This is a genomic window from Mycobacterium sp. NGS56 (assembly GCF_059812425.1).
The window spans coordinates 228283-343625 of the sequence record NZ_JCALCQ010000001.1 but is presented as its reverse complement, the minus strand read 5'-3'; the positions used below and the strand labels follow the sequence as shown (position 1 = coordinate 343625).

The window sequence follows — 115343 nt, the reverse complement described above, 5'->3', positions numbered from 1 at the left end:
CCGACGTCGGCTATGAGTCGCCCACCGGCATTCAGGCGGCGACGATTCCGGCGCTGATGGCGGGCTCCGACGTCGTCGGGCTGGCCCAGACCGGCACTGGCAAGACCGCCGCGTTCGCGATCCCGATCCTGTCCAAGATCGACGTCACCAGCTCCGCCACCCAGGCGCTGGTGCTCGCCCCCACCCGGGAACTGGCCCTGCAGGTGGCCGAGGCGTTCAGCCGGTACGGGGCGCACCTGCCCAAGATCAACGTGCTGCCGATCTACGGCGGCTCCTCCTACAGCGTGCAGCTGGCCGGGCTGCGCCGCGGGGCACACGTAGTGGTCGGCACCCCGGGCCGGGTCATCGACCACCTCGAGCGCGGGACGCTGGATCTGTCCCACGTCGACTACCTGGTGCTTGACGAGGCCGACGAGATGCTCACGATGGGATTCGCCGAGGAAGTCGATCGCATACTGTCCGAAACCCCCGAGTACAAACAGGTGGCGTTGTTCTCCGCGACCATGCCGCCGGCGATTCGCAAGATCACCACCAAGTACCTACACGATCCGCTCGAGGTCAGCACCAAAGCGAAAACCGCCACCGCCGAGAACATTTCGCAGCGTTACATCCAGGTCGCCGGTCCGCGCAAGATGGACGCGCTCACACGGGTTCTGGAAGTCGAGCCGTTCGAGGCGATGATCGTCTTCGTCAGGACCAAACAGGCCACCGAGGAAGTCGCGGAAAAGTTGAGGGCCCGAGGCTTTTCCGCGGCCGCCATCAACGGCGACATCCCGCAAGCCCAGCGCGAGCGCACCGTCGCCGCATTGAAAGACGGCAGCATCGACATCCTGGTCGCCACCGACGTGGCCGCGCGCGGACTGGACGTGGAGCGGATATCGCACGTGCTGAACTACGACATCCCGCACGACACCGAGTCTTACGTGCACCGGATCGGGCGCACCGGTCGGGCCGGTCGCTCGGGAACCGCGCTGCTGTTCGTTTCCCCCCGCGAGCGCCACCTGCTGAAGGCGATCGAAAAGGCCACGCGGCAAACGCTCACCGAAACAGAATTACCCACCGTCGAGGATGTCAACGCGCAACGGGTGGCCAAATTCGCAGATTCCATCACCACGGCGCTGGGTTCACCCGGAATCGACCTGTTCCGCAAGTTGGTCCAGGATTACGAACGCGAGCACGACACCCCGATGGCCGACATCGCTGCCGCACTGGCCCTGCAATCCCGCGACGGTGAAGAATTCCTGATGGCGCCCGAACCGCCACCGGAGCGCCGCGAGCGGCGCACCGAGCGACGTGACCGTCCCGAAAGACCAAGAAATGCACAGCCATTGGCCACCTACCGCATCGCGGTGGGCAAGCGGCACAAGATCGGTCCGGGCTCGATCGTCGGCGCCATCGCCAACGAGGGTGGGCTGCATCGCAGCGACTTCGGCCACATCGCGATCGGGCCCGATTACTCTTTGGTGGAGCTGCCCGCAAAGTTGGGCAAATCGACGTTGAAAAGGCTTGAGCAGACCCGGATCTCGGGCGTTTTGATCAACCTTCAGCCGGAGCGCTCATCCGCCAACAAGCCCCGCGGCCGAGACGGTGGCAAGCCGCGCAGGAAACACGGCGGATGACGCTGTCCGAAGAGCAAGACGCCCAGGGCGGGCTCGAGCAGACCTCCCGCGTCGACCGGGTCGCCTCGCTGACCGGAATCCGCGCGGTCGCAGCGCTCCTCGTTGTCGGCACCCACGCGGCCTACACCACCGGCAAATACACGCACGGGTATTGGGGTCTGGTCGGTTCCCGGATGGAGATCGGGGTGCCGATCTTCTTCGTGCTCTCCGGCTACCTGTTGTTTCGTCCGTGGGTTAAGTCGGCGGCCGAGAGCCGCGTTCCGCCGTCGTTGAGTCGCTATGCGTGGCACCGCGTTCGACGAATCATGCCGGCCTACGTGATTACCGTGTTATTCGCCTATGTGTTGTACCACTTCCGCGATGCCGGGCCGAACCCCGGACACAGCTGGCTGGGGCTGGCACGCAATCTGACGCTGACGCAGATCTACTGCGACGGTTACCTGGGCAAGTATCTGCACCAAGGGCTGACTCAGATGTGGAGCCTCGCGGTGGAGGGCTCGTTCTACGTCGTGCTGCCGCTGCTGGCATACCTGCTGCTGGTGGTGATTTGCCGACGGCAGTGGCAACCGAAACTCGTGCTGGGTGCCATGGCGGCAATGGCGTTGATCAGCCCGGCGTGGCTGGTCCTGGTGCACACCGATCACTGGTTTCCCGACGGCGCGCGGCTGTGGCTGCCTACCTATTTGGCCTGGTTCCTTGCCGGCATGATGCTGACCGTGTTGCAGGAGATGCGGCTGCGCGCGTACGGGTTCGTGGCCATACCTCTTGCGGTGATCTGCTATTTCATCGTGTCCACGCCCATTGCCGGGGCGCCCACGACCTCCCCGGCGACAATGAGTGAAGCGTTGTTCAAGACGTGTTTCTATGCCGTCATCGCCGCACTTGCGGTGGCACCGCTGGCCCTGGGCGGCGCTCCAAGTATCCAAGGCTGGTATTCCCGAATACTGGCCAGCCGCCCGATGGTGTGGCTGGGAGAGATCTCCTACGAGATCTTCCTGATCCACCTGATCACCATGGAATTCGCGATGGACTACATCGTTGGCGCGCGCGTTTACACCGGCTCGATGCTGTACCTCTACGTGGCGACGGTGGTGGTGACCATCCCGTTGGCATGGCTGCTGCACCGGTTCACCCGCATCCGGGACTGAGCCGGCCGCCGCCCCGTCGGAGCACAGCCGGGCGCCGCGGTGCACCGTCCGTAACACCGACCCCGGGAGTCTCTGCGCGGCTGGAGAGGCGATTTGCCCGCCTCACAGCGACAACCTCGTTTACCGGCGTGACCAGCGGAAACAGGTTGTCGCTCGGAGGCGGGCACTTCCAACGATGGTCGCGGGCCGCCCGGCGTGACGCGCGGGCTTAGCCGCGGGCGGAAACCGGTGCGACGATCGGCAGGACGAATTCCTCAATCATCGCCCGCTCGTCGTCTTCGTCGCGACCCGGGTAGGTCAGCAGCGAGACGATCACCCGCACCGTCCAGCGGGCGCGGCGTTCGATGGCGGCGGGATCATCGGTTCCCAGCGAGTGCAAGAACGCCACCGCCAGGGCCGTGATCACGTCGGACTGCCCGGCCAGTTCGCCACCCACCGGCGGGCGGGAGGTGGCAAACCAGGATGCCAGCGCGGGGTTTTCGCGAACCATCCGCAACGTAACGAGGATGCTCGCGACCAGCCGTTCGCGTGGGTCTTCGATCTCGCCGGTGCGCGCGATGATTGCGCGGCCCAACCGGTGTGTTTCGCGGTGGATGTAGGCGGTGCGCAGCGCCTCGCGATTCTCGAAGTAGCGGTACAGCGTCGCTCGCGAGCAGCCTGCGGCCCTGGCGATTTCGTTCATGCCGATCGAATCCGAGTCGCGCTGCGTGTAGAGCCGCGCGGCGGCATCGAGGATCCGGTCGGCGGCCGCCTCGGTCCGGTGGGTTCCCAGCCAGTCGGGCATCAGGATTTCACTCGAATCGGCACCGACAGCGGACGACGGACGTAACTGCCACCGGCCCAGACGATGCCCGATTCGTCCACGTCGAAGTTCGGGCAGCGGGCCAACAGTTCGGTCAGCGCGACCCGGGATTGCATCCTGGCGGCGGCGGCGCCTAGGCAGTGGTGCGCGCCGTGGCTGAACGTCAGGATGTTGCGCGGGCAGCGGGTCACATCGAGTTCGTCGGCGTCCGAACCATATTGGCGTTCATCGCGGTTGGCTGAACCGTAGAGCAGCAACACCCTGCGCCCGGCCGGGATGGTGGTCTCACCTACGGTCACGTCGCGGGTCACAGTGCGGGCCAGTCCCTGGGCCGGCGCGGTCAGCCGCAGCAGCTCCTCGACCGCGTCGGGAATGCGGCCCGGGTTGTCGACCAGCAGCTGACGTTGGTCGGGTCGTTGATGCAGCAGCGGCATCGAGCCACCGAGCATGCCGGTGACGGTGTCGTTGCCCCCGGTGACCATGGTGAACGTGAACGCCAAAATCGACAGCGTGCCGGCGATGTCACCGTCGGCGCCGACGCCCGCGGCCACCAGGTGCGAGATCGTGTCGTCCTCGGGTTCGGTCCGGCGCCGCTCGATCAGTCCATTGAAGTAGGCCATCATCGAACCGACCGCATCGCCAACGGTTTGCAGTGCGCTCGCTACGCCGCCTTCGGCGGTGTTGGCCGCGACGATCGCCTGGGTCCAGCCGTCGAATTGGACCCAGTCCTCCTCCGGCACACCGAGATAGTGGGCGACCACCATCGACGGCAGTGGTTTGAACAGCTCCGTGACGATGTCGCCGCCGCCGGCCGAGCGCAACCCCTCGATGCGCTCAACGACGAACTCGCGGACCTTGGGTTCCACCGCCTCGACCTGCCGCGGCGTGAAGCCGCGCGAGACCAGCTTGCGGAACCGGGTGTGCACCGGCGGATCCTGCATCACAAACGGTGGATTATCTTGCAGCCCAATCATTTCCAGGTCGCCGTAGTTGACGGTCAACCCCTGTGCGGAGGAATAGGTTTCGTGGTCGCGTGCCGCGGCCCATACGTCGGCGTGCCGGGAAAGCACGTAGTAGTCATCTTCGGGATGGTTCGCCGGAACGACGTGGTGCACCGGATCGTGATCTCGCAAAGCGCGGTACATGGGCCACGGATTGGACCATGTGTCGGCAGTGGGCAGCTGAAACTTGACCGGTGCGTCGTGAGACATAACAGCAGCCATGTCTCATTCGTACGACAGCGGCGGCAATATGTCAACCGCCGTCGGAGAGAAATGTCCCGTGCAGCCCGCCCCCCGACACCGTCCCCAGGCGGTCGGGCGCTGGGTACCGACTCCCTGACCATCGGGGCGCTCAGCGGTGAAACTAGATCCCCGACCCCGGGTTCAAAATGCCGTGCGGATCCAGCGCCTGCTTGATGCGCCGGTTAAGGTCCATCACGTCAGGGCCCAGATAGCCGGCCAGCCAGGGCCGCTTCAACCGGCCGACGCCGTGCTCGCCGGTGATGGTGCCGCCCAGCCCGACGGCCAGGTCCATGATCTCGCCGAACGCCAGGTGGGCGCGTTCGGTCATGTCGGCATCGGCGGGGTCATAGACGATCAACGGGTGGGTGTTGCCGTCGCCGGCGTGGGCGATCACCGAGATCATCAGGTCACGTTCGGCGGCGATGCGCGCGATCCCGGTGACCAGCTTGCCCAGTGCCGGAAGCGGCACCCCGACGTCTTCGAGCAACAACGAACCCTTGGCTTCGACGGCCGGGATGCACATTCGCCGTGCAACGACGAACGCCTCGCCCTCGTCGGGATCATCGGTCGAAAACACCTCCGTGGCAGCGTGTTCCGCGAAAACCTCGGCCATGATTTCGGCGTCCTCGCTGCCGGCGCGGCCGCGCTCGTCGGACCCGGCCACCAGCATGGCGGCCGCCCCGCGGTCCAAATCCATCCGCAGGGTGTCCTCGACGGCGTTGATCGCCGCCGAGTCCATGAACTCGAGCATGGAGGGGCGCAGCCGCGCGGTGACGCCGAGCACCGCCTCGACCGCGTCTTCGATGGTCGCGAAGCTGGCCACCACGATGCTGGACGCGTTCTGCTTGGGCACCAGCCGCAGCGTCACCTCCGTGACCACGCCGAGCGTGCCCTCGCTGCCGACGAACAGCTTCGTCAGCGAAAGGCCCGCGACGTCCTTGAGCCGTGGGCCGCCCAGCCGCACCGCGGTGCCGTCGGCGAGCACCACCTGCATGCCCAGCACGTAGTCGGTGGTGACGCCGTACTTCACGCAGCACAGCCCGCCGGCGTTGGTGGCGATATTGCCGCCGATGCTGCAGATTTCGAACGACGACGGATCCGGCGGATACCACAGGCCGTGCTCGGCGGCGGCCTTTTTCACCTCGGCGTTGAACAGCCCGGGTTGGCATACCGCGGTGCGGGTCACCGGGTCGATGGCGATGTCGCGCATCTTCTCGGTGGAAAGCACGATCCCGTTGTCCAGCGCGGTCGCTCCACCGGAGAGGCCGCTGCCGGCGCCGCGCGTCACCACGGGTACTCGATGTGCGGCGGCCCAGCGCAGCACAGTCTGCACCTCTTCGGTGCGCCGCGGCCGCACCACGGCAAGCGGCTTGCCGGCCGACGGGTCGAAGGCGCGGTCCTGGCGATAGCCCTCGGTCACCGTGGGGTCGGTGACGATCATCCCATCGGGCAGGTCAGCGATCAGGCTGGCCAGGGCGTCGGAGCTCACGGCCCGATACTAAGCCCCGCCTGACGGGCCCGAGTCTTCCGCGAACTCCGGCGCGCGGTCCAGTTCGTGTAGCGACGGCAGCCGGCAGGCGGCCAGGCCGATCAGCAGGATCGGTACCGCCAGCACCAAGAACGTGACCTTCAACCCGGCCGCGTCGGTCAGCGGCCCGGCCACCAGCAAGCCCAGCGGGCCTGCCGCGTAGGTCAACCCGGTCATCACCCCGACCACTCGGCCGCGCAGCCGATGCGGGGCCCGGGTCTGCATCATGTAGTTGTAGATCGGCTGGATCGGTCCGTAGACCACGCCGGTGACCGCGCACAGCACCAGGATCACCGGCAACGGCGGCAGGAACGCGAGCCCGACGGTCGCCGCCCCGAAGGTGAGGGTCGCCGTCAGCACAGCCGCGCGCCGTCGCAGACGTTTGGACAGCGCGGCATAGCCGAGCGCTCCCACCACACCACCGAACCCGATGGCCATCAACGCCCACCCCAGGTGCGCGGGTTGCTGGCGATCGGAGAAGTACTTCGGAAACAGCACGCTTTCCATCGGCAGGTAGAGCGCGGTGACGGCCAGGTCGATCAAGCCCAGCGTCCGCAGCACCCGCATATTCCAGACGAAGCGCAACCCTTCGGCGATGCCGGACATCCATCCGGGCCGGGACTCGCGCGCGGGCTTTCCAGCGCCTTCGAGCCGCAACGACCCGATCGTCAAGATGGACAGCCCGAACAGCCCCGCCGTCACCCACATCGTGTTGATGCCGCCGACGGTCGCGATCATCAGGCCCCCGAGGCCGGGGCCCACGATGAACCCCAAGTTGAGAATCGCCTCGTACATGCTGTTGGTGCGGGCCAGCGACCAGCCCGCGCGGGCGGCGGCCTCGGGCAGCATCGACTCGCGCGCCGTCGTTCCGGCCGGGTCGAAGGCGGCGGCGAAGAAGGCCAGGACGGCCAGCACCGCCAGGCTGAGCGCGTCTGCACCGAGGCCCCACGCGATCAGCGGGACCGCGGTCACCGCCGCTCCGGAGAACGAATCGGAGACCAGCGACACCCGGCGGCGTCCGAAGCGGTCGACCGCAGCGCCGGCGACGAGAGTGGATAGCACCAGCGGCAGCGTCATGGCCAGGGCCACGGCCGAGGCGTCGCGCGCGCTGTTGTGGTGCTGCAACGCCAGCCACGGGAACGCGACTATCGAGATGCCGCTACCCGCCGTCGCCATCAACGTGGCGAACAGGATCAGGAGTGCAGGGCCACTTTTCATGGGAATTCGCCGCTGAATGTATGCCAAAGCGCCGTTTGCAGCGACCGAATTTTTCGGCTCATGCAGGATGTTCATGTGCTCGCCCACCCCCGTACCGGCCAGGAGTTCAGCTCGCCGGTTGGCGCCGGCACCGGATGGCCAGGCGATCCGGCCACACCGCAGACACCGGTGGCAGCCGATGCCGAAGCCGTCGCCGAACTTGCCGAGCATGCCGCGTCAATCCCCGAAATCGATGCCCTGGTCAGCGTCTGCCGGGCCTGCCCGCGGTTGGTGAGCTGGCGCGAGGACGTGGCAGTCGTCAAACGCCGAGCGTTTGCCGACCAACCGTATTGGGGGCGGCCGGTACCCAGTTGGGGGTCGGCGCGGCCCCGGCTGCTGATCGTCGGGCTGGCGCCGGCCGCGCACGGCGCCAACCGCACGGGACGGATGTTCACCGGCGACCGCTCGGGCGATCAGTTGTACGCGGCGCTATACCGGGCCGGGCTGGTGAATCAACCGACCAGTGTCGACGCCGCGGATGGGTTGCAGACTAAGAAGATTCGCATCGTCGCGCCGGTGCGGTGCGCGCCTCCCGCCAACGCCCCGACGCCGGAGGAGCGCGACACCTGCTGGCCGTGGCTGCAGGCTGAGTGGCGGCTGGTGTCCGACGATGTTCGCGTGGTCGTGGCCCTGGGCGGATTCGGCTGGCAGATCGCGCTGCGGCTCCCGGGCACCTCGACCGGGCGCAAGCCCCGGTTCGGTCATGGCGTCGTCGCTGACCTGGCGCCCGGGGTGCGATTGCTCGGCTGCTACCACCCGAGCCAGCAAAACATGTTCACCGGTAGGTTGACTCCAGTGATGCTTGACGACGTCTTCCGCGAGGCAAAAGAACTGGCAGGGATCAAGTGACAGAGGTGCTGGTGTCCGGCGCCAGCGTGGCGGGCGCGGCGACGGCTTTTTGGCTTGAGCGGTATGGCTTTTCGGTGACCGTGGTCGAGCGGCACCGCGGGCCGAGGCCGGGCGGTCAGGCGATCGACGTGCGGGGACCGGCGCTGACTGTGCTCGAGCGGATGGGGCTGTTGGGCGCCGCGCAGAAGCGCCGAACGCAAATCCGGGGCTCCTCCGTCGTGGACCGCGATGGCAACGAATTGTCCCGGGACACCGAGGCGACACCCACCGGTGGGCCCATCGATAGCCCCGACATCGAGCTGCTGCGCGACGACTTGGTCGAATTGCTTTACGGCGCAAGCCAATGGAGGGCCGAATACCTCTTTGACGACACCATCACCGCCGTGGACGACGATGGCGCCGCCGTCCACGTCACCTTCGAGCGGGCAGCGCCGCGCAGTTTCGACCTTGTCATCGGCGCGGACGGATTGCACTCCAACGTGCGGCGTCTGATCTTCGGACCGGAAGAAAATTTCATCGAGAAGCTGGGGACGCACGCGGCGATTTTCACCGTGCCCAACTTCTTGGATCTGGACTACTGGCAGACGTGGCACTACGGCGACTCCACCATGGCGGGGGTCTACAGCGCGCGTAACAACGCCGAGGCGCGGGCGATGTTGGGTTTCATGGAAACCGATCTGCGGATCGACTACCGCGACGTCGAGGTCCAATTCGCCGAACTGGAGCGGCGGATGGCCGGTGACGGCTGGGTTCGTCCGCAACTGCTCGAGTACATGCGCAGCGCGCCGGACTTCTACTTCGACGAGATGTCACAGATCAAGATGGATCGCTGGTCGCGAGGCAGCGTGGCGCTGGTCGGCGACGCCGGGTATTGCTGTTCGCCCCTTTCAGGACAGGGGACCAGCGTTGCCCTGCTGGGCGCCTACATCCTGGCGGGTGAGCTCAAGGCCGCCACCCAGGGCGAAACGGTCGACCACGAAGCCGGCTTCGCCAACTATCACCGCGAGTTCAGCGACTATGTTAAGCGCAACCAGTGGCTGGTGGTGGACAACATTCCGGGCGGTGCGCCGATACCGCAAGAGGTATTCGACCGGATCGTCGCCTCGATCACGCTGAAGGACTACTGAGCCGGCCCGGCCCGCAGCGGGAACGTTTGCCGGCCCGCGTGCGTTGACTTTTCCGTGCGTCTTTCCGTCCTAGATCTCATTCCGGTGCGCACCGACCAGACGACTGGTGGCGCGCTGGCGGCCACGGTGCAGCTGGCGCAGGCCGCAGATCGGTTGGGTTTCACCCGCTACTGGGTCGCCGAGCATCACAACATGCCGTCGGTGGGTGCCACCAGCCCGCCAGTGGTGATCGCCTACCTGGCCGCGCAGACCTCGCAACTGCGGCTGGGCTCGGGTGGTGTGATGTTGCCCAACCACGCCCCGCTGGCCGTGGCCGAGCAGTTCGCGCTCCTAGAAGCCGCCGCCCCGGGCCGGATCGACCTCGGTATCGGCCGGGCGCCCGGATCCGATCCCGTGACGTCGTATGCGTTGCGCGGCGGTCGCGACGACCGCGACATCGAGAACTTCCCGGAATATCTCGACGACGTGGCGGCCCTGATGAGCGCTCGCGGCGTACGGGTTCCGTTGCGCTCGGGTGATTACACGCTCAAGGCCACCCCGGCCGCGGCCGGCGAACCGCGCCTGTGGCTGCTGGGATCGTCGATGTATTCGGCGCATCTGGCCGCCGCCAAAGGGCTGCCGTACGTGTTTGCGCATCACTTTTCCGGCAACGGAACCGAAGAAGCGCTTGAGGTCTACCGTTCGCGGTTCAGGCCGAGTGAGCTCGCCGCCGAGCCGTTGACGTTTCTGACGGTGAACGCGGCGGTGGCCGAAACCCGGGAAGAGGCAACGGCATTGATGTTGCCCAATCTGCAGATGATGGCCCGGCTGCGGACCGGGCAGCCGCTCGGGCCGGTGCCGCTGGTCGAGGAGGCGGCGGTCGCCGAGTTGACCGAACAACAACGACGGATCGTCGAAAGCGGTTTCAAGCGAGCCGTTTTGGGGACGCCGGCCGCCGCCGCCGACCAGATCCGGGCACTGGCCGACCGCTTCGGCGTCGACGAAGTCATGGTGAACCCGGTGGCCTCGGCCCGCCGCGGTACCGATCCCCGTACCGCGCCGGGGCGGGTGGTGACGCTGGAGCTACTGGCGAAGGAATTGTTCTAGCCCTCGTTTGGTAGCGCGCCCGCTGAAGTGCTTCGGCGCGCGGCTAATCTTTCGTTGGGCGCCGAACGATAGGCTCAATCCGACTGACTCGCATCAATGCGGGTCAACGCGGTGCGCAGAATCTGGCCCGTGGCCTCCCGGTCGGGGTCGCGACGCAACAGCAATCCCTTGGCTACCGACAGCTTGTCGCCGTTGCGCCGGGGCAGCACGTGCAGGTGGATATGGAGCACGGTCTGGAAAGCGGCGCTGCCGTCGTTGATGGCGATGTTGGTAGCGTCGGCCAATTCGGTCGTGCGCGCGGCCTGGGCGATGCGTTGGCCCAGGGTCACCATCCCGGCCAGCGTTTCCGGCGCGGTATCGGTGAGATCGACGCTATGCCGTTTGGGCACCACCAACGTGTGACCTCGGGTGAACGGACGAACGTCGAGGATGGCCAGGTAGTCGTCGTTTTCATAGATCCGGATGGCCGGGGCCTCGCCGGCGACGATCGCACAGAACACGCAGGACATGTCGCCCACGGTACTGGTTGTTGCGTTCTAGCCACGCGAGACCAGTCTGGGGCCGCCACCAGCTTCTCCGATACGCTGCCGCAGTGAACGATGTCGCCTTCGCCGGCGCGGCAGCACACGCGCGCATGCTGGCCAATGGTGAACTGACCGCGCCGGAGTTGCTCGAGGTCTACCTGGAGCGGATCGCCCGGCTGGACAGCCAGCTGCGCTGTTACCGCGTGGTGCTCGCCGACCAGGCTCGATATGAGGCTGCGGTGGCGCAGCAGCGCCTGGATGCAGGCGAGCGGCTACCGCTGCTCGGCGTGCCGGTCGCGATCAAGGACGATGTCGACGTCGCCGGCCAGGTGACGACGTTCGGCAGCGGCGGTCATCGACCCGCTGTCACCTCCGATGCGGAGGTGGTGCGCCGGTTGCGTTCGGCGGGTGCGGTGATCATCGGCAAAACCAATGTGCCCGAGCTCATGATGTTTCCTTACACGGAGTCAACGGCCTTTGGCGCCACCCGTAACCCATGGGATCTGACCCGTACGCCGGGCGGCAGTAGCGGTGGGAGTGCCGCCGCGGTCGCTGCCGGGTTGGCTTCACTGGCATTGGGGTCCGATGGGGGCGGGTCTATTCGCATCCCGGCGACGTGGTGCGGGGTGTTCGGCCTGAAGCCGCAACGCGATCGCGTGCCGTTGGAACCGCACGACGACGCCTGGTACGGGCTGAGCGTCAACGGGCCGATCGCGCGCACGGTGATCGACGCGGCCCTGTTTCTGGATGCGACGTCGACGGTGCCCGGTCCCGCTGGGGAGTTTGTGAGCGCGGCAGGGCGCAGCCCCGGCCGGTTGCGAATCGCGTTGAGCACCAAGGTTCCAACCCCACTGCCGGTCAAAGTCGGCAAGGCGGAGTTAACGGCGGTCGACCAGGCCGGTGCTTTGCTTCGCGACCTCGGCCATGAAGTCATCACCGCCGACCCCCAATATCCGATTTCAGCGATGTTCGCCAACTATCTGCCCCGCTATTTGCGCGGCATCTGCGACGACGCGGACGCCCTCGCCCACCCGGAACGGCTGGAACCGCGCACCCGCAACATCGCCCGCTTGGGGTCATTCTTCTCGGACCGGCGAATGGAGGCCATCCGAGCGAACGAGGATGCTGTGATCTCGCGGATTCAGGCGATCTTCGACGATGTTGACGTCGTCGTCACCCCCGGCACCGCGACAGGCCCGTCCCGTATCGGTGCATATCAACGCCGCGGCGCCGTGTCGACACTGCTGAGGGTCGGACGATACGTTCCCTATCAACAGATTTGGAACCTGACCGGTCAGCCCGCGGCGGTGGTGCCGTGGGACTTCGACCGGGACGGCCTGCCGATGTCGGTCCAACTCGTCGGCAGGCCGTATGACGAGGCGACCCTGTTGTCGCTGTCCGCACAGATCGAAGCGGCCCGACCGTGGGCCGTCCACTTGCCGCCGATTTCATAAAGCTCCAAGCTTCGCCCGGCTGCGCCGCGCTCGCGATCACCCGCTGGGTCTATCGGCGGTGACCCGCTTCGCCCGGCTGCGCCGCGCTCGCGATCACCCGCTGGGTCTATCGGCGGTGACCCGCTTCGCCCGGCTGCGCCGCGCTCGCGATCACCCGCCAGGCCGCGAGCTTGGCGCCCGGCCGCATCACGTGAGCCGGGCTGGTCGACGGCAGGCGTTGATATCGGATTCGATCGGGCGCCGTCGCCAGCCTGCGGAAAAGGTCGGCGGCCTTGGCTCCGTTGAAGTACACCGTCTTGATAGTCGGATAATGCGCGAATAACTTACCAAAATCGTTGGCGGCTAGACTTTTTAGTTCAATCGCTGAGTCGGCGCTGCCGACCCGCCGACACGCGTGCAGGGCATCCCAGAGCGCGACACCATGGGACCGCAGGGCCGCCAGTCGTCTGTTGTAGGGTGCGGCCGCGTCAAAACCGAACCGTTCACCGGTGATCGACCAGAACGCATTACGTGGGTTGGCGTAGTACTGGCCCGTCGCCAGTGATTGCGCGCTGGGAAACGAACCCAGGATCAGCGTCCTGGCGCGCTCGTCGACGACCGGCGGGAGTCCCCGCAACAACGGTGTGCTCATCACCTCACATCATGGCTCGCCTTCGTTGTACGTTGGCGACGTGCAGGACGGTGCCGACGACAACATCGACGATTTGCTCGAGGGGCTCGAGGGAAGCGCACGCACCGAACGGGCCGAACTCATCAAATGGCTTTTCGAGCAGGGCGTCACCGCCGAGGAGATCCGCACGACGAATCCACCCCTGCTGCTGGCCACGCGCCATCTCATCGGCGACGACGGTACCTACGTGTCCACCCGCGAAATCAGTGAGGCCCACGGCATCGACCTGGGGCTGCTTCAACGCGTGCAGCGCGCGATCGGTCTGGTCCGAGTCGATGACCCCGACGCGGTAGTGCACATGCGCGCCGACGGTGAGGCCGCGGCCTTCGCCCAGCGGTTCGTGGAGGTGGGGCTGGATCCCGAACAGGTGGTTCTGGTGGTGCAGGTGCTCGCCGAAGGACTGTCGCGGGCGGCTGAGGTGATGCGGTACTCGGCGCTTTCGGCGATCATGCGCCCAGGGGCCAGTGAGCTCGAAATCGCCAAGGCGTCAAAGGCTTTGGTGACCGAGATCGCGCCGATGCTGGGTCCGATGATCGAGCAGATGTTGTTCATGCAGTTGCGGCACATGATGGAGACCGAAGCGGTCAATGCCGCGGAGCGCGCGGCCGGCAAGCCGCTCCCTGGGGCGCGCCAAATCACCGTCGCCTTCGCGGACCTGGTCGGCTTCACCCGGATCGGCGAGGCGGTATCGCCCGAGGAGCTGGGTCACCTGGCCAACCGGCTGGCCGTCCTCGCCCGGGACTTGAGCGTGCCACCGGTGCGATTCATCAAGACCATCGGTGATGCCGTGATGTTTGTCTGCCCGACCCCGGGTCCCTTGCTCGACGTCATCCTGAAACTCGTGGAAGCCATCGACACCGACAATGACTTTCCCCGATTGCGAGCGGGATTGGCCTCTGGAATGGCGGTGAGCCGCGCCGGCGACTGGTTCGGCAGCCCGGTCAATGTGGCAAGTCGCGTCACCAATGTGGCGCGCCCGGGCACCGTCTTGGTCGCCGATTCGGTGTGGGACGACATCGGCGACAGCGGTGAGTTCTCCGGGTCGTTCGCCGGCGCCCGCCGCCTCAAGGGCCTGAAGAACGAGGTGAAACTCTTTCGCATCCGGCGGGGCGACGGGGACTAACGGGCACGCTGCCCGCAAGGATGACACAAGGGCAGGCCCGGCGCGACTCTAGGGGGCGTCTGACTCCGTCTTACGCGTGTCCTACGCGGCCGGATTCCTACCCCGTGTTCCGGCACTTCGAATTGGTCGCTTCCGGGCCTGCTTCGCTAACCAAAATACGCCGTCGAACAGCCCAGATCAACGGCTTTTCTCAGTCGGGTTGTGCCCTGGGAAACCCCTGGCCTGGCGCCGGACAAGGGGGGAGGCGCTCCTCCTTTCTGCCCAGTGTTTCGCTGCTGGAGAAACGGTGTTCCCCTAACTTTGCAACGATGTAATCATGTAATCATGAAGTCCCACCACACACACGGGCGGCGGTACGGCCGCCCCGGGGGTTGGCAGCAAGCCCAGCAACCAGACGCCAGCGACGCCGCGGAATGGTTCGCCGGACGTCTTCCGGATGATTGGTTCGACGACGACCCCACGGTGGTCGTCGACCGCGAAGAAATCACCGTCATCGGGAAGCTCCCGGATCCGACGAGCGCGGAAGGCGAAGCGAGCGAGGCCCGCGCGGCCGGGCGAGCTTCACGATTCCGCGAAGAAACCCGGTCGGAGCGCATGCGCATCGCCGACGAAGCGCAAGATCGTTATGGACGCAAGGTTTCCTGGGGCGTGGAGGTCAGCTCTAGGACAGGCACCGAGCGAATTCTGTTCACCCACATCGCAGTACCGGTCATGACTCGGCTGAAGCAACCCGAACGCCAGGTGCTGGACACGTTGGTCGATGCCGGTGTCGCCCGCTCCCGCGCGGATGCCCTCGCGTGGTCGGTGAAGCTGGTCGGTGAACACGCCGACGAGTGGCTGGCCAAATTGCGCGACGCCATGTCGGCGGTCGACGATCTACGCGCCCAGGGACCTGACCTGCAGTCGTGACAAGGCCGCAGCGCTTTAGTGGTGCGACGGTTAACCTTCCGGCTTTTCGCTGTCGATCTTGGCGACGATCTTGTCGGCGATCTGGCCGCCCTGATCGCTGATGTGGTACCCGCACGCGTTGATGTCGACGACTACGTTGTTGGCCACGCTGAGGGCCCGCTGACACTCCCAGCCGTCCGCGCCCTCCTGGGTGTCCATCAGCGTGACCTTCGGTGGGGCGCCCTGAACCTGGGCGAAGGTCCACCGATAGGTCTTGCTCTTGTTCGTGACGGTCACCGTCTTGCCGGCGCAGCCCTTCCACTTTTCTGCGGAGTTCTCCACGAAGCTCTTGGCCTTGTCGGCGGACGGAAAAAGCACCACGGCCTGGTTGACCCAGTGATCGTAGTTATCGCCCGGCTCCGAAGACACCAGTCCACTGACGGCCGAGTAGCCGGTGCCCGCGTACACACGATCCTGGGTGGTGTAGAGCGCGCCCTGGCAATCGGGCGCGGACACCGTCACCGAGGAGGTGTCCGTCGACGTGATTGGTTTGCCCGGCTGCATCGATGACGAGCCCATCACCGCGTTGATATCGGCCGCGCTGAGCAGCAGCGCGCTGAGGCGTTCGGGCCCCAACGGCGCGGCCTGCGGCGGTTCCGGTTTGGGTCGAACGACCAGCCAGATACCGACCCCGCTCGCGATGACCACGAGCACCACGGCGACGGCCACAATGATCGGCCAGACATTGCGCTGCGGCTTGGGCGCGGGCTGACCCCAAGGCGTCGAGCTGGTGAACTGGGGCGGGCCGCCCCAGTTGGCGTTGCCGCCTTGGTAATAGGGCGGCGCGGGTTGTCCGGCCGCGAGGATCGGGCCGCTGGTTGGGGCCCACGCTTGAGGGCTCTGCGACGGTATCGGACCGGAACTGGGGGTCGGGTCGAATGGCGATGGTGGCGGGGTGTTGTACGTGGGCTGGTACGCCGGTGGAGGCGCTAAAGCGGCGTGGGCCTGCGCGCCGGGGATGTCCGCGGTGGGCAGGGCGGCTTCCTGGCTGCGACGCAATATAGTGGCGGCTCGGTCTTGATCGGGGTTGCTGAGCGCTTCCTTGGCGGCCAGGGCCAGGTCACCCGCGCTGGCATAGCGGTCTTCGGGCTTTTTGGCCATGCCACGGGCGATCACCGCGTTAAAGGCCTTGGGGACGCCCGGGCGCTGCTCGCTGGGCGCGGGGATGGGGTCCATCATGTGCGCGGAGACCAGCACGCCGGCGCTGTCGGCTCGATAGGGCGGGGATCCGGTCAAGCACTCGAACAGCACGCAGGCCAGCGCGTAGATGTCGGCGCGGTAGGTGACCTCCGCATCGGAAAACCGTTCTGGGGCCATGTATTTCCAGGTGCCGACCGCGGTGCCGAGCTGCGTGAGCTTCTCGTCGGTGGTTGCGCTGGCGATGCCGAAGTCGACCAGATAGGCGAAGTCATCGCGGGTGACCAGGATGTTCTGCGGTTTGATGTCGCGGTGCATCACTCCGGCAGCGTGGGCGGCGTCGAGCGCGGATGCGATCTGGGTGATGATGGCGACCGCGCGGGGTGGAGTCAGCGGGCCGAAGCGCTTGAGCACACTGTCCAGATCGGTGCCCTCGACCAAGCGCATCTCCAGAAACATCTGGCCGTCGATCTCGCCGTAGTCGTGCACCGGCACCACGTGCGGTTCCTGCAAACGACCGGCGGTGCGTGCTTCGCGTTTCAACCGCTCACGAAAGACCGGGTCTCTGCTGAAGCTTTCGGAGAGGAGTTTGACCGCAACCGTCCACTCCTTGACGGTGTGTTCGGCTTCGTAGACCTCACCCATCCCACCACGCCCCAGCAGCCGTTTTAGGTGGTAAGGGCCGAACATCGACCCCGCCCGCGAGGACTGCTCGTCACTCATTCCTAATCCTTCCAAACCGACCCCTGGACTGCCGGTCTCATCCAAGACTTTGTGGACAGACACATGATTGCAACCCGTGACTGAGCAATCATGACGGTAAGCGCCCACCCGTCTCACCGCACGATAACGGGAACAATTGCCGCGCGTGTCAGCACGGGTCGGCTTGCCGAGGTCCCACCCTCGCGGCCGCAGATCCGGCGCTAGGCCTGGGTCATCGCGTAATACGCGCCCCGCCGGGCGACCAACTGGGCGTGACTGCCCTGTTCGACAATCCGACCGCTCTCGATCACCAGAATTCGGTCGGCATCACGGATCGTCGAAAGTCGGTGCGCGACGATAAAACTCGTGCGATCGCGACGCAGTTCACACATCGCGTGCTGAATAAGAGCCTCGGTGCGGGTATCGACCGAACTGGTCGCCTCGTCGAGGATCAACAATTGTGGGCGGGCCAGAAATGCGCGTGCGATGGTGATCAGTTGCTTTTCGCCGGCGCTGATGTTGGCGCCGTCACCGCTGATTCGGGTCTGATAGCCGGCCGGCAACGCCTGCACAAAACGATCGACGTAGGCGGCTTTGGCGGCGTCGAGAACATCGTCTTCACTGGCATTGGGACGTCCGTAGGCGATGTTCTCCAGGATCGTTCCGTCGAAAAGCCACGTGTCCTGCAGCACCATGCCGATTCGAGACCGCAGCGACTGCCTGTCCATCGTGGTGATGTCGACACCGTCGAGCAGGATCTGGCCCGCGTCGACGTCGTAGAACCGCATCAGCAGGTTCACCAGCGTGGTTTTGCCCGCTCCGGTCGGACCGACGATCGCGACCGTGCTGCCCGGCTCGGCCACCATGGACAGGTCTTCGATCACCGGGATGCCCGGGCGGTAGGCAAAGCTCACGTGAGCGAATTCGACGCGTCCACCCGGTCGGGGTGTGGTGCCCGCCGGGCCGGATTGGGCGGCAGGCATGGGATCCGGCGATTCCTCGGGTTCGTCGAGCATCGTGAAGACGCGTTCGGCGCTGGCCGCCCCTGATTGCAGAGTGTTGTACATGCCGGCCAGCTGGCTCAGTGGTGAATTGAATTGCCGCACATATTGAATGAACGCCTGGATGTTGCCCAGTGTGATCTGACCGGTGGCCACCTGCAGGCCACCCACCACCGCAACGGCGACGTAGCCGAGGTTGCCGATGAACGTCGTCGCCGGTGCCACCAGCCCGGAAAAGAATTGGGCGCCGAAGCTGGCGTGGTAGACGTCCTCGTTGAGGTTGCGGAATTGCTCGCGCGCGGCGGCCTGGTGGCCGAACGTCGTGACCACGGTGAAACCGCTGTAGGTCTCCTCGATGTGGGCATTGAGGCGCCCGATGCTTGTCCACTGGGCGACGAACAGCCGCTGGGAACGTCGCGCGATCGCTCGCGTCGCCAGCAGTGACAACGGCACCGTCAGCACGGTGATCGCCACCAGCAGCGGCGAGATGGACAGCATCATCGCGAGCACCGCCACGACGGTCAAAACCGCTGTCAGCAGCTGGCTGATCGTCATCGACAGCGAGGTTTGGATGTTGTCGATGTCGTTGGTGACGCGGCTGAGCAGTTCACCACGTTGCCGGCCATCGAAGAAGGACAACGGCAATCGGTGGACTTTGTTTTCGACATCGGAACGCAGCGTCACCATGGTGCGCTGCACGGTGACATTGAGCAGCCGGGCCTGCGCCCAAATCAGCACCGCGGAAACGAGATAAAGCCCGAGGGCCAGCGTGAGGGTTCGGGCGACCGCCCCGAAGTCCACGCCGTGGCCCGGCACCACGTTCATTCCGGACAGCAAGTCGGCGAAAGTGTTGTCGCCTCGGCTGCGTGCGGCGGCGACGGCCTGCGCCTTGGTGATTCCGGCCGGGAGCCGGCGGCCGATGACGCCGTTGAACAGCAAATCGGTGGCATGCCCCAGGACCCGCGGCACGACCACTCCGATCGCCGTGCCGGTGATTCCCAAGACCATCACCGCTATGCACAATCGTCGTTGCGGCGCAAGCTGTTTCACCAGGCGGGCGGCCGCGCCCCAGAAGTCACGCGAACGCGTGACGGGGACGGGCCGACTGGCCGTCGTGGTGGCCGCCCGGGTCACGACGTGCCCCCGACTTGGCCCGACCGCACGGCGCCGACCGACTGCGAGTCCGCGAATTCGGCGTAGGTGAGGCAATCGGCCAGCAGTGATTCGTGCGTGCCCACGCCCACCAGGTTTCCGTTGTCGATAACGATCACCTGGTCGGCTTTGGATGCGATCGAGATACGTTGGGTGACAACGACGATGGTGGCATTGCCGGAAGCCTCCTGCAGTGACGCGCGGACCCGGGCGTCGGTGCGCGCGTCGAGCGCGGCGAACGGGTCGTCGAATAGATAAATGGCCGGCCGGCGGATTACCGCCCGTGCGATGGCGAGTCGTTGCCGCTGACCGCCGGAGAAGTTGATGCCGCCCTGGGCCACGCGCATGTGCAACCCATCGTCGTGGGCACGCACGAAATCGTCTGCCGCGGCGATCCGCAACGCTTCCCACATCTGTTCGTCGGTGACTGACTGGTGTGGTGCAGCGCCGTACCGCAGGTTGTCGGCAACCGTTCCGGAAAACAGGTAGCCGCGCTGGGGAACCAGCCCGATCGCCGACCACAACCGCTCGGTCTGGTAATCGCGGACGTCGATGCCGTCGACCGTGACGGCTCCGCCGGTCACGTCGTAGAGCCGACAGATCAGCGAGACCAGCGTCGACTTGCCCGAACCGGTGCCGCCGACGATGGCGGTGGTGGCTCCGGGCAGCGCGGTGAACGAAATATTCTGCAGCACCGGGCGATCGGCGCCCGGATAGGTGAACGTCGCGCCGTCCAAACGTATCGTCCCGGTGATCGCTCCGCGGGGGGACAGCGGATTCGGAGGGTCAATTACGGCGGGGCGGGTGGCGAGCACCTCGGTGATCCGTTCGGCGCAGACGGCGGCCCGCGGCAACACCACCAGCGTCATCGTCGCCATCAACACCGCCATCAGGATCTGGGTGAAGTAGGCCAGGAAGGCGGTCAACGAGCCAACCTGCATCTGGCCGCGGTCGATGCGCAACCCGCCGAACCAGATCAGCGCGACGCTGGACACGTTGATGGTCAGCGTGGTCACCGGCAGCATCAACGCCTGCCAGTTGCCCGCGGTCAGTGCGGTCTTCGACAGCGCGGTGTTGGCGCGGGCGAAGCGGTCGCGCTCGAAATCTTCGCGGGCGAATGCGCGGACGACCCGGACGCCCGCCAGCTGGTCGCGCATCACCCTGTTGATGCCGTCGATCAGGCCCTGCATTCGGCGGAACAGGGGCAGCATGTGCGACATCACCCAGTAATTGGCCACGGCCATTATCGGCACGCTGACCAACAAGAGCCACGTCAGCGCGGCCTCCTGACGGATGGCCATGAAGATCCCGCCGAGGCACATGATCGGGGCCGTCACCAGAACGGTGCCGGTGATCTGGACCAGATATTGGATCTGCCGCACATCGTTGGTGCTGCGCGTGAGTAGCGTCGGCGCTCCGAATCGGGCGGTCTCGCGCTCGGAAAAGGTGGTGACGTGTTCGAACATCGCCGCGCGTAGGTCGCGTCCAAAGCCCATCCCGGTGCGCGAGCCGAAATAGACGGCCCCGACCGAGCACAACACTTGCAAGGCGGTGACCCCGAGCATCACCATGCCGAGCCGGACGATCGTGGTGGTGTCGCCCTTGGCGATGCCCTGATCGATGATGGCGGCGTTGACCGTCGGCAGATACAGCGATGCGAGGTTGCTGACCAGCTGCAGCGCCATCAGCACCGCGACCAGCCGTCGGTACGGCTGGATGTACTGGCGCAGCAGTGCCAGGAGCATTGGGTAACTGTCGCATACCGTCCACCCGGCCGTCCTCGCCAACCGCCGGACGGTCAAGGTTCGCCCAGCGCTTGTTGGCAGCCTGGAATTACCTGCTCAGGCGCGTCGGTGGTTGACCCGCTGGGCTGCCGCTACAGTGCATCGTGTGGACCAGCAGCGGGCGGAACGGAAGCAGGGCAGCGGTGCGGCGTGACACGAGGGCGCTGGCTCTCGTGGCGTCAGCATTGACGATCCTGATCCCCGCGGCCGCGGGCTGCTCGGATTCCGGCGGCAACAAGCCGGGAGCGACGGCGTCGTCGACACCGCAGAGCGGCCAGGGCAGCCACGGCGCGATGTTCCCGCAGTGCGGCGGCATCAGCGACCAGACCGTGGCCGAGCTCACCAGGGTCAACGGACTGATCAACACCGCCCGCAACTCCGTGGGGTGCCAGTGGCTCGCGGGCGGTGGCATCCTCGGTCCGCACTTCTCTTTCTCGTGGTATCGCGGTAGCCCCATCGGGCGCGAGCGCAAAACCGAGGAACTCTCGCGTGCCAGCGTCGACGACATCAACATCAACGGCCACAGCGGTTTCATCGCCATCGGTAACGAGCCCAACCTGGGCGACTCGCTGTGTGAGGTGGGCATTCAGTTTCAGGACGACTTCATCGAGTGGTCAATCAGTTTCAGTCAGAAGCCGTTCCCGCCGCCATGTGACATAGCGAAAGAGTTGGCTCGTCAATCGATTGCGAACTCGAAATGACGGCCGCGATGCGCGCCGGATCGCGCAGCAGAAGGACAGCCCGCAATGCGGCAACGGCATTGCTTGCCGCGTTGCTGGTGTTGACTGGCTGCTCCCGCTCGATCGGAGGCAACGCGGTCAAGGCTGGTGGCAATGTGCCCCGCAACAACAACTCCCAGCAGCAGTATCCGAACCTGCTCAAGGAATGCGAGGTCTTGACCAGCGATATCCTCGCCAAAACCGTGGGCGCCGACCCGCTCGACATCCAGAGCACGTTCGTCGGTGCGATCTGCCGCTGGCAGGCAGCCAACCCGGCCGGCCTGATCGACATCACCCGGTTCTGGTTCGAGCAGGGCAGCCTGTCCAACGAGCGCAAGGTGGCCGAATTCTTGAAGTACAAGATCGAGACGCGTTCGATCGCCGGCATCGACTCGATCGTGATGCGGCCCGACGACGCGAACGGTGCGTGCGGCGTTGCCAGCGATGCGGCCGGGGTGGTCGGATGGTGGATCAACCCGCAGGCGCCGGGCATCGATGCGTGCGGACAGGCCATCAAGCTGATGGAGCTGACGCTGGCCACCAACTCCTAGCGGCGATCGCAAGCGCGGCGAAGCCGGGCGCGGCGGGTCGCCGCCAACGACTAGCCTGCCGACCTCAGCGCGGCACCTCGAAGTCGATCAGCGTCGCCGTCCCGAGTTCCAGCTCTTTCCAGGCGCACGGCACCGTGAGCACCGCTATCGCCGACGTCGGAAACTTGGCCGAAATACGTTCGGCTGCAGTATTGTTCGTATCCGGCGCTGCGCCGAGGCCCAGTGCCAGGGCCGACATCGTCGGCTCATGCCCGATCACCAGCAGCGTGCCGACGTCGTCGTCCACCGTGGTGATCTCGTCGATCATCGTGCCCGGGGTGGTCGCATAGAGACGTTCGCTGTATCGCACCGGCGCCTCGATACGGGTGTTCAGCAGCGTCTCACGGGTGCGTGTCGCCGTGGAGCAGAGCACGCGCTCGACAGTGGGCGCATGAGCACGCAGCCAGTCGCCGGCGAGGCCGGCCTGCCGGATGCCGCGCGGTGCCAACGGCCTCTCATGGTCGGCCACGCCAGGCGGGTAATCGGACTTCGCATGCCGCATCAACAGCAAGGTGCGGTGACCAGTCACGAAAAATCAGATTAATCAGTGCGGCCCCGAGACGGCTACGCCGAGTGCTCGTCACCATCATCATGATCATTGCCTGATTGACAGGACCCGCTCCTGAACGCGCGGCAATCCCGTAGCGAGGCCTGACTGAGAAAATCGGGCAAGACATTTCCCTGGGACGCGCTTGACTCCTGGTTAGGCTGACTAGCAGTTCGGCATGAGGAGCCGCCGGTGATCACGTTGGACCGCTTGGTGAACGTGCTGGGTGGTTATGGAGTCCGCTTGCGTTGGTCGTCGGTGCCCAGGTCGACCGAATTGCGCAGCGTGGTGATCCACGAACCCGCGTCGGACCGTGTGGCGGTAGGCGATGTTCTGCTGGCCATCGGTGCCGGTTCCCTTGGCGAAGCGGTGCAGTGGGCTGCTTCAGCGCGCGCTGTCGTGGTGTTGGTGCGCGCCGGTGAGGAACCGATCGCGTTTGACGAGGACGCCGAAATCGGCGCGGTCATGGTCGTCGACCCGACGCTGACGTGGAGCGAGGTGAGTACGGTCGTCTACGGACTGGTGCTCGAGGGCCGTGAGACTGAATCCGGTCGTGGCCCAACGGATCTGTTCGCGCTGGCCGATAGCCTCGCGGACGCCGTGGGCAGCCCGGTTGTCATTCACGATGGGCGGTTGCGGGTGCTGGCGTATTCGAAACTGCAACAGCATGCCGACCCGGCGCGGGTGCAGACCATCTTGGCACGACAGACACCGGAGCAGCTGCGCGCCGTGTTCGATGCGCGGGGCGTATTCGCACACCTGGGGGTCTCCGACGAGCCGCTGTTTGTCCCCGAGGACTCCGAACATGGCTTGATCGGGCGCATGGTGGTGGCCGTGCGCTCCGGGGGAGAGCTGATCGGGTCGGTGTGGGTGGCGTGTTCGGCGCCGCTGGACGAAGCGGCGCGCACCGCCTTGGCCGACAGTGCGCACACGGTGGCCCTGCATCTTCTGCGGTCACGAGCCAGCGCGGACTTGGAGCGCCAAGTCGAATCCGAACTGGTGATGCGGTTGCTGGAGGGCACGGCTGATGCCGCGATGGTGGCGAGCAGGCTGGGTTTGCCGCATGACGGTTTGAGAGTTATTGCGCTGCAGGCGTTCATCGGCGATGAGCGCGATGCCGCCCTGTTGATGGCGTTCGAGCGCGCCACTGCCGGGTTCGGCTGGTCACGGCCTGGTCGCAGCGCTTTGGCGGCCAATATCGTCTACACGCTGCTTCCGGGTGGGCAGGCGGCGTCGGCGAGGCGCTGGGTAACCGGTCTGCGCGCGGCCCTCCCCGAACAGGTGACGATGTTGGCCGGCGTCAGTGGTGCGGCTGAGGTGACGGACCTCGCCGCCGCACGCCGGGAAGCCGAGGAATGTCTTGCGCTGCATGAGATGTCACCCGAGGCCACGCCTCCGGTCTATGACGAGTCATGGGCCGACATCCTGCTGCAGCGGTTGCGCACCGCGGCGCGCTCAGGCCGCTCGCCATCCCGTGGCCCGGTGGTCGAGCTCGGCCGCCATGACCGCGCCCACGGGACCGATTACGTGGCCACGCTGCGCGCATGGCTGGAGGCCCAGGGTGACCCGACCGAGGCCGGTGAACGGCTGGGAGTGCACGAAAACACCGTGCGTTACCGACTGCGCAAGATGGCCGAAATCACCAATCTGCCGCTAGACGATGCCAGGAAGCGGCTGGCGATGATGATAGAACTCGCGGCCATCGACACAGATTGATCGAGGCCGCTGTCGGCACCCGACAAACCGAGGCGGCGTCGTTGTCCGGTTGCGGCAAAGCTTTCGGCAGCGATCCACACCATCATGAAGGTTGCCAACTCAGAGGGCAGGTTTGAGGGAAGGCGGGTTCACGCCGCCCTCGCCATACCTCAAACCCACGAAGAATCGCCGATAGGAAACGTTCGATGTCCACCTCAGACCCCGATCATCGATCGATCGCCGACCGCCGACCGGATGATGACTCCGCGATGGAGACCTTCAGCGTGCGTTTGCCGTGGAGGTTGTTCATGCGCCTGTTTGGCCGTAATCCGCTGATACGCACGACGGACCGGGTGGAGGCAATGGTTTTGGCGTTGGTCGTTGCGGCGTCGCTGATCGCCGTGCCTATCAGTGCAGCCGTGGGCACAGCGGTCCACGATTCTCGAAGCCGGCTCTATGCCGAGCAGGTCCAAACTCGTCACCCGGTGACCGCGACTGTTACCGGAGGCAGTCACCCTGGCCGCAACCTTGAAAGCCCCACCGTGACCGTTCCGGCCCGATGGTTTGCCGCCGGGACCGAACGCACCGGCGACGTCACCGCGCCGCTGACAGCCAACATCGGCGACGATATTGAGATATGGGTCGATGACGAGGGCGTCCCGGTCGCCCGACCGGTGAACACGGCCCGCGACGACGCGCTGGCCTTCGCAGTAGCGACCTGGTGGGCCGTGAGCCTCTTGGCGGTCGCCCTGTTCGCCCGGGTACGTATCACGCTTGACCGGCTCCGCTACGACGGATGGCAACAGAGCTTCGACCGCCTCGTCGAGCGACGATAAGCAAGCGCGCGCCTGCTTCGATCCCCAACCCAGTCCCGCGGTGCGCGTCCGCGGGATTGAGTTTTCCTACCTACGAGGCGCTCTCGTCGCTCAGGCTGTGGTCGCTTCGGGTGCGCCGCGGCAACACGTTGTCGGGCGGCGACAATGCTTCGCACTGTCGTTGTCGGTTTCCGGCAAACACCGATGTGCCCGTGCAGCCCACCATGGAATTACCAAGTCAAATTCAGTTGCGGAGGTGTGCGATGGGTAGCGTCGAGCGCATTGAGGGCGGACCCAGGTCGGCGATCGTCATCGGCGCCGGCATCGTCGGATTGTCAACGGCGTGGTTCTTACAGGAGCGCGGCGTCGATGTCACGGTGATCGACCGCACCGGCGTTGCGGCCGGTGCGTCGTGGGGTAACGCCGGCTGGATCGCCCCGGGGCTGACCCTTCCGTTGAACTCCCCGGCGGTACTTCGCGGGGGGCTCCGTTCCCTTTTCGACTCGACAGCTCCGTTACACATGCAGCTGACCGCCGACGCGCACCTGGGTGTCTTCTTGATGCAGTTTCTGGCCAATTGCCGGCGATCGTCGTGGCAACGGGCGATGCGAGCCAACGTCGCGCTCAACGAGGAAAGCATCGAAGCTTTCGACGTGCTCACCGCCAATGGAGTCGATGCTCCGGTGACCGACTCGCCAATCACCGCGGTGTTTCGCAGCACCGAAGCGGCGCAGCGCCTGATGGACACGCTCCATCAGCTTGAAAACGCCGGTCAGACAATGTATGTCACCGCCCTGGCTGGCGAGGCGTTGCGCGAGCAAGTGCCCCTGGCATCGCCGGCGGTCACCGCCGGGCTGAACATCAATGGTCAGCGCTTCGTTGACCCGCGACGGTTCGTGGAAGCCCTGGGCCGTTCGGTGGTGTCTCGTGGGGCCGCTGTGCGCACTCTGGAGATCGACGACGTGGTCAGCACGCGCTACGGCGCTATGGTTTACCCGCGCCGCAGCAACCCGCTGTTCGCGGACGCCGCGGTGATTGCCACCGGGGCACGGCTGCCACGGTTGGCCAGCCGGTGGCTGCCGGTCCCGGTGCACGCCGGTCGCGGCTACTCGTTCACCGTCCCCGTGGATCGCCCGGTATCGGGCCCCATCTACCTGCCGGACGCACGGGTAGCGTGCACGCCCTACAAAGGCGCGCTGCGGGTTTCGGGCACCCTGGAATTCCGCCGGCCGCGCGAAGCTCGCGCCGCCCAACGGGTGGAGGCCATCGTCGCGTCAGTCAGCCCCTTGCTGGATGGAGCACGCTGGGACGTGCGCAGCAATCTGTGGGTGGGTGCGCGCCCGGTCACCCCCGATGGCCGGGCATTGATCGGTGAGGTGGCCCGTGACGTGTACGTGGCGGGCGGGCACGGCATGTGGGGCTTAGCGCACGGCCCCGTGACGGGTCGACTGCTAGCCGAACAGATCACCACCGGCAAGCAACCCGAGGCACTGCGCGATTTCGATCCGTTGCGCCGAACCGGACGCTAACCGCTCACGAGAAACCTCCAACCGCACCGGAGCTTCGCCCACCAAGGGCCTCCGAGTCGTCAGCGGCGGCTGCCTACCTTGGCCCGCCTCTGACGACGCTCCCTCGATAAACGAAAGGACACCCACTCAAAATGACCAGCACTGAATCCGTCTGGATGACACGACAGCACTACAACCGCCTGCGGAATCAACTCAACGCGTTGCGGTCAGGGCTGATCGTTGAAATTCCGGACGACTCAATGGACTTCGACGCGAATCGCATAGCGCTGCAACGACGTATCCGCGCAATCCAGAACCTTCTGACCAAGGCGGTCATCAGCGAGAATCCTGCCGATGACCCCACCGCCGAACCGGGCATGGTTTTGACCATCCGCTACGACGTCACCGGCGAGACCGAAACGTTCCTCTTGGGCAGACGCGGCAGCGAAGGCGCCGACGTCAAGGTCTACTCGATGGCGTCGCCGTTGGGCCGTGCAATAGCCGGCGCGCGCCCCGGCGACCAGCGCATCTACTCGATTCCCGATGAGACAGGACGACTGGTGACGCTGCTGGAGGCCGTGCCCTATGAGATGTACCGAACGAAGTGCGCCCGGTCGCAGTCAGCCCGCCGCGCGCCGATGTCAACAGCGACTCAAGCACCTTACTAACAGATATCGTCCGGAGACCAACCGCACCAGCGACTTTCGCGTCCCCGAGGCCGCGACCGCAAACCCCCTCACATTAGGAGAGCAACGACCATGACCAGCACCCAACCCGTGTGGATTTCACCGCGCGGCTATGAGCGGCTACAAAGGGAACTGGCCAGGTTACGTGAGTTGCACGGCCGCGCAGCCGCTGACAGTCAGTCGGACGACAACGCCATCGCCGTCCAACACGCGTCGCAAACCAGAATCCAACGAATTCATGATTTGTTGGTCAATGCCGTCGTGGGAAAAGACCCACCCGACGACGGGATCGCCGAGCCTGGCATGGTTTTGACCGTCCGTTACGACGATACCGGTGACACCGAAACCTTCCTTTTAGGTGTGCGCGGCACGGAATGCAGCGACATCGAGGTTTACTCCAAGGCATCCCCGCTCGGCGCCGCGGTCGCGGGCGCACGCCCCGGCGAACGGCGCACCTATACCCTGCCCAGTGGCGCGACCCTGACCGTCACACTGCTTGAAGCCGTGCCGTACGGAGTTCACACGGCCGGTGTGACGTGACGACCGATCATCTAGCCGCGATTCAGCACACGGCGCCCGGAGATGTTGAACCACAACCATATACGTCGGGAGCTCAGACACGACGCGTTCAATCGTCCATCACTGGCGGTCCTGCCCGGGCGGGGGTGATCACATGATGTTCGAACTAATCGACCCGGTGGCGACAATGTTTCTCCTGCTAGCGGCTGTGGGCCTGATCGTGGCCGTCGGGTACGGACGCAGCTGAATCGTCACCGTACCCGAACGCTGATTGAGGCAGGTCGACACGACGCGCCGGCCGCCTCGCGTCGCGCGCCGTCCCCATGGTCCCGCTCGCTGCGCTTGCCGCGTCGGCGACTGGGCTGAGGATTGGGGCGACGCAGATAACGCTGGCACCCGCTGGTGGATCACTTGTCGGATTTCTCAGACCTAGACGTGCCGGTGGAGGTCCCGCTTGTTGTCGGTGCGCAGACCTAAACTCGCGATGCCCTGGTAAACACGCACTTCGCTAGGAGGTCGCCGGCATGCGATTCCTGCACACAGCCGACTGGCAGTTGGGCATGACCAGGCACTTCCTCGCTGGTGACGCGCAGCCCCGTTATTCGGCGGCGCGCCGCGACGCGGTTGCCGGTCTGGGCGTGTTGGCGGCAGAAGTCGGCGCCGAGTTTGTCGTCGTGTCGGGTGATGTCTTCGAACACAATCAGCTTCCGCCCAACGTGGTCGGGCAATCCCTGGAAGCCATGCGCGCCATCGGGATTCCGGTGTACCTGTTGCCCGGCAACCACGATCCTCTGGACGCCGCATCGGTGTACACCAGCGCGCTGTTCGCCGGCGAACGTCCCGACAACGTCGTGGTGCTCGATCGGGGCGGTGTGCATCAGGTCCGTCCCGGGGTCCAGATCGTGGCCGCGCCGTGGCGGTCAAAGGTGCCGACCACCGACCTGGTCGCCGACGTCCTCGACGACCTGACCGCGGGTGTCAGCACCCGGATCCTCGTCGCACACGGCGGTGTCGACGTCCTGGATCCCGATCGGGACAAGCCCTCCTTGATCCGGCTCGCCAAGGTCGACGACGCGCTGAGCCGCGGCGCGGTGCACTATGTGGCGCTGGGGGATAAGCACTCGCTCACCCAGGTCGGTGACACCGGCCGGGTGTGGTACTCCGGTTCCCCGGAAGTGACCAACTTCGACGATGTGGAATCCGACCCCGGTCATGTCCTGATCGTCGACATCGACGAGGCCGACCCGCAGCGGGCGGTCGTCGTGACGCCACGGCACGTCGGAAGCTGGCGGTTCGTCACGATGCACCGGCAGGTCGACACCAGCCGCGACATCGCCGATCTCGACATGAACCTGGATCTGATCACCGAAAAGGATCGAACCGTGGTGCGTCTGGGGCTGACCGGTTCGTTGACGGTCACCGACCGCGCCGCGCTGGATGCCTGCCTGGACAAATACGCGCGGCTGTTCGCCTGGCTGGGCCTGTGGGAACGTCGCACCGACCTGGCGGTGATCCCGGCTGACGGCGAATTCAGCGACCTCGGTATCGGAGGTTTCGCCGCCGCGGCGGTCGAGGAACTGATGGCCACCGCGCGCGAGGAGGGCTGCGCGACCGCCGCGGATGCGCAGGCGGCGCTGGCGCTTCTGCTGCGCCTTACCGACCGGGGCGTGGCGTGAAACTGCACCGGCTGACCCTGACCAACTATCGCGGCATTTCGCACCGCGAAATCGAATTCCCCGACCATGGCGTGGTGGTGGTGTGCGGCGCTAACGAGATCGGCAAGTCGTCGATGATAGAGGCCCTGGATCTGCTCCTGGAAGCCCGCGACCGCTCGACGAAGAAGGAAGTCAAGCAGGTCAAGCCCACCCACAGTGACGTGGGTTCGGAGGTATCCGCGGAAATCAGCTGCGGCCCTTACCGTTTCGTCTACCGGAAGCGCTTTCACAAGAAATGCGAGACGGAGCTGACGGTGGTCCGGCCGTGCCGCGAACAACTGACCGGCGACGAAGCCCACGAACGGGTCCGGGCGATGCTGGCCGAGACGGTGGACAGCGACCTGTGGCACGCCCAGCGGGTGCTGCAGGCGACGTCGACCGCCGCGGTGGATTTGTCCGGGTGCGACGCGCTCTCGCGGGCGCTCGATGTGGCCGCCGGAGACAGCGGGGGGCTATGCGGCACGGAACCTTTGCTGATTGAACGCATCGACGCCGAATACGGGCGTTACTTCACCCCAACCGGACGGCCGACGGGCGAGTGGGCGGCCGCCATAACCCGGCTGGCCGACGCCGAGGCGACGGTCGCCGAGTGCGCGGCGGCCGTTGCCGAGGTCGACGATCGGGTGGCTCGTCATGCCGTGTTGACCGAGCAGGTGGCCGACCTCTCCCAGCGCCGGATCGCCGCCGGACCGCGGGTTACCGCCGCGCAGGAAGCCGCCGACAAAATCGCAGCGCTGACCGCGCAGCGGCGAGAAGCTCAACTTGTCGCCGAGGCAGCTGCCGCCACCGTCGCGGCGGCCAACGGCGCCCACACAGCACGCCGGCAACTGCTCACCGAGATCGACACCCGGGCCGGTGCCGTAGCCGAAATGCAAACGCAGGCACTGGAAGCCGCGGCTGCCCAAGCCGCCGCTTGCGCGGAGGCCGAAACAGCCGGCGCCGCCCTGCAACAGGCCACCGAGACTCTCGCCGAGCTGGAACGCCGCACGGAAGTTGCTCGGCGCACGGTCGACCAACTCACCACCCGCGAAGAGGCCGACCGGCTGACCGCGCGGTTGGCCAAGATCGAGGCCATCGAGCGAGAACGCGAGCGGATTAGCGCTGAGCTCAGCGTCATCGCCGTCACCGAGGCAGCGCTCCGGCGAATCGAGGACGCCGCGGCCGCGGTCGACCGCACCGGGGACCAGCTGGCACTGACCTCGACGGCCATCGAATTCAGCGCCGCCGCAGACATTCAACTGGTCGTCGCCGACCAGCAGATCTCCTTGCCGGCCGGGCAAAGCTGGTCGATCACCGCAGCCGGGCCTACCGCGGTGGAGGTTCCCGGCGTTCTGACCGCCAGGGTCACCCCGGGTGCGACCACACTGGACATTCACGCCAAACATGCTGCAGCACAAGAAGAGTTTGCGGCGGCGCTGGCCGCCGGTGACGTGGCCGACCTTGCCGCAGCACGGTCCGCCGATCAGCATCGCCGCGAGCTGCACAGCACCCGCGATCAGCTCACGGCGACTCTGGCCGGCCTGCATGGTGACGAACAGGTCGACGAGCTGCGGTCGCGGCTGGCGCAGCTGCACGCCGAAGAACTCGCCGGGGCCGAACCTGTTTTCGTGGATATCGGCGCTGCCCGTGCCGAACTCGCCGCGGTCCTCCAGGCCCGAGCGGCCGCATCAAGCGAATGCCAGGCCCGTCGTCAGGCCGCTGCCGCCGCCGCGACCGGGCTCGCCGAGTTGGCCACGCGGGCAACGGTTCTGCAAAACGCCTTGGAGACTCGGCGCGCCGAGCTGGACGCGGCTGCCGCCCGGCTGGCGGCCGAGCGCGCGTCGGCCGAGGATGACGAACTCGCGGCCGCGTCGGTCGCAGCGTTGGCTGCGTCTCAGGCAGCGCAACAACGAGTCGCCGAGCTCACCGACGCCTTGGCCGCGGCATCACCGGATGCGGTCGCCTTCGAGTTGACCGATGCCAAGAAGGAAGCCGACACGCTGCGTGAGCGCTACGAAGAAGCCAGCCGGGCGTTGCGTGAGGTCACCATCGAACTCTCGGTGTTCGGCACCGAGGGACGCCAGGGCAAGCTCGACGCCGCGGAAACAGAACGCGAGCACGCCGCCACCGAACACGGCCAGGTGGGCGGCCGCGCGCGGGCGGCGCAGCTGTTGCGCTCGGTCATGACGCGCCATCGTGACACCACTCGGCGGCGTTACGTTGAGCCCTACCGAGCGGAACTGCAGCGGCTTGGCCGCCCGGTATTCGGCCCGAGTTTCGAGGTCGATATCGACAGCGACTTATGCATCCGCAGCCGCACGATCAACGGCATTACGGTGCCATACGAATCATTGTCGGGTGGCGCGAAGGAGCAACTCGGCATCTTGGCGCGGTTGGCCGGCGCGGCCCTGGTCGCTAAGGAGGACGCCGTCCCGGTCGTGGTCGACGACGCGCTCGGTTTCACCGACCCGGAGCGGTTGACCAAGATGGGCGAGTTGTTCGACACCGTGGGGACCCACGGACAGGTAATCGTGCTCACCTGTAGCCCCGAGCGTTACAACGGTGTCAAGGGCGCACACCGCATCGTTCTCAGCGCCTAGCCCTGGCGGCCGCCGATAGCCGACCACTGGTCAGCCAGATTTGCTGCCGGCTGGTCGCCTTGCCTGCAGAATGGGACCATGGCGGGCCGACGCTGATGACGATGAACGGGAAACGCAGCCGAATACAGGAGAGACTGGCGAAACTGCCGGGGGTACGGCCCGTGCGCCGGCCCATCTCCCCGCACAGCGCCGAAGAGTTCGATCTGTACTACGTTCGCTCGGGACGCAAGTCCACCCATCCGCTGGTCATCATCCCCGGCGGGCCGGGAGTCGCCTCCGTGCAGATGTACAAGGGGCTGCGGCGGCGGGCCGCGGCGGCCGGCCTCGACGTCATCATGATCGAGCACCGCGGGGTAGGAATGTCGCGCCACGACGATTCGGGCGCCGATCTGCCGCCGCAATCGATGACCGTCAACCAGGTGGTCGACGATGTGGCCGCGGTGCTCGACGACGCTCAAGCCGAGTCGGCCGTCATCTACGGGGCCTCGTATGGCACCTACATCGCGGCGGGCGTCGGGGTGCGCCATCCGCACCGGGTTCGCGGCATGGTGCTCGATTCACCCCTGTTGTCCCGCCACGACATCGTTATCGTGCGCCGCGCGATCCGCCGGCTGTTGCTGAAGGGTGACAGCCCCGAAACCGCCTCAGTAGCACCGAAAATGCGCAAACTCGTCGACGCCGGCGTCATGAATGCCACGGCGACCCAGGTCGTCGCGACAATCTACGGGTATGGCGGAACAGACCTGCTCGAGCGTCAACTCGACCTGCTGCTTGACGAACGAAAGTTGTTGTGGTGGGCGCTGTCCCGATTTATTACCCTGAGCAACCTGCCATACCGTTACGAGGAAGACTTGGTGAGCCGCATTGCGTTCCGTGAACTCGACTACGCGGCCGAACCTGATGGCCTACCGCTCGATCCCGCGATCGCCGAAAGTAGAGCACGCACCCAACGTGTGACTTTCGAGGACGAGCCCTACGACCTGGCGGCCGAGATGCCGAATTTCGACTGGCCCACCGCGGTGGTTTCTGGAGGTCGTGACCTGATCACCCCGCCGGCCGTCGCGCACCGTGTCGCGTCGCTGCTGCCGAATGCGGTGCTGTTGAGCTTGCCGAGCATGGCACACAGCGCGCTGGATTTTCGTGAGCCCGTGGCGCTCGCCACGGCGGACGCGGTTCGGCGGGGCGACCTGGAGGGCCTCGCCGCACAGGCATCGGCGCTGGACGCGCTGCCGCCGCGTCCGGAGGTGCGGCTGCTGTGGAAGGCACTCGCAGCGGCGGCCATCGTCGAGGGGGCCCTGCCGATTCCGAGTCGGCTACCGCGGCTCAACGCCGCGTGAAACCGATTGCGGTGTAGTCGAGGTCGGCGAGGCCGGTTGCTCCGAAATTGGCCAGCGAGCTGCGCACCGCGACGTCACCGGGTGACTGGATCAGTGGAAGGCTGAATCCCTCCGCCCAGATCATCTTGTCCAAATCGTTGGCCAACGCTTGCGCCTTGGCCGGATCGAGCTCTTCCAGCGTGCTTTCGATGGCGGCATCGATCTGCCCACTGCCGATCTTGCCGAAATTGCTTTCTCCGTCGGACTTGTAGATCTGGGTCAGCGACGAGAGCGGGAAAGCGTCTCCGAGCCAACCGAATTGCGCCATATCAAAATCTCCGACGTTGATGTAGTTGGTGAAGAAGCCGTTGCCCGACCGCGAGACGAGCTCGAGTTTGACGCCGATCTGGGCGAGGCTGTGCTGGGCGATCTGCGCGAACTGCCGGCTGCCCTGCGCGTCGTAAAACAGATCGCGGATGACCAGCTGCCGGCCGTTCTTCTCTCTGAATTGTCCGGCCCGCTTCCAGCCGAGCGCGTCAAGCTCTCGGCCGGCGGCGGCCGGGTCGTAGGGCAGCACCGAGCCGTTGTCCTGGTAGCCCTGCTGCCCGGCGACGTAGATGTGGTTGCCCAGCGCGGCCGGATCGTTGGTGAGGCCGTACTGGACGACCCTGGCGATGGTCTGCCGATCGATCCCCTTGGCTACCGCGACACGTAACGCCCGGTCGGCCAGGATCGAGCCCGGGGCGCCATTGAACGTGATGTGCGACCACGCCGGGGCGGGGGCGCGCCGTATCGAGATCCCCTTGGTGCGCCGCGCGATGGTCAGCTGGTCGATCGTGCTGACCCCGGTGGCGTCGATCGTGTTGTTCTGCAACGCCGGAAGCCGCGCGGTGTCGTCGAGCACCAGGTAGGTGATGCTGTCCAGGCGGGGCCTGGCGCCCCACCATTTCGGGTTGCGGCTCAACACGATCCGCTGTGTGGTCCGGTCCAGCGACGAGACGACGAACGGGCCGGCCGAGGGACCCGGCCCCTGCAGCTGGCCCTTGTTGAACGCCTCGGGGGTGGCCGTCATGCTCTTGGGCAGCAGCATTCCGTTGCCGGCGAACATGCCCCGCCATTCGGCGTAAGGCTTCGCGAAGGTCATGATGGCCTGGCGATCGTCGACACCGCGAGTCACCGACGCGACGCGGTCGGCGCCGCCGGGCCCGGCGATCTCGAAGGTCTTGTCGGCGCCGCTCAGGGCGTGGATCTGGCTGGCGATGTCCTCCCAGGTGATCGGCGTGCCGTCGGACCACGCCGCCCGGGGATTGATGGTGTACGTAACCACCTGCGGCGCAGTGCCGGTGAGCTCGACGTTGGTGAAGTAGTCGTGGTCGACCGCCGTCGAGCCGTCCGGTCCGATGACAAAGGCCCGCGGCAGGGTGGCCTTGATCATCGCGGAGACGTCGGCCGAATTGCCATCGATGTGCAGGATGTTGAAGTTCGGCGGAAACTCTGTCAGCGCGAGTCGCAGGTTGCCGCCATCCTGCAGGGTGGCCGGGTCGTGAGGGTTGACGTCGCTCGTCGAGCCGACCTGCGCGTTATGGCCGGTTTCGGGGATCAACTCGGCGGCCGGCGAACAGCCCGGGAGAACCAGCGCGACCGCGAAGAACAGCGACCCGACGCGGGTGCCCGTGGCCGCTTTGACCGCCCGGCTAGACACGTCCGCCCGGATCTGGTCGTGGCACCGCGCTGAGCAGTCGTCGGGTGTATTCGTGTTGCGGATCGGCGAAGACTTGTCGGCTGTCGCCCTGCTCCACGATGGCGCCGGAATACATCACGACGACCTGGTGCGCCAGGTGTTTTACCACCGAAAGATCATGGGAGACAAACAGATAGGATAGGTTCAACCGCTCTTGCAGGTCGAGCAGCAGGTTGATGATTCCGGCCTGGATGGACACGTCGAGCGCGGAAACCGGTTCGTCGAGCGCCAGGATCTTCGGTTGCAGTGCCAGAGCGCGAGCGATGCCGATGCGCTGCTTTTGCCCACCGGAGAACTCTGCGGGGTAGCGGACTGCGTCGGCGCGGCGCAGTCCCACGATGTCGAGCAGCTCGGCGACGCGGTTGTTGGTGTGGCTCTTGTCGAATCCGTTGGCCCGCAGGGGCTCAGCGAGCAGATCAAACACCGGTAGCCGCGGGTCCAGCGAGGCGACCGGGTCCTGAAACACGACCTGAATGTCGCGCCGCAGCGATCGCCTGCTCGCACCGTTCAGCGCGGTGACATCGGTGCCCAGCACTTCGATTGAACCCGATTGGGGCCTGGTGAGTTCCAAGATCTCGTTCAGGGTGGTCGACTTGCCCGAACCGGACTCGCCGACGATGCCCAGGGTGCGGCCCTGCCGCAATTCGAAACTGACACCGTCGACAGCGCGAACTTCACCGGCGCTGCGGCGCAACAAGCCTTTGGTCAGCCGGTAGGTCTTGGTCAGGTCACGCACCCGGACGACGACCGAGGTGCCTGCGAATTCGGGTTGGCGGGATTCGGTGCTCACCCCGTAGATGTCCGCGGCGCTTCGCCCGTCGACCTCATCGGTGCGGATGCACGCCACCCGGTGATCGGCGCCCACGGAAAGCAATTTCGGCTCCTCGAGCCGACATTCGTCGATGGCCAGCGGGCAGCGCGGAGCGAAGGGGCAACCGGGGTCCAGGGCCGCCAGTGATGGCGGCGCACCCGGGATCGGCACCAACCGGGTGCCCTGGGCGGCGTCGAGCCTCGGGACCGAGCCCAGCAGCCCGACGGTGTAGGGCATCCGGCGGCCTCGGTAAAGGGTTCTCACGTCAGCGGATTCGACAACTCGCCCGGCATACATCACCAGCGCGCGGTCGGCGAACTCAGCGACCACGCCGAGGTCGTGCGTGATGATGAGCACTCCGGCGCCGGTGATGTCACGCGCCGTTTTGAGCACCTCGAGGATCTGCGCCTGCACCGTGACATCCAGCGCGGTGGTGGGCTCGTCGCAGATCAACAAGTCGGGGTCGTTGGCGATGGCGATCGCGATGACCACCCGCTGTCGTTCGCCGCCGGACAGCTCATGCGGAAAAGCGCGGGCGCGTCGCTCCGGCTGCGCGATTCCCACCAGCTCGAGCAATTCCACCGCTCGTCGGCGGGCGGCCTTTTTGCCCACTCGAGTCTGGTGGATCTGAATCGCTTCGGCGATCTGGTCGCCGACGGTGTAGACGGGCGTCAGGGCCGACATCGGATCCTGGAATACCATGCCGACCGTCTTGCCGCGGAATCGCGACATCGCGTCGTCGCCAAGGCCCAGCAGTTCGGTGCCGTGCAACCGCACCGACCCGCACACGCGCGCGTACTCGGGCAACAGGCCGATGGCCGCCATCGCCGAAACGGACTTGCCAGAACCGGATTCGCCGACCATGGCGACGACTTCGCCGGGTTCGATGCGGTAGCTGACACCGCGGACCGCGGTCACCGGGGCGCCGCCCGTCGGGAAGGTGACCGCCAAGTCGGTCACCTCGAGCAGCGCGCTCATCACCCACCACCGCCCAGCACCGCGCTGCCCGGATCGAACGCATCCCGCAGGCCGTCGCCGGTGACGTTCGCGCACACCAGGATCAGCACCAGCACGCCCGCGGGAAACAGAAACACCCAGGGAAAGGTGGTCGCCGACTGGGTGCCGTTGGAGATCAACGTCCCCAGCGACACGTCCGGTGGCTGAATGCCGAAACCGAGGAAACTCAGGCCGGTTTCGGCCAGGATGGCCGAGGCGACGTTGAGAGTGGCGTCGATGATCAGGATGGACGCCACGTTCGGCACCACGTGACCGACGATGATGCGGCGGCTGGAGACCCCCATATACCTTGCGGCCCGGATGAATTCGCGCTCACCTAAACTCATGGTCATGCCGCGCACCATGCGCGAGCTGACCATCCAGCCGAATCCGGCGAGCAGCAGGACCAGCATCAAGACGTTGGACGAGGTCTTGAGTCGCGGCGTGACGATGGCGATGAGGATGAAGCTGGGCACCACCAGCAGCAGATCGACTACCCACATCAGCGCGCGGTCGCGCCAGCCACCGAAATAGCCTGCGATCGACCCGACGGTGGCGGCGATGCCGGTGGAGATGACCGCGACGCAGACACCGATCAGCATCGACTTCTGCATCCCACGCAGGATTTGTGCCAGCAGGTCTTGACCCAGCGCGTTGGTGCCCAGCCAGTGGCGCGCGTTCGGCGGCTGCAGCAGTGCGGTGAAATCGAGGTCTTCGTAGGAATAGGGCAGGACCGCGGGCAGGGCGTAGCAGCCGGCGAACAGCAACACCAACAACGTCAGCGATGCCACAGCGAACCGGTTGCGGGCGAACCTCCGCAGCACCAAGGTGCGGCGTGAGGTGAAGACCGCGCTTTCTTGGCCCGAAAACCCTTGGGCGGCAGCGATATTTGCCTCAGACGTCATGACACCCGCACCCGGGGGTCGAGTGCCGCGTAAAACAGGTCGGACAACAGGCCGGCCAGCAGTACCACCGCGCCGGAGAACAAGGTGATCGCCGCGATGATGTTGGTGTCCTGCGTCGTGATGCCCTGCACCAGCCATTCACCCATGCCGTGCCAGCCGAAGATCTTCTCCACGAACACCGCGCCGGTGACCAGGCCGGCCACGCCATAGGCGAACAGGGTGGCCAGCGGGATCAGTGCGGTGCGCAGCCCGTGCTTGACCAGCGCCCGGCGGCGGGTGAGCCCTTTGGCACGCGCCGTCCGGATGAAGTCCTGGCCGAGGACGTCCAGCATCGCGTTGCGCTGGTAACGGCTGTATCCAGCCGCTGCGGTCAGCGCCAGGGTCAGTGACGGCAATATCAGATGCCGTAACCGGTCGAGCAGCTGCGCGCCGGTCCCACCGGTCACCCCCGGTGAGGTCTCTCCGGTGTAGTCGAAGATGTTGATGCCCACGGCCCAGTTCACCCGCAGCGCGCCAAGGATCAGCAGGCTGGCGATCACGAATGTCGGCGTGCTGAGAATTAGCAGCGCCACCGCGGTGACCACGCGATCGCTGAGTCGATATTGGCGAATGGCGCCCCATGCCCCGGCCGCTACGCCAAGCACGGTGCCCACCAGCGAACCGATGACCAGCAGGCGCACGGTTACCCCGATGCGGCGCCACAGCGTCGTTCCGACGGGCTGCCCGGTGACGGTCTTGCCGAAGTCGCCGCGCACGGCATGCGACACCCAATGCGCGTAGCGGATCGGTATCGGCTCGTCCAAGCCGAGCGTGTGGGCCCTGGCGTCGATCACGGCTTGTGGCGGGCGGGGGTTGCGCTGCAACAGGCTGTCCAGTGGCTTGAAGGCTACCGACGTCAGGCAGAACGTCAGAAACGATGCCAGCGCCAGCAGCACAACGTAGTTGAGCAACCGGCGTGCAAGAAACCGAGTCATGCCCGTCCGCACACCCCACGTCGCATTGGGACAGGCTATCGAGCCGGCAGTGAAGCGTCGCGCGTTGCGGTTGCCCGGCGCAATCGCTCGCCTTCGGATCGGGTTGATTCTCACGCGTGAATCGCGTGTGATCGATTGTTAGGATCCACCGCGGTGCCGGGTCGTCTAGCAACGCAGCACGGTTCGGGCCGGACATTGTCTAGGAGGCTTGTGTGACGGTTACCGATGAATACCTGGCCAACAACTCGGATTATGCGAGCACCTTCGAGGGCCCCCTGCCGATGCCGCCGGCCAAACACGTCGCGGTCGTTGCATGCATGGATGCCCGGCTCGACGTCTACCGCCTCCTCGGGCTCAACGAGGGAGAGGCCCACGTCATCCGCAACGCCGGGGGAGTCGTCACCGACGACGTTGTCCGCTCGCTGGCCATCAGCCAGCGCTTGCTGGGGACGCGGGAGATCATCCTGATCCACCACACCGATTGCGGCATGCTCACCTTTACCGATGACGACTTCAAGCGCAGCATCCAGGAGGAGACCGGGATCAAACCGCCGTGGGCGCCCGAGGCGTTCGGCGACATTGCCGAGGATGTCCGGCAATCGCTGCGCCGCATCGAGGGCAGCCCGTTCGTCACCAAGCACGTCTCGCTGCGCGGATTCATCTTCGATGTGGCCACCGGCAAGCTCGACGAAGTCACGCTTTAGCTCGGCATTGACACGGCCCGCTTAACGGGTGAGGAGGAGCCGGCAACGGCCTGGCTCGGCGAGAGTTGTCCGGGCGTTCTCAACCCACCTTGTAGGTTGCCAGCGCTTTGGCCACCAGCGTGCCCTGTGGGTCGACGATCTCGGCCTCGCAGTTGACCAACGACCGGCCGCGCCGCAGCACCCGGCCGACCCCGATCAAGTCGGTGGCCCGGGCGGGTGCCATGAAGTCCAGGGTGATCGACACCGTCACGCCCCGCAGCTCGGGCGGAGCCTCCGCACCGCACCACGCCGCAGCCATGACGGTGAGATCGGCGAGTGTGGCGATGGCGCCGCCATGGACCATGTCGCCGATGGTCACGTTGGACGGGTCCCAGGGCAGCCGCAGCCGCACTTCGTCTGCTGCGAGCCGGTCAGCGACGATGCCCAGCTTGACGACGAACGGGGATTGGGGGAGGAACTGCGCGATGACGTCGCGACCGCTCGGCGCGGACGGGAGAGGTTCGGGGGAGGCAGCCATTCGTCCATGTTTTCGCACCCCCGGCAGCCGTGAAAGGGCGGCCGCGACTCTTGGCGCGATGTGTCCGGTGGCGGGCTCGCGCGCCGCGCGGTCAGGCGACCGCGGTTCGTGCGGTTGACAGCGCGGGGGCGAGCTGGTCTTATAGCTGTCTAAGATAGTAAATATGGTCAAATCGACCAGGATTTAGCAAAGGGAGCTATGCCCAGTGAGCTCAAGGTGGCCCCCGCCGCCGGACAGTACGAACTGAGTCATCTGCGCTCGCTGGAGGCCGAGGCGATCCACATCATCCGCGAGGTGGCCGCGGAGTTCGAGCGGCCGGTGCTGCTGTTCTCCGGCGGCAAGGATTCCATCGTCATGCTGCACCTGGCGCTGCGGGCGTTTCGCCCCGGTCGGCTGCCCTTCCCGGTGATGCACGTCGACACCGGGCACAACTTCGACGAGGTGATCGCGACCCGCGACGAGTTGGTGGCCGAGCACGGTGTGCGCTTGGTGGTCGCCTCGGTCCAGGAGGACATCGACGCCGGGCGCGTCGTCGAGCCGCGCCAGGGGCGCAACTCGATTCAGACCGTGACGCTGCTGCGGGCCATCGGGGAGAACAAGTTCGACGCCGCGTTCGGGGGAGCGCGCCGCGACGAAGAGAAGGCCCGCGCCAAGGAACGCGTGTTCAGCTTCCGCGACGAGTTCGGTCAGTGGGATCCGAAGGCCCAGCGCCCCGAGCTGTGGAACCTCTACAACGGCCGCCATCACAAAGGTGAGCACATCCGCGTGTTCCCGCTGTCCAACTGGACCGAATTCGACATCTGGTCCTACATCGGCGCCGAGAACATCGCGCTGCCGTCGATCTATTACGCGCATCAGCGCAAGGTGTTTCGCCGCGACGGCATGCTGCTGGCTGTCGACCGCAACATGCAGCCACGTGCCGACGAGCCGGTGTTCGAAACAATGGTGCGTTTCCGCACCGTCGGGGACGTCACGTGCACCGGGTGCGTGGAATCCCAGGCCGCCACGGTGGACCAGGTCATCGCTGAGACCGCGGTGTCGCGGCTGACCGAACGCGGGGCCACCCGGGCTGACGACCGGATCTCGGAGGCCGGCATGGAAGACCGCAAGCGGCAGGGATACTTCTGATGACAACGCTGTTGCGCCTGGCGACCGCGGGTTCGGTCGACGACGGCAAGTCCACCCTGATCGGTCGCCTGCTGTATGACTCCAAGGCCGTCATGGAAGACCAGTGGGCGGCGGTGGAACAGACGTCCAAGGACCGTGGACACGACTACACCGATCTCGCGTTGGTGACCGACGGCCTGCGGGCGGAGCGCGAACAGGGCATCACGATCGACGTCGCCTACCGCTACTTCGCCACTCCCAAGCGGAAATTCATCATCGCCGACACCCCGGGCCACATCCAATACACACGCAACATGGTGACCGGCGCATCGACCGCCCAGCTGGTGATCGTGCTGGTCGACGCGCGGCACGGCTTGCTCGAACAGTCCCGCCGGCACGCCTTTTTGGCCTCCCTGCTTGGCATCCGGCACATCGTGCTCGCGGTCAACAAGATGGACCTGATCGGCTGGGACAGAGACAAATTCGAAGCGATCCGGGACGAATTCCACGCCTTCGCCGCGCGCCTGGACGTGCACGACGTGGCCACCATCCCCCTTTCTGCGCTGCACGGCGACAACGTGGTGAGCAAGTCGGAGCAGACCCCCTGGTACGAGGGGCCGGCGTTGCTGTCGCACCTCGAAGAGGTGTACATCGCGGGGGACCGCAACCTGGTCGACGTCCGGTTCCCGGTCCAGTACGTCATCCGCCCGCACACTCGCGAGCACCAGGATCACCGCAGCTACGCGGGTAGCGTCGCCAGCGGGGTCATGCGTCCCGGCGACGAAGTGGTGGTGCTGCCGGTCGGCAAACGCACCCGCATCACTGCGATCGATGGGCCGAATGGTCCGGTGGCAGAAGCCTTCCCACCGATGGCGGTTTCGCTGACCCTGGCCGACGAGATCGACATCTCGCGGGGCGATTTGATCGCGCGCACCCACAATCAGCCCCGGGTCGCGCACGAGTTCGATGCGACGGTGTGCTGGATGGCCGACAATGCGGCTTTGGAACCCGGCCGTGGCTACGTCATCAAGCACACCACGCGAACCACGCACGCCAGGGTGACGGCGCTCGACTACCGGCTGGACGTCAACACGCTGCACCGCGACAAGACGGCAACGGCGTTGCAGCTCAATGAACTCGGCCGCATCTCGTTGCGCACCCAGGTGCCGCTGCTGCTCGACGAGTACACCCGCAACCCCAGCACCGGTTCGTTCATCCTCATCGACCCGAACACCAACGCAACGGTGGCGGCCGGCATGGTGTTGCGCGATGCTTCGGCACAGACCGCGAGCCCGAACACGGTGCGGCACAAATCATCCACCATCGCCGAGGCACGGCCTCGGGGCAGGACGGTGTGGTTCACCGGCCTGTCTGGCTCCGGCAAGTCGTCGGTGGCCATGCTGGTCGAGCAGAAGCTGCTCGAAAAGGGAGCGCCCGCTTACGTTCTCGACGGTGACAATTTGCGGCATGGCTTGAACGCCGACTTGGGCTTCAGCATGGCCGACCGGGCTGAAAACCTGCGCAGGCTGGCGCATGTGGCGGCGTTGCTGGCCGACTGCGGCAGCGTCGTGCTGGTGCCGGCGATCAGTCCGCTGGCCGGGCAACGTGAACTCGCCCGCAATGTGCACGCCGACGCCGGCTTCGACTTCATCGAGGTCTTCTGTGACACCCCGCTCGAGGAATGCGAAAGACGCGATCCCAAGGGTTTGTACGCCAAGGCGCGCGCCGGGGAGATCAGCCAGTTCACCGGTATCGACAGCCCGTATCAGCCGCCGCTGCGCCCCGATCTTCGGCTCACCCCGGACGAGACCGTCGACGATCAGGCGCAGCGGGTCGTCGACCTGCTCGATTCACTCGGATAGGCGCCGCATCAGCCAGGCTGCACCGAAATTGTGTCGCTGGATGGCACAATCCTGTAAGTGCGCATGTCGGCGAAAGCGGAGTATGCCGTGCGGGCGATGATTCAGCTCGCCACGGTTCCCGACGGAACCCTGGTCAAGACGGACGATTTGGCCCACGCCCAGGGCATTCCGCCGCAATTTCTCGTCGACATTCTGACCAACCTACGCACTGACCGGCTGGTGCGAAGCCATCGCGGTCGCGAAGGTGGCTACGAATTGGCCCGCTCCGGGAAAGACATCAGCATTGCCGACGTGCTGCGCTGTATCGACGGACCGCTGGCCAGTGTGCGTGACATCGGGCTGGGCGATTTGCCGTACTCGGGACCGACGGCGGCGCTCACCGACGTCTGGCGGGCGTTGCGGGCCAGCATGCGGTCGGTGTTGGAGGAAACCACGCTGGCCGACGTCGCCACGGGTGGCCTGCCGAAGCATGTCGTGCAGCTGGCCGACGACTATCGCGAGCAGGAAAGCCGCCGGCACGGCGCCGCGCGCAGCGGCGACTAGGCGCAGCGGTTGCTCGCTCAGCCCGCCGATCCATACGGGCTGGTGAGAATCTCCATGGCATGGCCGGACGGATCCGGGAAATAGACTCCCCGCCCGCCGTGGTTGTGGTTGATCTCGCCGGGGCGCGTCGCGCCCGGATCGGCCCAGTGCTGCAGACCGCGTGACCGCATCCTGTCGTAGATGGCGTCGAACTCCTGCTCGGAGACCAAGAACGCGTAGTGCTGCCGGGGGATATCCGCGCCCTCGGGTGCATCCGCGTAGTCGAGGCTTGCACCGTGCTCGAGCTCGACAACCATGAAGTGGCCGAAGGGCTTTGGGCTGGGCAGCCCGAAGAGCTCGGCGAGAAACTCGGCGGATTCGTGTTTGTCGCGTGACGCGACGATGGTGTGGTTGAAACTGATGGCCATAGTTCTTTCCAGTCAACCACTCCGATGCCGGCTCGACAACGCTGCGCTACTTCGGCGCGGTTAGCTCCAGGGCGATGTTGTCCGGGTCGCGGAACTCCAGGATGTAGGACGGCCCGATGTCCTTGACCGGCTCGTGGACGACGCCAAGTTCATCGAGATGCGCTGCCGCCGAATCTAATTCATCCTTGCTGCCGAGTCGGAAGGCGATGTGGTCCAGCCCGACACGGTCTTCATCGAAGCGGTCAGCGGCGACCGGCCGCAGCCCGAGCAGGGTGCCGCCGAGGTCGTAGATGACGCCGCCGTACAGAAAGCTCAACTGATTACGGGCAGCTTCGCTGGCGTTGTCGGGGACCTCCAGCAGCACCGGCCAACCGAACACGCTCTCGTAGAACTGGCGCGACCGCTCGATATCGGTCACGGTCAGTCGGACATGTGCGATGGAACTACTCGTGAACGCCATTCGGTCCATGGTTCCACTGAAAGGCCGCATGTTAAACATGCCAGAATCGCCGTCGTGCAGATTGCGATGACGATGCCGGTGATGGAGCCGGATCTGGACGCCACGGTGCTCGAGACGTGGGCGCGCGCCATCGACGAGGGCCCGTTCTCGTCGTTGTGCTGGGGCGAGCGGATCGCCTTCGATAATCCGGACAACCTGACATTGCTGGGAGCGCTGGCCGCCTGGACCAACCGGGTGCGGCTGCTGACGACCGTCATCGTGCCGCAGCTGCACGATCCCGTCATGCTCGCCAAGGGTCTGGCGACCGGCGATCTGCTCAGCGGCGGCCGGTTGACCGTGGGCATAGGGGTCGGCGGCCGGCACGAGGACTACCACGCCGTGGGTGCCGATCCGGCGACACAGACGATGCGCGGCATGGCCGAACGCGTAGCTGTGATGAAGCGCGTTTGGGCGGGGGAGAAGACCTCCGAATCGGTGCTGCCCGTCGGGCCGGCGCCGGTCCAGCCCGGCGGTCCGCCGCTGTTCGTCGGAAGCATCGGACCCAAAACCATCCGCAGTGCGGCCGAGTGGGCCGACGGGCTGGCCGGCACCACCCTCGACCTTGACGTCGCCAAGCAGAACGAGCTGTTCGACGTCACCCGAGAAGCCTGGGCCCAGGCCGGCAAGCCCCAACCCCACTTGATCACTTCGTTCTGGTTCGCGTTCGGAACGTCCGAGGCGTCTCGCGGCCAGATCCACCGTCATCTGCGGCGCTACATGAACTGGATTCCGGCGGAATACGTCGATGCGATGGCGCCGCTGACGGGCTGGGCCGGCAACGAAGACGAGCTCGTGGACGTGTTGCGCAGGTTCGAGGCGATCGGCACCGACGAAGTTCAGCTCATTCCGACGAGCTCGGATGTCGATCAGCTTCGTCGCGCCGCGGACGTGGCAGCGCGGCTGTAGTCTCCGGTCGCCCCGCTGTCCGAACCGGCGTGCCTCAGGTCGCCGCCTTATCGGTCCGGTGCTCGTCGGTGACGGCGGACTCCTGCGACGGCTGTCCCTTGCGCAGCGTCTCCAGCAGCTCGCGGTACGGCCCCACCAGGTAGACGGTGTCGCCGCCACGAAGCCACGCGTCCCGCCGCGGGTGCAGCTCGACGGGCGCATCCCGGCGAGTGATGGCGACGACACGAGTCTGGGTGGACAGCTCGAACATCCGCAGCCCGTCGAGTTCGCTACCCGCCGCCACATGCATGGCGCCGACCATGAACGAACGCTGCCCGACCGAGAACGTCCCCAGCACCTGCAGACCCATCGCGGCACCGATGAACCAGGGCGCGGCTAGGTCGACAGTCGATCGAACGTTCTCGAAACCGAATCGCTTGGCCACGGCCTCGCCGAGGGTGCGGTCATAGATCCGCAGCACGATCGGGACGTCGGGCCGGTTGACCTCAGGCATCACCCGGGGGCCGAGCATCTCGCGCAGCACAATTCCGGTCTCGATGTTGACCATGTCGTCCTGAGTCAGCACCGCTACGGCGCGGGCGCGGTCGACGCGGGCTGCCTCCAGCGTCTGGCGCAGTGTTGCATCCCCGAAGATCACCGGCACGTCCAGTTCGTCCGCGGTCGACAGAAATCGGTTGTTCTCGTCACGCTCGATCACCGCGACGTCGTATCCGGCAGCGGTCAGGTCACCGACGACGCGGCTGCCGAACGAGCCCAGGCCGACCACGATGATGTGGTCGCGCAAATGGCGTGCCCGGCGGACCCCGGCCGACTGCAGGAAGCGGCGCGACAGCAGCAAGTCCGCCAGGAACGCGACGAGCAGTGCGGTGGTCGTCACGCCGGCGAACATCAAGCCGACGGCGAATATCCGCAACCACGCCGATTGTTGTGCGAAGCCGAATTCGCCATAGCCCACGGTGGTGATGGTCTCCGCGGTGAAATACAGGGCGTCCAGCCAGGACAGCCGCGGCTTCGTATAGGAGGTGTGCACCACAATCGTCGACGCGAGCAGCAGGCTGAGCGCGAGCAGAATGGCCGGGAAAATCATGGGATTGACGTCATCGCGCATCGCCCGCGCGGCGTCCGAAATTCGCCGCATCCACGACTGGCGAGAGCGTGTCGCGCTCGGGCGGGGCGTTTTTATCCCGCGAGCGGCCAGCTCATCGGCGCTGCCGATCATGGCCGTCCAGTCTCCGGCACGCACCGGATGGTCTCGTCCCGGACATGGCACCACTTCGTCGGGCGCAGCGGAGTTCTCGCCGTGAATCACGGCTACCGGTGCCAGGTCGCCGTAGATCTCGCGGAGGGTCGCGTCGCGCGGTGCCTCGGCCCCCGACACCAGGAATTTGATTCCGGCCGCCTCGACCGGGTGCGTGTGGCTGGATAGGCAGGCCTCGACGACCGACGGCGCCGCGAGGTCGGCGACGTCCAGAATGGCTCCCGGACCGTTGTCGTCGGCCACCGCGGCGCGCAGCACGTCGTTACCCAGGCGGGCGACCACGCGCACATGGGGATTCGTTTTCCTTGCCAGCAAGGCGATTTCGAGATTCTTCGCGTCATCGGCCCCCGCGCACACGATCGCGCTTGCGCGGCCAAGGTCGGCACCGGTGAGCTCCTCGCTGTGCAGCTTGATGATCGTGGCGCCCGCGCGGTTCAGTTCCTCGGCGATTGTGGTCGCGAGCGCGTCGTCACCGCTGACGATGATGTGGCGGCGTGTGCTCATTCGCGTTCCGCCGCGACGGCCGCCTCGCAATCGCGGCCGTTCCCGCGTGGTGAGTCATCACGCATAAATCCCACCTCTGATGACATTGGCGCTCACTTGCTGCTACGACTATCGGGCACTATGCCGGTTGACGCCAGCGCGACATGTCCTCAAACGCGAAGACGGTTGGCGAGTGGGTCTCGCCGAGTGCCCTCGCTCGCGCCGCCCGAACCGTCGGTGACGCCCGACGGGCTCCAGTCGCTGGTGCTCACCGGGAAAGATGTTGACGGCCTCACCAGGACGCCTGGCATGTACGTCAACAAGACATGGACCCAGACGCACGAGCTGCAACACGATGACAGCTTTGATCCTCCGGAGTGCACCGACGCGGTATTCAACGGCTTGACGGCGTCCCATCGCGGCAGCGGCTACCGTGCCATCTACGGCGTGGATCTGGGGCGACACACCAATGGTTTCCCGCATGGCGTTTCGGAGTTCGTCGCGACATTCGACAATGCCGCGGCCGCAAGAAGTTTCGTCGCTGGCGCCATCAATCAGCAACAGCTGCGCCGGAAGGCAGTTGACGTACTCGCACGGCGGCATGTCCGGCATCTATGACGTTGAAACCCCGGTGCAAACCGGCCCGATGACATCGGTGCGCAGCACCCCGGGGACCGTGCAGGACAAGGGGCGGACCACCGACGTCGGCGGCCAGCACACCAGCGCACTGCGGGCCCTGGCGGCCAAGTCGAACGCCGTGGTCGACATCGAGGTCATCGGCGGCGATCTCGGCGACGACGCCACCATGCTCGTGCAGAGCATCCGTGGTCGGATTCCGAGTTAAGTTGTCGATCAACAAACTTGGCGACGTCTTCGGCCGATTCACACGGCCTGAACGTCCGCGGGTGACCAGAAGGCTCGCATCGACGCGATCTTGGCGTCCGCGTCGAACGACATCGTCGAGATCGGCGAGATCCGGGTACGGGTATCACCGGCGTCGAGCGTCAGATGCCAGAAAAAGGCGGCTTCGCTGCCGGAGATCCGCAATTCGGCCAGTTCGGTGTCCTTCTTCGCGTCTTGGAATCCCGCGTAAAACTCGCGGATGGCATTGTGACCGCGGCGAATGTCGGATCCGATCGGATCTTCGATCGTGGCGTCGGCGGCGTAGAGGGTCACGATCTCGTCGGCGGTGCCCGTGGCCACCAGCGCGAGGTAGCGATTGACGGTTTCGGTGATGGCTTCCGGGGACGGCATAGGTTTGGACGCTACTCCCCACCGCCGTCACCGAATGAGTGATGGCATTCGCGGCAATACTGGCGTCGTGACTTTCATCGAACGCCTCGCGAGCCGTGAAATTTACCGGAACCCTTGGATGGTGCTGCGAGAGGATGACATCCGCCGCCCGGACGGCAGCGTCGGTATTTACAGCGTCGTCGACAAACCGGCCTATGCGCTCGTCATGCCGTACGACGGCCAGCGCTTCCGGTTGGTCGAGCAGTTTCGTTATCCCCTCGACGAGCGGCGCTGGGAGTTTCCGCAAGGCACGGCTCCCGATCTGGCCGACGCGGAACCCGCCGAGCTGGCCGAACGCGAGTTGCGTGAGGAAACCGGATTGCGCGCAACGTCCTTCGAAACGCTCGGCCGGCTCGACGTCGCCCCGGGAATGACCAGTCAACGCGGCTGGGTTTTCTTGGCCACGGGTATCGCCGAAGGAGAAGCCGACCGCGAGCACGAGGAGCAGGACATGCGCAGCGCGTGGTTTTCGCGCGACGAGGTCGAGCAGATGATCCGCGGGGGAGACATCGTCGACGCGCAGTCGGTTGCGGCCTACGGGTTGTTTCTTCTGCGAGTGTGATGAATCCCGCGACGACACCGCGATCGTGTCCGCGCCGAGATCACGCCGCGTCATCGAACGCCCAGCATTGACCCAATGCGGCCGCGGGTTCGGGTGGTAACAGTGCTCGCTGCCGTCGCCGCGTTGCTCGTCGGGGCGCCCGGAATGTGTGCAAATGCGGTGCCACCCTCGTGGAACGGCAAATACTCACTGGTGAGGTACGCGGCGAGTAAATCCGGCAGCAGCGTCGCGGCCACGCAGGCCGAACCGACCTTCAGCGCGGATTACGTCTTCACCACCGCATGTTCCTCGGGCACGTGCGTGGCCACCGCCACCAACGGCCCAACGCCGAAGAATCCGACGCTGCCCCAGCCTTCGCGCTACACCTGGGACGGAGCCAAGTGGGTCGAGCGGTTCGACTTCCAATGGGATTGCTACATGGGCGAGGGTCTTTCGAAAGTGTGGGCGCCCGCGAGGTCGTGGGCCTTTTATGCACCGCAGCCCGACGGGTCACTGCGCGGGACCTGGCACACAGACATCCACGGCGGTCCCTGCCAGGGGAGCGTCGAAATGCCGGTCGCGGCGTTCGCCGCCGGGTCAGCATGACGTCGACCCCTGCCGCGGCGCCGCATGGCACGGCCGAGCGAGATCAGCGGGGTAATAACTTGCGGATCAGTCCCGCGGCGTAGGGGTCATCGAGGCGATGTAATAGGTTTCGTGCCCGTTCGGGTAGCCGCCGCCGCCGGTGGCAATGTGAACATGGTCGTAATGGTCTGCGGTCTCTGAGCCCAGGTCCGCCATCCAGTTGCCCCCGCCGACGCCCGGATAGATCTTCTGCCGCCAGATCACGTGGTTGATGCCCCATCGTTTCGCGTTCGCCAAGGCGTAGCCGGCGATCTGGTTGCCGAGTTCGATGCCCTCGGCGCTGTGGTAGTTCGGGATCATCACGTCGATCGCCAGCCCGTTGGGATGCCACGGCAGCGCGTCCTCGCGGTATCCGCCGATTGTCTTGATCTGAGGGAAGAGCACGCTGATGACGCGCGCCGCCCAAATCGTCTTGACCTGCAACCGTTCCTCGGACGCGACGCCGCGAGGCAATGCGAGCTGAAATTGCTGACCCGCAGAAGGGGCGGGCGGGGCCAGCGCCATCAATGCTTCCACCTCGGCCTGGCTGGCGGCCCGCGCCGCGCCGGCAGGTGGTGGAGCCGCGGCGGCGCTGGTCGTGGGGGCCGCCTCGGGGGTCTCGACACAGCACCGCGTCGTGGTGCCCTGCGCGTGGATCATCGCGGCGGAGACGACGAGCGAAGCCGCTACCGCGAGCCATCGGCCCCGGCCGTTAGCGAACACTTTCACGCCCACGACCAGCAGCTTAATGTCGTTTGTGACGCGTGGGGTGCGTTTTCCGATTGCTTGTTCACGACCGGGCGTGGGGACCACAATGACACCATGCCTGGGCGATCGTTTGACGACGCGAATGCCTTCCATCGGGCGATGCGCCGCTTCGCCTCCACGACCGTAGGGGTGGCGCTTCTTCGTCCGACCGCGCACCACCTCGACCGCCTCATCACCAAGGCCACCGGTGGTAGGCGCAGCTTCGCAGAGGTCGCGACCGGGGTCCCCGTGGTCATGCTCACCACCACGGGCGCCAAATCGGGTCAACCACGCACCGTCGCCGTTTACGGCATCCCGCACCCGGACGGCGTGGGCCTCATCGCGTCCAACTTCGGCGGTACCAAGCATCCGGCCTGGTACCACAATTTGAAAGCGAACCCGGAAGCGACGGTCACCATCGGCCGCGATACCTGGCGTGCCACCGCGCGGCTCGCGACGCCACGGGAGCGCGACGAGATCTGGGCCAAAGGTGTGGCGCTGTATCCCGGCTGGCGAAAGTACGAAGTGCGGGCCGGAGATCGACACATTGAGGCTTTCGTGCTGGCACGACGCTGAACCGACCCGCACCGGCGGGCGGTGATATCCCTCACGCCGGAAACCGAATCGTCCGCCTACGGCAGAGCTTCGGCGGGCCGCGATCCATATACCGCAACACCGCGTCATCTAGGGCGAAGAGGGGCACTGACATGGCGTCCTAGTGCCGGTTTTTTGCGCTGGCAGCTGTGTCTTGACTGGTCGGCCGACTACTCCCCGGTTGGGGACCTTTATACGCGTGTCTAAGAAGCATTCCAAATAAGTCACGAAGAAAACACGACCGGCGAGTCTGGCGATTGATGTCTTTACAGTTGGCCAATGACCGTTACGAAAATAGCGATGATCAGTGCTGTCGCGTTCGCGAACGTGATTTCCGCAGCGGCGATAGCATCTGGTTATCCTCACCAGCAGATGCCTACTTTGCTTATGCTGAATTTACCTATCGTCCCGACAACTTCGACTTGCTACGACGAGGCCTGCCAATCACCTCTGGACAGCAATCCAGGCGAGCCGCGGCGCATGCAAGTTGAGTCAGTGGCGATCGGTCCAACGTCATGACAGTGTTGTTCGCGACAGAGTGGCCCACCGAGGTATGGGCTGTCGAATACACCAATATCCGCAACGAGCGTGTGGTTGACGTCATGGACACCTTGGATGCCGCTCAACGGTTTATCGAGAAGGTAGACAGGAACTATTGGGCGGAGCCAGTGCTCCTCCGCAGTAGGGCGAATTTTTTCCCTTGTGCGCCCGATGGTTGCGATCCAGACCATATCGCCGAGCTCCCCAAACCCATCAAGCGACAATGGTCGCTATTCAGAACAGCAGTTGGCATTAAGCGCAAATATTCACGCCATACCGACGGGTTTGCAAATCTCCCCAAGTGACCGTCCGAAGCGAGCCAGAGGCGGTGGCCCCATATCGCCGATGAAATCCTGATCACAAGTGCGTGATGGAATTCGCGTGGCGAAAACAGCTGGAGACGGCACGTCACTAGAAGCAGGAAGCTACGCCACTGAATTGCACGAATGCCGCACGGAATTCTGCCTGTGCTAATGGTGCCCCCGGCAGGATTCGAACCTGCGGCCTTCTGCTCCGGAGGCAGACGCTCTATCCCCTGAGCTACGGGGGCGCACCGACATACCTGTTGCGCCATGGGGCTTGCGAACAAGCAGAGACAGACTAACGCATTGAGGCTGCCGCCCCGCCACCGCAATGGATTCGAGGCGGGGACGCCCCAGCCAATAGGATGAATGGTCGTGACCCCCGCTGACCTCGCTGAGCTGCTCAAAACCACCGCCGTCGCGGTGCTGGCCGAGCGCGGGCTGGATGCTGCCTCGCTACCGCAGACGGTCACAGTGGAGCGTCCGCGCAATCCCGAGCATGGCGATTACGCCAGTAATTTGGCGTTGCAACTCGGCAAAAAGATCGGTGCCAATCCCCGCGAGCTGGCCGGGTGGCTCGCCGAGGCGCTGTCACAGGCGGACGGCATCGCATCGGCCGAGGTCGCCGGACCCGGCTTCATCAACCTGCGTCTCGAGGCATCGGCGCAAGCCGTCGTCGTCACCAACGTCATTGACGCCGGCGACCGCTTCGGCCACTCCGACGCACTGGCCGGCCGCCACATCAACTTGGAGTTCGTGTCGGCCAACCCGACCGGGCCGATCCATATCGGCGGGACCCGCTGGGCCGCCGTCGGCGACGCGTTGGGCCGGCTCTTATCCACCCAGGGCGCCGACGTGGTGCGCGAATACTATTTCAACGATCACGGCGCCCAGATCGACCGGTTCGCCAGCTCGCTGATCGCCGCGGCCAAGGGCGAGCCCACCCCCGAAGACGGGTACGCCGGCGCCTACATCAACGACATCGCCGCCCAGGTGTTGCAGAAGGCGCCAGAGGCGCTGAGTCTGCCCGACGCCGAGATGCGCGAGACCTTCCGCCAAATCGGTGTCGACCTGATGTTCAACCACATCAAGGAGTCGTTGCACGAGTTCGGTACCGACTTCGACATCTACACCCACGAAGACTCTATGCACACCAGCGGTCGGGTCGACGAAGCCATCGCCCGGCTGCGCGAAACGGGCAACATCTACGAGAAGGACGGCGCAACGTGGTTGCGCACCAGCGCCTTCGGCGACGACAAGGACCGCGTCGTCATCAAAAGCGACGGCAAGCCGGCCTACATCGCGGGTGACATCGCCTACTACCTGGACAAGCGACAGCGGGGCTTCGACCTGTCCATCTACATGCTGGGGGCCGACCACCACGGATACATCGCCCGGCTCAAGGCCGTGGCGGCGGCCTTCGGCGACGACCCGGCCGCGGTCGAGGTGCTCATCGGGCAGCTGGTCAACCTGGTCCGCGACGGCCAGCCGGTCCGAATGAGCAAGCGAGCCGGAACCGTGATCACGCTGGACGACCTCGTAGAGGCGATCGGCGTCGATGCCGCGCGCTACAGCCTGATCCGTTCTTCGGTGGACACCCCCATCGACATCGACCTGGCGCTGTGGTCCTCGGCGTCGAATGAAAACCCGGTCTATTACGTGCAATACGCGCACGCGCGGCTCTCGGCGCTGGCCCGCAACGCCGCCGAACTCGGCCTGGTCCCCGATACCGGGCACCTCGAGCTGCTCAGCCACGATAAGGAGGGGGCGCTGCTGCGCACCATCGGCGAATTCCCGCGGGTGCTCGCCACCGCGGCAACGCTGCGCGAACCCCACCGGGTATGCCGATACTTGGAAGACGTCGCCGGCGACTACCACCGGTTCTACGACTCGTGCCGGGTCTTGCCGCAGGGCGACGAGTCACCGACCGATCTGCACACCGCGCGCCTGGCGCTGTGCCAAGCGACCCGCCAGGTGATCGCCAACGGGCTGGCCATACTGGGCGTCACCGCTCCGGAGCGAATGTGAACGTTCACCCCGCCGGTCCTCGGCACGCCGAAGAGACCCGCCACGCCGAAAGCCCGCTACGACCGCAATCCCCCGAGGAGTTGCTGTTGCTGGCGCCCAACGTCTGGCCCCGCAACGTTGCTCGCGACGAGGCCGGAGTCACCAGCATCGCGGGAGTAGCGGTGACCGATCTCGCCCAGGAGTACGGCACCCCACTGTTCGTCGTCGACGAGGACGACTTCCGGTCTCGCTGTCGAGAGATCGCGTCGGCCTTCGGCGGCGGCAAAAACGTCCACTACGCCGCCAAGGCGTTCCTGTGCAGCGAAATAGCGCGCTGGATCGACGAAGAAGGACTCTCCCTCGACGTGTGCACCGGCGGTGAGCTGGCCGTCGCGCTGCACGCTGACTTCCCGCCGGAGCGAATCACCTTCCACGGCAACAACAAATCCGTTGCCGAGCTGACGGCAGCGGTCAAAGCGGGTGTCGGCCATGTCGTGTTGGACTCGATGGTTGAGATCGAGCGGCTCGATACCATCGCGCGGGAGGCGGGCATCGTCCAGGATGTTTTCGTTCGCCTCACGGTCGGTGTCGAGGCGCACACCCATGAGTTCATCTCCACGGCACACGAGGACCAGAAGTTCGGGTTGTCGTTGGCGAGCGGTGCGGCTTTGGACGCGGTCGGCAGGGTATTCGACACGCAGCACCTGCGGCTGGTAGGTCTGCACAGCCATATCGGTTCGCAGATCTTCGACGTCGCCGGCTTTGAACTCGCCGCGCGCCGGGTCATCGGTCTGCTGCACAAGGCCGTCGAACAATTCGGTGTCGAGAAAACCGCGCAGATCTCCACCGTGGATCTGGGTGGTGGATTGGGCATTTCCTATCTCGCCGCGGACGATCCGCCGCCGATGGATGAGCTGGCGGCCAAGCTGAGCGAGATCGTGCGGAACGAGTCCGCGGCCGTGGGCCTGCCGGCCCCGCGGCTGGTAGTCGAGCCGGGGCGCGCCATCGCCGGGCCCGGCACCATCACGCTCTACGAAGTGGGCACGGTCAAGGATGTCGACGTCAGCGCCACCGCTCATCGGCGCTATGTCAGCGTCGACGGCGGCATGAGCGACAACATCCGCACCGCACTGTATGACGCGCAGTACGATGCCCGTTTGGTCTCACGGCTCAGCGACGCACCGGCGGAGCTGGCCCGTTTAGTCGGAAAGCATTGCGAGAGCGGCGATATCGTGGTGCGCGACACCTGGGTCCCGGGGGACCTGCGACCCGGCGACCTGATCGGGGTGGCTGCCACCGGCGCCTACTGTTATTCCTTGTCGAGTCGTTACAACATGATTTGCCGCCCGGCCGTCGTCGCGGTGCGGGACGCGCGCGCGCGTCTGATCTTGCGCCGTGAGACGGTCGACGATCTATTGAGTCTGGAAGTGAGGTGACCTGTGCCCCGTGACGAAAGGCCGGTAGGCGTGGCGGTACTCGGGTTGGGCAACGTCGGCAGCGAAGTTGTCCGAATCATCGGGGACAGCGCCGATGACCTCGCCGCTCGCGTCGGCGCGCCCGTCGTGTTACGCGGCGTCGGAGTGCGCCGCGTCGCCGAGGGACGCGGTGTCCCTGTCGAACTGCTCACCAACGACATCGAAGAACTCGCCGCGCGCGAGGACGTCGACATCGTCGTGGAACTGATGGGACCGGTGGAGCCGGCCCGCAAAGCCATCCTCTGTGCCCTCGAGCACGGTAAATCGGTAGTCACCGCGAACAAGGCGCTGCTGGCCACCTCCACCGGCGAGTTGGCGCAGGCCGCCGAAAGTGCGAATGTCGACCTGTATTTCGAGGCGGCCGTCGCCGGTGCCATCCCGGTCATCCGTCCGCTGACGCAGTCGTTGGCCGGCGACACGGTGTTACGGGTGGCCGGAATCGTCAACGGCACCACCAACTACATCTTGTCCGCGATGGACGACACCGGTGCCGACTACGAAACGGCGCTTGCCGAAGCCAGCGCGCTGGGCTACGCCGAGGCCGACCCCACCGCCGACGTCGAGGGCTACGACGCGGCGGCCAAGGCCGCGATTCTGGCGTCCATCGCTTTCCACACCCGGGTGACCGCCGACAACGTCTACCGCGAAGGCATCACCAAAGTCACCCCGGCCGACTTCGAGTCGGCCAAAGCGCTGGGCTGCACCATCAAATTGCTGTCCATCTGCGAGCGCATCACGACCGACACCGGCCAGGAGCGGGTTTCGGCCCGCGTCTATCCGGCGCTGGTGCCGTTGTCACACCCGCTGGCCGCAGTCAACGGCGCCTTCAACGCGGTGGTGGTCGAGGCAAAGGCGGCCGGGCGGTTGATGTTCTACGGCCAGGGTGCCGGCGGCGCGCCGACCGCGTCCGCGGTAACCGGTGACATGGTGATGGCCGCACGCAACCGGGTGCTGGGCAGTCGCGGGCCGAAGGAATCCAGATATGCCCAGCTTCCGGTGGCCCCAATGGGTTTCATCTCCACGCGCTATTACGTCAGCATGAACGTCGCCGACAAGCCCGGTGTGCTCTCCTCAGTGGCAGCCGAATTCGCCAAGCGCGAGGTGAGCATCGCCGAGGTCCGTCAGGAAGGCGTCGTGGACGAAGGCGGGCGACGGGTGGGGGCCCGCATCGTCGTGGTCACCCACACCGCCACCGATGCGGCGCTGTCTGAAACCGTCGAGGCGCTGGCTGATTTGGATGCGGTGCAGACCGTGACCAGCGTGCTGCGATTGGAAGGGACCACCCTGTGAGCGCACCGCGTACCGCCGTTCATCAGCCGTGGCCCGGTCTCATCGAGGCATACCGGGATCGGTTGCCGGTCGGCGACGACTGGACCCCGGTCACCCTGCTCGAGGGGGGTACACCGCTGATAGCGGCGGGCCGGATCTCGGAAAGAACCGGCTGCACGGTGCATCTGAAGGTCGAAGGCCTCAATCCCACGGGCTCTTTCAAAGACCGGGGCATGACAATGGCAGTCACCGACGCGTTGGCCCGTGGCCAGCAGGCGGTGTTGTGCGCGTCGACCGGGAACACCTCGGCGTCGGCGGCGGCATATGCGGCGCGAGCCGGTATCACCTGCGCTGTGCTGATACCGCAGGGCAAGATCGCGATGGGCAAGCTGGCGCAGGCGGTTATGCACGGCGCCAAGATCATTCAGATCGACGGCAACTTCGACGACTGCCTCGAGTTGGCCCGCAAGATGGCCACCGATTTTCCGACGATCGCCTTGGTCAACTCCGTCAACCCGGTGCGAATCGAGGGACAAAAGACTGCGGCGTTCGAGATCGTCGACGCGCTCGGCACCGCGCCGGACGTGCACGCCCTGCCGGTCGGCAACGCGGGGAACATCACCGCGTACTGGAAGGGCTACACGGAGTATCACCACGAGGGCCTGATCGAGAAGTTGCCGCGCATGCTGGGCACCCAGGCGGCCGGCGCGGCCCCCCTGGTGCGTGGCGCCCCGGTCAAGAACCCGGAAACGATCGCCACCGCGATCCGCATCGGCGCGCCCGCGTCATGGACGGCTGCCGTTGACGCGCAGCAGCAATCGAACGGCCGCTTCTTGGCCGCAACCGACGAAGAGATCCTGGCCGCCTATCACCTTGTTGCCGAGTCCGAAGGCGTCTTCGTCGAACCCGCCTCGGCGGCCAGCATCGCCGGACTGCTCAAGGCCGTCGACGACGGTTGGGTGGCCCGCGGGTCGACGGTCGTGTGCACGGTGACCGGCAATGGCCTCAAGGACCCCGACACCGCGCTGCGGGATATGCCAACCGTGACTCCGCTGCCGGTGGACCCGGTACTGGTGGTCGAAAAGCTGGGGCTGGCCTAGTGACGAACGAAGGGCTGCTGACGACCCCGATGCTGCCTGCCGGCTTAGTGGCCAGCGCCGCGGTATCGGCGTCCAGCGCCAACCTTGGGCCCGGCTTCGACACTCTCGGTCTGGCGTTGAGCCTTTATGACGAAATCATCGTCGAGACCACCGATTCCGGGCTGGTTGTGCAGGTCGAGGGCGAGGGTGCAGGCCAGCTGACGGTGGGGCCCGAACATTTGGTGGTCCGTGCCCTGGACTGCGGGCTGCGGGCCATGGGGGTCCGTGCGCCGGGCCTGGTGGTGCGCTGCCGCAACGCGATCCCGCATTCGCGCGGCCTCGGCTCCTCGGCCGCGGCGGTGGTCGGCGGGCTGGCGGCCGCAAACGGCCTTGTCGCACAGACGGATTGGAAACCGCTCAGCGACAGTCAACTGATCCAGCTGTCCTCGGAGTTCGAGGGTCATCCCGACAACGCGGCTGCCGCCGTGTTGGGTGGTGCGGTCGTTGCGTGGGTTGATCGCAGTGGCACTCACCCGCAGTATGCGGCGGTGCCGCTGCGGCTCCATCCCGATATCCACCTGTACTCCGCGATTCCCGAGGAACGCTCACTCACCGCGGACACCCGTGTGCTGCTGCGCGAGCAGATCAGCCACGAGGACGCGCGCTTCAACGTCAGCCGGGCCGCGCTGCTGGTGGTAGCGCTCACTGAACGCCCGGACCTGCTCATGGCCGCCACCGAAGACGTGTTGCATCAGTCGCAGCGCGCACCTGCCATGCCGTCCTCTGCGGAATATTTGCGACTGTTGCGGCGTCATGACATTGCGACGACGCTCTCGGGGGCGGGACCTTCGCTGATCGCGCTGACCACCGCGCCCGAGTTACCTCCGGAAGTCATCGACTACGGCGCCACGATCGGATTCACCATCACCGAAATGACCGCCGGCGAACCAGCTCGCTGGAGCCCGGGAGTAACCGTCGTCGGTTGATCCACGGCATGGCCGGAGGGTTTGCTTGCTTCCGGCAAGGATGCGGGCTATCCTCGGAGCCGTCCAGCAATCGCAGCATCTGCATCTGCATCCCTACTGCCTTGCCGCTAGGACAACACCAATTCTTCTTGTGGACGAGGTTCGCCGCTTACTCCGCCAATCCAGGCGATCACCGTTGCAATGTCGATGATTGGGCGCACTCGGCAATTTGCCTGAATGCAACGAACCCCCCGTATGACCTGATCAGCGGGGGAAGAAAGGAAATCCGTGACTGATACGGACCTGTTCACGGCTGGCGAAAACACTGATGCCAATCAACTGTCGAACGCCGTGACCGCTGACACTCCAGACGCGAAACGCAACGTCTCCGGTGGTGCACTGTCCACGATGGTGCTGCCCGAACTGCGCGCGCTGGCCAATGAAGTTGGCGTCAAAGGGACGTCGGGTATGCGTAAGAACGAACTGATCGCCGCGATCAAGGAAGTCCGGGGGCAGGCCAACGGCGCTCCCGCCAATGGCATCAAGTCCGCTGAGGCCAGCGGCAAGTCGGACAACAACGACAAGGACAAGAACGACGATAACAGCGCCGAGGCGCCGGCACCCGAGCGCGACCAGAATGGTGCGACGACCGAAGCGCCCCGCCGCGAACGACGCGGCGCGTCCCGCGACGCGGGATCTTCCGCTCGCGGCAACGACGAGGCCGACCGCGAGAGCTCAGGCAGCCGCGAAGGCGCCGCTCCCGGTGAGGCTGACCGCCGCGAGAAAACCAAGCAAGACAACAAGAATGACGACCGTGGCCAGGACGGCGGCGGCGACCAGGATCAGAATTCCGGCGGTCAGCAGGGCCGCGGAGGCTCCAACCAGCAGGACGACGACGGTGAGGGCCGTCAGGGCCGGCGGGGCCGCCGCTTCCGTGACCGCCGTCGCCGGGGTGAGCGATCCGGCGAGGGTGGCGACACCGAGCTGCGCGAGGACGACGTCGTTCAGCCGGTAGCCGGCATTCTTGACGTTCTCGACAATTACGCCTTCGTGCGCACCTCCGGGTACCTGGCCGGCCCGCACGACGTCTACGTGTCGATGAACATGGTGCGCAAGAACGGCCTGCGTCGTGGTGACGCGGTCACCGGCGCGGTGCGCGTGCCGAAGGAAGGCGAACAGCCCAACCAGCGGCAGAAGTTCAACCCGTTGGTGCGCCTGGACAGCGTCAACGGCGGCTCGGTCGAGGACGCCAAGAAGCGGCCCGATTTCTCCAAGCTGACGCCGTTGTACCCCAACCAGCGCCTTCGTCTGGAAACCACCAGCGACCGGCTGACCACCCGCGTCATCGACCTGATCATGCCGATCGGCAAGGGCCAGCGCGCGCTGATCGTCTCGCCGCCCAAGGCCGGTAAGACAACGATCCTGCAGGACATCGCCAACGCGATCACCAGGAACAACCCGGAATGCCACCTCATGGTCGTGCTCGTCGATGAGCGGCCCGAGGAGGTCACCGACATGACGCGCTCGGTCAAGGGTGAGGTCATCGCCTCAACCTTCGACCGGCCGCCTTCGGACCACACCTCGGTCGCCGAGCTCGCGATCGAACGGGCCAAGCGGCTGGTTGAGCAGGGCAAGGACGTCGTCGTGTTGCTGGACTCCATCACCCGACTCGGGCGCGCATATAACAACGCGTCGCCCGCCTCGGGCCGGATCCTGTCCGGTGGTGTCGACTCCACCGCGCTGTACCCGCCCAAGCGGTTTCTGGGCGCCGCGCGCAACATCGAGGAAGGCGGGTCGCTGACCATCATCGCCACCGCGATGGTCGAGACGGGGTCGACCGGTGACACGGTCATCTTCGAGGAGTTCAAGGGCACCGGTAATGCCGAGCTCAAGCTGGACCGCAAGATCTCCGAGCGGCGGGTCTTCCCGGCGGTGGATGTGAACCCGTCGGGTACCCGTAAGGACGAGTTGCTGCTTTCGCCGGATGAGTTCGCGATCGTGCACAAGCTGCGCCGCGTGCTGTCCGGCCTGGACTCGCATCAGGCCATTGACCTGCTGATGTCGCAGCTACGCAAGACCAAGAACAACTACGAGTTCCTGGTCCAGGTGTCCAAGACGACCCCCGGGGCGATGGATAACGACTAGCCCAGCGGGCGGACTCGAAGCCAGATGGGGTCTGGCGGGAATGCGCGGGAGCGGCCCGCTGTTTGGGATGATGGTGGTTGACCTGGCATAATCGAGGCTCGATTATGCGCTGACCGCGTGAGGTTCGGAGTTCACGCCCACCGTCCGGTTTCGAACGGGAGCGGGCGACAAACGATCGAAGAGGACATGATGAAAGCTGACATTCACCCCGCCTACGCGGAGACCACGGTGCTTTGCGGGTGTGGCAACACCTTCCAGACGCGCAGCACCAAGGACGGCGGGCGGATCGTCGTCGAGGTGTGCTCGCAGTGCCACCCCTTCTACACCGGCAAGCAGAAGATCCTCGACAGCGGTGGCCGCGTGGCCCGCTTCGAGAAGCGGTACGGCAAGCGCGGCGCCGGCGCTGCTGCCGACAAATAGCTCGGTTACCGACGCCCGAACTGTGCGCACCGTCGCACGGGCCGGGCGTCGGTTTTTGTTTGCGGTAACAACAGGCGACCCGGGCAGGAGGTGTGGCAGTGACCAAGCCGGTACAGACCATTGATGTGCTGTTGGCTGAGCATGCCGACCTCGAGCGGCGGCTGGCAGATCCGGAATTGCACAGCAATCCCGATGAGGCCCGCAAGGCCGGACGGCGGTTCGCGCGGCTGGCTCCGATCGTCGGCACCTACCGCAAGCTGGTGGCCGCGCGCGACGACTTGGAAGCGGCACGAGAGTTGGCCGCCGACGACGCATCCTTCGCCGACGAGGTGACGGATCTGGAAACCCAGGTGTCGGAGTTGGACACCCAGCTGACCGACATGCTGGCACCGCGCGACCCGCATGACCCCGACGACATCGTGCTCGAAGTGAAATCCGGTGAAGGCGGCGAAGAATCGGCCTTGTTCGCCGCTGATCTGGCGCGGATGTACATCCGCTACGCCGAACGGCACGGCTGGACCGTCACCGTGCTGGACGAAACCACCTCCGACCTCGGCGGTTACAAGGACGCCACGCTGGCGATCGCCAGCAAGGGCGACTCCGCCGACGGGGTCTGGTCGCGGATGAAATTCGAAGGTGGAGTGCACCGGGTGCAGCGCGTCCCGGTGACGGAATCCCAAGGCCGCGTTCATACTTCGGCGGCGGGTGTGCTCGTATATCCCGAACCCGAAGAAGTCGGCGAGGTGCAGATCGACGAGTCGGACCTGCGCATCGATGTCTATCGCTCGTCGGGGAAGGGCGGTCAAGGCGTCAACACCACCGACTCCGCGGTGCGCATCACGCACCTGCCCACCGGCATCGTCGTCACCTGTCAGAACGAACGATCGCAGCTGCAGAACAAGGCCCGCGCGCTACAGGTTCTGGCCGCGCGCCTGCAGGCCTTGGCCGAGGAGCAGGCGCTCGCCGACGCCTCGGCGGACCGGGCCAGCCAGATTCGCACCGTCGACCGCAGCGAACGCATCCGCACCTATAATTTCCCGGAAAACCGGATTGCGGACCATCGGATCAATTTCAAGTCGCACAACCTCGACCAGGTTCTCGACGGCGACCTCGACCCCCTGTTCGACGCCCTGGCCGCCGCTGACAAACAGTCCAGGCTGCAACAGGCATGAACGCCCTGCGGCGTGCGATCGACGATGCTGCGGTCACCCTTGCCGAAGCGGGAATCGATTCTGCGCGTTGGGATGCCGAGCAGCTGGCCGCGCACCTGGCGGGAACCGACCGCGGCCGCCTGGCCCTGCTGGCATCGCCCGACGACGACTTTCTCGGGCGCTACCGCGACGCCGTGGCCGCTCGTTCGCGGCGGGTGCCGTTGCAACATCTCCTGGGGACGGCGGCATTCGGCCCCGTGACGCTGCACGTCGGTCCGGGGGTCTTCACACCCCGGCCCGAGACCGAGGCCCTGCTGGAATGGGCCACCGCACAAGAACTCGCGGCGCAGCCCCTCATCGTCGACTTGTGCACCGGTTCGGGCGCCTTGGCCGTGGCGCTGGCCCAGCACCGGCCGGCGGCGCGCATCGTCGCCATCGACAACTCCGATACCGCGCTGGGGTACGCGCGCCGCAATGCGCAGGGCACGACGATCGAGCTGCTGTGCGCCGACGTCACCGAGCTGGCCTCTCATCCGGGCATGCTCGCCGAACTGGACGGTCGAGTCGATCTGTTGGTGGCCAATCCACCCTATGTCCCCGACGATGCCGTACTGGATCCCGAAGTCGCGCAACATGATCCGCGGCGGGCCGTCTTCGGCGGTCCAGACGGGTTGGCGGTGATCGCCCCACTCGTCCGTCTCGCCGGTCGCTGGCTGCGCCCTGGCGGAGTGATCGGCGTCGAGCACGACGACACCACCTCCGCGCAGACGATTCAGTTATTCGGTCGCGCAGGATGTTTCGAAGACGTCCTAGCCCGGCGAGATCTGACCGGCCGACCACGATTCGTGACGGCCCGCAGGAGAGCAACTACGGGGGACAACGGCGCCGATGACTGACGTCTTCGACTGCGCCGACCCCAATCGGCGCTCACTCGGAATCGCCGCAGCGGCAGAAGCGCTCAAGGGTGGCCGGCTGGTCGTCATGCCGACCGACACCGTGTACGGCATCGCCGCCGACGCGTTCAACAGCGCCGCGGTCTCCGCGTTGCTGTCGGCGAAAGGCCGGGGTCGCGACATGCCGGTCGGTGTGCTGGTCGGCTCTTGGCACACTATCGAGGGACTCGTGTACACCATGCCGGACGGGGCCCGTGACCTCATTCGCGCTTTCTGGCCGGGGGCGTTGAGCCTCGTGGTCAACCAGGCGCCGTCATTGCAGTGGGATCTCGGCGATGCCCGCGGCACGGTGATGTTGCGCATGCCGCTGCACCCCGTTGCCATTGAACTGTTGCGCGAAGTCGGGCCGCTGGCGGTGTCGAGCGCCAACGTCTCCGGCCGTGCGGCCGCCGTGGACGCCAGCGAGGCGCGCAGCCAACTCGGCGATCTGGTGGACGTCTATCTCGAAGCGGGCCAATCCGATCAAGGTGCCGCCTCCACGATCGTCGATCTGACCGCCGCCACGCCGCGGATTCTGCGGCCGGGTCCGGTGAGCGCCGAGCGGATCGCAGAAGTACTCGCCGTCGATCCGGAAAGCTTGACCGCGCCGGCCTGACTGGAGCGGGTGTCGAGGTGCCAGGTTTGTCCAGTACGGTCTCGATGATGTCCAGCGACGCAACCTACCTTGCCGATGGGTTGCTCGCGCTGGCCGACCGCGGCGCCGGTGTTCCGCTTCGAGAGCTGGCGCTGGTGGGGTTGACCGCAGCGATCATCACCTACTTCGCGACCGGACCGGTGCGGGTGCTGGCCACCCGGCTGGGCGCGGTCGCCTATCCGCGGGAGCGCGACGTCCACGTGACGCCCACCCCCCGGATGGGCGGGCTGGCGATGTTCCTCGGCGTCATCACGGCCGTGTTTCTGGCGTCCCAACTGCCGGCGCTCACCCGTGGGTTCGTCTACTCCAGCGGCATGCCCGCGGTCTTAGTGGCCGGCGCGGTCATCATGGGCATCGGCCTTATCGACGACCGTTGGGGTCTGGATGCGTTGACCAAGTTCGCCGGTCAGATCACGGCGGCCAGCGTGTTGGTCACCATGGGCGTGGCGTGGAGCGTCCTGTACATCCCCATCGGTGGCGTCGGCACGATCGTGCTCGACCAGGCCTCGTCGATCCTGCTGACCCTGGCGCTGACGGTGTCGGTCGTCAACGCGATGAATTTCGTCGACGGGCTCGACGGTCTGGCCGCCGGGCTGGGACTGATCACGGCGTTAGCGATCTGCATGTTCTCGGTCGGCCTGCTGCGCGACCACGGTGGTGATGTCCTGTTCTATCCGCCCGCGGTGATTTCGGTGGTGCTCGCCGGGGCCTGTCTGGGCTTTCTGCCGCACAACTTCCATCGCGCCAAAATCTTCATGGGCGACTCCGGCTCCATGCTGATTGGCCTGATGCTGTCGGCCGCGTCGACGACCGCCGCAGGCCCGGTCTCGCAGAACGCCTACGGTGCCCGCGATGTGTTCGTGCTGCTGTCGCCGTTCCTGCTGGTGGCCGCGGTCATTTTCGTACCGATGCTCGATTTGCTGTTGGCGATCGTGCGCCGTACCCGTGCGGGCCGCAGCGCGTTCAGCCCCGACAAGATGCACCTGCATCATCGGTTGCTGCAGATCGGCCACTCGCACCGCCGGGTGGTGTTGCTGATCTATCTGTGGGTCGGGATCGTCGCGTTCGGCGCGGCCAGCACGATCTTTTTCCGCCCCCGCGATACCGCCGCGGTGATGCTGGGTGCCATCGTGGTGGCCGGCATCGCGACGGCGATCCCGCTCCTGCGGCGCGGAGACGAGTACTACGACGAGGAGTAGTAGTGGGGTCAACTGTGTGGTACGGTGCTGGTAGAACCCCAAAAAGCCGTGCAGGTTACCGGTCCATCGGAGGGCAATCCGAGTGGGCTGGTTCGAGACCGGCGTCGGGAGATACCCCTTGGGTGATTCAACTGTGACGTGCGATACGCTCGGCGGACCACCGATCAGTCGGTCGGGGGGGTTCCGTTTTACCAACCTGGGATTGAGGTGCTGCAGTGACGACACCAGCGCAGGACGCGCCGTTGGTGTTTCCCTCTGTTGCTTTCCGTCCGGTTCGACTCTTCGCGATCAGCGTTGCCGTCACCGCGGTGGCGGTGCTCGCAGCCGGGCTGTCCGGTCACCTGATGGTCGGGGCCTTCTTCGGTATCGGGCTTTTCCTGGGTTTGCTCAACGCGGTACTGGTGCGTCGCTCGGTTGAATCGATCACCGCGAAGGATCACCCGCTGAAAAGGTCGATGGCGGTGAACTCGGCGGCGCGGCTGGCAATCATTACCGTCGTCGGGCTGATCATCGCCTACGTCTTCCGGCCCGCCGGCCTGGGCGTCGTGTTCGGATTGGCGCTTTTTCAGGTCTTACTAGTCGCCTCAACAGCCCTTCCAGTGTGGAAGAAGCTGCGCGCCGGCGATTGGACGGAGTCTTCGAATGGTGCCGACCAAGGCGGCGTGATCACCGGATCGGATGGAACGGAAGGTAAGGAACAGCAACGATGACTGGGACGACGTTCCTGGCCGAGTCGGCAATCGAGGTTGGCGAGCACACTAAAGCCACGTGGCTTGGCATGACCGTCAACACCGACACGATTCTGTCGACCGCGATCGCCGCGGTGATCGTGCTCGGGCTGGCCTTCTTCTTGCGTGCGAAGATCACCTCGAAGGGCGTGCCCAGTGGTGTTCAGTTGTTCTGGGAGGCCATCACCGAGCAGATGCGCGGACAGATCGAGAGCGCCATCGGCATGCGGATCGCCCCGTTCGTGCTGCCGTTGGCCGTCACGATTTTCGTGTTCATCCTGATCTCCAACTGGCTTTCGGTGCTCCCGCTGCAGTACAAAGACAAATCCGGACACGCGACCGAGCTGCTGAAGTCGGCGGCGGCGGATATCAATTACGTGCTGGCGCTGGCCCTTTTCGTCTTCGTCTGCTACCACGTGGCGGGCATCTGGCGCCGCGGCATACTCGGGCATCCGCTGGCGGTGGTCAAGGGGCATGTGGCGTTCTTGGCGCCGATCAACCTCGTCGAAGAGCTCGCGAAGCCGATCTCGTTGTCGCTCCGACTTTTCGGCAACATCTTCGCCGGCGGCATCCTGGTCGCGCTGATCGCGCTCTTCCCGCCGTACATCATGTGGGCACCCAACGCGATCTGGAAGGCCTTCGACCTGTTCGTCGGCGCGATCCAGGCGTTCATCTTCGCGATTTTGACCATCTTGTACTTCAGCCAAGCCATGGAGATCGAGGATCACCATGACTGAGAGCGTCATGAAGTGTTTTGTCCCACGCACCATTACAGAGGCCTGGTAGACCGCTACCAGATAGGCCCCGAATAAAGGAGGAAAGAATGGCAGCCCTGGACCCTCAAATCGCTGCCGCCGCTCTCATCGGCGGTGGGCTGATCATGGGTGGCGGCGCGATCGGCGCCGGTATCGGTGACGGCATTGCCGGTAACGCGCTGGTTTCGGGTATCGCCCGGCAACCCGAGGCGCAGGGCCGGTTGTTCACACCGTTCTTCATCACCGTCGGTCTGGTCGAAGCGGCCTACTTCATCAACCTGGCGTTCATGGCGTTGTTCGTCTTCGCTACCCCGGTCAAGTAATTCGCTTGCAATGCGAGACGCGAACCTGAGCATTCTGGCTTCCAGCCAGATGGTGGCCGAGGGAGGCAACAACTTCCTCGTCCCCAACGGCACATTCTTCTTCGTGCTGGCCATCTTCCTGATCGTGCTAGCCGTCATCGGCACGTTCGTCGTGCCGCCGGTCATGAAAGTGTTGCGCGAGCGCGACGCCATGGTCGCCAAGACGGCTGCGGACAACAAGAAGGCGACCGAGGAATTCGAGGCGGCCAAGGCCGACTACGAAGAAGCCCTGACCGAGGCGCGGGTTCAGGCGTCGTCGTTGCGCGACAATGCCCGCGCCGAAGGTCGTAAGGTGGTCGAAGACGCGCGCGCCCGTGCCGAACAGCAGGTGATGTCGACGTTGCAAATGGCATCCGAGCAATTGAAGCGGGAGAGGGACGCCGTGGAACTGGATCTGCGCGCCAACGTGGCGTCCATGTCGGCGACGTTGGCAAGTCGAATCCTCGGCGTCGACGTCGCCCCCGCCGCGGCGACCACATCAGCAACCAAGACATCCGGACGGTAATTACGTATGTCGACTTTCATCGGCCAGTTGGTGGGCTTTGCGGCCATCGTGTTCCTGGTGGTGCGTTATGTCGTGCCGCCGGTACGTCGGCTGATGGCCGCGCGGCAAGACGCTGTGCGCCAACAACTGAAAGATGCTGCGACGGCAAGTGATCGGCTGACCGAGTCGACCACGGCGCACAGCAAGGCTGTGGAAGCCGCGAAGGAGGAGGCCGAACGGATCGTCGAGGAGGCCCAGACTGACGCCGGGCGCATCGTGGAACAGTTAAGGGCCCAGGCTGATGTCGAAGCCGAACGCATCGGTTCGCAGGGCAGCCGGCAGGTCGATCTCTTGCGCACCCAGCTGAGCCGGCAACTCCGTTTGGAACTGGGCCACGAAGCGGTGCGCCAGGCGGGTGAGTTGGTGCGGAACTACGTCGCCGACGCCGAACAGCGGTCGGCGACCGTCGACCGGTTCCTCGAACAGCTCGACGAGATGGCGCCCGCCTCGGTCGACGTCCAGTATCCCTTGCTGAGCAAAATGCGCTCGTCGAGTCGTGTCGCACTGGAAAACCTGTCGGACAACTTCAGCACCATAGCCAAAAACCTTGACAACAAGGGGCTTTCGACTCTCTCCAGTGAACTGGTAGAGGTTGCCCAGATGCTGGACCGCGAGATCGTCGTCACGCGGTATCTCACCGTCCCCGCCGAGGACGGCGCCCCCAGGGTCAAGTTGATCGACCGGCTGCTCTCCGGCAAGGTCGGCGACCCCACCCTCGAGGTGCTGCGCTCGGCCGTATCGGAGCGCTGGTCGGCCAACTCCGACCTCATCGACGCGATCGAACACGTGTCTCGGCAAGCGTTGCTCGAAGTCGCCGAACGTGAGGACGAAGTCGACGAGGTCGAAGAACAGCTGTTCCGATTTTCCCGCATCCTCGACGCGCAGCCGCAACTTTCCATCCTGCTGGGCGACTACTCCGTTCCCGTGGAAGACCGGGTTGCGTTGTTGCGCAAGGTCCTTGACAGCGCAAGCGGCAGGGTGAACCGCATCGTGGTCGCGCTGCTGACCCAGACGGTCGAACTGCTCAGAGGCGAGCCGGCCGAGGAGGCTGTTCAGTTCCTGACAAAAGTCGCCGTGGCCCGCCGCGGCGAGATCGTCGCTCAGGTCGGGGCGGCGGCCGAACTCAGCGACGACCAACGATCTCGGCTCACCGACGTGCTTGGCCGCATCTACGGGAACACGGTGGCGGTCCAGCTGCAGATCAACGAGGAACTACTGGGCGGCCTGCTCATCTCCGTGGGCGACGAAGTGATCGACGGGACACTCGCTTCTCGCCTTGCCGCGGCCGAGGCTCAATTACCTGATTGACCACGACCGACCTATCACCACCACATGCGAACCAAGATCAAGTAGGAAGACGAAAAGCTATGGCCGAGTTGACAATCTCCGCTGATGACATCCAGAGCGCCATCGAGGAGTACGTAGGCTCTTTCACGTCCGACACCGCCCGGGAAGAGGTCGGTACCGTCGTCGACGCGGGGGATGGCATCGCGCACGTTGAAGGCCTGCCCTCGGTCATGACCCAGGAGCTGCTCGAGTTCCCCGGGGGCGTCCTGGGCGTCGCGCTCAACCTGGACGAACACAGCGTCGGCGCGGTGATCCTGGGTGACTTCGAGAAGATCGAAGAAGGACAGCAAGTCAAGCGCACTGGCGAGGTCTTGTCGGTTCCCGTCGGCGACGCGTTCCTGGGGCGCGTCGTCAATCCGCTCGGCGAGCCGATCGACGGACGCGGGGACATCGACACCGATATTCGCCGCGCGCTCGAGATCCAGGCGCCGTCGGTGGTGCAGCGGCAGAGCGTGAGCGAGCCGCTGCAGACCGGTATCAAGGCCATCGACGCGATGACCCCGATCGGTCGCGGCCAGCGCCAGCTGATCATCGGTGACCGCAAGACCGGCAAGACCGCCGTCTGCGTGGACACCATCCTCAACCAGCGGGAGAACTGGGAGAGCGGCGACGAGCGCAAGCAGGTGCGCTGCGTGTACGTGGCCATCGGCCAGAAGGGCACCACGATCGCCTCGGTCCGGCGCGCCCTGGAAGAGGGCGGCGCGATGGACTACACGACCATCGTCGCGGCCCCGGCATCCGACTCCGCGGGCTTCAAATGGCTTGCGCCGTACACGGGTTCGGCGATCGCCCAGCACTGGATGTACGACGGCAAGCACGTGCTGATCGTCTTCGACGACCTGAGCAAGCAGGCTGAGGCGTACCGCGCGATCTCATTGCTGCTGCGCCGCCCGCCGGGTCGTGAGGCGTACCCCGGCGACGTGTTCTATCTCCACTCGCGCCTGTTGGAGCGCTGCGCCAAGCTGTCGGACGACCTCGGTGGTGGCTCACTGACCGGGTTGCCGATCATCGAGACCAAGGCCAACGACATCTCTGCCTATATCCCCACCAACGTCATCTCGATCACCGACGGGCAGTGCTTCCTGGAGTCCGACCTGTTCAACCAGGGTGTGCGGCCCGCCATCAACGTCGGTGTGTCGGTGTCGCGCGTGGGTGGTGCGGCGCAGATCAAGGCGATGAAGGAAGTCGCGGGCTCGCTGCGACTCGACTTGTCGCAGTACCGCGAGCTGGAATCGTTCGCCGCCTTCGCCTCGGACTTGGATGCGACGTCCAAGGCCCAGCTGGAGCGCGGTGAGCGCCTGGTCGAGCTGCTGAAGCAGCCGCAGTACCAGCCCATGCCGGTTGAGGAGCAGGTGGTTTCGATCTTCCTGGGCACCGGCGGTCACCTGGACTCTGTTCCCGTCGAGGACGTGCGGCGTTTCGAGACCGAGCTGCTGGACCACATGCGGGCTTCGGAAGAGAAGTTCCTGGGCGGTGTCCGCGACAGCGGAAAACTCTCCGAAGAGGGCGAGAACCAGCTGACCGAGATCATCAACAACTTCAAGAAGGGCTTCGCAGCCAGTGGCGGTGGATCGGTCGTGCCTGACGAGCACGTCGAGGCCCTGGACGAAGAGGAGCTGGAAAAAGAGTCCGTACAGGTCAAGAAGGAAAAGCCGAAGGAAAAGAAGAAAACCTCCGGCAAGGACAAGAAGTAGCTACCGATGGCGGCAACACTTCGCGAATTACGCGGCCGGATTCGGTCGGCGGGGTCGATCAAGAAGATCACCAAGGCCCAGGAGATGATCGCGACCTCGCGCATCGGTAAGGCGCAGGCCCGGTTGGAATCCGCACGGCCGTACGCGTTCCAGATCACGTCGATGCTCACCACGCTCTCCTCCGAAGCCGCGTTGGACCACCCTCTGCTGGTCGAACGAGAAGAGCCGAAGCGCGCCGGCGTGCTGGTGGTGTCGTCGGATCGCGGGTTGTGCGGCGCGTACAACTCGAGCATCTTTCGCCGCTCCGAGGAGCTGTTCTCCCTGCTGCGCGAGGAAGGTAAGACGCCGGTCGTCTACACGGTGGGCCGAAAGGCGCAGAACTACTTCAAGTTCCGCAACTGGGACATCACGGAATCGTGGACGGGCTTCTCCGAGCAACCCCAATATGAAAACGCCGCGGAGATTGCGTCCACGCTGGTCGAGACTTTCATGGCGGGGACCGGCGATGACGAGTCACAGGATGACCAGGGCGTCGACGAACTGCACATCGTCTACTCGGAGTTCAAGTCGATGATGTCGCAGGCCGCGGTGGCGCACCGCATCGCTCCACTGGTCATGGAGTACGTCGAGGACACCGAGGAACTCCATACGCTGTACTCGTTCGAGCCAGACGCGACAACGCTTTTCGAGGCGTTATTGCCGCGGTATGTGACGACCCGGGTGTACGCGGCGTTACTCGAGTCGGCGGCATCGGAGCTCGCGTCGCGTCAACGAGCGATGAAGTCGGCAACGGACAACGCGGATGACCTGATCAAAGAGCTCACGCTGATGGCGAACCGCGAGCGGCAGGCTCAGATCACCCAAGAGATCAGCGAAATCGTCGGTGGCGCAAACGCACTGGCCGACGCTAAGTAGCACACGAGGAAGAAGAAAATGACTGCTACTGACGAAAAGACCGACAAGTCGACAAAGTCCGAGACCAGCGGCCGCGTGGTGCGAATCACCGGCCCCGTCGTGGACGTCGAGTTCCCGCGCGGCTCGGTGCCGGAGCTGTTCAACGCGCTCAACGCCGAGATCACATTCGAGGAGCTCGCGAAGACCCTGACGCTCGAGGTCGCGCAGCACCTCGGCGACAACCTGGTACGCACCATCTCGCTGCAGCCCACCGACGGCCTGGTGCGCGGAGTAGAGGTAACCGACAGTGGCAAGCCGATCTCGGTGCCGGTTGGCCAAGACGTCAAGGGCCACGTCTTCAACGCTCTGGGTGACTGCCTGGACGAGCCGGGATACGGTGAGGGCTTCGAGCACTGGTCGATTCACCGCAAGCCGCCGGCGTTCGAAGAGCTCGAGCCCCGCACCGAAATGCTCGAGACCGGCCTCAAGGTCGTCGACCTGCTCACCCCGTACGTGCGCGGTGGCAAGATCGCGCTGTTCGGTGGTGCCGGCGTCGGCAAGACGGTGCTGATCCAGGAGATGATCAACCGTATCGCCCGAAACTTCGGTGGTACTTCGGTTTTCGCCGGCGTGGGAGAGCGCACCCGTGAGGGCAACGACCTTTGGGTCGAGCTGAAGGAAGCCGACGTGCTCAAGGACACCGCACTGGTGTTCGGCCAGATGGACGAGCCGCCCGGCACCCGTATGCGGGTGGCGCTGTCCGCGCTGACCATGGCCGAGTGGTTCCGCGACGAGGCCGGCCAGGACGTGCTGTTGTTCATCGACAACATCTTCCGATTCACCCAGGCAGGTTCGGAGGTGTCGACGCTGCTCGGTCGTATGCCGTCCGCGGTGGGTTACCAGCCGACCCTGGCCGACGAGATGGGTGAGCTGCAGGAGCGCATCACTTCGACGCGAGGCAAGTCGATCACGTCGATGCAGGCCGTCTATGTGCCCGCCGACGATTACACCGACCCAGCGCCGGCAACGACATTCGCGCACCTGGACGCCACCACCGAGTTGTCACGTTCGGTGTTTTCCAAGGGTATCTTCCCCGCGGTGGATCCGCTGGCCTCGAGCTCGACCATCCTGGACCCGAGTGTGGTTGGTGACGAGCACTACCGGGTGGCGCAGGAAGTCATCCGAATCCTCCAGCGGTATAAGGACCTTCAGGACATCATCGCGATCCTCGGTATCGACGAGCTCTCGGAAGAGGACAAGCAGCTCGTGCAGCGCGCACGGCGCATCGAGCGATTCCTGTCGCAGAACATGATGGCGGCCGAGCAGTTCACCGGTCAGCCCGGCTCGACGGTGCCACTGAAGGAGACCATCGAGGCATTCGACCGGCTGACCAAGGGCGATTTCGACCACATCCCGGAGCAGGCGTTCTTCTTGATCGGTGGCCTCGATGACTTGGCTAAAAAGGCCGAAGGCTTTGGCGCCAAACTTGATTCCTGAGGCATGGGCGAGAAGGCTCTGAAAGGCTCTGTGGCATGGCTGAATTGAACGTTGAGATAGTCGCCGTCGACCGAAAGATCTGGTCGGGTGAGGCAACGTTTCTGTTCACCCGCACCACCGTCGGTGAGATCGGCATCCTGCCGCGGCACATCCCGCTGGTAGCGCAGTTGGTCGACGACGCAATGGTGCGCGTCGAAAGAGAGGGCGAAGACGATCTGCGGGTCGCGGTGGACGGCGGATTTTTATCGGTCACCGAGGAATCGGTGACGATCCTCGCCGAATCCGCCGAGTTCGAGTCGGAGATCGACGAGAGCGCCGCCAGAGAGGCCGCTGAGTCTGACGATCCGCGCATCGCCGCCAAGGGGCGCGCGAGATTGCGTGCCGTCGGCGCGATCGACTAACCGCCCATGAGCGCGCCCATGGTCGGCATGGTCGTGCTGGTCGTCGTGCTGGCGAGCGCCGTCATCGGGCTGAGTTATCGGCTGTGGAAGCTGCGCCAGGGCGGCACCGCGGGGATCATGCGAGACATTCCCGCGGTCGGGGGCCACGGTTGGCGGCACGGCGTAATCCGTTATCGCGGAGGCGAAGCCGCTTTCTACCGGCTCTCCAGTGTGCGACTGTGGCCGGACCGGCGGCTGAGCCGGCGAGGCGTGGAGATCGTGTCCAGGCGGGCACCGCGCGGCGACGAGTTCGACATCATGACCGACGAGATCGTCGTCATCGAGTTGCGCGATACGACCCAGGACCGCAGGTCTGGCTACGAGATCGCCTTGGATAAGGGCGCGTTGACCGCGTTCTTGTCCTGGCTGGAGTCACGTCCATCGCCGCGTTCCCGTCGGCGGAGCCTGTAGACCGCGCCACCCTAGACGGGGAAGGACGACGACCGGCGGGACTAACTCGTGGTGGCGTTGTCGCCGCCCGGTTTCCACAACACGTCGCCGTCGGGGTTGGCCACGCGCGACAGGATAAAAAGCAGATCTGACAGACGGTTCAGGTATTTCGCGGGCAGGACGTTGACCTGCCCCGGTGCGGCATCGACGGCCGCCCACGCCGAGCGCTCGGCTCGGCGTACCACGGTGCGGGCCACGTGCAGCAACGCCGACAACGGCGAACCACCGGGCAGTACAAAGGAATTCAACTTCGGCAACGGCTCGTTGTATGCGTCGCACCACTTTTCGAGTCGGTCAATGTAGGGCTGGGTGACGCGCAGCGGAGGATACTCGGGATTCTCGACAACAGGGGTCGACAGATCCGCCCCGGCATCGAACAAATCGTTTTGGATCTGCCGCAACACGCCCATGAGCTTCTCGTCCGGCTGACCCACCGCGACGGCTACGCCTATCGCCGAGTTGGCTTCGTCGCAATCGGCGTAGGCCACCAGGCGAGGATCATTCTTGGAGACCCGCGAGAAGTCGCTCAATCCCGTCGTTCCATCATCGCCGGTTCGTGTGTAGATGCGAGTCAGGTGTACAGCCATGAGCAAACCGTACTCGGGTGTGGGTTGGCTGACTGACAAGCCGATACCGCTTCACTAGACTGACCCGGGTGGCTGAGCGATTCGTGGTGACCGGCGGCAACCGGTTGTCAGGCGAAGTCGCAGTCGGGGGCGCAAAAAACAGCGTGCTCAAGCTGATGGCCGCGACGCTGTTGGCCGAAGGCACCAGCACGATCACCAACTGCCCCGACATCCTCGATGTGCCGCTGATGGCGGAGGTGCTGCGCGGCCTGGGCGCGACCGTCGAATTAGACGGTGATGTCGCCCGAATCACCTCTCCGGATGAACCGAAATACGACGCCGATTTCGCCGCGGTGCGACAATTCCGCGCGTCGGTGTGCGTGCTGGGACCGCTGGTTGGCCGGTGCAAGCGCGCCCGCGTCGCGCTGCCGGGAGGCGACGCGATCGGATCACGCCCGCTGGACATGCATCAGGCCGGCCTGCGTCAGCTCGGTGCGCAATGCAACATCGAGCACGGATGCGTGGTGGCCCAGGCCGATACGTTGCGCGGCGCGGAGATTCAGCTGGAATTCCCTTCGGTGGGAGCCACCGAGAACATCCTGATGGCCGCGGTCGTCGCCGAGGGCGTAACCACCATCCACAATGCGGCGCGCGAGCCCGACGTGGTGGATCTGTGCACCATGTTGAACCAGATGGGCGCGCAGATCGAGGGGGCGGGCTCGCCGACGATGACCATCATCGGCGTTCCAAAGCTGCACCCGACCGAGCATCGCGTGATCGGGGATCGCATCGTCGCCGCCACGTGGGGCATCGCCGCCGCGATAACCCGCGGAGACATCACGGTGACCGGCATCGACCCCGCGCACCTGCAGGTGGTGCTGCATAAGCTGCACGACGCGGGCGCCACCGTGACCCAAACCGACGACAGCTTTCGGGTGGCGCAGTACGAGCGTCCGAAGGCCGTCAATGTCGCGACCCTGCCGTTTCCGGGGTTTCCGACCGACCTGCAGCCGATGGCGATCGCCCTGGCCTCGATCGCGGACGGTACGTCGATGATCACCGAGAACGTATTCGAGGCGCGCTTTCGATTCGTTGAAGAAATGATCCGCCTTGGCGCCGATGCCCGGACAGACGGACATCACGCCGTCGTGCGGGGCTTGCCGCAATTGTCGAGTGCGCCGGTGTGGTGTTCGGACATCCGGGCGGGTGCCGGCCTGGTTTTGGCCGGCCTCGTCGCCGACGGAGACACTGAGGTCCACGACGTCTTCCACATCGATCGTGGCTACCCGCTGTTCGTGGAAAACCTGGCGATTTTGGGAGCGGAGATCGAGCGGGTACAGTAACCAAAGGCCAAGTCCCCCAGGCCTCCACAGCCGCGTATCACCAACGCGAAGGTGGACGAAAGCGGGGCCTTGACTCCCTCGCTGGATTGGTACTAGCCTGGCACGGCCGCTCCCGAGATGGTCTCCCGAAGATCAGATCCTGGGAGTTGACGGACCCGTCAGACCTGTATTAAGCTGGCAGGGTTGCCCCAAAACGGGCGAAACAAGTGTTGTTTGAGAACTCAATAGTGTGTTTGGTCTTTTTATTTTGTTGTTGTTTTTTTGGCCATACCTAAACACTCCCCGTGTGTCGGTATGGCCGTATTTGATGCCAGTTTTTGGCGTCTTGTCAGGTATCTCTGATTTGAATTCACCTCGTTCTGCGAGGAGTTTTTGTTTGGAGAGTTTGATCCTGGCTCAGGACGAACGCTGGCGGCGTGCTTAACACATGCAAGTCGAACGGAAAGGCCTCTTCGGAGGTACTCGAGTGGCGAACGGGTGAGTAACACGTGGGCAATCTGCCCTGCACTTCGGGATAAGCCTGGGAAACTGGGTCTAATACCGAATAGGACCTTTAGACGCATGTCTTTTGGTGGAAAGCTTTTGCGGTGTGGGATGGGCCCGCGGCCTATCAGCTTGTTGGTGGGGTGATGGCCTACCAAGGCGACGACGGGTAGCCGGCCTGAGAGGGTGTCCGGCCACACTGGGACTGAGATACGGCCCAGACTCCTACGGGAGGCAGCAGTGGGGAATATTGCACAATGGGCGCAAGCCTGATGCAGCGACGCCGCGTGGGGGATGACGGCCTTCGGGTTGTAAACCTCTTTCACCATCGACGAAGGTTCGGGTTTTCTCGGATTGACGGTAGGTGGAGAAGAAGCACCGGCCAACTACGTGCCAGCAGCCGCGGTAATACGTAGGGTGCGAGCGTTGTCCGGAATTACTGGGCGTAAAGAGCTCGTAGGTGGTTTGTCGCGTTGTTCGTGAAATCTCACGGCTTAACTGTGAGCGTGCGGGCGATACGGGCAGACTAGAGTACTGCAGGGGAGACTGGAATTCCTGGTGTAGCGGTGGAATGCGCAGATATCAGGAGGAACACCGGTGGCGAAGGCGGGTCTCTGGGCAGTAACTGACGCTGAGGAGCGAAAGCGTGGGGAGCGAACAGGATTAGATACCCTGGTAGTCCACGCCGTAAACGGTGGGTACTAGGTGTGGGTTTCCTTCCTTGGGATCCGTGCCGTAGCTAACGCATTAAGTACCCCGCCTGGGGAGTACGGCCGCAAGGCTAAAACTCAAAGGAATTGACGGGGGCCCGCACAAGCGGCGGAGCATGTGGATTAATTCGATGCAACGCGAAGAACCTTACCTGGGTTTGACATGCACAGGACGCGTCTAGAGATAGGCGTTCCCTTGTGGCCTGTGTGCAGGTGGTGCATGGCTGTCGTCAGCTCGTGTCGTGAGATGTTGGGTTAAGTCCCGCAACGAGCGCAACCCTTGTCTCATGTTGCCAGCGGGTAATGCCGGGGACTCGTGAGAGACTGCCGGGGTCAACTCGGAGGAAGGTGGGGATGACGTCAAGTCATCATGCCCCTTATGTCCAGGGCTTCACACATGCTACAATGGCCGGTACAAAGGGCTGCGATGCCGTAAGGTTAAGCGAATCCTTTTAAAGCCGGTCTCAGTTCGGATTGGGGTCTGCAACTCGACCCCATGAAGTCGGAGTCGCTAGTAATCGCAGATCAGCAACGCTGCGGTGAATACGTTCCCGGGCCTTGTACACACCGCCCGTCACGTCATGAAAGTCGGTAACACCCGAAGCCAGTGGCCTAACCCTTGGGAGGGAGCTGTCGAAGGTGGGATCGGCGATTGGGACGAAGTCGTAACAAGGTAGCCGTACCGGAAGGTGCGGCTGGATCACCTCCTTTCTAAGGAGCACCACGAAAAGCACTCCAATTGGTGGGGTGCGAGCCGTGAGGGGTTTTCGTCTGTAGTGGACGAAAGCCGGGTGCACAACAGCAAATGATTGCCAGACACACTATTGGGCCCTGAGACAACACTCGGTCGATCCGTGTGGAGTCCCTCCATCTTGGTGGTGGGGTGTGGTGTTTGAGTATTGGATAGTGGTTGCGAGCATCTAGATGAACGCGTAGTCCTTCGTGGCTGACATGTTCATCGAAATGTGTAATTTCTTTTTTAACTCTTGTGTGTAAGTAAGTGTTTAAGGGCGCATGGTGGATGCCTTGGCATCGAGAGCCGATGAAGGACGTGGGAGGCTGCGATATGCCTCGGGGAGCTGTCAACCGAGCATTGATCCGAGGATTTCCGAATGGGGAAACCCAGCACGAGTGATGTCGTGTTACCCGTATCTGAATATATAGGGTGCGGGAGGTAACGCGGGGAAGTGAAACATCTCAGTACCCGTAGGAGAAGAAAACAATTGTGATTCCGTCAGTAGTGGCGAGCGAACGCGGAACAGGCTAAACCGCGCGCATGTATAACCGGGTAGGGGTTGTGCGCGCGGTGTTGTGGGAGTGATATGTCTCAGCTCTACCTGGCTGAGGGGTAGTCAGAAAGTGTCGTGGTTAGCAGAAATGGCCTGGGATGGTCTGCCGCAGACGGTGAGAGCCCGGTACGCGAAAACCCGTCACCTACCTTGTATCAGTTCCCGAGTAGCAGCGGGCCCGTGGAATCTGCTGTGAATCCGCCGGGACCACCCGGTAAGCCTAAATACTTCTCGATGACCGATAGCGGATTAGTACCGTGAGGGAATGGTGAAAAGTACCCCGGGAGGGGAGTGAAATAGTACCTGAAACCGTGTGCCTACAATCCGTCAAAGCCTCCTCGTGGGGTGATGGCGTGCCTTTTGAAGAATGAGCCTGCGAGTCAGGGACACGTCGCGAGGTTAACCCGTGCGGGGTAGCCGCAGCGAAAGCGAGTCTGAATAGGGCGCATCCCCTTTGGGGTGTAGTGGCGTGTTCTGGACCCGAAGCGGAGTGATCTACCCATGGCCAGGGTGAAGCGCGGGTAAGACCGCGTGGAGGCCCGAACCCACTTAGGTTGAAGACTGAGGGGATGAGCTGTGGGTAGGGGTGAAAGGCCAATCAAACTCCGTGATAGCTGGTTCTCCCCGAAATGCATTTAGGTGCAGCGTTACGTGGTTCACCACGGAGGTAGAGCTACTGGATGGCCGATGGGCCCTACTAGGTTACTGACGTCAGCCAAACTCCGAATGCCGTGGTGTAAAGCGTGGCAGTGAGACGGCGGGGGATAAGCTCCGTACGTCGAAAGGGAAACAGCCCAGATCGCCGGCTAAGGCCCCTAAGCGTGTGCTAAGTGGAAAAGGATGTGTAGTCGCAGAGACAACCAGGAGGTTGGCTTAGAAGCAGCCACCCTTGAAAGAGTGCGTAATAGCTCACTGGTCAAGTGATTATGCGCCGATAATGTAGCGGGGCTCAAGCACACCGCCGAAGCCGCGGCACATTCACGTCTACGTGGATGTGGGTAGGGGAGCGTCCCTCATTCAGCGAAGCCGCCGGGTGACCGGTGGTGGAGGGTGGGGGAGTGAGAATGCAGGCATGAGTAGCGATAAGGCAAGTGAGAACCTTGCCCGCCGTAAGACCAAGGGTTCCTGGGCCAGGCCAGTCCGCCCAGGGTGAGTCGGGACCTAAGGCGAGGCCGACAGGCGTAGTCGATGGACAACGGGTTGATATTCCCGTACCCGTGTATAGGCGTCCCTGATGAATCAGCGGTACTAACCACCCAAAACCGGATCGACCATTCCCCTTCGGGGGCATGGAGTTTCGGGGCTGCGTGGGACCTTCGCTGGTAGTAGTCAAGCGATGGGGTGACGCAGGAAGGCAGCCGTACCAGTCAGTGGTAATACTGGGGCAAGCCTGTAGGGAGAGCGATAGGCAAATCCGTCGCTCATTAATCCTGAGAGGTGATGCATAGCCGATTGAGGCGAATTCGGTGATCCTCTGCTGCCAAGAAAAGCCTCTAGCGAGCACATACACGGCCCGTACCCCAAACCAACACAGGTGGTCAGGTAGAGAATACCAAGGCGTACGAGATAACTATGGTTAAGGAACTCGGCAAAATGCCCCCGTAACTTCGGGAGAAGGGGGGCCGGAATACCGTGAACACCCTTGCGGTGGGAGCGGGATCCGGCCGCAGAAACCAGTGGGTAGCGACTGTTTACTAAAAACACAGGTCCGTGCGAAGTCGCAAGACGATGTATACGGACTGACGCCTGCCCGGTGCTGGAAGGTTAAGAGGACCCGTTAACCGTAAGGTGAAGCGGAGAATTTAAGCCCCAGTAAACGGCGGTGGTAACTATAACCATCCTAAGGTAGCGAAATTCCTTGTCGGGTAAGTTCCGACCTGCACGAATGGCGTAACGACTTCCCAACTGTCTCAACCATAGACTCGGCGAAATTGCACTACGAGTAAAGATGCTCGTTACGCGCGGCAGGACGAAAAGACCCCGGGACCTTCACTACAACTTGGTATTGGTGTTCGGTACGGTTTGTGTAGGATAGGTGGGAGACTGTGAAGTACAGACGCCAGTTTGTATGGAGTCGTTGTTGAAATACCACTCTGATCGTATTGGACACCTAACGTCGAACCGTATATCCGGTTCACGGACAGTGCCTGGTGGGTAGTTTAACTGGGGCGGTTGCCTCCTAAAATGTAACGGAGGCGCCCAAAGGTTCCCTCAACCTGGACGGCAATCAGGTGTTGAGTGTAAGTGCACAAGGGAGCTTGACTGCGAGACTTACAAGTCAAGCAGGGACGAAAGTCGGGACTAGTGATCCGGCACCTCTGAGTGGAAGGGGTGTCGCTCAACGGATAAAAGGTACCCCGGGGATAACAGGCTGATCTTCCCCAAGAGTCCATATCGACGGGATGGTTTGGCACCTCGATGTCGGCTCGTCGCATCCTGGGGCTGGAGCAGGTCCCAAGGGTTGGGCTGTTCGCCCATTAAAGCGGCACGCGAGCTGGGTTTAGAACGTCGTGAGACAGTTCGGTCTCTATCCGCCGCGCGCGTCAGAAACTTGAGGAAACCTGTCCCTAGTACGAGAGGACCGGGACGGACGAACCTCTGGTATACCAGTTGTCCCACCAGGGGCACGGCTGGATAGCCACGTTCGGACAGGATAACCGCTGAAAGCATCTAAGCGGGAAACCTTCTCCAAGATCAGGTTTCTCACCCTTTTAGAGGGATAAGGCCCCCCGCAGACTACGGGTTCGATAGGCCAGACCTGGAAGCCCAGTAATGGGTGCAGGGAACTGGCACTAACCGGCCGAAAACTTACCAACACACAATCGCAACCACACTCCAGTTCGACGGCTATTCGCCGCAGAACAACTTTGACGCCACACCCCCCACCAAACAAATTTAAATAGAGTTACGGCGGCCACAGCGACAGGGAAACGCCCGGTCCCATTCCGAACCCGGAAGCTAAGCCTGTCAGCGCCGATGATACTGCCCATACGGGTGGAAAAGTAGGACACCGCCGAACATACACAAAAACACCCCCGGCAACGGGGGTGTTTTTGCATCTGCAAATAAATGGCGGAATTTTCAATCGAATAGCGATAAATCCATCTGGGCGGTCGTGTGCCTGCGCTCCATATCGAGAAGCGTTCGTTTTCGGTCGAGTCCGCCGCCGTAGCCGGTAAGGCTGCCGTTGGCGCCGATGACCCGGTGGCACGGAACGACGATCGCGATCGGGTTGTGTCCATTGGCCAAACCCACCGCGCGTGCCGACCCGGTAGCTCCGATCTGATCGGCGATCTGTCCATAGGATCGCGTCTGCCCATACGGGATCGTCAGCAGCGCCTCCCATACCTTGCGCTGGAATTCGGAGCCGCGCAGGTCGAAGTCGAAGTCGAAGTCGGTGCGTTCGCCGGCGAAATACGCGCCGAGTTGCTCGACGGCCTCGCCGAACGCCCGCGGGTTCGGCGACCAGTCGGTGCGGTTCGGCTCGTAGGTCTGGTCGACCATGCGCAGATTCGTCAGCACCGAGCCGCGACCAGCAAGGGTCAGCAGTCCGATTGGGCTGTCGATGGTTCGGTACTCGATCATGCGACCTCCTGTGGCGGCCAACGGTTTACCGGATGTTCGAGAGTGGACCAAAGGTATTGGGTGGCATAGGAACGCCAGGGTCGCCACCGCGCACTGCGCGCGACGAGCGAGCGCTCGTCGGACGGCAGGCCCAGCTGTTTGGCGGCCATGCGCAGGCCCAGATCGCTGGCGGGAAACGCGTCAGGATCGCCCAGGCCGCGCATTGCGATCACTTCCGCGGTCCATGGGCCGACCCCCGGCAAGCCGAGCAATTGCCTTCGGGCGCTTTCCCAGTCGCAGCCGGCGCTCAACACGACAGTTCCGGCGGCGAGGCCGCCGACCAGAGCACTCAGTGTCCGCTGCCGGGCCTTGGGCACGGCCAAATGGATGGGGTCGATGTCCGCGAGCTGCTCAACGGCGGGGAAGGTGTGGGTCAACGTTCCGTCGGGATCGTTGATCGGCTGCCCGTAGGCGGCGACCAGGCGCCCCGCATGGGTGCTCGCCGCCTTGGTGGACACCTGCTGGCCCAGCACCGCGCGCACCGCCAGTTCGGCTTCGTCAACCGTGCGCGGGATCCGTTGCCCCGGCGCCTTGGCTAAGACGGCGCAGAACTCCGCGTCGTCGCTCAGCGCTTCGTCCACCGCCTCCGGGTCGGCATCGAGGTCCAGCAGCCGTCGGCAACGCGCGATAGCGGTTGTCAGATCACGAAAGTCGTCGAGCACGAGCACGCACCGGACATGATCCACGGCGGGGGTCAGGGTGACGATTGCGTTGCCGAACGGAAGGCGCAGACTGCGACGGTAGGCGCCGTCGCGGACTTCCTCGCAACCGGGCACCGTGCTTGCGGCCAGATGACCGAAGACCCCGGCGAAGGCGAAGGGTGTGCGTACCGGGAGCCGAAGGCACACGGGGCCGGGGGAATTCGAGGTCAAGCCGGGGGGTGTCGTCGCGCGCTGGCGCAGCGCGCGCGGTGTGCTCTCGAAGACGGAGCGCACGGTGTCGTTGAACTGACGGATGCTGGAAAAACCGGCGGCGAAGGCGACATCGCCGAATGGCAGGTCCGTGGTTTCGATGAGCACTCGGGCGGTCTGCGCACGTTGCGCGCGGGCCAGCGCGAGTGGGCCGGCCCCAACCTCAGCCTGTAACAGGCGCTCCAGCTGTCTGGCGGTGTAACCGAGGTGGGCGGCCAGGCCGCCGACACCTTCGCGGTCCACCGTGCCGTCGGCGATCAGGCGCATCGTCCGCGCCACGACATCACCGCGCACATTCCACTCCGGAGAGCCTGGGGACGCGTCGGGGCGGCAGCGCTTGCATGCTCGAAAGCCCGCTCGCTGCGCGGCCGCTGCCGTCGGGTAAAACCGCACGTTACGCGCGAACGGCGGCCGCACGGGGCAGCTGGGCCGGCAATAGATGCGGGTGGTCAGCACCGCGGTGACGAACCATCCGTCGAACCGGGCGTCCTTGGACTGGACGGCGCGGTAACAGCGTTCGAAATCGTTGTGCACGGTTCCAGACTTACACCCGTCCACCGACAAAACTGGCGGAAAAGCGACATCGTCGTGACGGCCGGTTTGGGACCTGACTATTACCAGACAGCGGTCTGAGCCCGGATCACCAACGAATGCGCGTAGCCAAGAAGACACGTACCCGCTCAGGTGCCGACCGGGATCGCCCACCTGGCGCACGCAGTGGCGGGCCCGCAATACCGGACTGGGCGAACCGCCCGGCCTTGTCCGCGGGACCGCTCACCGACATTGCAAGTACGTGAAACTTTCGATCAGACGTTATGCAATTGTCGCCGCGCCCATTCAACTCGAAACCAATCATTCACCGGTCGACCGGCGACGCCAGCTGAGTGGGACGCTCATACCCGCGCAGGGTGACGGTGTCGCCCAAAGACCAACGGGCTCGCTCGTTTTCGCTCGCATGCTCGACGGCGTCCGCCGTCGCGAGAAGCGGCGTCGAGTGCGACTTGGCAAGCTCGCACAGGCGGGCCGCCTCGTTGACCGGCTCACCGATCACGGTGTATTCGAAACGCTCCCTGGCGCCGACGTTTCCGGCAACGGCACGACCCGCAGCGACACCGATGCCAGCCGAGAGCTCAGACATTTCATTGGCCAGTCGCTCGGTGATGCGGCGCGCGGCAGCGAGTGCCGCGTCCTCCGGGTTGTCGAGGTGGTTCGGTGCTCCGAAGATCGCCAGCGACGCATCGCCTTCGAACTTGTTGACCAGCCCACGATGTCGATCCACTTCTTCGACGACGATGGCGAAAAATTGGTTCAGTACACTGACGACTTCGGCCGGTGGCCTGTTCGTCACCAACTGCGTGGAACCGACGATATCGATGAAGACCACGGCGACGTGGCGCTCTTCGCCACCCAGCTTCGGCCGCTCGCGCTCGGCGGCCAGGGCGACTTCGCGGCCCACGTGCCGGCCGAAAAGGTCACGCACGCGTTCCCGTTCGCGCAAACCATCGACCATCGCGTTGAAACCGCGCTGCAACTCACCGAGTTCGGTTCCGTCGAACACGACCAGATCGCCGCGGAGGTTTCCCTGCTCGACGCGTCGCAGCGCCGCCATGACTACGCGCACCGGTGTCGCCGTCAGCCAGGCCAGGATCCACATCAAGACGCATCCGAAGATCAGCGTCGCAAACGACACCATCAGCACCGCGACCGCGAACTCGGTCTCGGTCAAGTTTCGCATCAGAATTTGGAATGTGGTCAGCACGATAATGCCGATGACCGGCACACCCGACCCGAGGAACCACACCGTCATGGTCCGGCCCATGATGCCGGCCGTCAGTCGCCGTGGCGGTGGCCCCGCCTCGAGCGCCTGGGCCGCCACCGGCCGCAGCGCGAACTCAGCGAGCAGATAGCTCCCGGTGGCCACCAGAATGCCGCAGAAGCCCACCCCAACGAGGAACCGCGGGATAAACAAGGTGTTGACCAGGCCGTAGAGGACCGTCAGCACTACCGCCCCGACGCCCCACAGAATGAGGTCGACCAGCGCGATTCGCCACGGGGCGACGAACGTGTTGCGCTCGTCCTCAGGGGTCGGCGGGCGCTCCTCGATCGCCCACCGCAATACGAGCACGGTCCGGCGAGTGATCCAGTAGACACCCACGGTCAGTGCGAGTGCGATATAGGCCGGCGCGGCGCCGAAGGTGACCCACCAGGGCGCGTCGTGGAACACGCTCGGTGCGGGGATGGCGACCGTCACCAACAGCAGCGCGGCGCCGATGCCGATCAGGTTTGCGCCCAGCACCAGCACGGTCAGGATGACCTGAATGCGGATGCGTCGGCGTTGTTGGCTCTCCGAGACCCGCCCGAGTAAGAACGACCCGTACGCCGGGGTTTCCGGCAGGCGGCCGCTCTGACGGGTGACTCTCTCAAGCACCCTGCCCAGGCGTTTTGCGATGGTCTGGTTGGCCAACATCGTGGCGTCAGCCTATGTCGTCGGCGAGCCTTTAAGGTGAGTCGGGTGCGTCTAGTGATCGCCCAATGCACCGTTGACTATGTCGGCAGGCTCACCGCCCACCTGCCATCCGCCCGCAGGTTGCTGTTGTTCAAGGCCGACGGGTCGGTCAGTGTGCACGCCGACGACCGCGCCTACAAGCCGCTGAACTGGATGAGCCCGCCGTGCTGGCTGACCGAAGAAACCGGTGATCGGGCCCCGGTGTGGGTGGTTGAGAACAAGGCCGGGGAACAATTGCGCATCACGGTCGAGGAGATCGAACACGACTCCAGCCACGAGCTGGGCGTCGACCCCGGGTTGGTGAAGGACGGCGTCGAGGCGCACTTGCAGGCGCTGCTCGCCGAGCACGTGCAACTGTTGGGCGAGGGCTACACGCTGGTTCGCCGCGAGTACATGACGGCCATCGGCCCGGTCGATCTGCTGTGCCGTGACGAACGAGGCGGCTCGGTGGCGGTGGAGATCAAGCGCCGCGGCGAGATCGACGGTGTTGAGCAGCTCACCCGCTACCTGGACCTGCTCAACCGCGACAGCGTGCTCGCACCGGTAAAAGGGGTGTTTGCCGCTCAGCAGATCAAGCCGCAGGCCCGCACATTGGCGACCGATCGCGGGATCCGCTGTCTGACACTGGATTACGACAAGATGCGCGGCATGGATAGCGACGAGTACCGGCTGTTCTGAGATGTCGCCACTAGACTGAACCCATGGCTCGCCGTCGTACCCCGCCACGCCGGCCGTTGGCGCCGTCGGCCCCGCGCCGGGTGGAACCCGGCCCCGACGGCCACGAGTACGAAGTCCGTCCCGTCCCGGCGGCCCGTGCGGTCAAAACCTATAGGTGCCCCGGCTGCGATCACGAAATACGCTCCGGCTCAGCACATCTGGTGGTATGGCCGATCGATTCGACGGTGGGGGGTGGCTCGGGTCAAGTCGAGGACCGCCGGCATTGGCACACGCCATGCTGGACGCACCGCGCTACCCGCGGTCCGACCAGGAGGTGGTCGTGAGGGTCGGGAGTGTCAGGCCGCCGGTTCGACGAGCTCGATCAGCACCCCACCGCCGTCCTTGGGGTGGATGAAGTTCATCCGGGAGTTTGCCGTGCCGCGTCGGGGCGCATCGTAGATCAGGCGCACGCCTTGCTCACGGAGCTGGTCGGACAGGGCGTCGAGGTCACTGACTCGAACGGCCATCTGCTGGATGCCCGGACCGCGCTTGTCGATAAACTTCGCGATCGTCGAGGACTCGTCAAGGGGGGCCATCAACTGGATCTGCGCGGTGCCCGCCGGGGCGCCGCGCACAGCCAGCATGGCTTCGCGGATTCCCTGCTCCTCGTTGACTTCCTCGTGCACCAGGATCATGCCGAGGGTGTCGTGGTACCAGGTGATGGCGGCGTCCAGGTCGGCGACTGCGATGCCGACGTGATCGATCGCCGTCACCAGGGAGGTGGCCAGGATCTGACGGGCGTCAACTTGATCGGTCGTCATCACATAACGGTAACCTGGCGGCAAAGATTGCGCTTCTCCGGGATGCTGAAACGGCCATCGAGGGAGCGCCCAGCAGGCCTTAGGAGATAGTCATGACAACGTCGGTGATCGTTGCTGGAGCGCGGACACCCATCGGCAAGTTGATGGGTTCGCTGAAGGACTTCTCCGCCAGCGATCTGGGGGCCATCGCGATCGCCGCCGCCCTGGAGAAAGCCAATGTTCCGGCCTCCGCGGTCGACTACGTGATCCTGGGCCAGGTGCTGACCGCCGGGGCCGGTCAGATGCCGGCACGCCAGGCGGCCGTGGCGGCCGGCATCGGCTGGGATGTTCCAGCCCTGACCATCAACAAGATGTGTCTGTCCGGTATTGACTCCATCGCACTGGCTGACCAGCTCATACGCGCCGGCGAGTTCGACGTGGTGGTGGCCGGCGGCCAGGAGTCCATGACCAAGGCACCACACCTGCTGATGGACAGCCGTTCGGGCTACAAGTACGGCGACGTGACGGTGCTCGACCACATGGCCTACGACGGGCTGCACGACGTGTTCACCGACCAGCCGATGGGCGCGCTCACCGAGCAGCGCAACGACGCGGACAAATTCACCCGGCAGGAGCAGGACGAGTTCGCTGCGCGGTCCCACCAGAAGGCGGCCGCTGCATGGAAGGACGGCGTCTTCACCGACGAAGTGGTGCCCGTCAACATTCCGCAGCGCAAAGGTGATCCGCTGCAGTTCACCGAGGACGAGGGGATCCGCGCCAACACCACCGCCGAGTCGCTGGCCGGCCTCAAGCCGGCATTTCGCCGCGACGGCACCATCACCGCCGGTTCGGCCTCCCAGATCTCCGACGGCGCGGCGGCGGTGGTGGTGATGAGCAAGGCCAAGGCTCAGGAACTGGGGCTGACCTGGCTGGCCGAGATCGGCGCGCACGGCGTGGTGGCCGGACCGGATTCCACGTTGCAGTCGCAACCGGCCAACGCGATCAAGAAGGCGATCAGCCGAGAGGGCATCTCGGTCGACCAGCTCGATGTCATCGAGATCAACGAGGCGTTTTCCGCGGTGGCGCTGGCATCGACCCGTGAACTGGGCGTGAATCCCGACCTGGTCAACGTCAATGGCGGCGCGATCGCTGTGGGGCATCCAATCGGGATGTCCGGAGCACGGATCACGCTGCACGCCGCCCTGGAGTTGTCACGACGCGGCTCTGGATACGCTGTCGCGGCGCTGTGCGGGGCCGGCGGGCAGGGCGACGCCCTGATCCTGCGCGCGGGTTAGCCGGCTGTCGCCGACGTTGCTGGCGCGGCCCGCCGATGACCAATTGTGATCTTCGTCATATCTGCCGATCACGACCCTGCTGCGGGGGCATTTGCGCCCCTGTCGGGGGCTGCCGGACAGCGGTCGTGACCGGGTGGATGGGTAGCCCGGGCACATGACAAACTTGACGGTGTGACGCGTCCGCGACCCTCTATCGGCCCCGCCCTGGCTGGTGCGGTCGACCTCTCCGGTCTCAAGCAACGGCCCCAGCCGGCGGGCGATCCTGCCGCCGGGTCCGCGCCGTCGTCCGCTGGGGGTGACCGCGGAATCATCGCCGTCACCGAGGCTAACTTCGAGGCCGAGGTGCTGCTTCGGTCGGAAGAAGTACCAGTCGTTGTGTTGCTGTGGTCGCCGCGCAGCGACGCGTGCGTCCAGCTGCTCGACACGTTCGCCGGCTTGGCCGCGCAGGACGACGGCAAGTGGTCGTTGACGACGGTCAACGTCGATGTCGCGCCCCGGGTCGCGCAGATATTCGGTGTCGACGCGGTCCCGACCGTCGTGGCGCTGGCCGCCGGTCAGCCGATCTCGAGTTTCCAGGGAATGCAGCCGCCCGAGCAGCTGCGCGGCTGGTTGGACCAGATTCTCTCGGCGACCGCCGGAAAGCTCAAGGGCTCAACGGGTTCCGGTGAGGCGGAGGCCGTCGATCCCGAGCTGGCCGCGGCGCGCCAACAGCTGGAGGACGGCGACTTCGACGCGGCCAAGGCGTCGTATCAGTCGATTTTGGACGCCAACCCGGCCAACACCGAAGCCAAGGGCGCGATCCGGCAGATCGAATTCCTCACGCGCGCAACCGCGCAACGCCCGGATGCCGTCGCCGTCGCCGATGCCGCGCCCGGCGACATCCAAGCCGCCCTCGCTGCGGCCGACGTGCAGATCCTCAATCAGGATGTCGGAGCCGCATTCGACCGTCTGATCGCCTTGGTGCGCAGCACATCCGGGGACGATCGCACCCTGGTGCGTACCCGGCTGGTCGAGCTGTTCGAACTCTTCGACCCCGCTGATCCCGAGGTTGTCGTCGGACGGCGTAATCTCGCCAACGCGCTGTACTGAAGCGGCCTTACTCGGGTTCCAGCCACAGCGCCGACGTGGGTGGCAGCACCAACAGTGCAGAGGCCGGCCGGCCATGCCACGGGTCTTCGGTGGCGTCGACGCCGCCCATATTGCCGATCCCCGTACCGTTATAGGCCGTTGCGTCGGTGTTGAGCACCTCGCGCCAGCGACCGGCCGACGGTAGACCCAATCGATACCCGCTGTGCTCGGTGCCCGCGAAGTTGAAGACGCACGCCATTACCGAGCCGTCTGTGCCGTACCGCAAAAAACTCAATACGTTGTTGCCCGAGTCGTTGGCGTCGATCCAGGAGTAGCCGTCGGGCACGGTGTCCTGGCTCCACAGCGCCGGGTGACCGCGATAGATGTCGTTGAGGTCGTGGACCAGGCGCAGGACCCCGTTGGAGAACCCTTGCTCGTCGAGCTGCCACCAATCCAGGCCGCGCTCTTCAGACCATTCGGCGCGCTGCCCGAATTCCTGTCCCATGAACAGCAACTGTTTGCCCGGGTGCGCCCACTGGTAGGCGAGCAGGCTGCGCAGCCCGGCCGCCTTGACGTGGTTGTTGCCCGGCATCCTGCCCCACAGCGTGCCCTTGCCGTGGACCACTTCGTCATGGCTGATCGGAAGCACATAGTTCTCGCTGAACGCGTACAGCATCGAGAACGTCATCTCGTGATGGTGGAAGCTGCGATAGATCGGGTCGCGGCTGATGTAATCGAGCGTGTCATGCATCCAGCCCATGTTCCACTTCATCGAAAAGCCCAGGCCGCCAAGGTTGGTCGGCCGCGTCACCCCGGGCCATGAGGTTGACTCTTCGGCGATGGTGACGATGCCCGGGGCGGTTTTGTGCACCGTGGCGTTCATTTCCTGCAGGAACTGTACGGCCTCCAAATTCTCCCGGCCCCCGTAGATGTTGGGGGTCCAGCCGCCTTCGGGACGTGAGTAGTCGAGGTAGAGCATCGAAGCGACCGCGTCCACGCGTAGACCGTCGATGTGGAATTCTTCGAGCCAGAACAGCGCGTTGGCCACCAGGAAGTTCCGGACCTCCCGACGACCGAAGTCGAATACGTATGTGCCCCAATCGAGTTGCTCGCCACGCTGCGGGTCGGAATGCTCGTAGAGCGGCGTGCCGTCGAAGCGCGCCAGCGCCCAGGCGTCCTTGGGGAAATGCGCCGGCACCCAATCCACCAGCACGCCGATACCGGCCTGGTGCAAGGCGTCGACCAGGGCCCGGAACTCGTCCGGTGTCCCGAAGCGGGACGTCGGCGCGTAGTACGACGTCACCTGGTAGCCCCACGATCCGGCGAAGGGGTGCTCGGCGACCGGCAGCAGCTCGACGTGGGTGAAACCGTGCTCCACCACGTAATCGGTTAGCTCGCGGGCCAACTGCCGATAGTTGAGTCCCGGACGCCACGAACCCAGATGGACCTCGTAGGTGCTCATCGGCTCGAACACCGGGTTGCGCTGCGCGCGCTCGGTCATCCAGTCGGCGTCATCCCACGTGTAGTTGCTGCGCGTAACCCGGGAGGCGGTGTGAGGCGGCACCTCGGTGGCGAACGCCATCGGGTCGGCTCGGTCGGTCACGACGCCGTCGGCGCCGTGCACGCGGAACTTGTAGAGCCCGTCGAGGGAGAACCCGGGCCAGAACAACTCCCAGACGCCCGAAGACCCCAGCACCCGCATCGGAGCTTCATCGCCGGTCCAGCCGTTGAACTCACCGATCAGATTGACGCCCTTGGCGTTGGGCGCCCACACCGCAAACGACACCCCGGTGACGACGCCGTCGGCCGTGGTGAACGAGCGAGGATGTGCGCCGAGGACTTCCCACAGCCGCTCATGGCGTCCCTCGCCGAACAGGTGAAGGTCGACCTCACCCAACGTCGGCAGAAAGCGGTATGCGTCGGCGGCGACGTACGGCTCGGCACCTTCGTAGGTGATCTGTAGCCGATAGTCGATCAAGTTGACGAATGGCAACACCACGGCGAAAAGGCCGGATTCGATGTGCTGCATGGGAAATCGATCGTCGCCAACCAGCGCGACGACTTCGGCCGCATGCGGCCGGTACGCACGAATGATGGTGTGATTGCCGTATTCGTGGGCGCCCAGAATGCTGTGCGGGTTGTGGTGTGTGCCAGCGACCAGGCGCGACAGGTCGGCCGGATCGGGCGCCAAGTGTGTCCGAGCGAGTTGATCGGCTTGGCTCATGTCCCTTTCACCTCCGGTCCGTTTCATCGCCTTCGTAGCAGTGTCATCCGTGAGTCATGCGGCACGAGCGGCATGTTGATGATGTGCGCGACCGCCTGCCCCGGATCGATGCGGACGTAATTGGCCTGACCCCATTGGAATTCCTGGCCGGTGATCTCGTCGCGCACCCAAAACCGCTCGTAGGGCTCCATACCCAAAGCTGCCATGTCTAAAAACAGCGTCGCTTCCTCGGCGCCGTAGGCATTGAGCGTCACAACCACCAACACACAGTCGCCGGTCGACGGGTCGAACTTCGAGTAGGCGAGCAGCGCATCGTTGTCCACACTGTGGAAGTGGATCGTGCGCAATTGCTGCAACGCGGGATGCACTCGGCGAATTGCGTTGAGCTGCGAGATGAATGGCTCGAGTGATCGTCCTTCGGCGAGGGCGGCCGCGAAATCGCGGGGCCGTAACTCGTATTTCTCGGAATCCAGGTACTCCTCGCTGCCCTCCCGCACCGCGCGGTGCTCGAACAGCTCGTAGCCCGAATACACTCCCCACGCGGGTCCCATGGTCGCTGCCAGCACCGCACGGATGGCGAACATTCCAGGCCCGTTGTGCTGCAAGATGGCGTGCAGGATGTCGGGGGTGTTGACGAACAGATTGGGCCGACGGAAGTCGGCGAGCTTGGCGATGTCGTTGCCAAACTCGGTCAGCTCCCACTTCGCCGTGCGCCAGGTGAAGTAGGTGTAGGACTGGGTGAAACCCAGCTTCGCCAGACCGTACTGCCGAGCAGGTGGCGTGAACGCCTCGGACAAGAACAGCACGTCGGGATCGGCGGCCTTGACCGTCGCTATCAGCCAGGCCCAGAAATCCGGTGGCTTGGTGTGCGGGTTATCGACGCGAAAGAATCTGACGCCGTGGTCGATCCAGTGCCGGACCACGCGCAACACCTCGTCATAAAGGCCGGCTGGGTCGTTGTCGAAATTGATCGGATAGATGTCCTGATATTTCTTCGGCGGGTTTTCCGCGTAAGCGATGGTGCCGTCGGGCAGTTCGGTGAACCAATCGCGGTGGTCACGCGCCCAGGGATGGTCCGGAGCGCATTGCAGCGCCAGGTCCAGCGCTACCTCCATGCCCAGCTCGCGCGTCGCGGCGACGAAGGCGTCGAAGTCCTCGATGGTGCCCAGATCCGGATGGACGGCATCATGGCCGCCCTCGTCGCTGCCAATTGCCCACGGGGAGCCCACATCCCCGGGGGCGGCGGTCGGGGAATTGTTGCGGCCCTTGCGATGTACCTTGCCGATCGGATGGATCGGCGGCAGGTAGACGACGTCGAATCCCATCGCCGCGATGCGCGGAAGCTGGGCGGCGGCCGTCGCGAAGGTGCCGTGTACTGGGTTGCCCTCGGCGTCCCACCCGCCGGTCGAGCGGGGAAACATCTCATACCAGGAGCCGAACCGGGCCAGCGGCCGGTCCACCCAGACGGCGTGCTGTTCGCCGCGGGTGACCAGATCGCGCAGGGGGTAGTCCGCCAGAATTTCTTCGATCTCCGGCCCGAGCGCCAGCACGGTCCGGGTGATCGGGTCGCCGGGCTTGCGCAGCGCAGTGGCGGCGGCCAGCAGCGGCTCGCGCAGGGGGCGCGGCACGCCCGTCGCCGCACGCTCGAACAACCCGGCGCCGATCAACAGGTCGTTGCACAGTTCGGTCTCGCCCTGACCGGCGTCCAGTTTGGCGATCAGCCCGTGCCGCCACGAATGGATCGGGTCGCCCCACCCGTCGACCCGAAAGGTCCACAGCCCGACCTGGTCGGGGGTGAACTGACCGTGGAATACGTAGGGCTCGAGGCCCATCGTCATCGGCAGCGACAGGGGCTTGATCCGCTGCTGATTGACTTTGCCATCGCCTTCGGTCATCGGCTTCGCCGGCGCCTGAACCGCCTTGGCCCGGCGGGTCTCGGTTACCTGCGGATAGCTCGGCCCGAGGTAGCGCACGACCAGGGTGGCCGCGACGGCCTCATGGCCTTCTCGCCACACCGTAGCGCTGACCGGCACGACCTCGCCGACCACTGCTTTCGCGGGATACGCGCCGCAGGAAACGACCGGTTGGACGTCATCGATCTCGACACGACCCGGCACCACCACTCCGTTCCGATTGTGTGCGGCCAACCCCGCGATGTGCACCGTGCGGAATGCCGCTCGTCGGGAAACTTCCTGTCGTGGGGAAACATTCTGTGCGGGGAGGCATCGTTGCGACCCCGATAACTACCCGATACCCACCCTAGTCTTCGGTCACACACCGCCGACGGAAAGCGATCCTTCCCACCGTGCGCGGGCTGAGAACCTCAGTAAGGTATTAACGCGTGAAAGCCCTCCGCCGGTTTACCGTCCGTGCTCACCTTCCGCAGCGATTGACCGCGCTGGACCAGCTGTCGACCAACCTGCGATGGTCCTGGGACAAGCCCACCCAGGAGCTTTTCGCCACCATCGACCCGGGCCTGTGGGAGCGCTGCAGCAGTGATCCGGTGGCGTTGCTGGGCGCGGTCAGCCCGGCGCGGCTCGACGAGTTGGCGCTGGACGAAGCGTTCCTGGGCCAACTCGACGCGCTGACCGCCGATTTGAACGATTACCTGAGTCGCCCGCTGTGGTACCAGCAGCAGGGCGTCGAAATGCCGGCCGTGATCGCGTACTTCTCCATGGAGTTCGGCATCGCCGAGGTACTGCCCAACTACTCCGGTGGGTTGGGCATTCTCGCCGGCGACCACTTGAAGTCCGCGTCCGATCTGGGTGTGCCGCTGATAGCGGTGGGCCTCTACTACCGCTCGGGGTATTTCCGTCAGTCGTTGACGGCCGACGGCTGGCAGAACGAGACCTACCCCTCGTTGGACCCGCAAGGCCTCCCACTGCGGCTGCTGACCGATGCGACCGGCGAGCCTGCCCTGGTCGAGTTGATGCTGCCGGACTCAGCGCAGCTGCACGCCCGGATCTGGGTTGCGCAGGTGGGCAGGGTTCCATTGCTGTTGCTGGATTCCGATGTCCCCGAGAACGAGCACGATCTGCGTGGCGTCACCGATCGCCTTTACGGGGGTGACCAAGAACATCGGATGAGGCAGGAGATCCTGGCGGGCGTCGGCGGCGTGCGGGCGATTCGTGCCTTCACCGATATACACCGCCTGCCCGCGCCCGAGGTGTTCCACATGAACGAGGGCCACGCGGGTTTCCTCGGAGCGGAACGCATCCGCGAGCTGATGACCGGCTCCGGACTGGACTTCGACACCGCGCTGACGGTGGTGCGCTCCAGCACGGTGTTCACCACGCACACCCCGGTGCCCGCCGGCATCGACCGATTCCCCATCGAAATGGTGCAGCTGTACTTCGACGACCATACGGGCGACGAAGCCGAACCCGGGACATCGGATGCCTCACCCGTGCTGCTGCCGGGGGTGCCGACGGCTCGCATCCTGGCGCTCGGCGCCGAGGACGACCCCACCAAGTTCAACATGGCCCACATGGGTCTACGGCTGGCCCAGCGCGCCAATGGCGTCTCGTCGCTGCACGGACGGGTGAGCCGATCCATGTTCAACGAACTGTGGCCCGGCTTCGACCCGAGTGAGGTACCGATCGGCTCGATCACCAACGGTGTTCATGCGCGCACCTGGGCGGCGCCGCAGTGGCTGCAGCTGGGCCGTGAGCTGGCCGGGTCGGATTCGTTTGCCGATCCGGGAGTTTGGCTGCGTCTCAAGCAGGTCGATGCGGGTCATCTGTGGTGGATCCGCTCGCAGCTGAGGTCCCTGCTGGTCGACGACGTCCGGCAGCGGCTGCGTCGCTCATGGCTGGAACGCGGTGCCTCCGAAGCCGAATTGGGTTGGATAGCAACAGCATTCGATCCAGAGGTGTTGACCATCGGGTTCGCACGGCGGGTGCCGACGTACAAGCGGCTGACGCTGATGCTGCGTGATCCGCAACGGCTGGAACGGCTGCTGCTCGACCAGGAGCGGCCCATTCAGCTGATCGTCGCGGGCAAGTCGCACCCGGCCGACGACGGCGGCAAGGCGCTGATCCAACAGGTGGTGCGCTTTGCCGACCGGCCCGAGGTGCGCCACCGCATCGCATTTCTGCCCGACTACGACATGTCCATGGCGCGCCTGCTGTATTGGGGCTGCGACGTCTGGCTGAACAATCCACTGCGGCCGTTGGAGGCTTGCGGCACTTCGGGAATGAAGAGCGCTCTCAACGGCGGGCTGAACCTGTCCATCCGCGATGGGTGGTGGGACGAGTGGTACGACGGCGAAAACGGTTGGGCGATACCGTCTGCCGACGGTATCGCCGACGAGAACCGGCGCGACGACCTGGAGTCCAGTGGGCTCTACACACTGCTGGAAGAAGCCGTCGCACCGAAGTTCTACGAGCGTGATGAACACGGCGTGCCGCCGCGCTGGATCGAGATGGTGCGCCACACCGTGCAGACACTGGGACCAAAGGTGTTGGCGTCGCGGATGGTGCGCGACTACGTCGAGCAGTACTACACACCGGCCGCCCAGTCGCTGCGCAAGACGATCGCACCCGTCGAGGCCACCGAAGACGCGGCCAGCGGCGGCGAGTTCGGCGCGGCCCGTGCGCTGGCCGCCTACCGCCGGCGCGCCCAGGAGGCCTGGCCCAAGATCGTCATCACCGACGTCGACAGCACCGGCCTGCCGGACAGTCCGGTGCTTGGCTCGAAGCTGACCCTGACCGCCACCGTGCAACTGGCCGGCCTGGCGACCGACGAGGTCACGGTCCAGGCGCTGCTGGGCCGGGTCGACGCCAGCGATGCGCTGCTGGACCCGATCACCGTCGAGATGTCCTACACGGGCACCGCCGAGGGCGGCAACCAGGTCTTTTCGACGACGACCCCGCTGCCGCTGGCGGGATCGGTCGGCTACACCGTGCGCGTGCTGCCGCACAATCCGATGCTGGCCGCCAGCAACGAGCTCGGTCTGGTGACGCTGGCGCGCTAGCCGGCGCCCACAAAGAGTGAATCCAGCTCGCGCTCAACAAGATTCGACCGACGCAGGTTTACCCCCAGCTCGGGGCGAACCGGTCTGTCGTATGTCCAATCCTCATTATTAAAAAAGCCCCACTCCACCGTGCTTTTTGGGCAACAATTGCACATCGGCGCAATAGCCTCACTGAGCGGAGATGCGTCATGGCGAACAAAACCGCTGCTCATTCCGCCACTCGCGGGAATCAGACCGGCGCTCACGCGATGCCCGGGGATACCGGAGCGGTCGCTAAATTCGACTCGGTCATGCACCTGCTCGGTGGACGACGCCTCGGCGCGAGACGGCCGGCGGTTCCGCTCACTCGACGTCGACAACCCTCACCGACGGCGGTGTTGCTGGTCGCGGCGTTCGGTGCCTTCCTCGCGTTCCTTGACTCAACGGTCGTCAACATCGCCTTCCCAGCCATCCAGCGGTACTTCCACAGCACCGATATCAGCAGCCTGTCGTGGATACTCAACGCCTACAACATCGCCTTCGCCGCGTTCCTGGTGGCGGGTGGCAGGCTTGCCGACTTGCTCGGTCGCAAGCGGATGTTCATCTACGGCGTGGTGTTGTTCACCGTCGCGTCCGTCTTGTGCGCCGCCGCCGACACCGTCGGCCAGCTCGTCGCATTCCGGGTACTGCAAGGCATGGGCGCCGCGGTCCTGGTGCCGGCGTCGCTGGCGCTAGTCGTCGAGAGTTTCGACGAGGCGCGCCGCGCGCACGGTGTCGGCTTATGGGGCGCGGCAGCCGCCATCGCGTCCGGTCTCGGGCCGCCGATCGGCGGCGCTCTGGTGGAGGCGTCGAGTTGGCGCTGGGTCTTTTTGGTCAACCTGCCGCTGGGCGTTGTAGCTGTGGCGGTGGCCCGGCGGCGACTGGTCGAGAGCCGCGCTTCGGGTCGCCGTCGCGTGCCCGACTTACGGGGGGCGGTGTTGCTCGCCGTCGGGCTCGGTTGCTTGACCCTCGGTTTGGTCAAGGGTCCGGACTGGGGCTGGGTCAGCCTGGCAACCGTCGGGTCATTCCTAGCCGCGGTGGTCGCGATGCTTGGGTTCGTGATGAGTTCGCGGAGTCATCCGACGCCGCTGATCGAGCCTGCTTTTCTGCGCATCCGGTCTTTCACGGCCGGCAACGCCCTGACGCTGATCGCCAGCGCCGGTTTCTACGCGTACCTGCTGACCCACGTGTTGTTCCTCAACTACGTGTGGGGTTACAACTTGTTGCGCGCGGGCCTGGCGGTGGCGCCGGCCGCGTTCGTCGCCGCTATCGTCGCCGCGGTACTCGGTCGCGTCGCCGACCGGCACGGTTACCGCCTCATCATCGTCGCGGGCGCGTTGATGTGGACGGGCAGCCTCCTGTGGTACATCGGACGCGTCGGGTCCAAACCCGATTTCCTCGGGCAGTGGCTGCCCGGTCAAATACTGCAGGGCATCGGGGTCGGGGCCACGCTGCCGATGCTCGGCAGCGCCGCCCTGGCTGGGCTGGCAGCGGGCGGCAGCTATGCCACCGCTTCGGCGGTGGTCAGCAGCACGCGCCAACTCGGCGCCGTGGTCGGCATCGCGTTGTTGGTCATTGTCGTCGGAACGCCGGCTCACGGTGCCACCGAAGCGACGTTGCGACGCGGTTGGGTGCTGGCAGCGGTCTGCTTTGCGATCGTCGCTATCGGCGGGGTGCTACTTGGCCGTACTCGCCACCTCGCCGCGATGGCCGACGCATCACAGCTTCCGCCGCAAGTCGATTCGCCGAAGTCGCCCTGGGCGCCCGGGCTGGTGTCCCTACCCGAGGTGCGGTCGGCCTCCGATGGTGAGATCGATCCGCTCGGCGGTCTCCCGCTGTTTGCGGGGCTGGATCCGGTCAGCCTGGCAGAGCTGCGAGACCACGCGGATCAGATCGACTTGGAGGCGGGGTCGTACCTGTTTCATGCTGGCGACGCGTCCGATTCTTTGTACGTTGTACGGAATGGTCGCCTACAAGTGCTCCAGAATGACGTCGTACTAACGGAATTGGGCCGCGGGGAGGTCGTCGGAGAGCTCGGATTGCTGATCGATGCGCCCCGTTCCGCATCCATTCGGGCAGTGCGTGACTCGACGCTCGTGCGGCTGACAAAGACCCAATTCGACAAGATTGCAAACTCAGGAGTCCTCGAGGCTTTGGTCCGGGTCTTGGCGACCCGGCTACACCAGGCCCCGCCCCCGGCATTTCCCCGTGCCCCGGCGCCTGAGGCGGTTGTGGGGGTCATCGGCCTCGATGAACACGCACCTGTAGCGATGGTGGCCACCGAACTGGTCACCGCGCTATCGGGGCGGTTGCAGGTGGCCGATCCCGGCCGGGTCGATCGCGATGGGTTGGAGCGCGCCGAACGGATCGCGGACAAGGTGGTGTTGCGCGCGGCGGCCGATGAGGCGGAATGGCGCGACTTCTGCCTGCGGTCGGCCGACCGGATAGTTCTGGTCACCGCTGATCCGGCACCGCCGTCGGCGCCGCTGCCGGCACGAGCGGCGGGCGCCGACCTAGTCCTCGCAGGAGCGCCCGCCAGCCGCGAACATCGGCGCCTGTGGGAGGAGTTGATAGCGCCTCGCTCGGTGCATGCCGTCGGCTCCGACGCGGCTGCCGATCTGCGCCCGCTCGCCGCCCGCATCGCGGGCCGCTCGCTGGGGTTGGTCCTCAGCGGTGGCGCGGCCCGGGCGTTTGCGCACCTTGGAGTGCTGGACGAGCTGGAGGCCGCAGGGGTCGTGGTCGATCGTTACGCCGGGACCAGTATGGGGGCAATCATCGCGGCGCTCGCGGCGACCGGTAAGGATGCAGCGGCCGTGGACGCCAATATCTACGAGTACTTCATTCGCAGCAACCCGACCAGCGACTACACGTTACCGAGCAAGGGACTGATTAGGGGGCGGCGTACCTTGGGCGCTCTCGACAGTGTCTTCGGGGGACAGCTAGTCGAGGAATTGCCGAAGGAATTCCGCTGTGTCAGCGTCGATCTGCTGGCGCGCCGGGCCGTCGTGCATCGACGAGGTCCGCTCGCCGATGTCGTCGGTTGTTCCCTGCGGGTGCCAGGTTTGTACGCACCGGTCGTCTACGACGGAGTGCTACACGTCGATGGCGGTGTGCTGGACAACCTCCCGGTAACGACGCTGGCGCGCCACGAGGGCCCACTGCTCGCGGTGAGCATAGGCACCGGTCAGCAGGCAACCCCCGCGGTCGCCACGAATCTGGCGCACTCACCGCGGGTGCCGAATGTCGTCGACACCCTCATGCGCACTATGACCATCGGCAGCGCGATGTCGACGTCCACGATGCTCGAGCAAGCCGATCTGGCGATCCACCCCGACACCAGCAGCATCGGCTTCCTCGAATGGCACCAGATTGACCGCGCCCGCGAGGCCGGCCGAATCGCGACCCGTGAAGCCCTGCCCCGCATCATGGAGGTCGCGCAGGGTGGATCTGCGCATGGCTGATGTCGCGGTAATGACCGACAGCACCTGCGCGTTGCCGCGTGCGCTGGTCGAAAGCCAAGGAATCACGGTTGTTTCGCTGTACTACGAGGTCGGCGGTGGCCCGCTGCGCGAGTCGGACTTCGACGGTGATTTCGGACGGTTCTACGCGGATTTAGACGCGTCGAAAAGCGTTGCGAAGACGTCACCGCCTACCGTCGAGGATTTCGTCACTGTCTGCGACCGGCTGTTGGAGCAGCACAGCGCAGTCGTCGCGGTCCTGATCTCATCGGGCCTGTCCGAGACCTGCTCGATGATCCGGCAGGCAGCTGCACGGCTGGAGTCCGAGGGCCGCGGTGGCGAGCGGGTGGTGGTGATCGACTCTGCCGGTGCGGCCGGCCAGTTGGGGCTTCAGGTGCTCGCTGCCGCGCGGGCGGCCGCCGCTGGGGAAGACGCGGCGGGGGTGGTTGCGGCGACGCGCCGGGCACGTCAGGAAGTCAGACAATGGGTCGTTCTCGACACGCTTGAATATCTGCGTCGCGGCGGCCGGATCGGCGGCGCCGCCGCATGGCTCGGATCGGCGCTCGACCTCAAGCCCATCTTGGTGGTCGAATCACAGTTCCGGGCCGTCGAACGCGTGCGCACGCGCAGGCGAGCTGTCGAGCGATTGGTCGAGTTGATGCAACAGCGGCGCGCGGTCGGCGCCGATCGGTGGTTCGTCCAGCACGCCGATGCGCGCGAGGACGCGAAGCGGTTGGCCGAGCGCCTCGCTGAGACGTTCGGCACCGAGCCAGAGTTCATCTCGGAGCTCAGCCCGGTGCTCGCGACACACACCGGTCCGGGGACGTTGGTTGCCGGAGGCCTTGCCGGAGCGGCATTGGAGGGTGCGTATGCCTGACGTCGCGGTGGTGACCGACAGCACCTGCGCGTTGCCGCGGGCGCTCGTCGACAGCATGGGCATCACGGTGGTGTCGCTGTACTACGACATCACCGGTGCCGCCTCGCCCACCGGCGGTCATGAGCTACCCGGGCGCGGGGAGCGTGAGTGGGACTTCGACGGTGATTGGGCACGTTTTTTTGCCGAACTGGACGGGTCGAAGTCCGTTGCGACGACCGGGCCTCCCAAGCTCGAAGATTTCGTTGCGGCCTATGAACGCCTGCTGCAGCAGCACAGCGCCGTGGTCGCGGTCATGCTTGGCTCAAACCTATCGCCGACGTGTGAGTTCGCACGGGAGGCGGCGGCGGGGGTGGACCCCGAGCGGATAGTGGTCATCGATTCGGCCGGCGTGGCCGGCCACCTGGGTTGTCAGGCGCTGGCTGCGGCGCGTGCCGCCGCGGCGGGAGCCGACCTGCAGGGCGTGACCGAGCAGGTCCGCCGGGCTCGCCAGGAGATCAGGCAATGGGTCCTCGTCGACACCCTTGAATACCTGAGGCGCGGCGGCCGGGTAGGTACCGCGGCCGCATGGATCGGATCGGCGCTGGACCTAAAGCCGATATTGATGGTCGAATCGGAGATGAAGGCCGTCGAACGAGTGCGCACGTTCAAGCGCGGCGTCGAACGCCTGGTTGAGCTGATGCGGCAGCGCCGGGCGGTCGGCGCCGATCGATGGTTCGTCCAGCACGCCCATGCGCACGAGGAGGCGCAGCGATTGGCCGAGCGTCTCGTCGGGCTGTTGGGCACCGAGCCGGAGTTCGTTTCTGCGGTCGGACCGGTTCTGGCAACTCATACCGGCCCCGGGATGTTGACCGTGGGTGGTCTTCCCAGTGCGGCGTTGGGTTAGCGAACCTCTCGGCCGCTGATCCCGGCTGAGTGCCAAGTTATTTAACGAAAGTCAGCAGACTGGCCCCGGCATTGGATCTGCGGCAGTACGCTTGCTGCGGTTAAAGGTCGTGGCCGGACATGTTCACGGTGTTCGGGAACCGACTGGAGTGCGCGCATGGCCGACGTCGCGGTGGTTACCGACAGCACTGGCTACCTGCCGCCCGCGCTCGTCGACAAGCTCGGTATCACGGTAGTGCCGCAGTACTACGACACCGGCGACGGACTGCGGCGCGAGTCGGAGTTCGACGGCGATTTCGGACGCTTCTATGCGGAACTGGACGCGTCGAAGAACATCGCGAAAACATCGGCGCCTGCGGTCGAGGATTTTCTCGCGATCTTCGACCGGCTGCTGCAGCAGCACGCCGCCGTGGTTTCGGTGCTGATCTCCTCTGGCGTTTCCGAGACGTGTTCGATGGCTCGACAGGCAGCCGCAAAACTGGAGGGCCAGGGCGGCGAACATGTGGTCGTGATCGACTCGGCCGGCTTCGGCGGACACCTTGGCCTCCAGGCGCTGGTGGCAGCGCGAGCCGCCGCCGGGGGAGCCGACTCGGAAGGTGTTGTCGAGCGCATACGCCAAGCCCGCAAGGAAGTCAAAGGCTGGGGCCTGGTGGACCGGCTCGACTACCTCCGCCGCAGCAACCGGGTGGGCACCGTAGCCGCGTGGGTCGGATCCGCGCTCGACCTCAAACCGATCCTGACGATCGAATCGGAGCTCAAGGCCCTCGAGCGCGTGCGCACCTACCGGCGAGGTGTAGAGCGGCTGATCGAATTGATGGTTCAGCGGCGCGCTGCGGGGGCCGACCGGTGGTTCGTCCAGCACGCATTTGCGCGCGAGGAGGCAAACCGGCTGGCCGAGCGTCTCGGCGAACTGTTGGGCACCGAACCGGAGTTCATCTCCGAGATCGGACCCGTTGTTGCAACGCACGTCGGTCCGGGGACGTTGTTGGTGGGCGGACTACCGGGCGCGGCGCTGAGGTAACCGATGAGTGCGCCCGCAAACGTGCAGTGCGGCAGGTGTGGGGCTGGGAACCGGCCTCAGGCCAAGTTCTGCGGCGAATGTGGCGGCCCGCTTGCGGTCGACATCGCATGCCCGGGATGCGGTGCCCGTAATCCGGGTTCCCAGCGCTTCTGTGACGAGTGCGGCACCGCGCTGAGCGGGCGGTCCGCGCCGGCGCAGCCCGCCGGCCCGCCGGTCCCTAAAACGCTTGCCGACGGCCGTTACAAGCTCGGCCACCTGCTCGGCGAAGGTGCCGGCAAGCGGGTGTACCTCGCCATTGACACCCGACTACAACGCGAGGTCGCCGCCGCCGTATTCAAGGCCGGCGGCTCGGATGAGACCGCCATGCGCCGCGCGCGCCGGGAAGCGGAGGCGATGGCGAAGCTTGGCGAACACCCCAACATCGTCAACGTCTACGACTTCGGCGAGGAGCAGGGACAGCTATACCTCATCAGCCAATACATGTCCGGCGGTGACCTCTACGGCCTGCTCTCAGACGCAACGGATCATCGGCTCGCCGTCGAAGAGGTGGTCCGGATCGGTGGGGACATCGCCAGTGGGCTCGCGCATGCACACGCCCAGGGTGTGGTGCATCGTGATGTCAAGCCGCAGAATGTGTGGCTGGCACCTGACGGCACCGCCAAGATCGGAGATTTCGGGCTCGCGGTCGCAGAGGGCGCAACCCGAGTGACGGCCGTGGGGACGGTGATCGGAACCGTTGCCTACATGCCGCCGGAGCAGGCGCTCGGACGGGGTTCCGACGCGCGTTCGGACATCTACTCCCTTGGTGCCCTCCTGTACGAATTGCTTTGTGGAGAAATACCGTTCGCGGGTGAGTCAGCGGCAGCGATTGTCTCCCAGCATGTTTCGACTGCTCCGGTCGCTCCGAGCGGGCATCGCTCCGGTGTGCCGGCGCCGCTCGACCAGTTGCTGCTCAGAATGCTGGCGAAGTCGCCGGAGGCGCGTCCCCAGCAAGCAGCCGAGGTTCGCGATGCCTTGGCGGCCATCACCGCTGCGGTTAGCGGTGGCGGTAGCGCGAATCAGGATATGGCGGCGCTCGACCGGATCACCGACAGCACCTTCCTCGGCCGCGAGCGAGAGACACACGAGCTTCGCGCCGCGATCGATGACGCTGTGGGGCGCCGCGGCCGCACGGTGCTGATAAGTGGCGAGTCGGGAATCGGCAAGACCCGGCTCGCGTCGGAGGCGGTGGCATATGCCGCCCTCCGGGGCGCGCAGGTCCTATGGGGGCGTTGCTATGCGGGCGCGGGTGCTCCTGCGTACTGGCCGTGGGTCCAAGTGATCCGAGACTATGCACGCGGTCACGATGCCGAGACGGTCGCTTGTGACTTGGGCTCTGGAGCGTTCGAGATCGCACAAATCGTGTCCGAGGTACGCGAACGGATGCCGGAGATCCCCGAATCGCCACCGCTGGACGCTGAACAGGCGCGCTTTCGGCTGTTCGACTCCGTGGCGCGGTTCCTGATCGGCGCCTCCGATCGCCAACCGCTTGCCATCTTCCTCGAAGACCTGCAACAAGCCGATCAACCATCGCTCATGCTGTTGGCGTTCGTCGTACGCGAACTGGCCCACTCACGCGTGCTCGTGCTCGGCACTTACCGCGACGACGAGCTTCCCGATGGCCATTACTTGAACGAAGTGATCGCCGGGCTCAGCAAGGAGCGGGGCTACGCCCGCATCAAGTTGCGAGGGCTCTCCGATCAACACGTCAAGGCGATGCTCGAAGCGGTGCTGCAGCAGCCGCTCGAGCGACGCCAAGAACTCGCACTTGCCGACGCCGTTTGCCGAGAGTCGGAGGGCAATCCGTACTTCACCGAAGAGATCGTCCGCCACCTGATCGACTCGGAAGTCCTCGACTGGCGCGATGGCCGGTGGGTTACCAACATCCGAGACGGTGAGGAGCTGGGCATCCCACGGGGTATCCACGAAGTGGTCTCTCGTCGGTTGGAGAAGCTGCCCACTGAGACACTCGAGCTGCTGTCGACCGCGGCGGTGATCGGCCGTGAGTTCGATCTCCCGATTCTGACGCACATCAGCGGGCTCGAAGCAGACGCAGTGTTGGCGCGGATGCAGCCGGCCCTCGATGGGGCGATCGTGCGGCAGTCTGCCGGCGAGCCGGGCCGGTACGGTTTCGCGCACGGTGCGACTCGCGACGCGCTGTACGACGACCTGCCCACGCTGCGCCGCTCCCAGCTGCATATCGCCGCCGGCGAGGCAATCGAGGTGATCTACGAGGACCGGATCGAATCCCACCTGTCTGCGATTGCTTTCCACTTCGCGAAGGCGGCTCCCTACGGCGATGCCGCAAAAGCAGCCGACTACGCGTGGTGGGCGGGCGAACGGGCGGCGGCGACGTATGCCTACGAAGACGCGGTGAGCCTCTACGCGACGGCGCTCCGGCTGTTCGACACGACGTCTGAGGTGGTGCCGCAACGCCGATGCGATCTGCTGCTGGCGCTCGGGGACGCCCGATGGCGGGCCGGCGAAGCCGAAGGTGCCCGTAAGACATTCAGCGAGGCGGCGACGATCGCGCGTGAGTTGGCGCTGAACGACCACTACGCGCGTGCGGCTCTCGGATACGGGGGTGGCCCGGGCGGCTTCTCGATCACGGACCGTGCCGACGAACAGCTGGTGGCGATGTTGGATGAGGCCCTCGAGGTGTTGCCGGCGCGCGACAGCGCGCTTCGAGTGACAGTCCTTTCCCGGCTTGCCCTCGAGCTTCGCTGCAAGGGTGCGCTGCCAGAAGCCGACCGGGCCAGCGCGCTGGCCATCGAAATGGCCGAACGCGTCGGTGACACCAAGATCTTGCTGCTGGCCATGCACAGCCGGCAGTGGTCGACATTGGGTCCCGACCGGATCGAAGAGGCGATTGCATCGGGCGAGGAGATGGCGCGGCTCGCTCGGATTGTCGGTGACCGTGACATGGAGTTCGAGGGCCACCAGTTGCGGCTGATCGCGCTTGCCCAGCTGGGTGATTTTCGGGCGGTCGATCAGGAGATCGCGACCTGTGACCGACTGGCCAACGAATTGCGCCAGCCCCGCTATCTGTGGCAGACGGCGGTGTTCCGCACGATGCGAGCGCTGATGCAGGGCCGCTATAAGGAGTCGGAGCGGCTCGCGCGGACTGCGCTGTCGATCGGCCAGCGCGCCGAGCGTGAGGTGGCAACGGTCGTCTTTGGCGCGCATTCTTTCCTGACCCGGCTCGCGGACGGCACTCTCGAACAGCTGCGCGACGTCGGCCGCGAAGCCGCCGCGCGTTACGGGCAGGCGTGGCCCGCGTCGTACGTGTGGTTGCTGACCGAGATCGGCCAGCTCGATGAGGCTCGCGCCAGGTTCACGGAGCTTACGGCCGACGGCTTCGAGGCGCTCAGGCGCGGCAGTGATTGGTTGACCTCGGTCTGCGTGCTGTCGATGGCGTCGATCCCCATCTGTGCCCGCGAAGCCGCAAACTCGCTTTACGAGCTGCTGGTGCCCTATGAAGATCGCTGCACTCTGTTTTTGGCCGGAGCCGGGTGCCTCGGCTCCAATCACACCTTCCTCGCCTTCGCAGCCTCGGCAGCGGACCGCCATGAGGACGCGGTGCGTCACTTCGAGCTGGCCCTGGCGCGAAATGCGGAGATCGGCTGTGACTACGTGACGCCTCGGGTCTGTTACGAGTACGCACGCATGCTGCTCAGCACGTCTGAGCCGGCGGATCGGGACAAGGCGATGGGCCTGATTGACCACGGAAATGCCGTCGCACAGCGGAACGGCATGCGCGTCGAGGTCGAGCGACTGCTGCGGCTACGCCGAGAGCAGGACGAGGTGAAGCGGGAACAGAAGCCGATGCAGGGGTGGTCGGTGATAGACGACGTTGCAGAGTCCGTCGAGGCGGACCGGCCCGACCTCAGCAAGGCGGCCGCTCCCGACGGAACAGTCACGATTATGTTCTCCGACATCGAAGGCTCGACGGTACTTGCCGAGCAACTCGGCGACGAACGCTGGTTAAAGCTTCTGCACCGCCACAACGCGGTCATCCGTCGCCAACTGGCAGCCCACAGTGGCTTCGAGGTCAAATCACAGGGCGACGGGTTCATGGTCGCCTTCGCCAGCGCCCGCAGCGCGCTGCGCTGCGCGATCGCTATCCAGCGTGATTTAGCGGCATACCGCGATCAGTCCGGTACCCAGGTTCTGCGCGTGCGAATCGGACTCCACACTGGAGAGGTGATTCGCGAACAGGAGGACTTTTTCGGGCACACCGTAATCCTCGCGGCTCGGATCGGGGCGAAAGCAGATGGGAACGGAATCCTCGTCTCGGCGGTGCTGCGTGGGCTGGTTGCGGGCAGTCACGAGTTCCAGTTCGGCGAAACGCGCGAGGAACAGCTCAAAGGCCTACGCGATCCCCAACGCGTGTACGAGGTCTGCTGGCAATAGGGCTCACGCCGACAGGCCCTCTTCCGACGGCGCTGCGGCGCGCAGACGCTGCAACGCCTGGCGCACCTGGTCGCCATTCGTGGTCTGCCAAAACGGCGGCAACGAGGCACGCAGGTAGCCGCCGTAACCGGCGGTGACCATGCGCGAGTCGAGCACCGCAACCACGCCGCGATCGGTGACGCGGCGCAACAACCGCCCCGCTCCCTGCGCCAACAGCAGTGCCGCGTGGTTGGCCGCGACCGCCATGAACCCATTGCCGCCGCGCGCGGCGACGGCCCGCTGTCGCGCCCCCAGCAGGGGGTCATCGGGCCGGGGAAACGGAATGCGGTCGATCAGCACCAATGACAGCGATGGCCCGGGCACATCGACGCCCTGCCACAGCGACAGCGTGCCGAACAGGGACGTCTGGGGGTCGGCGCTGAACTGCTCGACGAGTGCCGACGTGCTGTCGTCGCCCTGACACAGCACCGGCGTCGACAACCGTTCACGCATGGCATCGGCCGCCGCCCGGGCCGCCCGCATCGACGAGAACAAGCCCAACGTGCGCCCGTCGGCGGCGGCGATGAGCCCGGCGATCTCGTTCAGCTGCTCGGCGGAGCCAATGCCGTCGCGCCCCGGGGGCGGCAGATACGCTGCCACGTACAAAATTCCGGCTTTGGCGTGCTGGAACGGCGAACCCACATCGACGCCGCGCCAGTGCGCGTCGTCGCCGTCCCCGGCCGTCAATCCCCAGGCCGTGGCCATGGCGTCGAACGAGCCGCCGATGGTCAGCGTCGCCGACGTCAGCACCACCGTCGACCGCGAGAACACCCGGGATCGCAGCAGCCCGGCGACCGACAGCGGCGCCACCCGCAACACCGGGCGCGATGAGCCCCTGTTCTCCTCGTGCTCCAGCCACACCACGTCGGTGCGGTCGGGGATGGCCGGGCCGAACGATTCCAGCACGCGCGACGTGGTCTCCGATATCTCACTCAGTGCCGCAACGGCTTCGGCGCGCGCCGACGCCGCCCTGGGGTCGTTGGCGGTGTCGATCGCCGAGCGCGCCGCCGTCGCGACGTCGCGCAGCGCCGTCAGGTAGGTCGCCAGCTCCTCGTCGAGGCGATCGATGCGGCCCGGGGTCCCGTCGTGGATGACCGAGGCGAAGTTCGCCGTCGTCGCCTCCAGACGCTGGATCAACTCCGGCTCCACCAGTCGGGCGATTCGCCGGGCGGCCACGCCGAGGGAGGCCGACGTCAGCTCCGCGGTAGCCACCGATGTCACCCGATCCACCAGCTCGTGTGCTTCGTCGACGACCAGCAGCGCATGTTCGGGCAGCACCGCCGATTCGGCCACGGCGTCGATGGCCAGCAGCGCGTGGTTGGTGACGACGACATCGGCACGGCCGGCCCGGCTACGCGCCCGTTCGGAAAAGCACTCGGCGCCGAACGGGCAGCGCGCAACGCCGAGGCATTCCCGCGCGGAAACGCTGACCTGCGACCAGGATCGGTCCGGGACGCCGGGTTTGAGATCGTCGCGATCACCGGATTCGGTGTTCGACGCCCATTCGGTGAGCCGTTGCACGTCGCGGCCCAACCCGCTGACCGGCATGGGGTTGAAGAGTTCCTCCTGCGGCCGGCCGTCACCTTCTTCATCGTCGGCCGCCCCGCCGTTGTGAATTTTGTTCAGGCACAGATAATTCCGCCGACCCTTGAGCAACGCGAACTGCGGACGCCGGGGCAGCGCATCGGCCAGCGCGTCGACGAGCCGGGGCAGATCGCGATCGACGAGCTGGCGCTGCAGAGCGATCGTGGCCGTGGACACGACGACGGGGGAGTCGTCGTCCAGGGCGTGGACGATCGCCGGCACCAGATACGCGAGCGATTTACCGGTACCGGTGCCGGCCTGCACCACCAGGTGTTCCTCGGTGGCGAAGGCCTGTGCCACTGCGGCGGCCATCTCCTGTTGGCCGCTGCGTTCACTACCACCGAGCGCGGCCACCGCGGTGGCCAGCAGCTCGGACACGGAAACGTCAGACGTGGCTGCCCTCTTCGCTGTTTGGGGCGGCGCTCGCGCCGCGTCGTTTTTCGCGCGGCGCTAGCGCCGGCCGGCGGGAATCTGGGTCGTCGTGATCGCGGGATCGCCGTGCGACAAGTTCAATCCCTCCCACGGCAGACTGCGCAGCCCGGAAGTTACCAGTTCGCGCGCTGCGGCGAGGTTCGGTTTGAAAACCAGTTCGCCACCGCGGACCAACGGGACGGTCAGCACCCGCGCCGGTTCGGAGACGGTGGGCGGATGGCCGGCCGAGTACACCACCTCCTCGGTGATGATGCCGGAATCGCGCGACAGGCGTATCGCCTCCTTTCGCCCGCCAGGGGATTCCTTGTGGCTGCTGCGCTTTTGGACCGCCAAGCCGTCCACCTCGACCAGTTTGTACACCATGTTTGCCGTTGGGGCGCCCGAGCCCGTCACCAACGACGTGCCCACGCCGTAGCTGTCGACCGGCTCGGCGGCCAAGGCCGCGATGGAGAACTCGTCGAGGTCGCCGGAGACCACGATGCGGGTCCGGGTCGCCCCCAGCTTGTCGAGCTGTTCACGCACCTGGCGGGCCAGCACGCCCAACTCGCCGGAGTCGATGCGCACCGCGCCCAGTCCGGTCCCCGCGGCGGCCACCGCATTGGCCACCCCGGTCGTCACGTCGTAGGTGTCGACCAGCAGGGTGGTGTCCACTCCGAGCGCGTCGACCTGCGCCCGGAATGCGGCCAATTCGGTCGACTCCGCGGGAGAGTCGGTGTGCGCGTACAGCATGGTGAACGCGTGCGCGGCGGTGCCCTCGGTGGGGATTGCGTAACAGCGTTGTGCCTCCAGATTGGACGACGCCGCGAAGCCGGCCAGATAGGCGGCGCGGGCGGCCGCGACGGCGGCCTGTTCGTGGGTTCGCCGTGACCCCATCTCGATCAGCGGGCGTCCCCTGGCCGCGCTCACCATGCGCGCCGCGGCGGACGCGACCGCGGTGTCGTGGTTGAAAATCGACAGTGCCAGCGTCTCGAGCACCACGCATTCGGCGAATGTCCCACTCACCGACAGCACCGGGGATCCGGGGAAATACAGCTCGCCTTCGGCATAGCCGTCGATGTCACCGCCGAACCGGAATTCGCGTAGATACCGCAACGTATCCGGGTCGAGGAACTGCTCCAGCGACTGGCATGCCTGGTCATCGAAGGTGAACTGCGGCAGCGCTTCGAGCAGCCGGCCGGTTCCGGCGACCACGCCGTACCGGCGGCCTGCGGGAAGTCGGCGGGCAAAAAGTTCGAAAGTGGTTCGTCGATCGGCGGTGCCGTCTCGCAGCGCCGCCGCCAGCATCGTCAACTCGTACTTGTCGGTCAGCAGCCCAGTAACGACCGGGTCGTTCATTCCATAACGGTATCGGCTGCCGTTGGGGCTCGGTACGTCGTCCATCCCTCGGTATCGTGTAGGCCATGGTTGTTATGTCAGCGCCCACTAAGCCGGGCACTACAGGACAACGAGAGACCGCTCCGGTAGAGACCACGGCGAGTCCGTGGGTCACGATCGTCTGGGACGACCCGGTCAATCTGATGACCTATGTGACGTATGTTTTCCAGAAGTTGTTCGGCTACAGCGAGCCGCACGCCACCAAGCTGATGTTGCAGGTGCACAACGAAGGAAAGGCCGTGGTGTCCGCCGGCAGCCGCGAATCCATGGAAGCCGATGTGTCCAAGCTGCACGCCGCCGGTTTGTGGGCGACGATGCAGCAGGACCGCTGAACGTCGAGGCGCTGGCGATTCCCTGTGCGCAAATGGAAGCGGGTCGAGACCGCTAGCGGTCCCCGTTTTCGGTCGTCTCTGGCATCGCATGAGGCCGCCCTGCTCAAGAACTTGGCAACGGCGATGATCGGCTTGCTCGACGAACGTGAATCTTCATCGCCCGCAGACGAACTCGAGGAGATAACGGGCATCAAGACCGGCAACGCCGATCCCCCGAGGGACCCCACGTTGCGTCGGCTGCTGCCCGACTTCTACCGGTACCACGACGGGGACACCGCGCCGCCCGATGACGCGGATAGCCTGAACGCGGCACTGCGCAGCCTGCACGAGCCCGACATCGTCGACGCCAAACGCCTTGCCGCACAGCGGTTGTTGAGCACGGTTCCCCACGACGGCGGCCGTTTCGAGCTGACCGAGGACGACGCGAACTCCTGGGTCGCTGCGGTCAACGACATTCGGTTGACCCTCGGAGTCATGCTCGAGGTCGGGCCGGAGGGCCCGGAACGCCTACCGGCCGACCATCCCCTGGCCGTGCACTTCGACGTGTATCAGTGGCTGACGGTGTTGCAGGAGTATCTGGTCCTGGTGCTGATGGGGCCCCGATGACTGGCGGCAGATGAACGCCATCACCGATGTCGCGGGCATCCGCGTCGGGCACCACCAACGATTAGATCCCGACGCGTCCCTGGGCGCCGGCTGGGCTTGCGGCGTTACCGTCGTGCTCACTCCGCCGGGCACTGTCGCAGCGGTGGATTGCCGCGGCGGCGCGCCCGGAACCCGGGAGACGGATCTGCTGGACCCGGCCAACACCGTGCGGTACGTGGACGCAGTGTTGCTGGCAGGGGGCAGTGCCTACGGGTTGGCCGCCGCGGACGGTGTCATGCGCTTCCTGGAAGAACGCGAACGCGGTGTGGCGATGGATGGCGGCGTGGTGCCCATCGTGCCGGCGGCGGTGATCTTCGATCTACCGGTCGGCGGCTGGGAGTGCCGTCCGACGGCCGAGTTCGGTTACGCGGCCTGTGCCGCCGCCGAAGACGCAGCGGCGATGGAAGTCGGGACCGTAGGCGCCGGGGTGGGGGCCCGGGCCGGGGCGCTCAAGGGCGGTGTCGGGACCGCGTCGCGGGCGCTGCCGTCCGGCGTGACCGTAGGAGCGCTGGCCGTGGTGAACTCCGCGGGGGAGGTCGTCGACCGTACTACCGGTTTGCCGTGGATGGCGGAGCAGACCCGGGAGTTCGGTCTGCAGCCGCCGCCGGCCGAGCAGGTCGACGCCTTCGCTCAGTTGCCCTCCCCATCGAATCCGGTGGACAAGCCTCTCAACACAGTCATCGCGGTGGTGGCCACCGACGCCGCTCTGAGTCCGGCGGCGTGTCGGCGGGTGGCGATCTCAGCCCACGACGGCCTGGCCCGCAGCATCCGCCCGGCGCATACGCCGGTCGACGGTGACACGGTGTTCGTGCTGGCCACCGGGGCGGTCGAGGTAGACGCGGCGGCCAGTTCGAAACCGGTGCCCGCCGCGTTTTCGCCCGAGACCCCGCTTGCCACCGAGGTGGGTATCGCCGCCGCCGATTGCCTCGCCCAAGCGGTGCTGGGTGGCGTCTTTGCGGCGACATCGATCGCCGGCATACCGAGCTACCGCGACGTGCTGCCCGGGGCCTTCGGTCGATGAGATCGACCGGGCCGCAGCGCCGGTAGCCTTGACGATGCCGGAAACACGCTAGAAGGGCAGCCATGGGTAAGACCGCGTCGCGACGATGTAGAGCGGAGCGATGACGAGGAGCGGCGCGGGCGGCCCCTCGCGGGGACGTCCCGGGGCGCCCGCCGCCCCGAGCAGGAAGCGGTCCACCGCGACCGTGGGAGCCGCCACGATCCTCACTTTCGTCGCGCTGCTGTACCTGATCGAACTGATCGACCAGCTGACCCGGCACTCGCTGGATGCCAACGGCATCAGGCCACTGGAAGCCGACGGCCTGTGGGGCGTCATCTTCGCTCCGGTGCTGCACGAGAACTGGCAACACCTGATGGCCAACACCGTGCCGCTGCTGGTCCTGGGATTTCTGATGACGCTGGCCGGCCTGTCCCGGTTCGTCTGGGCGACCGCCATCGTGTGGATCCTGGGCGGCTTCGGCACCTGGCTCATCGGCGACATCGGCAGCAGTTGCGGGCCCACCGACCACATCGGCGCCTCCGGCCTGATCTTCGGTTGGCTGGCCTTCTTGCTCGTGTTCGGCATCTTCGTCCGCCGGATGCGCGACATCATCATCGGGCTGATCGTGATGTTCGCCTACGGCGGCGTCCTGCTCGGAGCCATGCCGGTGCTCGGCAGATGCGGAGGCGTGTCATGGCAGGGCCATCTGTGCGGAGCGATCGCCGGCGTAGTGGCCGCCTACATGTTGTCCGCACCGGAGCGTAAGGGCCGGACGAGGAAGGCCGGCAGCCCGGTGCCGCGGCCCAAGATATGAGCTCGGCATTAACACCCATCGGGATCTTCGACTCCGGTGTCGGGGGACTAACCGTCGCGCGGGCGATCATCGACCAGCTGCCCGACGAGGACATCATCTACGTTGGCGACACCGGACACGGTCCCTACGGTCCGCTGACCATCCCCGAGGTCCGCGCGCACGCGCTGGCCATCGGTGACGACCTCGTCGGCCGCGGCGTCAAGGCTTTGGTCATCGCCTGCAACACCGCATCGGCGGCGTGCCTGCGGGACGCTCGCGAACGCTACGACGTGCCCGTCGTCGAGGTGATCCTGCCCGCGGTGCGCCGGGCGGTCGCCACCACGCGCAACGGGCGCATCGGCGTCATCGGCACCCAGGCGACCGTCAACTCGCACGCCTATCAGGACGCGTTCGCCGCCGCCCGCGACACCGAGATCACCGCGGTGGCCTGCCCGCGTTTCGTCGACTTCGTGGAGCGGGGCGTGACCAGCGGGCGCCAGGTGCTCGGATTGGCCGAGGGCTATCTGGAGCCATTGCAGCGCGCGCAGGTCGACACGCTCGTGCTTGGCTGCACGCACTATCCACTACTGTCTGGGCTCATTCAGTTGGCGATGGGTGACAACGTGAGCCTGGTTTCCAGCGCCGAGGAGACCGCCAAGGAAGTGCTTCGGGTGCTCACCGAACGGGATCTGCTTCGCCCCCACGACGCACCGCCCGCGACCCGGGTTTTCGAAGCCACCGGCGACCCCGAGGCATTCACCGCGCTGGCGGCGCGATTCCTGGGGCCCGCGGTCACCGGTGTCCAGCCCGTACATCAGGTGCGCATTGATTAACGACTGCACGAGATTCTCGTCACACCAATGCGGCGATGTTTTCGTCGCGCTCGTATCGGGCATGGCACAGTAGTGTCCGTGCGAATAACCGTGCTCGGCTGCTCGGGCAGCGTAGTCGGTCCGGATTCGCCCGCGTCGGGCTATCTGCTCCGGGCACCGGATACTCCGCCGTTGGTCATCGACTTCGGAGGTGGCGTTCTCGGCGCGCTGCAGCGGTACGCCGATCCCGGTTCCGTGCACGTCCTCTTGTCCCATCTGCACGCCGACCATTGCTTGGATCTGCCCGGGCTCTTCGTGTGGCGGCGCTACCACCCGACGCGTCCGCTGGGTAAGGCGTTGCTCTACGGCCCCGGCGACACCTGGTCGCGCCTGGGCGCGGCATCGTCGCCCTACGGCGGTGAGATCGACGACTGTTCGGACATTTTCGACGTCCGTCATTGGGTCGACGGTGAGCCGGTGAACATCGGTGCGCTGACGGTGACACCGCGAGTGGTTGCTCACCCGACGGAGTCCTACGGCCTGAAGATCACCGATCGCTCTGGGGCATCGTTCGTCTACAGCGGCGACACCGGTACCTGCGATCAGCTCGTCGAGCTGGCTCGCGGCGCCGATGTCTTCCTCTGCGAGGCGTCATGGACGCACTCGCCGGAGCGTCCGCCCGCGCTGCATCTGTCGGGCACCGAGGCCGGGTTGGCCGCGGCCGAGGCCGGCGTTCACGAACTGTTGCTGACGCACATCCCGCCGTGGACCTCGCGTGAGGACGTGATCAGCGAGGCCAAGGCCGAGTTCGATGGTCCCGTGCACGCGGTGGTGTGCGGGGAGACATTCGATATCCGCCGCTCTGAGCGGGTGTGAGCTAACCGCAGCGATGCTGCATTGCCCGCTAGTGTTGGCGGCGTGACGAGACGAGAAGACGGCCGCCTTGACGATGAGCTTAGGCCCGTAG

General features: G+C 65.3%; 95 protein-coding genes, 1 tRNA gene, 3 rRNA genes and 2 pseudogenes (2 of these 101 only partly in view). 70 read left to right on the top strand and 31 right to left on the bottom strand.

Features of this window, described 5'->3' with window-relative positions; all coding sequences use genetic code 11:
• Both AC5Y4F_RS01595 and AC5Y4F_RS01590 read left to right on the top strand, forming a co-directional pair.
• Positions 1-1619, top strand: partial view of a DEAD/DEAH box helicase gene (locus AC5Y4F_RS01595; protein WP_067939116.1) — the 3' portion only. 85 nt of this gene lie to the left of the window's left edge; the window shows 1619 of its 1704 coding nt (coding positions 86-1704); its start codon lies off the left edge, out of view; its stop codon occupies positions 1617-1619.
• Positions 1616-2767: an acyltransferase family protein gene (locus AC5Y4F_RS01590; RefSeq protein WP_499994785.1), complete on the top strand. Its 1152-nt coding sequence runs from the start codon at positions 1616-1618 to the stop codon at positions 2765-2767. Before AC5Y4F_RS01595 ends, AC5Y4F_RS01590 begins: the two co-directional genes overlap by 4 nt.
• A 208-nt stretch (positions 2768-2975) precedes the next feature.
• Here AC5Y4F_RS01590 and AC5Y4F_RS01585 read toward each other — a convergent pair whose 3' ends face one another.
• The 4 genes from AC5Y4F_RS01585 to tap form a co-directional block, all read right to left on the bottom strand.
• Entirely contained in the window at positions 2976-3551 is a 576-nt protein-coding gene (locus AC5Y4F_RS01585; RefSeq protein ID WP_067939121.1) for a TetR/AcrR family transcriptional regulator, read from the bottom strand.
• Positions 3551-4792, bottom strand: a complete 1242-nt coding sequence (locus AC5Y4F_RS01580) for a cytochrome P450 (protein WP_197520673.1) — start codon at positions 4790-4792, stop codon at positions 3551-3553. Before AC5Y4F_RS01580 ends, AC5Y4F_RS01585 begins: the two co-directional genes overlap by 1 nt.
• A gap of 142 nt (positions 4793-4934) precedes the next feature.
• A complete protein-coding gene (locus AC5Y4F_RS01575) occupies positions 4935-6302 on the bottom strand; it encodes an FAD-binding oxidoreductase (protein ID WP_067939127.1) in 1368 nt (455 codons plus the stop codon).
• A 9-nt stretch (positions 6303-6311) separates the two neighbouring features.
• Positions 6312-7559 (bottom strand): multidrug efflux MFS transporter Tap, encoded by a 1248-nt coding sequence (gene tap / locus AC5Y4F_RS01570; protein ID WP_499994781.1) that lies wholly within the window; start codon positions 7557-7559, stop codon positions 6312-6314.
• Between the two features lie 60 nt (positions 7560-7619).
• Between tap and AC5Y4F_RS01565 the strand changes: the two genes are divergently transcribed.
• Genes AC5Y4F_RS01565 through AC5Y4F_RS01555 form a run of 3 tightly spaced genes read left to right on the top strand, consistent with a single transcriptional unit; the run spans position 7620 to position 10660 of the window.
• On the top strand, positions 7620-8447 hold the full coding sequence (locus AC5Y4F_RS01565; RefSeq protein WP_067939130.1) for a uracil-DNA glycosylase: 828 nt from the start codon (positions 7620-7622) through the stop codon (positions 8445-8447).
• Positions 8444-9574, top strand: a complete 1131-nt coding sequence (locus AC5Y4F_RS01560; protein ID WP_499994780.1) for an FAD-binding protein — start codon at positions 8444-8446, stop codon at positions 9572-9574. The genes AC5Y4F_RS01565 and AC5Y4F_RS01560 overlap by 4 nt, the downstream gene beginning before the upstream one ends.
• A 54-nt stretch (positions 9575-9628) precedes the next feature.
• The gene (locus AC5Y4F_RS01555) at positions 9629-10660 is read left to right on the top strand and encodes an LLM class flavin-dependent oxidoreductase (RefSeq protein WP_499994778.1); all 1032 of its coding nucleotides are present in this window, start codon (positions 9629-9631) and stop codon (positions 10658-10660) included.
• A 74-nt stretch (positions 10661-10734) separates the two neighbouring features.
• Here the strand turns inward: AC5Y4F_RS01555 and AC5Y4F_RS01550 are convergent, their stop codons facing one another.
• The gene (locus tag AC5Y4F_RS01550; RefSeq protein ID WP_499994775.1) at positions 10735-11169 is read right to left on the bottom strand and encodes an HIT family protein; all 435 of its coding nucleotides are present in this window, start codon (positions 11167-11169) and stop codon (positions 10735-10737) included.
• A 125-nt stretch (positions 11170-11294) separates the two neighbouring features.
• Here AC5Y4F_RS01550 and AC5Y4F_RS01545 point away from each other — a divergent pair, with 125 nt between their 5' ends.
• A complete protein-coding gene (locus AC5Y4F_RS01545; protein WP_499995743.1) occupies positions 11295-12638 on the top strand; it encodes an amidase in 1344 nt (447 codons plus the stop codon).
• 106 nt (positions 12639-12744) lie between these two features.
• Here the strand turns inward: AC5Y4F_RS01545 and AC5Y4F_RS01540 are convergent, their stop codons facing one another.
• Positions 12745-13269, bottom strand: a complete 525-nt coding sequence (locus AC5Y4F_RS01540) for a DNA-deoxyinosine glycosylase (protein ID WP_499994773.1) — start codon at positions 13267-13269, stop codon at positions 12745-12747.
• 40 nt (positions 13270-13309) lie between these two features.
• On the opposite strand from AC5Y4F_RS01540, the pseudogene AC5Y4F_RS01535 reads away from it, so the two are divergent.
• Together AC5Y4F_RS01535 and abmR are read left to right on the top strand one after the other, a co-directional pair.
• A pseudogene (locus tag AC5Y4F_RS01535) lies at positions 13310-14483 on the top strand (adenylate/guanylate cyclase domain-containing protein).
• Positions 14484-14755: 272 nt separating this feature from the next.
• On the top strand, positions 14756-15340 hold the full coding sequence (abmR, locus tag AC5Y4F_RS01530) for an ATP-binding transcription factor AbmR (RefSeq protein ID WP_499994772.1): 585 nt from the start codon (positions 14756-14758) through the stop codon (positions 15338-15340).
• A gap of 30 nt (positions 15341-15370) precedes the next feature.
• Here the strand turns inward: abmR and AC5Y4F_RS01525 are convergent, their stop codons facing one another.
• The 3 genes from AC5Y4F_RS01525 to AC5Y4F_RS01515 form a co-directional block, all read right to left on the bottom strand.
• Positions 15371-17239 (bottom strand): serine/threonine-protein kinase PknH/PknJ, encoded by a 1869-nt coding sequence (locus tag AC5Y4F_RS01525; protein ID WP_499994770.1) that lies wholly within the window; start codon positions 17237-17239, stop codon positions 15371-15373.
• Positions 17240-17439: 200 nt separating this feature from the next.
• The gene (locus AC5Y4F_RS01520; protein WP_499994768.1) at positions 17440-19353 is read right to left on the bottom strand and encodes an ABC transporter ATP-binding protein; all 1914 of its coding nucleotides are present in this window, start codon (positions 19351-19353) and stop codon (positions 17440-17442) included.
• The gene (locus AC5Y4F_RS01515; protein WP_067939148.1) at positions 19350-21116 is read right to left on the bottom strand and encodes an ABC transporter ATP-binding protein; all 1767 of its coding nucleotides are present in this window, start codon (positions 21114-21116) and stop codon (positions 19350-19352) included. The genes AC5Y4F_RS01520 and AC5Y4F_RS01515 overlap by 4 nt, the downstream gene beginning before the upstream one ends.
• A gap of 182 nt (positions 21117-21298) precedes the next feature.
• Between AC5Y4F_RS01515 and AC5Y4F_RS01510 the strand changes: the two genes are divergently transcribed.
• Both AC5Y4F_RS01510 and AC5Y4F_RS01505 read left to right on the top strand, forming a co-directional pair.
• Positions 21299-21856, top strand: coding sequence for a DUF3558 domain-containing protein (locus tag AC5Y4F_RS01510; RefSeq protein WP_067939570.1), 558 nt, complete (start codon positions 21299-21301; stop codon positions 21854-21856).
• Complete coding sequence (locus AC5Y4F_RS01505) at positions 21853-22425, top strand: DUF3558 domain-containing protein (protein WP_197520675.1); 573 nt, start codon at positions 21853-21855, stop codon at positions 22423-22425. The genes AC5Y4F_RS01510 and AC5Y4F_RS01505 overlap by 4 nt, the downstream gene beginning before the upstream one ends.
• 64 nt (positions 22426-22489) lie before the next feature.
• Here the strand turns inward: AC5Y4F_RS01505 and AC5Y4F_RS01500 are convergent, their stop codons facing one another.
• On the bottom strand, positions 22490-22993 hold the full coding sequence (locus tag AC5Y4F_RS01500; RefSeq protein WP_067939151.1) for a SixA phosphatase family protein: 504 nt from the start codon (positions 22991-22993) through the stop codon (positions 22490-22492).
• A 210-nt stretch (positions 22994-23203) separates the two neighbouring features.
• Between AC5Y4F_RS01500 and AC5Y4F_RS01495 the strand changes: the two genes are divergently transcribed.
• From AC5Y4F_RS01495 to AC5Y4F_RS01460, 8 genes are all read left to right on the top strand, one after another.
• Complete coding sequence (locus AC5Y4F_RS01495; protein WP_067939154.1) at positions 23204-24727, top strand: PucR family transcriptional regulator; 1524 nt, start codon at positions 23204-23206, stop codon at positions 24725-24727.
• Positions 24728-24912: 185 nt separating this feature from the next.
• On the top strand, positions 24913-25542 hold the full coding sequence (locus tag AC5Y4F_RS01490) for an Rv1733c family protein (protein ID WP_067939157.1): 630 nt from the start codon (positions 24913-24915) through the stop codon (positions 25540-25542).
• A 242-nt stretch (positions 25543-25784) separates the two neighbouring features.
• Positions 25785-27050: an NAD(P)/FAD-dependent oxidoreductase gene (locus AC5Y4F_RS01485; protein ID WP_499994764.1), complete on the top strand. Its 1266-nt coding sequence runs from the start codon at positions 25785-25787 to the stop codon at positions 27048-27050.
• Between the two features lie 131 nt (positions 27051-27181).
• Positions 27182-27697, top strand: a complete 516-nt coding sequence (locus AC5Y4F_RS01480) for a GreA/GreB family elongation factor (RefSeq protein ID WP_067939163.1) — start codon at positions 27182-27184, stop codon at positions 27695-27697.
• Between the two features lie 90 nt (positions 27698-27787).
• Entirely contained in the window at positions 27788-28255 is a 468-nt protein-coding gene (locus AC5Y4F_RS01475) for a GreA/GreB family elongation factor (RefSeq protein WP_067939166.1), read from the top strand.
• Between the two features lie 503 nt (positions 28256-28758).
• Entirely contained in the window at positions 28759-29910 is a 1152-nt protein-coding gene (locus tag AC5Y4F_RS01470) for a metallophosphoesterase family protein (RefSeq protein ID WP_067939170.1), read from the top strand.
• Positions 29907-32528 (top strand): AAA family ATPase, encoded by a 2622-nt coding sequence (locus AC5Y4F_RS01465; RefSeq protein WP_499994760.1) that lies wholly within the window; start codon positions 29907-29909, stop codon positions 32526-32528. The genes AC5Y4F_RS01470 and AC5Y4F_RS01465 overlap by 4 nt, the downstream gene beginning before the upstream one ends.
• Before the next feature lie 95 nt (positions 32529-32623).
• Entirely contained in the window at positions 32624-33865 is a 1242-nt protein-coding gene (locus AC5Y4F_RS01460) for an alpha/beta hydrolase (RefSeq protein WP_499994758.1), read from the top strand.
• Here AC5Y4F_RS01460 and AC5Y4F_RS01455 read toward each other — a convergent pair.
• The 4 genes from AC5Y4F_RS01455 to AC5Y4F_RS01440 are packed head-to-tail and all read right to left on the bottom strand — an operon-like array spanning position 33852 to position 39271.
• A complete protein-coding gene (locus tag AC5Y4F_RS01455; RefSeq protein WP_499994756.1) occupies positions 33852-35546 on the bottom strand; it encodes an ABC transporter family substrate-binding protein in 1695 nt (564 codons plus the stop codon). The two genes, AC5Y4F_RS01460 and AC5Y4F_RS01455, sit on opposite strands and share 14 nt — an antisense overlap.
• Positions 35539-37374: a dipeptide ABC transporter ATP-binding protein gene (locus tag AC5Y4F_RS01450; RefSeq protein ID WP_499994754.1), complete on the bottom strand. Its 1836-nt coding sequence runs from the start codon at positions 37372-37374 to the stop codon at positions 35539-35541. The genes AC5Y4F_RS01455 and AC5Y4F_RS01450 overlap by 8 nt, the downstream gene beginning before the upstream one ends.
• On the bottom strand, positions 37374-38297 hold the full coding sequence (locus AC5Y4F_RS01445; RefSeq protein ID WP_067939183.1) for an ABC transporter permease: 924 nt from the start codon (positions 38295-38297) through the stop codon (positions 37374-37376). Before AC5Y4F_RS01445 ends, AC5Y4F_RS01450 begins: the two co-directional genes overlap by 1 nt.
• Positions 38294-39271, bottom strand: a complete 978-nt coding sequence (locus AC5Y4F_RS01440) for an ABC transporter permease (protein WP_499994751.1) — start codon at positions 39269-39271, stop codon at positions 38294-38296. The genes AC5Y4F_RS01445 and AC5Y4F_RS01440 overlap by 4 nt, the downstream gene beginning before the upstream one ends.
• Positions 39272-39483: 212 nt before the next feature.
• Here AC5Y4F_RS01440 and AC5Y4F_RS01435 point away from each other — a divergent pair, with 212 nt between their 5' ends.
• A complete protein-coding gene (locus AC5Y4F_RS01435; RefSeq protein WP_067939187.1) occupies positions 39484-39975 on the top strand; it encodes a beta-class carbonic anhydrase in 492 nt (163 codons plus the stop codon).
• A gap of 79 nt (positions 39976-40054) precedes the next feature.
• Here AC5Y4F_RS01435 and AC5Y4F_RS01430 read toward each other — a convergent pair whose 3' ends face one another.
• Entirely contained in the window at positions 40055-40492 is a 438-nt protein-coding gene (locus AC5Y4F_RS01430) for a PaaI family thioesterase (protein WP_067939188.1), read from the bottom strand.
• A gap of 198 nt (positions 40493-40690) precedes the next feature.
• Here AC5Y4F_RS01430 and cysD point away from each other — a divergent pair, with 198 nt between their 5' ends.
• Genes cysD through AC5Y4F_RS01415 form a run of 3 tightly spaced genes read left to right on the top strand, consistent with a single transcriptional unit; the run spans position 40691 to position 44004 of the window.
• Positions 40691-41620: a sulfate adenylyltransferase subunit CysD gene (gene cysD / locus AC5Y4F_RS01425; RefSeq protein ID WP_499994749.1), complete on the top strand. Its 930-nt coding sequence runs from the start codon at positions 40691-40693 to the stop codon at positions 41618-41620.
• Entirely contained in the window at positions 41620-43461 is a 1842-nt protein-coding gene (gene cysC, locus AC5Y4F_RS01420; protein ID WP_499994747.1) for an adenylyl-sulfate kinase, read from the top strand. The genes cysD and cysC overlap by 1 nt, the downstream gene beginning before the upstream one ends.
• A gap of 57 nt (positions 43462-43518) precedes the next feature.
• Entirely contained in the window at positions 43519-44004 is a 486-nt protein-coding gene (locus AC5Y4F_RS01415; RefSeq protein WP_067939197.1) for an Rrf2 family transcriptional regulator, read from the top strand.
• Positions 44005-44021: 17 nt separating this feature from the next.
• On the opposite strand, the gene AC5Y4F_RS01410 is transcribed toward AC5Y4F_RS01415, so the two are convergent.
• Both AC5Y4F_RS01410 and AC5Y4F_RS01405 read right to left on the bottom strand, forming a co-directional pair.
• The gene (locus AC5Y4F_RS01410; protein WP_067939200.1) at positions 44022-44411 is read right to left on the bottom strand and encodes a VOC family protein; all 390 of its coding nucleotides are present in this window, start codon (positions 44409-44411) and stop codon (positions 44022-44024) included.
• Between the two features lie 46 nt (positions 44412-44457).
• Positions 44458-44871 (bottom strand): VOC family protein, encoded by a 414-nt coding sequence (locus AC5Y4F_RS01405; protein ID WP_067939578.1) that lies wholly within the window; start codon positions 44869-44871, stop codon positions 44458-44460.
• 66 nt (positions 44872-44937) lie between these two features.
• On the opposite strand from AC5Y4F_RS01405, the gene AC5Y4F_RS01400 reads away from it, so the two are divergent.
• Entirely contained in the window at positions 44938-45816 is an 879-nt protein-coding gene (locus AC5Y4F_RS01400) for an LLM class flavin-dependent oxidoreductase (RefSeq protein ID WP_499995741.1), read from the top strand.
• 34 nt (positions 45817-45850) lie between these two features.
• On the opposite strand, the gene AC5Y4F_RS01395 is transcribed toward AC5Y4F_RS01400, so the two are convergent.
• Positions 45851-47578, bottom strand: a complete 1728-nt coding sequence (locus tag AC5Y4F_RS01395) for an NAD-binding protein (RefSeq protein ID WP_499994743.1) — start codon at positions 47576-47578, stop codon at positions 45851-45853.
• 186 nt (positions 47579-47764) lie between these two features.
• Here AC5Y4F_RS01395 and AC5Y4F_RS01390 point away from each other — a divergent pair, with 186 nt between their 5' ends.
• Together AC5Y4F_RS01390 and AC5Y4F_RS01385 are read left to right on the top strand one after the other, a co-directional pair.
• Entirely contained in the window at positions 47765-48175 is a 411-nt protein-coding gene (locus tag AC5Y4F_RS01390) for a sensor domain-containing protein (protein ID WP_067939207.1), read from the top strand.
• Positions 48159-48401: a hypothetical protein gene (locus AC5Y4F_RS01385; RefSeq protein ID WP_067939211.1), complete on the top strand. Its 243-nt coding sequence runs from the start codon at positions 48159-48161 to the stop codon at positions 48399-48401. Before AC5Y4F_RS01390 ends, AC5Y4F_RS01385 begins: the two co-directional genes overlap by 17 nt.
• Positions 48402-48439: 38 nt before the next feature.
• Here AC5Y4F_RS01385 and AC5Y4F_RS01380 read toward each other — a convergent pair whose 3' ends face one another.
• The gene (locus AC5Y4F_RS01380; RefSeq protein ID WP_067939214.1) at positions 48440-48811 is read right to left on the bottom strand and encodes a nuclear transport factor 2 family protein; all 372 of its coding nucleotides are present in this window, start codon (positions 48809-48811) and stop codon (positions 48440-48442) included.
• A gap of 34 nt (positions 48812-48845) precedes the next feature.
• Here AC5Y4F_RS01380 and AC5Y4F_RS01375 point away from each other — a divergent pair, with 34 nt between their 5' ends.
• Both AC5Y4F_RS01375 and AC5Y4F_RS01370 read left to right on the top strand, forming a co-directional pair.
• Positions 48846-49412, top strand: a complete 567-nt coding sequence (locus tag AC5Y4F_RS01375) for an NUDIX domain-containing protein (RefSeq protein WP_067939217.1) — start codon at positions 48846-48848, stop codon at positions 49410-49412.
• 75 nt (positions 49413-49487) lie between these two features.
• Positions 49488-49997: an Rv2253 family sensor-like surface protein gene (locus AC5Y4F_RS01370; RefSeq protein ID WP_499994740.1), complete on the top strand. Its 510-nt coding sequence runs from the start codon at positions 49488-49490 to the stop codon at positions 49995-49997.
• A 66-nt stretch (positions 49998-50063) separates the two neighbouring features.
• Here the strand turns inward: AC5Y4F_RS01370 and AC5Y4F_RS01365 are convergent, their stop codons facing one another.
• The gene (locus tag AC5Y4F_RS01365) at positions 50064-50750 is read right to left on the bottom strand and encodes a VldE C-terminal domain-containing protein (protein ID WP_067939583.1); all 687 of its coding nucleotides are present in this window, start codon (positions 50748-50750) and stop codon (positions 50064-50066) included.
• A gap of 87 nt (positions 50751-50837) precedes the next feature.
• Here AC5Y4F_RS01365 and AC5Y4F_RS01360 point away from each other — a divergent pair, with 87 nt between their 5' ends.
• A complete protein-coding gene (locus AC5Y4F_RS01360; protein ID WP_067939586.1) occupies positions 50838-51338 on the top strand; it encodes a nitroreductase family deazaflavin-dependent oxidoreductase in 501 nt (166 codons plus the stop codon).
• Between the two features lie 1032 nt (positions 51339-52370).
• On the opposite strand, the gene AC5Y4F_RS01355 is transcribed toward AC5Y4F_RS01360, so the two are convergent.
• A tRNA-Arg gene (locus AC5Y4F_RS01355) sits at positions 52371-52446 on the bottom strand.
• Positions 52447-52573: 127 nt separating this feature from the next.
• Here AC5Y4F_RS01355 and argS point away from each other — a divergent pair.
• The 21 genes and pseudogenes from argS to AC5Y4F_RS01250 all read left to right on the top strand — a co-directional run bounded on the left by argS (position 52574) and on the right by AC5Y4F_RS01250 (position 74167).
• The gene (gene argS, locus AC5Y4F_RS01350) at positions 52574-54226 is read left to right on the top strand and encodes an arginine--tRNA ligase (RefSeq protein WP_067939589.1); all 1653 of its coding nucleotides are present in this window, start codon (positions 52574-52576) and stop codon (positions 54224-54226) included.
• Entirely contained in the window at positions 54223-55641 is a 1419-nt protein-coding gene (gene lysA, locus AC5Y4F_RS01345) for a diaminopimelate decarboxylase (protein WP_067939222.1), read from the top strand. The genes argS and lysA overlap by 4 nt, the downstream gene beginning before the upstream one ends.
• Before the next feature lie 3 nt (positions 55642-55644).
• Complete coding sequence (locus AC5Y4F_RS01340; protein WP_067939227.1) at positions 55645-56970, top strand: homoserine dehydrogenase; 1326 nt, start codon at positions 55645-55647, stop codon at positions 56968-56970.
• A complete protein-coding gene (thrC, locus tag AC5Y4F_RS01335; protein WP_067939231.1) occupies positions 56967-58049 on the top strand; it encodes a threonine synthase in 1083 nt (360 codons plus the stop codon). Before AC5Y4F_RS01340 ends, thrC begins: the two co-directional genes overlap by 4 nt.
• A 29-nt stretch (positions 58050-58078) precedes the next feature.
• Positions 58079-59014 (top strand): homoserine kinase, encoded by a 936-nt coding sequence (gene thrB, locus AC5Y4F_RS01330; protein ID WP_067939592.1) that lies wholly within the window; start codon positions 58079-58081, stop codon positions 59012-59014.
• A 267-nt stretch (positions 59015-59281) separates the two neighbouring features.
• Positions 59282-61138 (top strand): transcription termination factor Rho, encoded by a 1857-nt coding sequence (gene rho / locus AC5Y4F_RS01325; protein WP_067939234.1) that lies wholly within the window; start codon positions 59282-59284, stop codon positions 61136-61138.
• 189 nt (positions 61139-61327) lie between these two features.
• The gene (gene rpmE, locus AC5Y4F_RS01320) at positions 61328-61558 is read left to right on the top strand and encodes a 50S ribosomal protein L31 (RefSeq protein WP_067939595.1); all 231 of its coding nucleotides are present in this window, start codon (positions 61328-61330) and stop codon (positions 61556-61558) included.
• Positions 61559-61656: 98 nt separating this feature from the next.
• Positions 61657-62730 (top strand): peptide chain release factor 1, encoded by a 1074-nt coding sequence (gene prfA, locus AC5Y4F_RS01315; protein ID WP_067939598.1) that lies wholly within the window; start codon positions 61657-61659, stop codon positions 62728-62730.
• Positions 62727-63605, top strand: a complete 879-nt coding sequence (gene prmC / locus AC5Y4F_RS01310; RefSeq protein WP_499994734.1) for a peptide chain release factor N(5)-glutamine methyltransferase — start codon at positions 62727-62729, stop codon at positions 63603-63605. The genes prfA and prmC overlap by 4 nt, the downstream gene beginning before the upstream one ends.
• Complete coding sequence (locus tag AC5Y4F_RS01305; RefSeq protein ID WP_067939241.1) at positions 63598-64257, top strand: L-threonylcarbamoyladenylate synthase; 660 nt, start codon at positions 63598-63600, stop codon at positions 64255-64257. Before prmC ends, AC5Y4F_RS01305 begins: the two co-directional genes overlap by 8 nt.
• A 28-nt stretch (positions 64258-64285) precedes the next feature.
• Positions 64286-65495: pseudogene (locus tag AC5Y4F_RS01300) on the top strand (glycosyltransferase family 4 protein); the annotation flags it as partial.
• Positions 65496-65710: 215 nt separating this feature from the next.
• Positions 65711-66205, top strand: coding sequence for an ATP synthase subunit I (locus AC5Y4F_RS01295; RefSeq protein WP_067939243.1), 495 nt, complete (start codon positions 65711-65713; stop codon positions 66203-66205).
• Complete coding sequence (gene atpB, locus AC5Y4F_RS01290; protein ID WP_067939245.1) at positions 66202-66960, top strand: F0F1 ATP synthase subunit A; 759 nt, start codon at positions 66202-66204, stop codon at positions 66958-66960. The genes AC5Y4F_RS01295 and atpB overlap by 4 nt, the downstream gene beginning before the upstream one ends.
• 95 nt (positions 66961-67055) lie before the next feature.
• A complete protein-coding gene (locus tag AC5Y4F_RS01285; RefSeq protein WP_065052998.1) occupies positions 67056-67301 on the top strand; it encodes a F0F1 ATP synthase subunit C in 246 nt (81 codons plus the stop codon).
• Positions 67302-67311: 10 nt separating this feature from the next.
• Positions 67312-67845, top strand: coding sequence for a F0F1 ATP synthase subunit B (locus tag AC5Y4F_RS01280; protein WP_067939247.1), 534 nt, complete (start codon positions 67312-67314; stop codon positions 67843-67845).
• Positions 67846-67851: 6 nt separating this feature from the next.
• Entirely contained in the window at positions 67852-69192 is a 1341-nt protein-coding gene (locus AC5Y4F_RS01275; RefSeq protein ID WP_067939250.1) for a F0F1 ATP synthase subunit B/delta, read from the top strand.
• Between the two features lie 59 nt (positions 69193-69251).
• The gene (gene atpA / locus AC5Y4F_RS01270; protein ID WP_067939253.1) at positions 69252-70925 is read left to right on the top strand and encodes a F0F1 ATP synthase subunit alpha; all 1674 of its coding nucleotides are present in this window, start codon (positions 69252-69254) and stop codon (positions 70923-70925) included.
• 6 nt (positions 70926-70931) lie between these two features.
• Positions 70932-71840, top strand: a complete 909-nt coding sequence (locus AC5Y4F_RS01265) for a F0F1 ATP synthase subunit gamma (RefSeq protein ID WP_067939257.1) — start codon at positions 70932-70934, stop codon at positions 71838-71840.
• 18 nt (positions 71841-71858) lie between these two features.
• Positions 71859-73316: a F0F1 ATP synthase subunit beta gene (gene atpD, locus AC5Y4F_RS01260; protein WP_067939260.1), complete on the top strand. Its 1458-nt coding sequence runs from the start codon at positions 71859-71861 to the stop codon at positions 73314-73316.
• Between the two features lie 35 nt (positions 73317-73351).
• Positions 73352-73717 (top strand): F0F1 ATP synthase subunit epsilon, encoded by a 366-nt coding sequence (locus AC5Y4F_RS01255; RefSeq protein WP_067939262.1) that lies wholly within the window; start codon positions 73352-73354, stop codon positions 73715-73717.
• Positions 73718-73723: 6 nt separating this feature from the next.
• Entirely contained in the window at positions 73724-74167 is a 444-nt protein-coding gene (locus tag AC5Y4F_RS01250; protein ID WP_067939265.1) for a DUF2550 domain-containing protein, read from the top strand.
• Between the two features lie 41 nt (positions 74168-74208).
• Here AC5Y4F_RS01250 and AC5Y4F_RS01245 read toward each other — a convergent pair whose 3' ends face one another.
• Positions 74209-74793, bottom strand: coding sequence for a cob(I)yrinic acid a,c-diamide adenosyltransferase (locus tag AC5Y4F_RS01245; protein WP_067939268.1), 585 nt, complete (start codon positions 74791-74793; stop codon positions 74209-74211).
• A gap of 68 nt (positions 74794-74861) precedes the next feature.
• Here AC5Y4F_RS01245 and murA point away from each other — a divergent pair, with 68 nt between their 5' ends.
• The 4 genes from murA (at position 74862) to rrf (ending at position 81616) form a co-directional block, all read left to right on the top strand.
• Entirely contained in the window at positions 74862-76115 is a 1254-nt protein-coding gene (gene murA / locus AC5Y4F_RS01240) for a UDP-N-acetylglucosamine 1-carboxyvinyltransferase (protein WP_067939271.1), read from the top strand.
• Between the two features lie 373 nt (positions 76116-76488).
• A 16S ribosomal RNA gene (locus tag AC5Y4F_RS01235) occupies positions 76489-78019 on the top strand.
• Between the two features lie 283 nt (positions 78020-78302).
• Positions 78303-81413 (top strand): 23S ribosomal RNA (locus AC5Y4F_RS01230).
• 90 nt (positions 81414-81503) lie between these two features.
• A 5S ribosomal RNA gene (gene rrf / locus AC5Y4F_RS01225) occupies positions 81504-81616 on the top strand.
• The 16S, 23S and 5S rRNA genes sit together here, the layout of an rRNA operon.
• 62 nt (positions 81617-81678) lie before the next feature.
• Here the strand turns inward: rrf and AC5Y4F_RS01220 are convergent.
• The 3 genes from AC5Y4F_RS01220 to AC5Y4F_RS01210 all read right to left on the bottom strand — a co-directional run bounded on the left by AC5Y4F_RS01220 (position 81679) and on the right by AC5Y4F_RS01210 (position 85599).
• Positions 81679-82182: a methylated-DNA--[protein]-cysteine S-methyltransferase gene (locus AC5Y4F_RS01220; RefSeq protein ID WP_067939275.1), complete on the bottom strand. Its 504-nt coding sequence runs from the start codon at positions 82180-82182 to the stop codon at positions 81679-81681.
• A complete protein-coding gene (locus AC5Y4F_RS01215; RefSeq protein ID WP_499994727.1) occupies positions 82179-83666 on the bottom strand; it encodes an AlkA N-terminal domain-containing protein in 1488 nt (495 codons plus the stop codon). Before AC5Y4F_RS01215 ends, AC5Y4F_RS01220 begins: the two co-directional genes overlap by 4 nt.
• Positions 83667-83988: 322 nt before the next feature.
• Positions 83989-85599 carry an adenylate/guanylate cyclase domain-containing protein gene (locus tag AC5Y4F_RS01210; protein WP_067939281.1) on the bottom strand — a complete coding sequence of 537 codons (1611 nt, stop codon included), beginning with the start codon at positions 85597-85599 and terminating at the stop codon, positions 83989-83991.
• Between the two features lie 45 nt (positions 85600-85644).
• Here AC5Y4F_RS01210 and nucS point away from each other — a divergent pair, with 45 nt between their 5' ends.
• Positions 85645-86316, top strand: coding sequence for an endonuclease NucS (gene nucS / locus AC5Y4F_RS01205; RefSeq protein WP_499994724.1), 672 nt, complete (start codon positions 85645-85647; stop codon positions 86314-86316).
• Between the two features lie 23 nt (positions 86317-86339).
• Positions 86340-86639, top strand: coding sequence for an Rv1322 family protein (locus tag AC5Y4F_RS01200; protein ID WP_082947764.1), 300 nt, complete (start codon positions 86340-86342; stop codon positions 86637-86639).
• 12 nt (positions 86640-86651) lie between these two features.
• Here AC5Y4F_RS01200 and mce read toward each other — a convergent pair whose 3' ends face one another.
• A complete protein-coding gene (mce, locus tag AC5Y4F_RS01195; RefSeq protein ID WP_082947765.1) occupies positions 86652-87119 on the bottom strand; it encodes a methylmalonyl-CoA epimerase in 468 nt (155 codons plus the stop codon).
• 89 nt (positions 87120-87208) lie between these two features.
• Here mce and AC5Y4F_RS01190 point away from each other — a divergent pair, with 89 nt between their 5' ends.
• A complete protein-coding gene (locus AC5Y4F_RS01190; protein WP_067939290.1) occupies positions 87209-88390 on the top strand; it encodes an acetyl-CoA C-acetyltransferase in 1182 nt (393 codons plus the stop codon).
• Between the two features lie 171 nt (positions 88391-88561).
• Entirely contained in the window at positions 88562-89479 is a 918-nt protein-coding gene (locus AC5Y4F_RS01185) for a thioredoxin family protein (RefSeq protein WP_067939293.1), read from the top strand.
• 7 nt (positions 89480-89486) lie between these two features.
• On the opposite strand, the gene glgB is transcribed toward AC5Y4F_RS01185, so the two are convergent.
• Positions 89487-91682 (bottom strand): 1,4-alpha-glucan branching protein GlgB, encoded by a 2196-nt coding sequence (gene glgB, locus AC5Y4F_RS01180; RefSeq protein WP_499994717.1) that lies wholly within the window; start codon positions 91680-91682, stop codon positions 89487-89489.
• 23 nt (positions 91683-91705) lie between these two features.
• Positions 91706-93799, bottom strand: coding sequence for an alpha-1,4-glucan--maltose-1-phosphate maltosyltransferase (locus AC5Y4F_RS01175; RefSeq protein WP_499994714.1), 2094 nt, complete (start codon positions 93797-93799; stop codon positions 91706-91708).
• Between the two features lie 224 nt (positions 93800-94023).
• On the opposite strand from AC5Y4F_RS01175, the gene glgP reads away from it, so the two are divergent.
• The 6 genes from glgP to AC5Y4F_RS01145 all read left to right on the top strand — a co-directional run bounded on the left by glgP (position 94024) and on the right by AC5Y4F_RS01145 (position 107365).
• Complete coding sequence (glgP, locus tag AC5Y4F_RS01170) at positions 94024-96657, top strand: alpha-glucan family phosphorylase (protein WP_067939297.1); 2634 nt, start codon at positions 94024-94026, stop codon at positions 96655-96657.
• 290 nt (positions 96658-96947) lie between these two features.
• A complete protein-coding gene (locus AC5Y4F_RS01165; RefSeq protein ID WP_499995740.1) occupies positions 96948-100136 on the top strand; it encodes an MFS transporter in 3189 nt (1062 codons plus the stop codon).
• Complete coding sequence (locus AC5Y4F_RS01160) at positions 100129-101010, top strand: DegV family protein (RefSeq protein WP_067939609.1); 882 nt, start codon at positions 100129-100131, stop codon at positions 101008-101010. Before AC5Y4F_RS01165 ends, AC5Y4F_RS01160 begins: the two co-directional genes overlap by 8 nt.
• Positions 101003-101893, top strand: a complete 891-nt coding sequence (locus AC5Y4F_RS01155) for a DegV family protein (RefSeq protein ID WP_067939300.1) — start codon at positions 101003-101005, stop codon at positions 101891-101893. Before AC5Y4F_RS01160 ends, AC5Y4F_RS01155 begins: the two co-directional genes overlap by 8 nt.
• Positions 101894-102049: 156 nt before the next feature.
• On the top strand, positions 102050-102913 hold the full coding sequence (locus tag AC5Y4F_RS01150; RefSeq protein WP_067939303.1) for a DegV family protein: 864 nt from the start codon (positions 102050-102052) through the stop codon (positions 102911-102913).
• A 3-nt stretch (positions 102914-102916) separates the two neighbouring features.
• On the top strand, positions 102917-107365 hold the full coding sequence (locus tag AC5Y4F_RS01145) for a protein kinase domain-containing protein (protein WP_499994709.1): 4449 nt from the start codon (positions 102917-102919) through the stop codon (positions 107363-107365).
• Between the two features lie 3 nt (positions 107366-107368).
• Here the strand turns inward: AC5Y4F_RS01145 and AC5Y4F_RS01140 are convergent, their stop codons facing one another.
• Complete coding sequence (locus AC5Y4F_RS01140) at positions 107369-109366, bottom strand: ATP-dependent DNA helicase (protein WP_499994707.1); 1998 nt, start codon at positions 109364-109366, stop codon at positions 107369-107371.
• A 72-nt stretch (positions 109367-109438) separates the two neighbouring features.
• Entirely contained in the window at positions 109439-110755 is a 1317-nt protein-coding gene (locus tag AC5Y4F_RS01135) for a nicotinate phosphoribosyltransferase (protein ID WP_067939612.1), read from the bottom strand.
• Positions 110756-110820: 65 nt separating this feature from the next.
• Between AC5Y4F_RS01135 and clpS the strand changes: the two genes are divergently transcribed.
• From clpS to AC5Y4F_RS01120, 3 genes are read left to right on the top strand one after another with little or no spacing between them, the layout of a single operon-like run.
• Positions 110821-111126, top strand: coding sequence for an ATP-dependent Clp protease adapter ClpS (gene clpS, locus AC5Y4F_RS01130; RefSeq protein WP_067939312.1), 306 nt, complete (start codon positions 110821-110823; stop codon positions 111124-111126).
• A 24-nt stretch (positions 111127-111150) separates the two neighbouring features.
• A complete protein-coding gene (aosR, locus tag AC5Y4F_RS01125) occupies positions 111151-111732 on the top strand; it encodes an oxidative stress transcriptional regulator AosR (RefSeq protein WP_499994703.1) in 582 nt (193 codons plus the stop codon).
• 10 nt (positions 111733-111742) lie between these two features.
• The gene (locus AC5Y4F_RS01120) at positions 111743-112792 is read left to right on the top strand and encodes a P1 family peptidase (RefSeq protein WP_067939318.1); all 1050 of its coding nucleotides are present in this window, start codon (positions 111743-111745) and stop codon (positions 112790-112792) included.
• A 48-nt stretch (positions 112793-112840) separates the two neighbouring features.
• Here the strand turns inward: AC5Y4F_RS01120 and AC5Y4F_RS01115 are convergent, their stop codons facing one another.
• Positions 112841-112990 carry a hypothetical protein gene (locus AC5Y4F_RS01115; protein ID WP_499994695.1) on the bottom strand — a complete coding sequence of 50 codons (150 nt, stop codon included), beginning with the start codon at positions 112988-112990 and terminating at the stop codon, positions 112841-112843.
• On the opposite strand from AC5Y4F_RS01115, the gene AC5Y4F_RS01110 reads away from it, so the two are divergent.
• The 4 genes from AC5Y4F_RS01110 to rph all read left to right on the top strand — a co-directional run.
• Positions 112977-113585, top strand: a complete 609-nt coding sequence (locus AC5Y4F_RS01110; protein ID WP_067939321.1) for a rhomboid family intramembrane serine protease — start codon at positions 112977-112979, stop codon at positions 113583-113585. The genes AC5Y4F_RS01115 and AC5Y4F_RS01110 overlap by 14 nt on opposite strands.
• Positions 113582-114397 carry a glutamate racemase gene (gene murI, locus AC5Y4F_RS01105; RefSeq protein WP_499994692.1) on the top strand — a complete coding sequence of 272 codons (816 nt, stop codon included), beginning with the start codon at positions 113582-113584 and terminating at the stop codon, positions 114395-114397. Before AC5Y4F_RS01110 ends, murI begins: the two co-directional genes overlap by 4 nt.
• A gap of 72 nt (positions 114398-114469) precedes the next feature.
• Positions 114470-115252 carry a cyclic nucleotide-degrading phosphodiesterase gene (locus AC5Y4F_RS01100; protein WP_067939327.1) on the top strand — a complete coding sequence of 261 codons (783 nt, stop codon included), beginning with the start codon at positions 114470-114472 and terminating at the stop codon, positions 115250-115252.
• Positions 115253-115294: 42 nt separating this feature from the next.
• A protein-coding gene (gene rph, locus AC5Y4F_RS01095) for a ribonuclease PH (RefSeq protein WP_067939328.1) crosses the window boundary here: on the top strand, positions 115295-115343 show its beginning. Its footprint extends 731 nt past the window's final position; the window shows 49 of its 780 coding nt (coding positions 1-49); its start codon is at positions 115295-115297; the stop codon falls past the right edge of the window.

Excerpts from the sequence above, each read along its gene's own strand:
- AC5Y4F_RS01590 (WP_499994785.1), top strand. The coding sequence starts at position 1,616 with ATGACGCTGTCCGAAGAGCAAGACGCCCAGGGCGGGCTCGAGCAGACC.
- AC5Y4F_RS01585 (WP_067939121.1), bottom strand. The coding sequence starts at position 3,551 with ATGCCCGACTGGCTGGGAACCCACCGGACCGAGGCGGCCGCCGACCGG.
- AC5Y4F_RS01580 (WP_197520673.1), bottom strand. The coding sequence starts at position 4,792 with ATGGCTGCTGTTATGTCTCACGACGCACCGGTCAAGTTTCAGCTGCCC.
- tap (WP_499994781.1), bottom strand. The coding sequence starts at position 7,559 with ATGAAAAGTGGCCCTGCACTCCTGATCCTGTTCGCCACGTTGATGGCG.
- AC5Y4F_RS01565 (WP_067939130.1), top strand. The coding sequence starts at position 7,620 with ATGCAGGATGTTCATGTGCTCGCCCACCCCCGTACCGGCCAGGAGTTC.
- AC5Y4F_RS01550 (WP_499994775.1), bottom strand. The coding sequence starts at position 11,169 with ATGTCCTGCGTGTTCTGTGCGATCGTCGCCGGCGAGGCCCCGGCCATC.
- AC5Y4F_RS01545 (WP_499995743.1), top strand. The coding sequence starts at position 11,295 with ATGCTGGCCAATGGTGAACTGACCGCGCCGGAGTTGCTCGAGGTCTAC.
- AC5Y4F_RS01540 (WP_499994773.1), bottom strand. The coding sequence starts at position 13,269 with ATGAGCACACCGTTGTTGCGGGGACTCCCGCCGGTCGTCGACGAGCGC.
- abmR (WP_499994772.1), top strand. The coding sequence starts at position 14,756 with ATGAAGTCCCACCACACACACGGGCGGCGGTACGGCCGCCCCGGGGGT.
- AC5Y4F_RS01525 (WP_499994770.1), bottom strand. The coding sequence starts at position 17,239 with ATGAGTGACGAGCAGTCCTCGCGGGCGGGGTCGATGTTCGGCCCTTAC.
- AC5Y4F_RS01515 (WP_067939148.1), bottom strand. The coding sequence starts at position 21,116 with ATGCTCCTGGCACTGCTGCGCCAGTACATCCAGCCGTACCGACGGCTG.
- AC5Y4F_RS01505 (WP_197520675.1), top strand. The coding sequence starts at position 21,853 with ATGACGGCCGCGATGCGCGCCGGATCGCGCAGCAGAAGGACAGCCCGC.
- AC5Y4F_RS01490 (WP_067939157.1), top strand. The coding sequence starts at position 24,913 with ATGTCCACCTCAGACCCCGATCATCGATCGATCGCCGACCGCCGACCG.
- AC5Y4F_RS01485 (WP_499994764.1), top strand. The coding sequence starts at position 25,785 with ATGGGTAGCGTCGAGCGCATTGAGGGCGGACCCAGGTCGGCGATCGTC.
- AC5Y4F_RS01480 (WP_067939163.1), top strand. The coding sequence starts at position 27,182 with ATGACCAGCACTGAATCCGTCTGGATGACACGACAGCACTACAACCGC.
- AC5Y4F_RS01475 (WP_067939166.1), top strand. The coding sequence starts at position 27,788 with ATGACCAGCACCCAACCCGTGTGGATTTCACCGCGCGGCTATGAGCGG.
- AC5Y4F_RS01470 (WP_067939170.1), top strand. The coding sequence starts at position 28,759 with ATGCGATTCCTGCACACAGCCGACTGGCAGTTGGGCATGACCAGGCAC.
- AC5Y4F_RS01460 (WP_499994758.1), top strand. The coding sequence starts at position 32,624 with ATGACGATGAACGGGAAACGCAGCCGAATACAGGAGAGACTGGCGAAA.
- AC5Y4F_RS01450 (WP_499994754.1), bottom strand. The coding sequence starts at position 37,374 with ATGAGCGCGCTGCTCGAGGTGACCGACTTGGCGGTCACCTTCCCGACG.
- AC5Y4F_RS01445 (WP_067939183.1), bottom strand. The coding sequence starts at position 38,297 with ATGACGTCTGAGGCAAATATCGCTGCCGCCCAAGGGTTTTCGGGCCAA.
- AC5Y4F_RS01440 (WP_499994751.1), bottom strand. The coding sequence starts at position 39,271 with ATGACTCGGTTTCTTGCACGCCGGTTGCTCAACTACGTTGTGCTGCTG.
- AC5Y4F_RS01430 (WP_067939188.1), bottom strand. The coding sequence starts at position 40,492 with ATGGCTGCCTCCCCCGAACCTCTCCCGTCCGCGCCGAGCGGTCGCGAC.
- cysD (WP_499994749.1), top strand. The coding sequence starts at position 40,691 with ATGCCCAGTGAGCTCAAGGTGGCCCCCGCCGCCGGACAGTACGAACTG.
- cysC (WP_499994747.1), top strand. The coding sequence starts at position 41,620 with ATGACAACGCTGTTGCGCCTGGCGACCGCGGGTTCGGTCGACGACGGC.
- AC5Y4F_RS01410 (WP_067939200.1), bottom strand. The coding sequence starts at position 44,411 with ATGGCCATCAGTTTCAACCACACCATCGTCGCGTCACGCGACAAACAC.
- AC5Y4F_RS01405 (WP_067939578.1), bottom strand. The coding sequence starts at position 44,871 with ATGGCGTTCACGAGTAGTTCCATCGCACATGTCCGACTGACCGTGACC.
- AC5Y4F_RS01400 (WP_499995741.1), top strand. The coding sequence starts at position 44,938 with ATGACGATGCCGGTGATGGAGCCGGATCTGGACGCCACGGTGCTCGAG.
- AC5Y4F_RS01395 (WP_499994743.1), bottom strand. The coding sequence starts at position 47,578 with ATGAGCACACGCCGCCACATCATCGTCAGCGGTGACGACGCGCTCGCG.
- AC5Y4F_RS01385 (WP_067939211.1), top strand. The coding sequence starts at position 48,159 with ATGTCCGGCATCTATGACGTTGAAACCCCGGTGCAAACCGGCCCGATG.
- AC5Y4F_RS01380 (WP_067939214.1), bottom strand. The coding sequence starts at position 48,811 with ATGCCGTCCCCGGAAGCCATCACCGAAACCGTCAATCGCTACCTCGCG.
- AC5Y4F_RS01375 (WP_067939217.1), top strand. The coding sequence starts at position 48,846 with ATGAGTGATGGCATTCGCGGCAATACTGGCGTCGTGACTTTCATCGAA.
- AC5Y4F_RS01370 (WP_499994740.1), top strand. The coding sequence starts at position 49,488 with ATGCGGCCGCGGGTTCGGGTGGTAACAGTGCTCGCTGCCGTCGCCGCG.
- AC5Y4F_RS01360 (WP_067939586.1), top strand. The coding sequence starts at position 50,838 with ATGCCTGGGCGATCGTTTGACGACGCGAATGCCTTCCATCGGGCGATG.
- thrB (WP_067939592.1), top strand. The coding sequence starts at position 58,079 with ATGCTGCCTGCCGGCTTAGTGGCCAGCGCCGCGGTATCGGCGTCCAGC.
- rpmE (WP_067939595.1), top strand. The coding sequence starts at position 61,328 with ATGAAAGCTGACATTCACCCCGCCTACGCGGAGACCACGGTGCTTTGC.
- prmC (WP_499994734.1), top strand. The coding sequence starts at position 62,727 with ATGAACGCCCTGCGGCGTGCGATCGACGATGCTGCGGTCACCCTTGCC.
- AC5Y4F_RS01305 (WP_067939241.1), top strand. The coding sequence starts at position 63,598 with ATGACTGACGTCTTCGACTGCGCCGACCCCAATCGGCGCTCACTCGGA.
- atpB (WP_067939245.1), top strand. The coding sequence starts at position 66,202 with ATGACTGGGACGACGTTCCTGGCCGAGTCGGCAATCGAGGTTGGCGAG.
- AC5Y4F_RS01280 (WP_067939247.1), top strand. The coding sequence starts at position 67,312 with ATGCGAGACGCGAACCTGAGCATTCTGGCTTCCAGCCAGATGGTGGCC.
- AC5Y4F_RS01275 (WP_067939250.1), top strand. The coding sequence starts at position 67,852 with ATGTCGACTTTCATCGGCCAGTTGGTGGGCTTTGCGGCCATCGTGTTC.
- atpA (WP_067939253.1), top strand. The coding sequence starts at position 69,252 with ATGGCCGAGTTGACAATCTCCGCTGATGACATCCAGAGCGCCATCGAG.
- AC5Y4F_RS01265 (WP_067939257.1), top strand. The coding sequence starts at position 70,932 with ATGGCGGCAACACTTCGCGAATTACGCGGCCGGATTCGGTCGGCGGGG.
- atpD (WP_067939260.1), top strand. The coding sequence starts at position 71,859 with ATGACTGCTACTGACGAAAAGACCGACAAGTCGACAAAGTCCGAGACC.
- AC5Y4F_RS01255 (WP_067939262.1), top strand. The coding sequence starts at position 73,352 with ATGGCTGAATTGAACGTTGAGATAGTCGCCGTCGACCGAAAGATCTGG.
- AC5Y4F_RS01250 (WP_067939265.1), top strand. The coding sequence starts at position 73,724 with ATGAGCGCGCCCATGGTCGGCATGGTCGTGCTGGTCGTCGTGCTGGCG.
- AC5Y4F_RS01245 (WP_067939268.1), bottom strand. The coding sequence starts at position 74,793 with ATGGCTGTACACCTGACTCGCATCTACACACGAACCGGCGATGATGGA.
- AC5Y4F_RS01220 (WP_067939275.1), bottom strand. The coding sequence starts at position 82,182 with ATGATCGAGTACCGAACCATCGACAGCCCAATCGGACTGCTGACCCTT.
- AC5Y4F_RS01210 (WP_067939281.1), bottom strand. The coding sequence starts at position 85,599 with ATGTTGGCCAACCAGACCATCGCAAAACGCCTGGGCAGGGTGCTTGAG.
- AC5Y4F_RS01200 (WP_082947764.1), top strand. The coding sequence starts at position 86,340 with ATGGCTCGCCGTCGTACCCCGCCACGCCGGCCGTTGGCGCCGTCGGCC.
- AC5Y4F_RS01190 (WP_067939290.1), top strand. The coding sequence starts at position 87,209 with ATGACAACGTCGGTGATCGTTGCTGGAGCGCGGACACCCATCGGCAAG.
- glgB (WP_499994717.1), bottom strand. The coding sequence starts at position 91,682 with ATGAGCCAAGCCGATCAACTCGCTCGGACACACTTGGCGCCCGATCCG.
- AC5Y4F_RS01165 (WP_499995740.1), top strand. The coding sequence starts at position 96,948 with ATGCACCTGCTCGGTGGACGACGCCTCGGCGCGAGACGGCCGGCGGTT.
- AC5Y4F_RS01160 (WP_067939609.1), top strand. The coding sequence starts at position 100,129 with ATGGCTGATGTCGCGGTAATGACCGACAGCACCTGCGCGTTGCCGCGT.
- AC5Y4F_RS01155 (WP_067939300.1), top strand. The coding sequence starts at position 101,003 with ATGCCTGACGTCGCGGTGGTGACCGACAGCACCTGCGCGTTGCCGCGG.
- AC5Y4F_RS01150 (WP_067939303.1), top strand. The coding sequence starts at position 102,050 with ATGGCCGACGTCGCGGTGGTTACCGACAGCACTGGCTACCTGCCGCCC.
- AC5Y4F_RS01145 (WP_499994709.1), top strand. The coding sequence starts at position 102,917 with ATGAGTGCGCCCGCAAACGTGCAGTGCGGCAGGTGTGGGGCTGGGAAC.
- AC5Y4F_RS01135 (WP_067939612.1), bottom strand. The coding sequence starts at position 110,755 with ATGAACGACCCGGTCGTTACTGGGCTGCTGACCGACAAGTACGAGTTG.
- clpS (WP_067939312.1), top strand. The coding sequence starts at position 110,821 with ATGGTTGTTATGTCAGCGCCCACTAAGCCGGGCACTACAGGACAACGA.
- AC5Y4F_RS01120 (WP_067939318.1), top strand. The coding sequence starts at position 111,743 with ATGAACGCCATCACCGATGTCGCGGGCATCCGCGTCGGGCACCACCAA.
- murI (WP_499994692.1), top strand. The coding sequence starts at position 113,582 with ATGAGCTCGGCATTAACACCCATCGGGATCTTCGACTCCGGTGTCGGG.